The sequence below is a fragment of the Microbulbifer agarilyticus genome, from assembly GCF_020171345.1.
Taxonomy (GTDB): Bacteria; Pseudomonadota; Gammaproteobacteria; order Pseudomonadales; family Cellvibrionaceae; genus Microbulbifer; species Microbulbifer agarilyticus_D.
The window spans coordinates 171759-286760 of the sequence record NZ_JAIUZM010000004.1; the positions used below are offsets into that span (position 1 = coordinate 171759).

The 115002-nt window shown below is 57.1% G+C and carries 107 protein-coding genes, 1 other RNA gene and 1 riboswitch (2 of these 109 running past the window's edge); of the genes, 70 read left to right on the forward strand and 38 right to left on the reverse strand.

What is annotated here, in order from left to right; translation table 11 throughout:
• A protein-coding gene (locus tag LCM31_RS13530; RefSeq protein ID WP_224870921.1) for a hypothetical protein crosses the window boundary here: on the forward strand, positions 1-307 show its 3' portion. 254 nt of this gene lie to the left of the window's left edge; only the last 307 of its 561 coding nucleotides appear in the window; its start codon lies off the left edge, out of view; it ends in the stop codon at positions 305-307.
• Here the strand turns inward: LCM31_RS13530 and LCM31_RS13535 are convergent.
• Positions 296-910 (reverse strand): DNA-3-methyladenine glycosylase I, encoded by a 615-nt coding sequence (locus LCM31_RS13535; protein WP_224870922.1) that lies wholly within the window; start codon positions 908-910, stop codon positions 296-298. The genes LCM31_RS13530 and LCM31_RS13535 overlap by 12 nt on opposite strands.
• Positions 911-1010: 100 nt before the next feature.
• Positions 1011-1547: an inorganic diphosphatase gene (ppa, locus tag LCM31_RS13540; RefSeq protein WP_010130952.1), complete on the reverse strand. Its 537-nt coding sequence runs from the start codon at positions 1545-1547 to the stop codon at positions 1011-1013.
• 221 nt (positions 1548-1768) lie between these two features.
• Here ppa and LCM31_RS13545 point away from each other — a divergent pair, with 221 nt between their 5' ends.
• The 4 genes from LCM31_RS13545 to LCM31_RS13560 all read left to right on the forward strand — a co-directional run bounded on the left by LCM31_RS13545 (position 1769) and on the right by LCM31_RS13560 (position 7320).
• Positions 1769-3250: a glutamine synthetase family protein gene (locus LCM31_RS13545; RefSeq protein ID WP_224870925.1), complete on the forward strand. Its 1482-nt coding sequence runs from the start codon at positions 1769-1771 to the stop codon at positions 3248-3250.
• A 106-nt stretch (positions 3251-3356) separates the two neighbouring features.
• Positions 3357-4757 (forward strand): aldehyde dehydrogenase family protein, encoded by a 1401-nt coding sequence (locus LCM31_RS13550; RefSeq protein WP_224870927.1) that lies wholly within the window; start codon positions 3357-3359, stop codon positions 4755-4757.
• A gap of 4 nt (positions 4758-4761) precedes the next feature.
• Complete coding sequence (locus tag LCM31_RS13555) at positions 4762-5931, forward strand: iron-containing alcohol dehydrogenase (RefSeq protein WP_224870929.1); 1170 nt, start codon at positions 4762-4764, stop codon at positions 5929-5931.
• Positions 5932-6195: 264 nt separating this feature from the next.
• Complete coding sequence (locus tag LCM31_RS13560) at positions 6196-7320, forward strand: acyltransferase family protein (protein ID WP_224870930.1); 1125 nt, start codon at positions 6196-6198, stop codon at positions 7318-7320.
• A gap of 67 nt (positions 7321-7387) precedes the next feature.
• On the opposite strand, the gene LCM31_RS13565 is transcribed toward LCM31_RS13560, so the two are convergent.
• Genes LCM31_RS13565 through LCM31_RS13580 form a run of 4 tightly spaced genes read right to left on the reverse strand, consistent with a single transcriptional unit; the run spans position 7388 to position 11314 of the window.
• Positions 7388-8254, reverse strand: a complete 867-nt coding sequence (locus LCM31_RS13565) for a choline/ethanolamine kinase family protein (protein WP_224870932.1) — start codon at positions 8252-8254, stop codon at positions 7388-7390.
• Positions 8235-8894 (reverse strand): nicotinamide riboside transporter PnuC, encoded by a 660-nt coding sequence (gene pnuC / locus LCM31_RS13570; RefSeq protein WP_224870934.1) that lies wholly within the window; start codon positions 8892-8894, stop codon positions 8235-8237. The genes LCM31_RS13565 and pnuC overlap by 20 nt, the downstream gene beginning before the upstream one ends.
• Before the next feature lie 3 nt (positions 8895-8897).
• A complete protein-coding gene (locus LCM31_RS13575; protein WP_010132468.1) occupies positions 8898-9158 on the reverse strand; it encodes a YkoF family thiamine/hydroxymethylpyrimidine-binding protein in 261 nt (86 codons plus the stop codon).
• A gap of 14 nt (positions 9159-9172) precedes the next feature.
• Complete coding sequence (locus tag LCM31_RS13580; RefSeq protein WP_224870936.1) at positions 9173-11314, reverse strand: TonB-dependent receptor; 2142 nt, start codon at positions 11312-11314, stop codon at positions 9173-9175.
• Between the two features lie 51 nt (positions 11315-11365).
• Positions 11366-11481: riboswitch (TPP riboswitch) on the reverse strand.
• 175 nt (positions 11482-11656) lie between these two features.
• Here LCM31_RS13580 and LCM31_RS13585 point away from each other — a divergent pair.
• Positions 11657-13045, forward strand: coding sequence for a glutamine synthetase family protein (locus LCM31_RS13585; protein ID WP_224870939.1), 1389 nt, complete (start codon positions 11657-11659; stop codon positions 13043-13045).
• Positions 13046-13164: 119 nt separating this feature from the next.
• On the opposite strand, the gene LCM31_RS13590 is transcribed toward LCM31_RS13585, so the two are convergent.
• Positions 13165-14433, reverse strand: coding sequence for a 6-phosphofructokinase (locus LCM31_RS13590; RefSeq protein WP_224870940.1), 1269 nt, complete (start codon positions 14431-14433; stop codon positions 13165-13167).
• A 341-nt stretch (positions 14434-14774) separates the two neighbouring features.
• Between LCM31_RS13590 and mpl the strand changes: the two genes are divergently transcribed.
• The 5 genes from mpl to LCM31_RS13615 all read left to right on the forward strand — a co-directional run bounded on the left by mpl (position 14775) and on the right by LCM31_RS13615 (position 20582).
• Positions 14775-16172, forward strand: coding sequence for a UDP-N-acetylmuramate:L-alanyl-gamma-D-glutamyl-meso-diaminopimelate ligase (gene mpl, locus LCM31_RS13595; protein ID WP_224870942.1), 1398 nt, complete (start codon positions 14775-14777; stop codon positions 16170-16172).
• A 29-nt stretch (positions 16173-16201) separates the two neighbouring features.
• Positions 16202-16822 (forward strand): flavin prenyltransferase UbiX, encoded by a 621-nt coding sequence (locus LCM31_RS13600; RefSeq protein WP_224870944.1) that lies wholly within the window; start codon positions 16202-16204, stop codon positions 16820-16822.
• 11 nt (positions 16823-16833) lie between these two features.
• A complete protein-coding gene (locus LCM31_RS13605) occupies positions 16834-17106 on the forward strand; it encodes a SelT/SelW/SelH family protein (RefSeq protein ID WP_224870946.1) in 273 nt (90 codons plus the stop codon).
• A 65-nt stretch (positions 17107-17171) separates the two neighbouring features.
• Positions 17172-19832 carry an efflux RND transporter permease subunit gene (locus LCM31_RS13610; RefSeq protein WP_224870948.1) on the forward strand — a complete coding sequence of 887 codons (2661 nt, stop codon included), beginning with the start codon at positions 17172-17174 and terminating at the stop codon, positions 19830-19832.
• A gap of 147 nt (positions 19833-19979) precedes the next feature.
• Positions 19980-20582, forward strand: coding sequence for a lipase family alpha/beta hydrolase (locus LCM31_RS13615; protein ID WP_224870950.1), 603 nt, complete (start codon positions 19980-19982; stop codon positions 20580-20582).
• Positions 20583-20657: 75 nt separating this feature from the next.
• Here LCM31_RS13615 and yjgA read toward each other — a convergent pair whose 3' ends face one another.
• From yjgA to LCM31_RS13675, 12 genes are all read right to left on the reverse strand, one after another.
• Positions 20658-21188 carry a ribosome biogenesis factor YjgA gene (gene yjgA, locus LCM31_RS13620; RefSeq protein WP_224870952.1) on the reverse strand — a complete coding sequence of 177 codons (531 nt, stop codon included), beginning with the start codon at positions 21186-21188 and terminating at the stop codon, positions 20658-20660.
• A gap of 42 nt (positions 21189-21230) precedes the next feature.
• The gene (mgtE, locus tag LCM31_RS13625; RefSeq protein WP_224870954.1) at positions 21231-22601 is read right to left on the reverse strand and encodes a magnesium transporter; all 1371 of its coding nucleotides are present in this window, start codon (positions 22599-22601) and stop codon (positions 21231-21233) included.
• A gap of 73 nt (positions 22602-22674) precedes the next feature.
• Positions 22675-22944 (reverse strand): HPr family phosphocarrier protein, encoded by a 270-nt coding sequence (locus LCM31_RS13630; protein WP_224870956.1) that lies wholly within the window; start codon positions 22942-22944, stop codon positions 22675-22677.
• 53 nt (positions 22945-22997) lie between these two features.
• On the reverse strand, positions 22998-23867 hold the full coding sequence (rapZ, locus tag LCM31_RS13635) for an RNase adapter RapZ (RefSeq protein WP_224870958.1): 870 nt from the start codon (positions 23865-23867) through the stop codon (positions 22998-23000).
• 100 nt (positions 23868-23967) lie between these two features.
• Complete coding sequence (gene ptsN / locus LCM31_RS13640) at positions 23968-24429, reverse strand: PTS IIA-like nitrogen regulatory protein PtsN (RefSeq protein ID WP_029249935.1); 462 nt, start codon at positions 24427-24429, stop codon at positions 23968-23970.
• A 62-nt stretch (positions 24430-24491) separates the two neighbouring features.
• On the reverse strand, positions 24492-24785 hold the full coding sequence (hpf, locus tag LCM31_RS13645) for a ribosome hibernation-promoting factor, HPF/YfiA family (RefSeq protein ID WP_224870960.1): 294 nt from the start codon (positions 24783-24785) through the stop codon (positions 24492-24494).
• 189 nt (positions 24786-24974) lie between these two features.
• Positions 24975-26438: an RNA polymerase factor sigma-54 gene (locus tag LCM31_RS13650; protein WP_224870962.1), complete on the reverse strand. Its 1464-nt coding sequence runs from the start codon at positions 26436-26438 to the stop codon at positions 24975-24977.
• Between the two features lie 229 nt (positions 26439-26667).
• Complete coding sequence (lptB, locus tag LCM31_RS13655) at positions 26668-27393, reverse strand: LPS export ABC transporter ATP-binding protein (protein WP_224870964.1); 726 nt, start codon at positions 27391-27393, stop codon at positions 26668-26670.
• Between the two features lie 76 nt (positions 27394-27469).
• Entirely contained in the window at positions 27470-28003 is a 534-nt protein-coding gene (gene lptA, locus LCM31_RS13660) for a lipopolysaccharide transport periplasmic protein LptA (RefSeq protein ID WP_224870966.1), read from the reverse strand.
• The gene (gene lptC, locus LCM31_RS13665) at positions 27990-28553 is read right to left on the reverse strand and encodes an LPS export ABC transporter periplasmic protein LptC (RefSeq protein ID WP_224870968.1); all 564 of its coding nucleotides are present in this window, start codon (positions 28551-28553) and stop codon (positions 27990-27992) included. The genes lptA and lptC overlap by 14 nt, the downstream gene beginning before the upstream one ends.
• Positions 28554-28572: 19 nt before the next feature.
• On the reverse strand, positions 28573-29127 hold the full coding sequence (locus tag LCM31_RS13670; protein ID WP_224870970.1) for a KdsC family phosphatase: 555 nt from the start codon (positions 29125-29127) through the stop codon (positions 28573-28575).
• A gap of 21 nt (positions 29128-29148) precedes the next feature.
• A complete protein-coding gene (locus tag LCM31_RS13675) occupies positions 29149-30120 on the reverse strand; it encodes a KpsF/GutQ family sugar-phosphate isomerase (protein ID WP_224870972.1) in 972 nt (323 codons plus the stop codon).
• 301 nt (positions 30121-30421) lie between these two features.
• Here LCM31_RS13675 and LCM31_RS13680 point away from each other — a divergent pair, with 301 nt between their 5' ends.
• From LCM31_RS13680 to hisD, 5 genes are all read left to right on the forward strand, one after another.
• A complete protein-coding gene (locus tag LCM31_RS13680; protein WP_224870974.1) occupies positions 30422-31114 on the forward strand; it encodes an MlaC/ttg2D family ABC transporter substrate-binding protein in 693 nt (230 codons plus the stop codon).
• Between the two features lie 111 nt (positions 31115-31225).
• Positions 31226-31459, forward strand: coding sequence for a BolA family protein (locus tag LCM31_RS13685; protein ID WP_077405969.1), 234 nt, complete (start codon positions 31226-31228; stop codon positions 31457-31459).
• 48 nt (positions 31460-31507) lie between these two features.
• Positions 31508-32770 carry a UDP-N-acetylglucosamine 1-carboxyvinyltransferase gene (gene murA / locus LCM31_RS13690; protein WP_224870976.1) on the forward strand — a complete coding sequence of 421 codons (1263 nt, stop codon included), beginning with the start codon at positions 31508-31510 and terminating at the stop codon, positions 32768-32770.
• A 170-nt stretch (positions 32771-32940) separates the two neighbouring features.
• Complete coding sequence (gene hisG, locus LCM31_RS13695; RefSeq protein ID WP_224870978.1) at positions 32941-33579, forward strand: ATP phosphoribosyltransferase; 639 nt, start codon at positions 32941-32943, stop codon at positions 33577-33579.
• Between the two features lie 6 nt (positions 33580-33585).
• Positions 33586-34902: a histidinol dehydrogenase gene (gene hisD, locus LCM31_RS13700; protein WP_224870980.1), complete on the forward strand. Its 1317-nt coding sequence runs from the start codon at positions 33586-33588 to the stop codon at positions 34900-34902.
• A 10-nt stretch (positions 34903-34912) separates the two neighbouring features.
• Here hisD and LCM31_RS13705 read toward each other — a convergent pair whose 3' ends face one another.
• A complete protein-coding gene (locus LCM31_RS13705) occupies positions 34913-35398 on the reverse strand; it encodes a nuclear transport factor 2 family protein (RefSeq protein WP_224870982.1) in 486 nt (161 codons plus the stop codon).
• 28 nt (positions 35399-35426) lie between these two features.
• Positions 35427-36578 (reverse strand): S1C family serine protease, encoded by a 1152-nt coding sequence (locus LCM31_RS13710; RefSeq protein WP_224870984.1) that lies wholly within the window; start codon positions 36576-36578, stop codon positions 35427-35429.
• 159 nt (positions 36579-36737) lie between these two features.
• On the opposite strand from LCM31_RS13710, the gene sat reads away from it, so the two are divergent.
• Entirely contained in the window at positions 36738-37928 is a 1191-nt protein-coding gene (gene sat, locus LCM31_RS13715; protein ID WP_224870986.1) for a sulfate adenylyltransferase, read from the forward strand.
• A 111-nt stretch (positions 37929-38039) separates the two neighbouring features.
• Here the strand turns inward: sat and LCM31_RS13720 are convergent, their stop codons facing one another.
• Positions 38040-38504, reverse strand: a complete 465-nt coding sequence (locus tag LCM31_RS13720; protein WP_224870988.1) for a YhcB family protein — start codon at positions 38502-38504, stop codon at positions 38040-38042.
• A gap of 294 nt (positions 38505-38798) precedes the next feature.
• Between LCM31_RS13720 and zapE the strand changes: the two genes are divergently transcribed.
• From zapE to rpsI, 3 genes are all read left to right on the forward strand, one after another.
• Positions 38799-39890 carry a cell division protein ZapE gene (gene zapE, locus LCM31_RS13725; protein WP_224870990.1) on the forward strand — a complete coding sequence of 364 codons (1092 nt, stop codon included), beginning with the start codon at positions 38799-38801 and terminating at the stop codon, positions 39888-39890.
• A gap of 180 nt (positions 39891-40070) precedes the next feature.
• Positions 40071-40499, forward strand: coding sequence for a 50S ribosomal protein L13 (gene rplM, locus LCM31_RS13730; protein WP_222232018.1), 429 nt, complete (start codon positions 40071-40073; stop codon positions 40497-40499).
• Between the two features lie 14 nt (positions 40500-40513).
• On the forward strand, positions 40514-40906 hold the full coding sequence (gene rpsI / locus LCM31_RS13735; RefSeq protein WP_043317418.1) for a 30S ribosomal protein S9: 393 nt from the start codon (positions 40514-40516) through the stop codon (positions 40904-40906).
• Here rpsI and LCM31_RS13740 read toward each other — a convergent pair.
• Positions 40903-41118: a hypothetical protein gene (locus tag LCM31_RS13740; RefSeq protein ID WP_222232016.1), complete on the reverse strand. Its 216-nt coding sequence runs from the start codon at positions 41116-41118 to the stop codon at positions 40903-40905. The genes rpsI and LCM31_RS13740 overlap by 4 nt on opposite strands.
• Positions 41119-41403: 285 nt before the next feature.
• Here LCM31_RS13740 and petA point away from each other — a divergent pair, with 285 nt between their 5' ends.
• The 5 genes from petA to LCM31_RS13765 all read left to right on the forward strand — a co-directional run bounded on the left by petA (position 41404) and on the right by LCM31_RS13765 (position 46186).
• Positions 41404-42003 carry a ubiquinol-cytochrome c reductase iron-sulfur subunit gene (petA, locus tag LCM31_RS13745; protein ID WP_077405950.1) on the forward strand — a complete coding sequence of 200 codons (600 nt, stop codon included), beginning with the start codon at positions 41404-41406 and terminating at the stop codon, positions 42001-42003.
• A complete protein-coding gene (locus LCM31_RS13750) occupies positions 42000-44201 on the forward strand; it encodes a ubiquinol-cytochrome c reductase (protein WP_224870992.1) in 2202 nt (733 codons plus the stop codon). Before petA ends, LCM31_RS13750 begins: the two co-directional genes overlap by 4 nt.
• Positions 44202-44325: 124 nt before the next feature.
• Entirely contained in the window at positions 44326-44955 is a 630-nt protein-coding gene (locus LCM31_RS13755) for a glutathione S-transferase N-terminal domain-containing protein (RefSeq protein ID WP_010132516.1), read from the forward strand.
• A gap of 23 nt (positions 44956-44978) precedes the next feature.
• On the forward strand, positions 44979-45371 hold the full coding sequence (locus LCM31_RS13760; RefSeq protein WP_222232012.1) for a ClpXP protease specificity-enhancing factor: 393 nt from the start codon (positions 44979-44981) through the stop codon (positions 45369-45371).
• Between the two features lie 200 nt (positions 45372-45571).
• A complete protein-coding gene (locus LCM31_RS13765; protein ID WP_224870994.1) occupies positions 45572-46186 on the forward strand; it encodes a Yip1 family protein in 615 nt (204 codons plus the stop codon).
• Positions 46187-46259: 73 nt separating this feature from the next.
• Here the strand turns inward: LCM31_RS13765 and LCM31_RS13770 are convergent, their stop codons facing one another.
• Together LCM31_RS13770 and LCM31_RS13775 are read right to left on the reverse strand one after the other, a co-directional pair.
• Positions 46260-48290, reverse strand: coding sequence for a M48 family metallopeptidase (locus LCM31_RS13770; RefSeq protein WP_224870996.1), 2031 nt, complete (start codon positions 48288-48290; stop codon positions 46260-46262).
• An 18-nt stretch (positions 48291-48308) separates the two neighbouring features.
• Positions 48309-48905, reverse strand: a complete 597-nt coding sequence (locus LCM31_RS13775; RefSeq protein WP_224870998.1) for a LemA family protein — start codon at positions 48903-48905, stop codon at positions 48309-48311.
• A 281-nt stretch (positions 48906-49186) separates the two neighbouring features.
• Between LCM31_RS13775 and LCM31_RS13780 the strand changes: the two genes are divergently transcribed.
• A complete protein-coding gene (locus LCM31_RS13780) occupies positions 49187-50377 on the forward strand; it encodes an acetyl-CoA C-acyltransferase (protein WP_224871000.1) in 1191 nt (396 codons plus the stop codon).
• A 79-nt stretch (positions 50378-50456) separates the two neighbouring features.
• Here LCM31_RS13780 and LCM31_RS13785 read toward each other — a convergent pair whose 3' ends face one another.
• From LCM31_RS13785 to LCM31_RS13800, 4 genes are read right to left on the reverse strand one after another with little or no spacing between them, the layout of a single operon-like run.
• Positions 50457-51056, reverse strand: coding sequence for a BON domain-containing protein (locus LCM31_RS13785; RefSeq protein WP_224871002.1), 600 nt, complete (start codon positions 51054-51056; stop codon positions 50457-50459).
• A 3-nt stretch (positions 51057-51059) separates the two neighbouring features.
• Positions 51060-51653 carry an SIS domain-containing protein gene (locus LCM31_RS13790; protein ID WP_224871004.1) on the reverse strand — a complete coding sequence of 198 codons (594 nt, stop codon included), beginning with the start codon at positions 51651-51653 and terminating at the stop codon, positions 51060-51062.
• 31 nt (positions 51654-51684) lie between these two features.
• Entirely contained in the window at positions 51685-52044 is a 360-nt protein-coding gene (locus LCM31_RS13795; RefSeq protein ID WP_224871005.1) for a YraN family protein, read from the reverse strand.
• Between the two features lie 46 nt (positions 52045-52090).
• The gene (locus LCM31_RS13800) at positions 52091-53953 is read right to left on the reverse strand and encodes a penicillin-binding protein activator (RefSeq protein ID WP_224871007.1); all 1863 of its coding nucleotides are present in this window, start codon (positions 53951-53953) and stop codon (positions 52091-52093) included.
• Between the two features lie 35 nt (positions 53954-53988).
• On the opposite strand from LCM31_RS13800, the gene rsmI reads away from it, so the two are divergent.
• The gene (gene rsmI, locus LCM31_RS13805) at positions 53989-54831 is read left to right on the forward strand and encodes a 16S rRNA (cytidine(1402)-2'-O)-methyltransferase (RefSeq protein WP_224871009.1); all 843 of its coding nucleotides are present in this window, start codon (positions 53989-53991) and stop codon (positions 54829-54831) included.
• Between the two features lie 74 nt (positions 54832-54905).
• Positions 54906-55284: RNase P RNA component class A (gene rnpB / locus LCM31_RS13810), an RNA gene on the forward strand.
• 184 nt (positions 55285-55468) lie between these two features.
• On the opposite strand, the gene LCM31_RS13815 is transcribed toward rnpB, so the two are convergent.
• The gene (locus LCM31_RS13815) at positions 55469-56143 is read right to left on the reverse strand and encodes a phosphoadenosine phosphosulfate reductase domain-containing protein (protein WP_224871011.1); all 675 of its coding nucleotides are present in this window, start codon (positions 56141-56143) and stop codon (positions 55469-55471) included.
• Positions 56144-56763: 620 nt separating this feature from the next.
• On the opposite strand from LCM31_RS13815, the gene mraZ reads away from it, so the two are divergent.
• The 19 genes from mraZ to mutT all read left to right on the forward strand — a co-directional run bounded on the left by mraZ (position 56764) and on the right by mutT (position 80354).
• Positions 56764-57207 (forward strand): division/cell wall cluster transcriptional repressor MraZ, encoded by a 444-nt coding sequence (gene mraZ / locus LCM31_RS13820; protein ID WP_010132529.1) that lies wholly within the window; start codon positions 56764-56766, stop codon positions 57205-57207.
• A gap of 29 nt (positions 57208-57236) precedes the next feature.
• A complete protein-coding gene (gene rsmH, locus LCM31_RS13825) occupies positions 57237-58175 on the forward strand; it encodes a 16S rRNA (cytosine(1402)-N(4))-methyltransferase RsmH (RefSeq protein ID WP_224871013.1) in 939 nt (312 codons plus the stop codon).
• Positions 58176-58448 carry a cell division protein FtsL gene (ftsL, locus tag LCM31_RS13830; RefSeq protein ID WP_222231980.1) on the forward strand — a complete coding sequence of 91 codons (273 nt, stop codon included), beginning with the start codon at positions 58176-58178 and terminating at the stop codon, positions 58446-58448.
• Between the two features lie 87 nt (positions 58449-58535).
• Entirely contained in the window at positions 58536-60305 is a 1770-nt protein-coding gene (locus tag LCM31_RS13835) for a peptidoglycan D,D-transpeptidase FtsI family protein (RefSeq protein WP_224871015.1), read from the forward strand.
• Positions 60302-61837, forward strand: a complete 1536-nt coding sequence (locus LCM31_RS13840; protein WP_224871017.1) for a UDP-N-acetylmuramoyl-L-alanyl-D-glutamate--2,6-diaminopimelate ligase — start codon at positions 60302-60304, stop codon at positions 61835-61837. The genes LCM31_RS13835 and LCM31_RS13840 overlap by 4 nt, the downstream gene beginning before the upstream one ends.
• Positions 61834-63204, forward strand: coding sequence for a UDP-N-acetylmuramoyl-tripeptide--D-alanyl-D-alanine ligase (locus LCM31_RS13845; protein WP_224871019.1), 1371 nt, complete (start codon positions 61834-61836; stop codon positions 63202-63204). Before LCM31_RS13840 ends, LCM31_RS13845 begins: the two co-directional genes overlap by 4 nt.
• 12 nt (positions 63205-63216) lie before the next feature.
• Positions 63217-64302 carry a phospho-N-acetylmuramoyl-pentapeptide-transferase gene (gene mraY / locus LCM31_RS13850; protein WP_224871021.1) on the forward strand — a complete coding sequence of 362 codons (1086 nt, stop codon included), beginning with the start codon at positions 63217-63219 and terminating at the stop codon, positions 64300-64302.
• A gap of 36 nt (positions 64303-64338) precedes the next feature.
• On the forward strand, positions 64339-65739 hold the full coding sequence (gene murD / locus LCM31_RS13855) for a UDP-N-acetylmuramoyl-L-alanine--D-glutamate ligase (protein WP_224871023.1): 1401 nt from the start codon (positions 64339-64341) through the stop codon (positions 65737-65739).
• Positions 65736-66962, forward strand: coding sequence for a putative lipid II flippase FtsW (ftsW, locus tag LCM31_RS13860; protein WP_224871025.1), 1227 nt, complete (start codon positions 65736-65738; stop codon positions 66960-66962). The genes murD and ftsW overlap by 4 nt, the downstream gene beginning before the upstream one ends.
• On the forward strand, positions 66962-68059 hold the full coding sequence (murG, locus tag LCM31_RS13865; protein WP_224871027.1) for an undecaprenyldiphospho-muramoylpentapeptide beta-N-acetylglucosaminyltransferase: 1098 nt from the start codon (positions 66962-66964) through the stop codon (positions 68057-68059). The genes ftsW and murG overlap by 1 nt, the downstream gene beginning before the upstream one ends.
• Positions 68060-68102: 43 nt before the next feature.
• Complete coding sequence (murC, locus tag LCM31_RS13870) at positions 68103-69545, forward strand: UDP-N-acetylmuramate--L-alanine ligase (protein ID WP_224871029.1); 1443 nt, start codon at positions 68103-68105, stop codon at positions 69543-69545.
• A 60-nt stretch (positions 69546-69605) separates the two neighbouring features.
• Positions 69606-70445 (forward strand): cell division protein FtsQ/DivIB, encoded by an 840-nt coding sequence (locus LCM31_RS13875; protein WP_224871032.1) that lies wholly within the window; start codon positions 69606-69608, stop codon positions 70443-70445.
• A 91-nt stretch (positions 70446-70536) separates the two neighbouring features.
• On the forward strand, positions 70537-71772 hold the full coding sequence (gene ftsA / locus LCM31_RS13880) for a cell division protein FtsA (protein WP_224871034.1): 1236 nt from the start codon (positions 70537-70539) through the stop codon (positions 71770-71772).
• Between the two features lie 63 nt (positions 71773-71835).
• The gene (gene ftsZ / locus LCM31_RS13885) at positions 71836-73041 is read left to right on the forward strand and encodes a cell division protein FtsZ (protein WP_222231958.1); all 1206 of its coding nucleotides are present in this window, start codon (positions 71836-71838) and stop codon (positions 73039-73041) included.
• A gap of 482 nt (positions 73042-73523) precedes the next feature.
• Positions 73524-74438, forward strand: a complete 915-nt coding sequence (gene lpxC, locus LCM31_RS13890; RefSeq protein ID WP_010132544.1) for a UDP-3-O-acyl-N-acetylglucosamine deacetylase — start codon at positions 73524-73526, stop codon at positions 74436-74438.
• A gap of 277 nt (positions 74439-74715) precedes the next feature.
• Entirely contained in the window at positions 74716-75654 is a 939-nt protein-coding gene (locus tag LCM31_RS13895) for a M23 family metallopeptidase (protein ID WP_224871037.1), read from the forward strand.
• A gap of 186 nt (positions 75655-75840) precedes the next feature.
• Entirely contained in the window at positions 75841-78612 is a 2772-nt protein-coding gene (gene secA, locus LCM31_RS13900; RefSeq protein ID WP_224871039.1) for a preprotein translocase subunit SecA, read from the forward strand.
• Positions 78613-78732: 120 nt separating this feature from the next.
• Positions 78733-79932 (forward strand): bifunctional glutamate N-acetyltransferase/amino-acid acetyltransferase ArgJ, encoded by a 1200-nt coding sequence (gene argJ, locus LCM31_RS13905; protein WP_224871041.1) that lies wholly within the window; start codon positions 78733-78735, stop codon positions 79930-79932.
• On the forward strand, positions 79932-80354 hold the full coding sequence (gene mutT / locus LCM31_RS13910; protein WP_224871043.1) for an 8-oxo-dGTP diphosphatase MutT: 423 nt from the start codon (positions 79932-79934) through the stop codon (positions 80352-80354). Before argJ ends, mutT begins: the two co-directional genes overlap by 1 nt.
• Positions 80355-80532: 178 nt before the next feature.
• Here the strand turns inward: mutT and nagX are convergent, their stop codons facing one another.
• From nagX to LCM31_RS13930, 4 genes are all read right to left on the reverse strand, one after another.
• A complete protein-coding gene (nagX, locus tag LCM31_RS13915) occupies positions 80533-81630 on the reverse strand; it encodes a transmembrane glucosamine N-acetyltransferase NagX (protein WP_224871045.1) in 1098 nt (365 codons plus the stop codon).
• A gap of 278 nt (positions 81631-81908) precedes the next feature.
• Complete coding sequence (locus tag LCM31_RS13920; protein ID WP_224871047.1) at positions 81909-85046, reverse strand: chitinase C-terminal domain-containing protein; 3138 nt, start codon at positions 85044-85046, stop codon at positions 81909-81911.
• Between the two features lie 277 nt (positions 85047-85323).
• Entirely contained in the window at positions 85324-85782 is a 459-nt protein-coding gene (locus LCM31_RS13925) for a hypothetical protein (protein WP_222231944.1), read from the reverse strand.
• Between the two features lie 177 nt (positions 85783-85959).
• A complete protein-coding gene (locus LCM31_RS13930) occupies positions 85960-87102 on the reverse strand; it encodes an acyl-CoA desaturase (protein WP_224871049.1) in 1143 nt (380 codons plus the stop codon).
• 668 nt (positions 87103-87770) lie between these two features.
• Between LCM31_RS13930 and LCM31_RS13935 the strand changes: the two genes are divergently transcribed.
• Both LCM31_RS13935 and LCM31_RS13940 read left to right on the forward strand, forming a co-directional pair.
• Complete coding sequence (locus tag LCM31_RS13935) at positions 87771-89780, forward strand: hybrid sensor histidine kinase/response regulator (RefSeq protein ID WP_224871051.1); 2010 nt, start codon at positions 87771-87773, stop codon at positions 89778-89780.
• Positions 89781-89883: 103 nt separating this feature from the next.
• Positions 89884-93339, forward strand: a complete 3456-nt coding sequence (locus LCM31_RS13940) for an EAL domain-containing protein (RefSeq protein WP_224871365.1) — start codon at positions 89884-89886, stop codon at positions 93337-93339.
• Positions 93340-93440: 101 nt separating this feature from the next.
• Here the strand turns inward: LCM31_RS13940 and LCM31_RS13945 are convergent, their stop codons facing one another.
• Positions 93441-94247, reverse strand: a complete 807-nt coding sequence (locus tag LCM31_RS13945; protein WP_224871053.1) for an inositol monophosphatase family protein — start codon at positions 94245-94247, stop codon at positions 93441-93443.
• 218 nt (positions 94248-94465) lie between these two features.
• On the opposite strand from LCM31_RS13945, the gene trmJ reads away from it, so the two are divergent.
• The 21 genes from trmJ to LCM31_RS14050 all read left to right on the forward strand — a co-directional run bounded on the left by trmJ (position 94466) and on the right by LCM31_RS14050 (position 113937).
• A complete protein-coding gene (trmJ, locus tag LCM31_RS13950) occupies positions 94466-95245 on the forward strand; it encodes a tRNA (cytosine(32)/uridine(32)-2'-O)-methyltransferase TrmJ (protein WP_224871367.1) in 780 nt (259 codons plus the stop codon).
• Between the two features lie 208 nt (positions 95246-95453).
• Positions 95454-95948, forward strand: a complete 495-nt coding sequence (gene iscR / locus LCM31_RS13955) for a Fe-S cluster assembly transcriptional regulator IscR (RefSeq protein WP_222231936.1) — start codon at positions 95454-95456, stop codon at positions 95946-95948.
• A gap of 116 nt (positions 95949-96064) precedes the next feature.
• A complete protein-coding gene (locus tag LCM31_RS13960; protein ID WP_222250248.1) occupies positions 96065-97279 on the forward strand; it encodes an IscS subfamily cysteine desulfurase in 1215 nt (404 codons plus the stop codon).
• A 42-nt stretch (positions 97280-97321) separates the two neighbouring features.
• Complete coding sequence (gene iscU, locus LCM31_RS13965; protein WP_010132561.1) at positions 97322-97726, forward strand: Fe-S cluster assembly scaffold IscU; 405 nt, start codon at positions 97322-97324, stop codon at positions 97724-97726.
• Between the two features lie 58 nt (positions 97727-97784).
• Positions 97785-98108 (forward strand): iron-sulfur cluster assembly protein IscA, encoded by a 324-nt coding sequence (gene iscA, locus LCM31_RS13970; RefSeq protein ID WP_224871055.1) that lies wholly within the window; start codon positions 97785-97787, stop codon positions 98106-98108.
• Between the two features lie 113 nt (positions 98109-98221).
• Positions 98222-98740, forward strand: a complete 519-nt coding sequence (hscB, locus tag LCM31_RS13975) for a Fe-S protein assembly co-chaperone HscB (protein WP_224871057.1) — start codon at positions 98222-98224, stop codon at positions 98738-98740.
• A gap of 9 nt (positions 98741-98749) precedes the next feature.
• Positions 98750-100630 carry a Fe-S protein assembly chaperone HscA gene (gene hscA, locus LCM31_RS13980; RefSeq protein WP_224871059.1) on the forward strand — a complete coding sequence of 627 codons (1881 nt, stop codon included), beginning with the start codon at positions 98750-98752 and terminating at the stop codon, positions 100628-100630.
• Between the two features lie 92 nt (positions 100631-100722).
• On the forward strand, positions 100723-101061 hold the full coding sequence (fdx, locus tag LCM31_RS13985; RefSeq protein ID WP_010132565.1) for an ISC system 2Fe-2S type ferredoxin: 339 nt from the start codon (positions 100723-100725) through the stop codon (positions 101059-101061).
• A gap of 20 nt (positions 101062-101081) precedes the next feature.
• A complete protein-coding gene (iscX, locus tag LCM31_RS13990; protein WP_224871061.1) occupies positions 101082-101276 on the forward strand; it encodes a Fe-S cluster assembly protein IscX in 195 nt (64 codons plus the stop codon).
• A gap of 177 nt (positions 101277-101453) precedes the next feature.
• Positions 101454-101879 (forward strand): nucleoside-diphosphate kinase, encoded by a 426-nt coding sequence (gene ndk / locus LCM31_RS13995; protein WP_077405813.1) that lies wholly within the window; start codon positions 101454-101456, stop codon positions 101877-101879.
• Between the two features lie 108 nt (positions 101880-101987).
• Positions 101988-103133: a 23S rRNA (adenine(2503)-C(2))-methyltransferase RlmN gene (gene rlmN, locus LCM31_RS14000; protein WP_222231924.1), complete on the forward strand. Its 1146-nt coding sequence runs from the start codon at positions 101988-101990 to the stop codon at positions 103131-103133.
• An 81-nt stretch (positions 103134-103214) separates the two neighbouring features.
• Positions 103215-104000 carry a type IV pilus biogenesis/stability protein PilW gene (pilW, locus tag LCM31_RS14005; protein ID WP_224871063.1) on the forward strand — a complete coding sequence of 262 codons (786 nt, stop codon included), beginning with the start codon at positions 103215-103217 and terminating at the stop codon, positions 103998-104000.
• Positions 103990-105030, forward strand: a complete 1041-nt coding sequence (locus LCM31_RS14010) for a RodZ domain-containing protein (RefSeq protein WP_224871065.1) — start codon at positions 103990-103992, stop codon at positions 105028-105030. Before pilW ends, LCM31_RS14010 begins: the two co-directional genes overlap by 11 nt.
• Positions 105031-105150: 120 nt before the next feature.
• On the forward strand, positions 105151-106272 hold the full coding sequence (ispG, locus tag LCM31_RS14015) for a flavodoxin-dependent (E)-4-hydroxy-3-methylbut-2-enyl-diphosphate synthase (protein WP_224871068.1): 1122 nt from the start codon (positions 105151-105153) through the stop codon (positions 106270-106272).
• A gap of 55 nt (positions 106273-106327) precedes the next feature.
• Entirely contained in the window at positions 106328-107590 is a 1263-nt protein-coding gene (hisS, locus tag LCM31_RS14020; RefSeq protein ID WP_222250261.1) for a histidine--tRNA ligase, read from the forward strand.
• An 81-nt stretch (positions 107591-107671) separates the two neighbouring features.
• The gene (locus tag LCM31_RS14025) at positions 107672-108421 is read left to right on the forward strand and encodes a YfgM family protein (protein WP_224871070.1); all 750 of its coding nucleotides are present in this window, start codon (positions 107672-107674) and stop codon (positions 108419-108421) included.
• Positions 108418-109602, forward strand: coding sequence for an outer membrane protein assembly factor BamB (gene bamB / locus LCM31_RS14030; protein ID WP_222231912.1), 1185 nt, complete (start codon positions 108418-108420; stop codon positions 109600-109602). Before LCM31_RS14025 ends, bamB begins: the two co-directional genes overlap by 4 nt.
• A gap of 149 nt (positions 109603-109751) precedes the next feature.
• Positions 109752-111149, forward strand: a complete 1398-nt coding sequence (der, locus tag LCM31_RS14035) for a ribosome biogenesis GTPase Der (protein ID WP_224871072.1) — start codon at positions 109752-109754, stop codon at positions 111147-111149.
• 72 nt (positions 111150-111221) lie between these two features.
• Entirely contained in the window at positions 111222-112679 is a 1458-nt protein-coding gene (locus LCM31_RS14040) for an NAD-dependent succinate-semialdehyde dehydrogenase (RefSeq protein ID WP_224871075.1), read from the forward strand.
• Positions 112676-113428 carry a tRNA (N6-threonylcarbamoyladenosine(37)-N6)-methyltransferase TrmO gene (gene tsaA / locus LCM31_RS14045; RefSeq protein ID WP_224871077.1) on the forward strand — a complete coding sequence of 251 codons (753 nt, stop codon included), beginning with the start codon at positions 112676-112678 and terminating at the stop codon, positions 113426-113428. The genes LCM31_RS14040 and tsaA overlap by 4 nt, the downstream gene beginning before the upstream one ends.
• Positions 113425-113937, forward strand: a complete 513-nt coding sequence (locus LCM31_RS14050; RefSeq protein WP_224871080.1) for a protein disulfide oxidoreductase — start codon at positions 113425-113427, stop codon at positions 113935-113937. The genes tsaA and LCM31_RS14050 overlap by 4 nt, the downstream gene beginning before the upstream one ends.
• 23 nt (positions 113938-113960) lie before the next feature.
• Here the strand turns inward: LCM31_RS14050 and yacG are convergent, their stop codons facing one another.
• The 3 genes in view from yacG to LCM31_RS14065 are tightly spaced (at most 9 nt apart) and all read right to left on the reverse strand, a layout consistent with a single transcriptional unit that may run on beyond the window.
• Positions 113961-114182 carry a DNA gyrase inhibitor YacG gene (gene yacG, locus LCM31_RS14055; RefSeq protein ID WP_224871081.1) on the reverse strand — a complete coding sequence of 74 codons (222 nt, stop codon included), beginning with the start codon at positions 114180-114182 and terminating at the stop codon, positions 113961-113963.
• A 9-nt stretch (positions 114183-114191) separates the two neighbouring features.
• A complete protein-coding gene (gene coaE / locus LCM31_RS14060) occupies positions 114192-114806 on the reverse strand; it encodes a dephospho-CoA kinase (protein WP_224871083.1) in 615 nt (204 codons plus the stop codon).
• Between the two features lie 3 nt (positions 114807-114809).
• A protein-coding gene (locus LCM31_RS14065; RefSeq protein ID WP_404804555.1) for a prepilin peptidase crosses the window boundary here: on the reverse strand, positions 114810-115002 show its 3' end. 698 nt of this gene lie beyond the right edge of the window; 193 of the gene's 891 nt are visible here — the last part of the coding sequence; the start codon falls outside the window, past its right edge; its stop codon occupies positions 114810-114812.

The window sequence follows — 115002 nt, forward strand, 5'->3', positions numbered from 1 at the left end:
GCCGGCGCCGCGCCCGGTGGAGGAGACCCCGGCTGCACCGGCGCCGGCGGTGAAGCCTGCACCAGTGGCGCAAGCTGAAGGTGCGCTATCTCTTGCGCCCATGGAAGGCAACCTGCTGAAGGAACATGAGCGGATCACGGTGGAGCCGGTACAGGTGCCCGTGAGTCATCTGAGCCTGAAGCCCCCCGTTGGCAATTTGGTCGAGGCGAGTGAACAGCAAGCGCCGCCGCCAGTTCAGGTGAAGGTGCCTGACTGGAAGCTGGGCGGGCATGTCACCGGCAAGGCCTCGTTCAAACTACCGGATTGATGGCCGTTTAAATTGCTTTCTGGCCTTATCTACGGCCTTGCGCGTTACACAATCTGTGGCGTGATCATTGATCAGCCCCATGGCTTGCATAAATGCATAGACGGTAGTGGGGCCGACGAATTTCCAACCGCGCTTTTTCAGGTCTTTTGAAATGGTCTTGGAAACTTCCGATGTGGATACACTTTGCGGAATTGCATCGGGGATCTCCTCAGGCTCGAACCCCCAAAAGTAGGCGGCAAGTGACCCCTCCTCACGTACCATGTCCTTCGCTCGTTGGGCATTGTTGATCACCGCTTCGATTTTTCCGCGGTGCCGTACAATGCCTTCATCCTGAAGCAGTCGTTCTACATCCTTCTCGGCAAACTTCGCCACCTTGTTGAAATCGAATTGCTTGAAGGCTGCGCGAAAATTTTCCCGCTTGGCGAGAATCGTTCGCCAGCTCAGACCGGACTGAAATCCCTCCAGGCAAATTTTTTCAAACAGGCGCTGATCGTCGTCTACCGGAAACCCCCATTCATTATCGTGGTAGGGAAAGAAATCATCGGTAGCGGCGCACCAGCCACAGCGCGGTTTGCCGTCGGGTCCTGCGATTGTGTCTGCCATCGGTGGGCTCCAATTACGTTATTACCCCTATTTAACGGGCACAAAAAAGCCGGCGCAAGGCCGGCTTTCGGAAAGATCGGGCGATCACCAGTGTGTGGGATCAGCCTTCTTCTTTCAGGTAGCGCTCGCGGGAAGCCATAACTTCTGCGCGTGCCGCGTCAGCATCAGCCCAGCCGTCTACTTTCACCCACTTGCCCGCTTCCAGCGCCTTGTAGTTTTCGAAGTAGTGCTCGATCTGCTTGATCAGCAGCTCCGGCAGGTCGCCGATTTCGTTCACGTGGTCGTACAGCTTGGTCAGCTTGGTGTGCGGTACCGCCAGCAGTTTGGCGTCGACACCGGATTCGTCCGTCATGTTCAAAACGCCGATCACGCGGGAGCGGATGACGGAACCAACCATTACCGGGTAAGGCGCAACAACCAGCACGTCCAGGGGGTCGCCGTCTTCAGACAGGGTCTGAGGTACGTAGCCGTAGTTGGCCGGGTAGAACATCGGGGTAGCTACGAAACGGTCTACGAATACCGCGTCTGCGTCTTTGTCGACTTCGTATTTAATCGGATCGTGGTTGGCCGGGATCTCGATGATTACGTTGATATCGTTGGGCAGCTCTTTACCTGGGGAAACCTTGTCGAAGCTCATTGCTAGTCCTGTTGGTGGTCCTGACTAAAAAATAATCAAATGGGTGGGTTAAATTTCGGAGCGCGGATTATATACCCTGAGCGGGCACTTACATAGTCGCCCAGCAGTAGGGTGTTTGGCGCCCTGAGTGCTCATGTGTTGACTATGCTGTAGGCAAGATTCCGCCCGCAGCCAGCATCGTCTGCCGGGTCACAATCCAGATCACAATAATGGAGCCGACCATGGACGAATCCACCGAACTGCCGCCTGCCCCGCAGGAGCCGCCAGTAACCCCTTCTTCCGGCATTCCATCTTCCAGCCCGTCGTCATCCGTCACTGGGGTAACGCGATCGCCGCAGCCGCGTCAGGTGCGCTCGGTGGAGGATGCCAAGCATATCGTTGATACCCGCAGCCTCAGTCATGTGAAGGTGGGACTGTTCGACAACGACGGGGTGATGCGCGGCAAGTATATGAGCCGCGAGAAGTTCTTTACGGCGCTGGACAAAGGGTTTGCGTTCTGCGATGTGGTGTTGGGCTGGGACACGCAGGATCAGCTGTACGACAACGCCCAATACACGGGTTGGCACACTGGTTATCCGGATGCGCCGGTACGGATATTGCCGCATACCTGTCGCGAGGTGCCGTTTGAGGACGGCATGCTGCTGTTCCTGGCCGAATTTGACGGCGCGGCCGAGGCTGTGTGCCCGCGTGCGCTGTTGCGGCGGGTTATCGAGCGCTGCGAGCAGGCGGGTTTCAGTCCTTACGCCGCCTTGGAATACGAATTCTTCTTGTTTGATGAAACCCCAGATAGCGCACGTACCAAGGGTTATCGAAATCTAAAACCCTTCACTCCGGGGTGGTTTGGCTACTCGATGATCCGCAATTCCGTGCATGCGGATCTGTACGAGGAAATTCTTACCCTGGCCGAGCGTATGGATTTTCCTATTGAGGGACTACACACGGAAACAGGCCCGGGGGTGTTGGAAGCGGCCATCACCGTGGATCAGGCAGAGGCTGCGGCGGACAAGGCCGCGCTGTTCAAAACCTTTATCAAGGTGCTGGCGGAGCGTCGCGGCCTGATGGCCACCTTTATGGCCAAGTGGTCGAATGAGTACCCTGGCCAGAGCGGGCATATCCACCTGTCTCTGCGCAATAAAATTGACAATACCTCTGCGTTTTATGCCCCGGGGCAGCCGCACAATATGAGCGCCACCCAGCGGCACTTTCTCGCCGGGCAGCAGCGGTTGATGCCTGAGTTGTTGAGTATGGTCGCGCCAACTATTAACAGTTACCGGCGCATGATTCCCGGGTTCTGGGCACCCACCGATGCCACCTGGGGGGTGGAAAACCGGACTGCGGCGCTGCGTGTGATACCCGGTAGTGAAAATTCCCAGCGCCAGGAATATCGACTGGGTGCTGCCGATGCTAACCCCTATCTTGCGCTCGCGGTGGCCCTTGGCTCGGGCCTTTACGGTATCGAGCAGGGGTGGGAGCCCGGAGAGCCAGTGCAGGGCAATGCCTATGAGGGGCAACATGCGGCGGAGCTGGCGCTGCCGCCCACCCTGTGGGATGCGGCGCAACGGCTGCGGCAATCCAGTGCCGCGCGCAGCCTGTTCGGCGATGCGTTTGTGGAGCACTTTGCCGCCAGCCGCGAGTGGGAAGAGCGGGAGTATCGCAAGCACGTTGGCGAGTGGGAATTACAGCGTTACTTTGAAATTATCTAGCGGGAAATCATTTAGCGCCAGGTCGAATAGCTTCGGGCGCGGTGTGCCAGGTACAAGGGTCGTTAAAAAGCAATTCCAATAATTGCGGCAGGAAGCCGGGATCGTTATGCAGAAACTCCAGTGTATTTCTCCGATCGACAACCGCGTTTACGTGGAACGGCCGCTGGCGACGGAGTACGAAATCCAGAATACGCTGAATAGCGCACGCAGTGCCCAGTTTACCTGGCGGCAGGTGCCCGTGGCGGAGCGGGTCGAGCTGGTGCGCGCTGCGGTGGCCAATTTACAGAAACAAAAAAGTACACTCGCCGAGGAAATCTGCTGGCAAATGGGGCGCCCCATCGCCTACGCCGGTGGCGAAATTGACGGTCTTGCCGAGCGCGCGCTGTATATGGCGGATCTCGCCGAGTCCGACACCAGCCCGCTGCAGGATATATCGTTACCGGAGAAAAGCGGCTACACGCGTTTTATTCGCCGTGAGCCTCTGGGCACAAGTCTGGTGATCGCGCCGTGGAATTACCCCTATCTCACCGCCATCAATGCGGTGGTGCCGGCGCTTCTTGCTGGCAATAGTGTAATCCTGAAGCACTCGGCGCAAACGCCGCTGTGTGCCGAACGATTGGTTGACGCATTTCACGAGGCGGGATTACCTGCTGGAGTGTTTCAATATCTTCATCTCGGCCACCGGGATGCGGAGCAAATTATTATTCGCGGTAGTGTTGAGCATGTTGCGTTTACCGGGTCGGTAGCGGGTGGTGCGGCGGTAGAGAGTGCAGCTGCCGGGCGTTTTCTCGCTGTGGGACTGGAGCTTGGCGGCAAGGATCCCGCATACGTGCGTGCCGATGCTGACCTTGAGTATGCGGTGGATTCCGTTGTCGATGGTGCCTTTTTCAATTCAGGGCAATCCTGTTGCGGTATTGAGCGGTTATACGTTCATCGCTCTGCGTATGATGAATTTGTCGCGCGCGCGGTGCAGAAAATCAACCAGTATCGCCTGGGTCGTTCGGATGAGCCGGAAACCACATTGGGGCCACTGGTACGCGCCAGCGCCGCGGATTTTGTGCGCGATCAAATTGACGAGGCGGTGGCACAAGGCGCACATGCGCATATCGATGAGGGGGCCTTTGCGCTGGATTGCCGGGGCAGTGCCTATATGGCACCGCAACTACTGACCAATGTAGATCACGACATGCGGGTGATGAACGAGGAATCGTTCGGCCCGGTGCTGGGGGTGGTGCCGGTGCGCGATGACGACGAAGCGCTGGCACTTATGAATGACAGCGAATACGGACTGACCGCGGCAATTTATTCTGCCGATGAGCAGGTTGCGCTGGACTTGGGTGACCGACTGCGCACCGGCACGGTATTTTTGAATCGATGTGATTACCTGGACCCGGCACTGGCGTGGACTGGGGTTAAAAACTCTGGTCGCGGATGTACCTTGTCCGGTATCGGCTTCGAGCACCTTACTCGACCCAAGTCCTTCAATTTCAAGCTGCCACACGGATAGCAAAATGTCTGATACTGCGTTTTTTTCCAACTGGAATTATCCCACAGCAATGCGTGTCGGTGCCGGGCGCATCGCAGAGTTGCCGCAGCTTTGCCGCGAGCTGGGCATGGGTACACCGCTACTGGTAACCGACCCGGGTTTGGCGGCGCTGCCCATAGTGCAGGCGATCGTAGAGCGGTGCCTGGTAGATGGGATACCGCTGGCGGTATTCAGTGATATCAAAGGTAATCCTACGGGAGAAAACGTTACCGATGGTGTGGTCGCGTTCAGGGCGCACGGTTGCGACGGCGTGATCGCCCTGGGTGGAGGGTCCGCCGTGGACGCGGGTAAAGCCATTGCGTTAATGGTTGGCCAGACACATCCCATCTGGGAGTTTGAGGATGTGGGAGATAACTATCTCAAGGTAAACACCCGCGGCATGGCGCCGGTAATCGCGGTGCCCACCACTGCCGGCACCGGCTCTGAAGTGGGGCGCTCGTCGGTCATTACTGACCAGAGTGCCAAGCTAAAAAAAATCATTTTTCATCCGCGCATGTTGCCGCAAATCGTGTTGCTGGACCCCGAGCTGACGGTCGGGCTGCCAGCACCGATCACCGCGGCTACAGGGATGGATGCACTGTCTCACAATCTGGAAGCCTTTTGCTCGAACAGTTACCACCCCATGGCAGAGGGAATTGCGCTCGAAGCCATGCGCCTGATACATGAGTACCTGCCACGCGCGGTAGCCAACGGCAATGATCTCGAGGCACGTATGCAAATGCTGGCGGCATCCAGTATGGGGGCGACCGCATTCCAGCGTGGGCTGGGTGCCATGCACGCGCTGGCACATCCTCTGGGTGCCGTGTATGACAAGCATCACGGCTTGCTGAACGCGATCCTCATGCCCTATGTACTGGTGGCCAACCGATCCGCGATCGAAGAGCCGATGCGTCGGCTGTCGAACTATCTCGGCCTGTCCGAAACAGGATTTGACGGTGTTCTGGACTGGGTTCTTTTTCTGCGCCGTGAGTTTGGCATTCCCAATACCCTGGTGGAAATCGGTATTGGCGAGGACGCCGCAGGCGAGATTGCCCGAATGGCTATTGCCGACCCATCGGCACTAGGTAATCCGCTGTCACTTTCAGTCGATGATTATGGTGACATTTTTTTGAATGCCTGCCGCGGAGATCACTGATCAAAATCTAAATGGCATCCAGGCATATCTCGCGTTCAACAATCTCTTCTTCGATCGTCTCTCGATGCAGTAACTGTCTGAAATGAAGCCAGCGTGCACTGGAGTCGTTTTTCGCGCCAGTTTCATTCTTCGTATCCCAAGTTTCGGCCAATTCCATTGGCCGGGCGGCAAATTATTTTTATAAGATAGCCGCGCTTTTGGGCTAAATGGAGCGGCCCGAAAATTGCAGTTGTCGTATACATATTGGAGTAACGAGGGGGAGACATGGATCGTCGGTTATATCATCTGGATTTTCTCAGGGCATTTGCGCTATTTGTTGGAGTCTTTTATCGATCAGCGCATGCGGATGCGGGGGGTGGTGATTATGACTTCGTGCGGGATGTTTCAGGAGCGTTCAGAATGGCCTGCTTTTTCTTGATATCCGGTTATTTTTCCTTGGCGCTGATTGAGCGCAAGGGAACTCTGCCTTTTCTCAAGGGAAGACTCGTCATGCTGGTGGTTCCCGCGCTAGTGTGTGTCATTCTGTTGGCGCCATTTACGGCAGAGTGGATGGCTTCCTATTACAGCCAGGTGAGCGCGAACAAAGATTTTAAAATGTTCTGGATGTACCACGCCTGGTTCCTGTTCTCTCTTCTGGCGTATACATTGATCCTGAAGTATACCGTGCGTTTTTCAATGAAATCGGTTCATTGGCTCTCAAAATATATGCCTGAAAACCTGGCTAGGATTGTGTTCTTTTCCATTGTGGTACTCGCGTGCGCCCTATCCTACAAGGTGATACTTCCGAGCTTTATGTGGGAAATTCCCTATATTCACCTGGTCGGACTATTTGTTCTCATTTCTGTGCAGCATTTCCCCTACTTTTTGTTGGGGGTGTTCATGTATATGTGGCGAGATGTATACGTGAAATTCAATAGTGGCTATGTCCAGTGGGGCCTCGTGGCTCTGGTATGCATTGGCGGTTCGGTCGCACTGAGCCTTGTTTTGGGTCAGTATCAGGGAGGGGGGCTTGGGTTGCGGTTCCTTGAATTTTTTGCCGTTGTTTACGAGTACGTTCTGGCTATCCTGTTATCGATTTTTCTCTGTGCGTTCGGCGCACGTTTTCTGGATAAGGATTTTTGGGTTGTCAGGGTGATGGCGCAGTCCGCATACACGGTTTATGTGGTCCATTTTATTATTGTGGCCTTCCTGTTATTTGCGCTTCAACAAATTGGCGTGTCTATGGATGCGCGCATGGCTCTCTCTGCAGTCGGCGCCTGTCTTGGCGGTATGTTGTTCCATTTTGCCATTGTGAAGCGCTTTAAAATTACCTCCCTGCTGTTTAATGGCAAACTGAGTTACGGCCCAAGCGCGACAGATAAAACGGTGGCCAGCCCAGTTAAGGCTTGAGGAGTGTATCGTGATTGCAGGGCACTCTGATGTCTGCCCGCCTTTGCAAGTAGTGGGGGAAGACAACTTAAAATCCCTGCAAAAGGTTGGATAGGTGTTGTTTTAGCGCTTTGATTTTTGTGCCTGAATCAACTTCAGGCATAGTGTCCTGAGAGAGCTGTACTGCATACCATAGTAGCGTCAAGTACGTGTATATCACCCGCCAGTGGCTCAGTCTTAGGAAGTCGTGTTTGCCGGCAGGGCGCCGGAGGTATTCTGTAAGGAATGCTTCTAGCCGAGCGCCCTGTAAATGGTGCTCCTCGGCAATTACCGCGAGTTCATAAAATGGGTCGCCTGTGGCGGCATATTCCCAATCTATGGCGTAGAGCTGCCCGTTTCTGTCTGAAATCAGGTTCTCCCTCTGTAAATCATTGTGACAAAGGACCTTGTGGTCGCCCATGGCCTCAGCAGAGATGATATGGGCGTGAATATCACGATTCAGTTGCCGCAAGCCCTGCTGATCATTCCCTATTGACTGCCGGTAGGCCGAGATCTTGGCATTTATATCGAGCTGAAGATCGATGGTAGGTAGTTGATGGATGCTTCTGGTCAGTCGAGCCAGTTTGCACAGCTGAAGGTGTGTATCCGGTGGCCCAGATGGCCAGACTTTGCCATCGATGAACTGGGTAACTAGGTAGCGTTGATCGGGGTCGCAGTAAACCAGTGGGGCACTGAGCCCCCTGGCCAGTTGCAGAGCCTGTGCCTCTGCCCGGCGATCAAGGTCGAGTTGAACGCTGATCGGAGAGTTCCAGCGCAATACGACCTTTCCCTTAACTGTACTCAAGAGGAAGCTGCGATTCGTCAAGCCATTGGTCAACGGGCGGATCAATTCAGGCTCGGCGAGGCTCCAGCGCCGCCAGTCATCGGGGATAACCTCAGCTGGCCAGGGAATCATTGGGGTTTGGCGCACTGTGATTGAATGAAGTGCTCTGTGAACGGTACAAGGTCAGCCACTGGAAAAACCCAATAATCACCAGTATCACATAGAGTACAAACAGTAAGGCAGTGAGATACATCTCGCGGTCGATGTACAGATAGATCGCCGCACCGTCGATCACAATCCAGTAGAGCCAGTTTTCCAGCACTTTGCGGGTGACCATGTAAGTGGTGACCACTGCGCCCCAAGTGGTAAAAGAATCCAGATAGGGCAGGGCGGCACTGGTGTAGTTATCCAGAACATAGCCAAAGATAAGGGTGAGAGCACCAACACCGGTAAATGCATAAAGGTGCATAGTTGCGGGCCAGCGGTGGATATGCAGCCTCTCCCCATCATCCCGGCGCTGGCGCCACTGCCACCAGCCGTACAGCGCGACTGCGAGATAAAAGATCTGCAACGCGGACTCCATCAACAGGCTGACATCCCAGAACAGGAACAGATAGATGGCCGTGCTGGCAAACGCCGCATACCAGCACAGGATATTTTCCCGCATGGCCAGCAGTAGGTAGGTCAGCGCCAGCACCACCGCTGCCACCTCCCACAGGGACATGGCGGCGTAGGCACTGGCGATGGCTTCGCGAATTTCCGGTGAGAACATCGGTCAGAGCCCGCTATTGGGGTTGAGGTCGCCGTCGATAAACTTGCACACGAAGATCGCGCGACCGAACTGCTCCCAGGACTTGCGCATTTCCGCTTTCAGAATGTCCATGACCACGTCGTAATCACCAAATACCTGGGTACTCATGGTATTGGAGATTACCTGCAGTTGCGGGTGTTCATTCAGGCGCTGGATAAAATCCTTGATGGCCGGAATGTATTCATCTTTCAGCGGGTACATGCTGATTTCTACGGAGAGTTGCATAGCGAGGCTCCCATTTAGAAGGTGTAACTGCCAGAGATGCCGGCAGTGCGCGGTTCACCCAGCTGATAGTAAGCTTCCGGAGCATAGCCATTCGCCGGGTTATTGCCGAACTGATTGCTGAAGTAGAAGCCGCGGGTGTAAATCACTTCATCGGTCAGGTTTCTGCCCCACAAGGATAGGTCCCAGTTGTCTTCGCGGTAGGTGAGGCGCGCATTGATCAGTTCGTAGGCGATGGACTTTTCGTTGTGGCTATTGGAGAAATAAAAGTCGTCTTTACCTTCCAGTTCCACCCGCGCGCTCAGATTGTCGGTCAGCGCGTATTCCGCCCCGGTGAAGAACTGGTAGTTGGGGGCGTGGGCCAGATCGCGGCCACCGAGGTCGACCAGTGTGGTTTCGCCGGTATAGTCATCGCGGGCATCGACATGGGTGCTGCTGATGAAATCTTCAAATTCCGCATTCAGCCAGCCGAAGGTAGCGAACAGTTGCAGGGCATCGCTGGCCTGGAAATTTACCTCTGCTTCAACACCGGCACTGTGACCATTGGCGGCATTCGCCAGGTAGTCATCGAAGGAAAAATCTTGCGGATTGAAGATGGACTGTTTGGCCTGAACATCACTGCGATCCTGATAGAAAGCGGCAACCTGGGCCTGCAGACGATTATTCAGCCAGTCGCCTTTTACCCCGAACTCGTAGTTCAGCATGCTTTCGGTATCGAACAGGAAGGTGTCACTGCCAATGGCTGGGTTGCTTTCGGAAGCGGAAATAATTCGGCCGTTGACCCCGCCGGCCTTATAGCCGCGGGAGAGAGTGCCGTACACCATGGTGTTGTCGGTAGCGTTAAATTGCAGAGTGATATTGCCACCCCACAGGTCTTCGCTGGTGTCATTGCCTACCGCCAGAGAATCGCTGTAATCCGCGCGGCGTTGCTCGAAACGCAGCCCGGTAATCAATTCAAGGCGCGCACCCAGGGCGGTGTTGAGCTGCCCATAGACAGCGGCATTATCGGTGTCGAACTGGCTGGCGAAGCTGGCGTTACGCTGCAGTGCTTCTTCTTCGGTGCGCAGATAGGCACCGGCCACCCAGCCGGTGCTGTCGCCAAACAGGCGGCTCGCTTCGGTTGAAACCAGGCGGATATCGGCGCTCAGGTTGTCGCGCTCGCGCAGGTAATTATCGGTAGAGCTGTACTCCCAGGGGTGGAAGCCCACATAGGACCAGTCTTCATCGTAACCGTATTCAGTATCGGAGTTGGCCACGCTCAGTACGGAGTGGATGGTGAACAGGTTATTGCCGTTCCACTGCATGTTTACCGCGCCGGCAAGGGTTTCCTGACGGTCGTGGCCAGGTTGGTCGGACTGGGTGGCGCGGGCATTGTCGAAGCTGAATGCGTCATAACCATTGTCCGCATCCAGGTAGAAAAGGGTGAAGTCCAGTTGCAGGTCATCGCTCGCTTTAACGCGCAGCTTGCCGCGGGCAACCGTCTCGTCGATATTGTTTGTGTCGGCGCGGTCCTGGTAGCGGTTGTGCACATAGCCGTCGGACTGCTGGTTCTGTACCGCAAAGCGGTAGCTCAGTTGCTCGGATATTGGGCCACTGGTTACCGCAGACAGGGTGTGGGAGCCGTAGCGGGCGGCTTCGGCGGATACCTTGGCGAAGTATTCTTCGCTGGGGGCATGGCTGGTCATGCTCACCAGACCGGCCAGTGCATTGGCCCCGTACACGGTACCCTGCGGGCCGCGCAGGATTTCCACTTGCTGCATGTCCAGTGTGCTGGCGGCTAGGCCGAGGCCGGTAAAGTCGATGCCATCCACGATCAGGCCCACTGACGGATTCACCGGGTCGATGAACTGGCTGCGCTCACCAATGCCGCGAATCTGTACGAAACGACCACGGGAGGCGCCGCTGGAGAAGTTCACATTGGGCGCCAGGTTCAGCAGTTGCTCAAGGTTGGTGGCACCGCGGGTGTCGATGGCGGCTGCATCCAGCACACTGACACTGGTGGGAGTGTCGAGCTGGCTGGCTTCACGCAGCTGGCTGGTCACCGTAACTTCCTCGATGGCGTTTTCTGCGGACACCGCAGCGCTGGCAAATGCTATAGCGGCGGCAATAGCCTGGGCGACTGGTTTGACAATGGACTGGATGCGAACGTTGGAATTCATGGCTCTCTCTGACTGATCGATGAGAGACCCGGTGTGCGACGTGAAGAGGGGAGCTTGTGGACTACCTATTCCTACGCCGGTATTAGCCGGATCAGGTTCAAGGGTTTGCGGTTCAAGTCAATGTGACTTGAGGACATCTCAGGCTTTCGCCACCCCTTAGGTTTACGGGGGCGATGCTACCAGATATAGCGTGGCGCAGGAACACGGGCAGGCAGAGGGTAGCGGGTTTGCCCTCAAGATTTTTTTTGCGCGTATGGATTTGCAAACAGAGCCTTTCCATTACACTGGCCACTCCTGTTCAATCTCTTGGTCAATCCTCTTGGCCAATCCTCTGGAGCCTGTATGAGTCAGCCCGATGTTAATTCCTGGCTGGATGTCCTGCCCGAAGCCTTCCTCGCCTATCTCAATGGCCGTCGCCTGGACGAAGTGGAGTGTATCGTGCCGGACCTGCACGGTATGTCGCGTGGCAAGGCGATGCCGTTAAGCAAGTTTTCCCCGGATGTGTCCATTTTTCTCCCCATTTCGATTTTTTATCAGACCATTACCGGTCAGGATGTAGAAATGGATATCGAGAATCAGTGGGCAGAAAGCGATATGGCGTTGGTGCCGGATATGTCCACGGCAATGGCGGTACCCTGGGCCAAGACACCGGCGTTACAGATCATTCACGACCTGCAGGACCTCAATGGCAACCCAATCCCCTGTGCCCCGCGCAACGTGTTGAAGCGGGTGATTGGTATGTACCGAGAAAAGGGCTGGCAGCCGATAGTGGCGCCGGAGCTCGAATTCTATCTGACGCGGCCAAACATTGATCCTAACGAGCCGATTCAGCCGCCTGTTGGCCGTAATGGACGCTCGGGTAGCTCGCTGCAGTCTTACTCCATGACCGCTATCGATGAGTATGGCCCGGTCATCGATACCATTTATGAATTTGCCGAGGCCGCCGGCCTGCATATTGACTCGGTGATTCAGGAGGACGGCGCGGGGCAGGTGGAGTTCAACCTGCCCCATGGCGACCCTCTACTGCTGGCGGATCAGGTGTTTTACTTCAAACGCATCATTCGCGAAGCGGCGTTGAAAAATGGCATGTTTGCGACCTTTATGGCCAAACCGATGCGCGATCAGCCCGGCAGTGCCATGCACATTCATCAGAGTGTGGTGGATACCGCGAGTGGCAAGAATGTTTTTTCCGGCGAGGATGGCAGTGCTTCCGATCTGTTCCGCTACTTTATTGGCGGCACCCAGAAACATCTGCGCGAGATCATGCCGTTTATTGCCCCCAACGTGAACTCCTACCGCCGCTTTGAGCTTGCCGATAACTCCAGTGCGCCGACTAATACCGGGTGGGGTTACGACAACCGCGCAACGGGTTTGCGTGTGCCGAATTCCGGAGCCCAGAATCGCCGTTTGGAAAACCGGGTAGTGGGTGTGGATGCTAATCCCTATCTGGCGATCGCCGCCAGTCTGGTCTGCGGCTATCTCGGTATGGTCAATGGCGTGGAACCCAGTGCGCCTGCGGCGTCCGAGCTGGATGAGGAGCAGGAGGCGAGTTTTTATCTTCCCGGTACTTTTGATGAGGCGCTGCGAATTTTTGCGGATGCCAGCGAAGTGCGCCAGGCGCTGGGTGAGGATTTCTGTCAGCTGTATGCGGCAGTTAAGTTACAGGAGATGCGTTTATTTCACCGCGAGATTTCTCCTTGGGAACGTCAGCATCTATTGCTAAACGTATAGCCGTTGTGCCTATCTTCCCTAACGAACGGCCCTAATGAGTGCAAATAAAAAAGCCCCCGATGGTTTTCCGCCGGGGGCTTTTTTTGCTTCGTTGATGCTAACTGATTAGTAACCGGTTATTAGACGTCGAAGCCGTCTTTCAGTTTCTTGTCCACCAGCACTTTGTTCAGGCGGGCGTACTGGGGGATGCCATTCTTGTAGGGTGGGTAGTCCTCGCCCTGAATCAGCGGCTCCAGATAATCCCGGCCGGCCTGGGTAATGCCGAAGCCATCTTCGGCAATGAATTCCTTAGGCATGAACTTCTCGATATTCGCCACTTCTGACAGCGGTGCTTCGCCAATGCTCCAGCTGTAGTCGGCCGCCGAGCTACCATTGCGCTCAATGGTCGGCATGATGGCATTCTTGCCGGCGATAGCCGCTTCTACAGCGGCTTTGCCCACGGCATAGGCCTGCTCGACGTCGGTGGCAGAGGCGATGTGTCGTGCAGCGCGTTGCAGGTAGTCTGCCAGTGCCCAGTGGTACTTCAGGCCCAGCTCGTCTTTGACCATTTTGGCCAGTGTCGGCGCGACGCCGCCCAGCTGCTTGTGACCAAAGGCATCAACACTGCCGGCATCCGCGAGGAAGGTGCCATCTTCGTACTGGGCGCCCTCGGAAGCAACGATCACACAGTAGCCGTTGTCGGCAACGGTCTGCTGCACCTTGGCGAGGAACTTTTCTTTGTCGAAAGCCACTTCAGGCAGCAGGATGATGTGCGGTGCATCGCCTTCCTGTTCCTGGGCCAGGGCACCGGCGGCGGCAATCCAGCCAGCGTGGCGACCCATCACTTCGAGGATAAATACCTTGGTGGAGGTTGCACACATGGAGGCGACGTCCAGCGCGGCTTCTTTTGTAGACACCGCGACATACTTGGCTACGGAGCCAAAGCCGGGGCAGTTGTCGGTAAACGGCAAGTCGTTATCCACGGTTTTCGGAATGTGGATTGCCTGGATGGGATACCCCATCTTCTCTGATAGCTGGGAAATCTTGAGACAGGTATCGGCGGAATCGCCACCGCCGTTATAGAAAAAATAGCCGATGTCGTGGGCTTTGAACACTTCGATCAACCGCTCGTACTCGGCGCGGTTTTGCTCGAGGCTCTTCAGCTTGTAGCGGCAGGAACCAAAAGCGCCGGAGGGGGTGTGGCGCAGGGCGGCGATGGTCTCGGTGGACTCTTGGTTGACGTCGATTAACTCTTCTTTCAGAGCACCAACGATGCCGTTTAGGCCGGCGTAGACCTTGCCGATCTTGTCGCTGTGCTGGCGGGCGGTTTCGATAACCCCGCAGGCGGAGGCGTTAATAACGGCGGTTACGCCGCCAGATTGCGCGTAAAAAGCGTTTTTCTTGGACATGACTATCCTATGGCTGCAGTTTCTCGTCAAAGTACACGTCTTGGCGTGTTGTCGGCGGGCGACTTCTATTGGCAGCCTCGCGCGGCGCGAAGTCTAATGTATTCATATGGCAATTGCATGGTATACCGGGCTTTCGGCACATACTGCGGTAAAAGGCCGTGATAAGCTTGGCCGATTGCCGAATAAGGCTGTGTCGCAGCGCGCTATGCCGCTGAACACCAAGCAAGCAAAAACCGCGCCGACAACGGCTGCCGGTCATTACCATGCCCGCATGGCGAAAATGATTGCGTGAACCTTGGGTCTCACCGCAATCCGTATTTTGAGAGAGCATTTCTACTGGCATGCATATTCATATCTTAGGCATCTGTGGGACTTTTATGGGCAGCCTGGCCCAGCTGGCAGTGGCCGAGGGCCACAAGGTCACCGGTTCGGATGCCAACGTTTACCCTCCCATGAGTACCCAGCTGGAGCGTGCAGGCATTACCCTGACCGAGGGGTACGATCCGTCTCAGCTGGAGCCGGCACCCGATCTGGTGATTGTTGGCAATGCCCTGTCGCGGGGTAACCCGGCAGTAGAAGCGGTGTTGGAAAAGGGGCTGCCCTATACCTCCGGAGCCCAGTGGCTGTGCGATCACTTCCTGGGCGGACGCTGGGTGCTGGCGGTTTCCGGGACCCACGGCAAGACCACTACCGCGAGTATGCTTGCCTGGGTGCTGGAATATGCGGGTATGGACCCCGGGTTCCTGATCGGAGGCGTCCCCAGCAACTTTGATGTTTCTGCGCGGCTCGGCGGCACGCCGTTTTTTGTGGTGGAGGCCGACGAGTACGATACGGCGTTTTTCGATAAACGCTCCAAGTTCGTCCACTACCGCCCGCGCACCCTGATTATCAACAACCTCGAATTTGACCACGCAGACATTTTTGATGACCTGGCGGCGATCCAGAAGCAGTTCCACCATCTGGTGCGTACGGTGCCGGCCAGTGGCCTGATCGTGGCGGCCCAGGAAGACACGGTCACCCAGGTGCTGGATCAGGGGTGCTGGAGCCAGGTGCAGCGCTTTGATGTGGAGCAGGCAGACGGCGTGCGTCTGGGAGACTGGTGTGCCGTCAATGTTGCTGCCGATGGCAGTCGCTTTGATGTCCTGCTGGAAGGCAATTCCGTCGCGACTGTGCGCTGGGATCAAACCGGCATGCACAGTGTTAAAAATGGCCTTGCGGTACTTGCCGCCGCGCGTCACGTGGGAGTGGAGCCTGCGGTGGCCGCCGAGGCGCTGGCAAAGTTTGCCGGGGTCAAACGCCGCATGGAATGCCTGGGGGATATCCAGGGAATTCGGGTTTATGACGATTTTGCCCATCACCCCACGGCCATCGAAACCACCCTCAACGGCTTGCGGGCCAAAGTCGGCGAGGACCGCGTGATTGCGCTGATCGAACCGCGCTCGAATACTATGCGCCAGGGGCACCATCGCGACCAACTGGCTCGCGCCTGTGCCGGGGCGGATCTGGTGCTCTGGTACCAGCCGGAGGGGATGAACTGGTCCTTGGATGAGGTGGTCCACCACTCCACCGTGCCGGCGAAGGTTCTCCACAGCATCGAGGCTGCGGTAGAATCCGTTCTCGAACTGACCAGCCCCGGCAGTCACGTGATTGTGATGAGCAACGGTGGCTTTGGCGGTGTACACCAGCGGCTATTGCGTGCGCTTGAGCACAAGTACGGGTCGCAGACTACCAGCGGATAGCCTCGTCACGGGGCGTAACGGATACCCCATTGGCTGAGCCCACATTCTCCAAAACCGTCACTCTCGCAATTACCGGTGCGTCCGGCGCCCAGTATGGCCTGCGCCTGCTGCAGTGCCTGCTGGCCGCACGGGTACGTGTGTGGTTGCTGATCTCAGATGCCGCGCGCATCGTAATCAATACCGAAACCGATATTTCTCTCCCAGAAGAGGAAGAACGCACAGAATATTTTTTGAGCGATCTGTACAATGCGAAGCCAGGTCAGCTGACCCTGTTCAGCAAGCGCGACTGGTTTTCACCGGTGGCATCGGGCACCGGGGCGGCCTCCAGCCTGGTTATTTGCCCGGCCAGCGGCGGCACCCTGTCGGCCATTGCCTGCGGAGCCTCGAACAATTTGATTGAGCGGGCCGCCGATGTGGCGCTTAAGGAGCGCCGGCAACTGATTATTGTGCCCCGTGAGGCGCCGTATTCGGAGGTGCACCTGGAGAATATGCTCAAGCTGACTCGCATGGGCGCGGTGATTCTGCCCGCGAGCCCGGGTTTTTATCAGAAGCCCCAGTCGGTGGAAGAACTGGTGGATTTTGTGGTGGCCCGGATTCTGAGTCAGCTACACATCGAACAGGACCTGTTGCCCCCCTGGGGCGGCAACTGAGTAGTCGAACTATGCAAAAAACGGTCACTATTCACTTTTGCGTGCAGTGCAATTGGATGCTGCGGGCAACCTGGATGGCCCAGGAGCTCCTGTACACTTTTTCCGAGGACCTGGATCAGGTCGCGCTGCGGCCCGGGAGCGGCGGCGTATTCGAGATTCACGTCGGTGACAAACTAATCTGGGAGCGCAAGCGGGACGGGGGTTTTCCCGGGGCAAAAGAATTGAAACAGAAAGTGCGCGATGTACTTTTTCCTGAACGCGACTTGGGCCACGTGGATAAGTGACCTTGAATATCGCGAGTGTGCCAGCATCTATGGCCCTCGCCGTCGATTAAAAAAGCGAATGAATTATGTTGTTGGGCTTAAAGACCTGGTACGAAAAATTGGTCCTCGGACACCCGAAAACCGTGCTTGCGCTGGTGGCATTGCTCACCATCGCCGCTGCTGCGGGTTTGCCGCGCTTCAAACTGGATGCCTCTGCGGACTCCCTGACCCTGGAAACCGATGACTCGCTGGATTTCTTCCGCGAGATTTCCGAGCGCTATAACTCCGGCGACTTCCTTGTCGTTACCTATCGCTACAAGGGCGGGGATCTGTTTAGTGATGAGTCCCTCGCAACCATGCGGCGTCTGCAGGACGAATTGACCATGGTGCAGGGTGTTACCACGGTACAGTCCATTCTGAATGTGCCCCTGCTGTATAGCCCCAAGCTGCCCATTTCCGAAGTTGCCGATGGTATCCGCACCCTGTCTAGTCCGGGTGTCGAGCGCGATATGGTGCGCACCGAGTTTCTCGAAAGCCCCATTTATAAAGAGCTGATTTTGAGCCCCGATGGTGAGACCACCGCCATGATGCTCAATCTGGAGCTTGATAAGGAGGGCCTGGACCTGGTGCGCGAGCGCGATGCGCTGCGTCGACTGCGCAACAGCGAAGGCCTGAACCCGGAGCAGGCCGAGCGCCTGGAAGTGGTTACCGCGGACTACCTGAAACACCGCACCGCACAGGAGGTGCAAGCGCGCGAGCGGGTGCGGGAAGTGCGCGACATCCTCACACACTACGATGATCAGGCGGAGCTGTTCCTCGGCGGCCTCACCATGATCACCTCGGATATGATCGCGTTTATCCAGAGCGACCTGATGGTGTTCGGCGCGGGTATTCTGATTTTTATCGTGGTGACCCTGCTGCTCATTTTCCGTCAGCCGCGCTGGGTCATCCTGCCGCTGATTACCTGTGTCACCACCGCCGTGGCGATGCTGGGACTGCTGTCCTGGCTCGATTGGCGGATGACCGTGATTTCCGCCAACTTTGTCGCCCTGCTGTTGATCATCACGCTGGCAATTACCATTCATCTGGCGGTGCGCTACCGGGAATATTTTGCCGAGTACCCGGAGTGGGATCGCTTCCAGCTGGCCTCGGCCACGGTCGCGTTTATGGCCAAGCCGTGCCTGTATACTGGGCTGACCACCATGGTTGCGTTTATCTCGCTGGTGGTGAGTGGTATTCGTCCGGTGATTGATTTTGGCTGGATGATGACCATTGGTGTGACCCTGGCACTGGTGCTGTCCTTCCTGATCATCCCCGCCAGCCTGATGCTGCTGAAAAAGCAGGACGGTGCTTTGGGCAAAGACAATTCACACGCGTTTACCCAGGTGTTTTCCCGCTTCGCGGAGCACCACAAGGGGGTAGTGTTGGGGGTTGCCGTGCTGGCAGCGATTATTAGCGCTGTGGGTATTTCCCGCCTGAAAGTGGAAAACCGGTTTATCGATTACTTCGATGATTCGACGGAAATCCATCAGGGAATGCTGGTGATCGACCAGCGTCTCGGCGGTACCATCAATCTGGATATCGTGTTGAATAAACCCGAAGATTCCGCGCCCGCATTCGAGGGTGAGGAAGATCCCTTTGGCAGCGACTTCGGTGGAGAAGAGTTGGCTGGGGACGAGTTCGCCGGGGATGAATCAGCCGGTGGTGAAGCTGGCGGCGATCCGTTTGCCGCAGAAGACCCATTTGCCAGCGAGGATCCATTCGCTGCGGACGACCCCTTTGCCAGCGAAGGTGAGGCAGTGGCGCCGGACGCCTACTGGTTTACCGTTGCCGGTTTAAACCAGATCGAGCAACTGCACGACTTCCTCGAAGCGCAGCCGGAAATTGGCAAGGTGCAGTCGCTCGCGACCCTGTACAAGGTGGCGCAGGATCTGAACGACGGCGGCCTGAATGATTTTGAGCTGGCGGTAGCCCGCCAGACGTTGCCGGAAGAGATCAACCAGGTTCTGGTCAATCCTTACTGGTCCCCGCAGGAACAGCAGGCCCGGATTACCATGCGGGTAATGGAGACGGACCCCAACCTGAGCCGGGATGAATTGATTCAGCGCATTTACACATTCGCCGAAGATGAAATGGGGTTGGCCCCGGAGAATGTGCGTCAGACTGGTATGCTGGTGCTCTACAACAACATGCTGCAGAGCCTGTTTAAGTCGCAGATCCTCACCTTGGGTGCGGTGTTTGCCGGCATTCTGCTGATGTTCCTGGTGTTGTTCCGTTCTCTGTCTTTGGCGGTGATTGCGCTGGTGCCCAATATGCTCGCCGCCTGTGTGGTGCTCGGTGGCATGGGGCTGGCGAATATCCCGCTGGATATGATGACCATTACCATTGCGGCCATTACCGTGGGTATTGGCGTGGACCATGCGATCCACTACCTGTACCGCTTCCGCGAGGAGTTTGCCAAAGACGGTGATTACGTGGCGACCATGCATCGCAGCCACGCCACCATTGGCCGGGCCATGTTCTATACCGCCATTACCATCATTGCCGGTTTCTCGATTTTGGCCCTGTCGAAGTTTGTGCCATCCATTTACTTTGGCCTGCTGACCGCACTGGCGATGTCCGCGGCGCTGCTGGGCTCCCTGACCCTGTTGCCGCTGCTGTTGGTGCTGTTCAAGCCGCTGCCAAAGCCTGCGGGGGAATCTTCGCCGGGAAAGCCGCTGCCGGTGGCTGAGGCCTGTGCTGGCTGACAGCGCTTGCCGGTAACCGTTGATCGCTTGAATTTCGGGCCCGTGGATGTGAATCCCCGGGCCCGAATTGTTTTCGTTCACCGCACCACCCTTCTAACCTTATGGGATACGCAGCGGTAAGCTGGCTGACCTGTGGATGGTGTGGAAGTGCGAAAAAGTCGCGTAGCGATACTGATTCCGGGCATCTTTGACCGGGGCAATTCGATGCTCAGGATGCAGCACGCCCTGAGCCTGGCGGGGTTCACCGCGCACAATATCAAGCTCAAAACCAACAGTGGCTGGCACGGAATGGAACCCATGGCCCAGCAGCTACACGATTTGGTGGAGCAGGTAACCCGGCAGGGGGAGACCTGCGCGCTGGTGGGGTTCAGTATGGGGGGAATAGTCGCGCGCTATTATCTTCAGCGCCTCGGTGGTGCGGACCGGGTGCACAAGTTTATTTCCCTCTCCAGCCCGCATTTTGGCAGTGCCTGGGCGCACCTCTTGCCGTATAAGGGCGGGCGTCAGTTGCGCATCGGCAGCGATTTCCTGGGTGACCTCAACAGCGATTCGGGCTTACTGGAGTGCACCGCGCCCGTCTCTATCTGGACGCCCTACGATACCACCATCGTGCCTTACACCAGCTCCCGTCTGCCGCTGGGGAAAACCTACCAGGTGCCGGTCAGTCTGCACCGCTGGGTGCCACAAAATCCGCGGGTGATTGAAATCGTTGCCCAGGAGTTATCGAGTGTACTGGTAAGGCCCTGGTGATTGCGGGCACGGGGCCCGCGTGCGGAAATGTGGATAAGTGCGCCCGATCGATGAGCGCTGGAGAGTTATCGGCTGTTAGCCGTTCTGCATAAAGAAATCGCGCAGGTAGCGAAACAGCTTACGCTGATTGGTGGGCGCCTTTTTATTGGCAATTTCCTTGTTCGATTCGCGAATCAGGGCGCGTAATTGCTGGTGGTCGACACCGGGGTAGGCGTCGAAGAAGGCACTCTGTGCTTCCTTTCCTTGCTCCAGCAGTCGCTGGCGCCAATCTTCCGCCATGCGGTCAAAGCGCAGGTGTTGGTGATCCTGCTCCTTGTGCTTGTTCAGTACAGCCTGTATCGCCTCTACATCGGCATTGCGCATCAGTTTGCCAATAAACTGCAGTTGCCGGCGCCGCGCTTCGCGGGACTTGATGCGGTGCATGGTTTCGATGGCGTCTGTGAGCTCGGCATCCATCGGTACTTCCGCGAGCTTGGCCGCGCTCAACTCGGTTAACTGCTTGCCCAGTGCCTGGAGTTCATGCATTTCCTGTTTGAGCTGGGTCTTGCTCTTCGGCAGGTCCTCGTCAAATTCATCGTGTGAGTCAAAGTCGTCGGAATTGTGCATAAAACATCTCAAGAAATTTGGCGCTCCACGGCAGGAGCGGCATCAGGCGAAATACAAGGTAGCGAGACCGAGGAAGGACATGAATCCTACCACATCGGTCACCGTGGTCAGTGCCACGCCACCGGCCAGCGCCGGGTCGATGCGCATGGCGCGGAGCGTCACCGGCAAGATGGCGCCGGCGAGAGCGGCGGTAATCAGGTTGATGACCATGGCCGCAATAATAATCCAGGCAATGCGATGATCCCCAAACCACAGCGCGGTGATGGCACCGAGGACCGCGGACCACAAGATGGCATTCAGCGCCCCGCTGGCCAGCTCCCTAGACAATAGCCAGCCCAGGTTGCTTTTGCCTATCTGGCCGAGGGCCATGCCGCGGATCACCACCGTGAGCGTCTGGCTGCCGGCAACACCGCCCATGCTGGCGACAATAGGCATTAATACCGCCAGTGCAACCACCTTGTCGATGGTGCCCTGGAACAGGTTGATAACCCAGGACGCCAGCAGTGCAGTGAGCAGGTTGACCCCGAGCCAGATGGCGCGGCGAGGAGCGGTGCGTGCGACGGTGGCGAAGGTGTCTTCTTCTTCGTCGAGACCGGCAAGGCTCATCAGTGAGTGGTCCGCATCTTCGCGGATCACATCTACCACGTCATCGATGGTGATGCGCCCGAGCAGGCGCTTGTGCTCATCCACCACCGGCGCGGTTACCCAATCGTATTTGGTAAACAGCCGCGCCACTTCATCGTCGGGCATATCGGCGGGGATCGGGTCCACATCGGTCACCATAATTTCGCGCACGGTGACGGACGGATCGGTGGTTAACAGCTTGGTTAGTGGCAGCAGGCCGATAAATCGGTCTTTGCGGGTCACCACAAACAGGTTGTCGGTGGACTCGGGCAATTGGTCGTGCCGGCGCAGGTAGCGTAAAACCACGTCCAGGGTGAGGTTGGGGCGCACGGACACGATCTCGGTGTCCATCAGGCCGCCGGCCGTTTCCTCATCGTAGGCGAGGACGCTTTCCACGCGCTTGCGATCGCTCTCGCTCATTGCCGAGAGCACCTCCGCCATCACCCGCTCCGGCAGCTGCTGCAGGATATCGGCGACGTCATCCGCATTCAGCCCCTCCATGATGGTTACCATTTCCTTGGTATCCATGGTGGAGAGGATCTGGCTTTGCACTTCGTCGGGGAGCTCTTGCAGGACTTCCCCTTCCACGTCCTGATCGATGAGTTTCCACAGGACCTGGCGGATGTGTGGGGGTGAACTTTCCAACAGCTGGGCAATACTCTGCGGCGACAGGGATGCCAGCATCTGCTGTACTTCCCGGCCGGTGCCGCTATCCAGCGCCGCATACAGCTCGCCGAGCTGCTTTTGCGCGCGGAAGGTAAAGTCGGTATTGGTGGCGGGATTAACCACGTTGTTTCCTGCTTGCTGGTGGTATTGGGTGAGTGCCGTGTATGGCGACGTATAAGCCGGTTAGGCTGAACGCTTACTCACCCTCACCGAAGCGGTCATTGATCAGTGCACAAATGGCTTCGTGTGCGGCGTCTTCGTCGCAGCCGATGACTTCCAGTTCCAGTTCGATGCCCTTGCCAGCGGCCAGCAACATTAGCGCCATCACACTCTTGCCATCCACCGCCTTGCCCTGACAGTGCACCTTCACCTCAGAGGAAAAACGGGCGCTGGTTTGGGCAAACTTGCTGGCGGCACGGGCGTGCAGTCCAAGCTTGTTGATGATGGTGATCCGGCTTTTTTGCATGGGCGCTGTTCTTCTGGTTATCGGTGCGGGTAGTGAGGCATTCCCTGCGGGCGTCAGCCCCGCTTTTTTTCTTGTTCCCGGTGGCGTACCTGGATGTTTTCAAAGGTCTCGGCGAAATGCTTGGCGAGAGCTTCCACCATATACACGGAGCGGTGCCTACCGCCGGTGCAACCGATCGAGACGGAGGTATAACTGCGGTTGCTCTGCTGGTAGGAGGGCAGCCAGCGCTCCAGATACGCGGTGATATCCCGCTGCATATCCTCGGTTTCCTGATGTGAGCACAGAAACTCGGCGACCTCCGGGTCCTTGCCGGTCTTCTCGCGCAACTCGGGTACCCAGTAGGGGTTGGGCAGGCAGCGCAGGTCAAACACCAGGTCCGCATCCACGGGTACCCCGTGCTTGAAACCGAAGGACTGGAACAGTACCGCCATGCCCGGTGAGTCCTTACCCACCACGCGGGTCTTAATCTGGTCTCTTAGCTGGTGCAGGCTGAGATTACTGGTATCGATCACCAGGTCGGCCATGGAAGCGAGCGGCGCGAGGATCTCTTTCTCGCGATTGAGTGCTTCCAGCAGATGGGTATGGCTGTCGCTCAGTGGATGCTTGCGGCGAGTCTCACTAAAGCGCTGTACCAGCACCGGCGAGCGTGCGTCCAGATAAACCACGTCGCAGTCCACGCCATTTGCGCGCAGATCGTCAATGATCTTCGGGGCCTGGGCCACATCCTGCCAGAGGGTGCGCGCATCAATACCCAGTGCCAGCTGGGTGTTTTCCTCCGGCGGCTGCTGGCTAACGCGGCGCAGCAGGTCCGGCACCAGGCTGGTGGGAAGGTTATCGATACAGTTGAAGCCAACGTCTTCCAGCAGCTGTAGGGCAGAACTTTTTCCTGAACCCGAACGGCCGCTGATAATGACCAATCGCATTGCTGTCGCGCTCCTTGCTGGTTGGCTGGCACCGGTTTTGGTGTAGCGGTGGCGAACCGTGCCAGTATAAAGCAGTCACCCCGGGTAGCGGGGTGGAAATTTATGCCGCTGCAGCGCTGTTAATGGCCAGCGCGTAGAGTTCGTCGCTGGTGGTGGCGTCGCGCAGTTTTTCCCGCACCCGGCTGTCGCTGAACAGGGCGGCAATCTCCGCCAGGGTATCGAGGTGTTCCTGCTCGGAGTCTTCGGGGACGAGTAGCGCAAACAGCAGGTCAACAGGCTGCCGGTCGATGGCATCAAAATCTACCGCAGGGGAGGTGGTGCACAGCACGCCAATCGGCTTCTCGCAGCCGGGCAGGCGGCAGTGGGGGATAGCAACCCCTTCACCGATGCCGGTGGAGCCCAGCCGTTCACGGGCGACCAGCTGGCTGAATACCGTGTCGGCATCCAGCTCGGGGAACTGTTCAGAGATCGCCTGGGCGATATTGAGCAGCAGCTTCTTCTTGCTACTCCCCGCGAGGTGGCAAAGGCTCAGGCGGGGAGAGAGTAATGCTTCCAATGTCATAACGTACAGATGATCTAGCGGTGCAGGTCAGCCGTTGCCCTTGGGTACTTTGGGTACTGAGACTAGCGGTGACTGCGTAACTTCTCTTTATGTTTCAGCAGCTGTCGGTCGAGTTTGTCCGTGAGCGAATCGATCGCTGCATACATGTCGTCAGATTCCGAGTCGGCAAAAATATCCTTGTTGCCGGTTACATGCACCAGGGCCTCGGCTTTCTGAGTGAGTTTGTCGACAGACAGGGTGACCTGTGCATTGTTGACGAGGTCATTGTGGCGGGAGAGCTTGTCCAGTTTGGTCAGGCAGTAATCGCGAATGGCCGGAGTAACTTCTACATGGTGACCACTAATATTGATCTGCATGGATTTCTCCTTATTGGGTACAACACGAATCCTGTCGCACCCCCGCACAGGGCGGCAACCCTACTAGGAAGTGCGTCAGAATGGAAGGATACACTCGCTGGAGGGCTATTGGTTGTGCGGAATACTGCTTTCAGGACTCGAAGTAGCCGGTATGCGAGGCGGGTTTCCGCTAGAAGGTGACCGATTTGGTTAGACCAGTCGCTTGCGCTCACTGGAAGAGGGGATGCCCATGGATTCGCGGTACTTGGCCACAGTGCGCCGCGCGACTTTGATGCCCTGAGAGTCCAGTTCCTGGGTGATTTTATTGTCGGATAGTGGCTTGCGTGGCTGCTCGCCATCAATCAGCTTGCGAATCAGCGCGCGAATGGCGGTGGAGGAGGCGTCCTCACCGGAGTCGGTGCTCACGTGGCTGGAGAAGAAGTACTTGAGCTCGAACACGCCGCGCGGGGTGAGCATGTACTTCTGGGTGGTCACCCGCGAGATGGTGGACTCGTGCATGCCGATGGTCTCGGCAATATTCGCCAGTACCATGGGTTTCATGGCTTCGGGACCCTGCTCGAAGAAGCCCTGTTGTTTTTCCACGATGCTGCTGGCCACCTTGAGCAGTGTCTCGTGGCGGCTTTGCAGGCTCTTCAGGAACCAGCGAGCCTCTTGCAGGTTGTCCCGCAGGTAATTGTTTTCACTGGAGTTATCCGCCCGCTTGATCAGTGCAGCGTAGGTGTCGTTGATGCGCAGCTTGGGGGTGGTTTCCGGGTTTAGCTCCACGACCCAACGATCCTGCTTGCGGGTGACGATGACATCCGGGATCACATACTGTGGCTCCTCGCCACCAAAGGCTTCACCGGGATAGGGGGTGAGCGTCTGAATCAAGCGCATGACCTCGCCGAGCTGCGACTCATTGAGTCGGGTGCGCCGACTTAGCTGGCGAAAATCGCGCTTGCCCAGCAGGTCGAGGTGCTGACCGACCACGGTCAGCGCCTGTGCCAGCCAGGGGGTCTCCTCGGGCAATTGGCGTAACTGCAGGATCAGGCTTTCACGCAGGTCGCGGGCACCACAACCAACGGGTTCGAGCTGCTGGATTGTCTTGAGGACCGCGGTCACTTCATCGGCATCCACTTCAAGGGATTCCGCCAGTTCTTCCACGCTCGTGTCGAGAAAACCATTCGGGGCGATAGCGTCGATGAGCGCTTCACCGATCTGCTTGTCTGAGTCGGTGAGTGGGGTGAGGTTCAGCTGCCATACCAGGTGGTCCTGCAGGCTTTCCGAGACCGCGTTGCGCTGCTCCAGTGCGTACTCTTCCGTTTCCCCCGCACCGCTGCTGGTGCCACCGGAGTAAATATCATCCCAGCGGGTATCTACCGGCAAATCGTCGGGAATGTCGTTGCTCCATTCGCCATCGGCGGTGGATTCTGCCTGCGGCTCCGGCGTGCTCTCGGTGCGCTCTTCGGCTTGCTTTGCCGGGGTGTTCTGGTCTTGGTGGGACTCGCCGGCGTGCTCGTCAAAATCCGACTCGAGTAGCGGGTTGCTGTCCAGTGCGGATTGAATTTCCTGTTGCAGATCAAGCGTCGACAGTTGCAGCAAGCGAATAGCCTGCTGCAGCTGAGGGGTCATTGTCAGCTGAGTGCCGAGTTTTAACTGGAGTGACTGCTTCATAGGGGGGTGCCGGCAGAAAAATCTGGCGATGACCCGTCGCAAAGAATTTTATTCCTTTGGCGGCGGGATAAGGCTCATTTCCTGCAGACTACCCCGGGGCGGGTAGGAAGACAAGGGGTAAGTTAAGCAATAAGTATGCCGAAAAAGTCACGCCTTCCGGGTTGGGGGGAATACCCGTGACAAAAATCTCTATTTTTGAGTATTTTGGGAAAGCCTTTCCGAAAAATGCTCAAATTATGAACTGGTGACCCAGGTACACATCTTTCACGCGTTTGTTTTCGGCGACGTCTCTGGGGTTGCCCGAGGCGATGATGTGGCCTTCGCTGACGATGTAGGCGATTTCACAGATATCGAGGGTCTCGCGCACATTGTGGTCGGTGATCAAGACGCCAATGTCGCGATCCCGCAGGTGGCGAATGATTTGCTGGATATCGGCGACGGAAATAGGGTCAACGCCGGCAAAGGGTTCGTCCAGCAGTACGAAAGCGGGGTTGGTCGCCAGCGCGCGGGCGATTTCTACCCGGCGGCGTTCGCCGCCGGACAGTGCCATGCCAAGGCTCTCGCGAATATGTGTGATGTGGAACTCTTCCAGCAATGACTCGAGGTGCTCTTTGCGCTGTGCGCGATTGAGGTCTTTGCGGGTCTCCAGGATCGCCATGATGTTGTCTTGGACCGACAAACGACGGAATACCGAGGCTTCCTGCGGCAGGTAGCCAATACCCTTGCGGGCGCGACCGTGCATGGAGAGGCCGGTAATGTCCTCATCATCGATCATTACCTGGCCGGCATCGGCCTGTACCAGGCCCGCAATCATGTAGAAGCAGGTAGTTTTGCCGGCGCCGTTGGGGCCGAGCAAGCCTACAACCTGTCCGCTGGATACGCTCACGGACACGTCCTGAACAACTTTGCGCTTTTTGTATTGCTTGGCGAGGTGAAGCGCCTGGAGCGTTGGCATTGCTTAATTCCACTGTCAGCGCGCAGTGCGCTGCTTGAGTTTGTTGGGCATGATCTTGTTGGTGTAAGAGGCGGTGTTATTGCCCATCCTGTACAGGTTTGGCTTCCGGCTTCCAGATCATCTCGACCCGCTTCTTTTCCGACTGGCCCTGGGCCTGCATCTGCTCGCTATTGAGGTCGTAGTCGATGCGCTCGGCAGACAGAGTGTTGCCATCGCGATCGACAAAGGCTTCACCGGTCAGCTGCAAGGCATCGCGTGCCACCAGGAATTCAATCCGCTGGGCGCGCGCCTTCACCGGGTTGGTGCTTTCCTCCACTTGCTGCTGGAAGTGCGCGGGCTTGCCGGTGGCGACCACCTTGTTGATTTCGCCTTTGCTGTTGCCGTGCACTTCCACTCGGTCTGCGCGAATCTGTAGTGAGCCCTGGCTTATCACCACGTTGCCACTGTAGATAGACAGGTTTTTGCTGCGGTTGGCCTCGAGGTTGTCGGCGGAGACTTTGACCGGCTGCTGTCGATCGTCGGGCAGTGCGAGAGCTTGGGGGGCCGCCAGTACGCAGGCTGCGGTGAGCGCGAGTACGGCGATTTGCCCGCGAGAATTAGCGAGTTTCATAGCGACTTTCCACATTGGAGAGTATCTCTACCTTGTCTTGTTTGAGGTCTGCCCGCAGGCCTTTGCCGGTCGTGACGTTGGCGCCATCGGTAATGGTAACAACTTTGTCGGTTTCGGCGAATTCCTCGCGGGGCTTAAGAATGATTTTTGGGGTGCGCAGGGTGATTCCCGGTTGCGGCAGCTCGGCGACGGAAACGTCTCCCTGCAATACAACTCTCTGGCCGTTGTTAAAAGCGATACCTTTGCGCGACTCGGTGCGCCATTTTGTGTTTTCACCCTGATAAAACATCATGCGCGGTTCGGTGAGGTCCGCGCGGTCGCGGCGGGCAAACCGAAAGAAGGTAATGCGCTCGGCGTCCACTTCATAGGCGAGATTGCCATCGATGTTGTAGTGGCGTGTACGCGCATCGCGAATGATCAGGTCCGCGGCGCGATTATGTTCCTGTTGCGTGGGGCGTTTGCCCAGTAGCTGCTCCGGGGGGCTCTCGGTAAACCAGAGCCCAGCGGAGATGAGAGCCACCACGATCACCAGGGGGAGCCAGGTGCGCATTCCGTTGTTTCTTCCTTTTTCAGTCTGCTAAATAAGGAGCGAGGGCGGCCTCAAAGGTTCCCTGCGCCTGCATAATTCGGTCGCACACCTCTCTCACTGCACCCATGCCACCGCGGCGCTCGGTGACAAACAGCGCGCGCTCCAGCACCGGGTGCGCGGCATCCGGGACCGCAATCGGGCAGCCTACTCGGGTCATCAGTTGCAGGTCCGGGTAATCGTCGCCAACGTAGGCGATATTATCCAGATCGTAGGGCTCATTGGCGAACAGCTCCAGGAACGCGGTGTACTTGTCCTCGCGGCCCTGGATCAGGCGGGTGATGCCCAGATCATGCGCGCGCTTCTCCACCAGGGAGCTGCGGCGACCGGTGATGATCGCCACGGCCACGCCCGATTTTTGCAGCATTTTAATACCGTGCCCGTCCAGGGTGTGGAAGGTCTTCTGTTCGTTGCCCTGGTTGTCGAAATACAGGCGGCCGTCGGTGAGCACGCCGTCGACGTCCAGGATCAGGTGGCGCACCTTGCTCAGCTTTTCGTGAATCCGTTGGTGGCTGGCGGTGGAAGTGGGGTGGGTCAAAAGTATCGTCCTTCAATATGGTCAGATAACACCGGCGCGCAAAACATCATGCATATGCAGCAGGCCGATCGGGTGGTGTTCTGGGTCTTCCACCACCAGCGCGGTGATTTTGTTGTCTTCCATAATCCGCAGGGCTTCGGCGGCGAGCGTGTGTGCGCTTACCGTCTTCGGGCGGCGGCTCATCACCTGTTCCATGGTGGCGGTATTCAGTTCCAGCTTCTGGTCGATGACCCGGCGCAAGTCACCGTCGGTGAATACCCCGAGTAACTGCCCGTTACTATCCACAACAGTGGTCATACCAAAGCCCTTGCTGGTCATTTCCAGGAGCGCTTTGGACAGTGGCGTCTCCGGGGATACCTGGGGAAGCTCTTCGCCGGCGTGCATGACATCGGCGACTTTAAGTAGTAGTTGTCGGCCGAGCGCGCCGCCGGGATGGGAGAAAGCGAAATCTTCGGCGGTAAAGCCGCGGGCCTCCAGTAATGCCACCGCCAGTGCGTCACCCATCACCAGGGTAACGGTGGTGGAAGAGGTTGGCGCCAAATTCAGTGGGCAGGCTTCCGTCTCAACGGCAATGTCGAGATTGACGTCTGCGGACTGTGCCAGTGGGGAGTCTGCCTTGCCGGTCATGCTGATCAGCGGAATACCCAGTCGCTTCAGGAGCGGGAGCAGGGTGAGTACTTCCGCTGACGAGCCGGAATTGGATATGGCGATCACCACGTCGTGGCGGGTGATCATACCCAGGTCGCCGTGGCTGGCTTCTCCAGGGTGCACAAAAAAGCTGGGCGTACCGGTGCTCGCCAGGGTGGCGGCGATTTTTCGACCAATGTGGCCGGATTTGCCCATGCCCGACACGATGACTCGGCCGCTGCAGGCCAACATAAGCTCACAGGCGCGGTGAAAGCTGTCATCAACACGCGCTTCCAGTGCCGCAACAGCGGCGGTCTCCATAGTAATGGTGCGGCGTCCCGCCTGGAGAATCCGGTCTTTACCCATCGTTTGTCTCACTGTCTCGGGGCAGTCTCTAGCGTAGCTTTGCGGAAGCCGTCTGCTTGGGTGGCAAAAGTGCTAACCTATCAATATTGGCTCAAAAAGCGGCGCCTTCAGGCAAAGTGACCCAGTGCCGCTTGTCCGCGGGGCCGCCATGGTATAGTTTGCCGCCGCTATTGTCAGCTGTAGAGCTGGGGCGAATACATATTCCGCCTTTTTGCGTCAGTCAGCGTGATTTTTCGGCGTCCCATGACACTTTTTGGCGTTATGGGTATCCAAGGGACGAATTGCCAATGGGAGATGATCTGTGAGTGCACTCACTTCTACCTTTATTTCTACCGATAGCACCGGAAAACGTTCCGGCTCTGCTGTAGCGCGCGTCGTGCGCAAAGCGAGTCTGTGGATCTCTGCCGCGCTGTTGTGCCTGGTGGCGCCCATCGCAGCGGCCGCTCAAAACCCCTATAGCCTGATAGAGGGGGTTTCCGGGCAGCTTTTAAATACCATCCGCGCGGAGGGGCAGCATCTCAGCGCCAACCCTCAGCGTTACTACGCCGCCGTTGATCGGGTGCTCGCGCCGGTGGTGGACTTCGATTTCATCGCTCGCGGGGTGATGGGTAACCATGCGAAAAAGGCGACGCCCGCACAGCGTGCCAAGTTCGCCAGTACCTTCCGTCGGGACCTGGTTGCAACCTTCGCCCGTGGCGTTGCCACCTTTGGTGACCTGGACGTAAAGGTGGTCAATCCGGGCACCGCGCCCAGCGGTAACCGCGTCAATGTGCTGCAGGAAGTGCGCAGTAATGAAGGTTTGACCAAGGTTTCCTACACCCTGGTGCGCAATCGCAGCGGGCAGTGGAAGCTGATCAATGTAATCTTGAACGGCGTAAATCTGGGCAAGACCTTCCGTGGGCAGTTTGCCCAGGCCATGCAGGCGAACAACGGCAATATCGACAAGGTGATTGCCGGTTGGTCTGCGGCGGACAAGGTTGCAGGCAACCCCTGATCCCTGAACCAAATTCATACAGCGGTGTGCAGTGGCGGTAACGCGGCTGCGCACCGGGCGCTATTCCAGTACACTTGCGCGCTCTTTGTTATCCGATAGTAACTCCCTCCTATGCAGCCAGATCAAATCAAGTCCCTGATCGAAGGGCACATTCCCGGCAGTAACGTAGAGGTGGCCTTTGAAGGTAGCCACCTGCAGCTCACCGTGGTCAGTGATGCGTTCGACGGCCTCAGTCGTTTGAAAAAGCAGCAGCTGGTGTATGCGGCGCTGTCTGACAAAATTGCCGATGGCACCCTGCACGCGGTGCAAATGAAAACCCTTACGCCCGAAGAGGCTGGACTGTAATTTTTGTGATGCAGGTATTTTTCGCATCGCAATGGGAAACCACAACGCATGGATAAACTGATTATCGAAGGGGGCAGCCCCATCTCCGGAACCTTGAAAATTTCAGGAGCCAAGAATTCCGCTCTGCCGATTCTTGCTGCGGCGCTGCTAGCCGACGGCCCCGTGCAAATCCATAATTTGCCGCACCTCAACGATATCACCACCATGATCACCCTGTTGCGGTGCATGGGGACCGAAATCACCATTGATGAGAGGCTGGGTGTGGAGATTGATCCGCGCTCAGTGAACGAGCTCACCGCGCCCTATGAGCTGGTGAAAACCATGCGCGCATCCATTCTGGTGCTAGGCCCCTTGCTGGCTCGTCACGGAGTGGCGAATGTCTCTTTCCCCGGAGGTTGTGCCATTGGCAGTCGGCCCGTGGATATTCACCTGAAAGGCCTTGAGGCCATGGGTGCAGAAATTACCATTGATGAAGGTTTTATTCGCGCGCGTAGCAATGGTCGCCTCAAAGGCGCCAATATCGTGATGGAGAAGGTGACCGTTGGTGGCACCGAGAACCTGCTAATGGCGGCCGCATTGGCCGAAGGCACCACGGTACTGCATAACGCAGCACGCGAGCCTGAAATTGTGGACCTGGCCGAGTTCCTGATGGCAATGGGGGCGCAAATTGAAGGCGCCGGTACCGACACCATTCGTGTGCATGGCGTGGCGCGATTGAATCCATGCACCTTCTCCGTGATGCCGGACCGTATTGAAACCGGCACCTTCCTGGCGGCAGCCGCTGCGGCTCGCGGTAAGGTGCGTCTCACGCACACGCGCGCGGATGTTTTGGATGCGGTGCTGGTCAAGTTCGAGGAAGCCGGCGCGCATCTCAGTATTGGTGACGATTGGATCGAGCTGGATATGAAGGGCAATCGTCCCAAGGCGGTGAGCTTTCGTACCGCGCCTTATCCCGCGTTTCCCACCGATATGCAGTCTCAGTTCACCGCGATGAACGCGGTTGCGGAGGGTAAGGGCACCGTGGTGGAGACGATTTTTGAGAATCGCTTGATCCAGGTGCACGAACTCAATCGAATGGGTGCGAACATTATTCTGGAGGGTAATACCGCGATTGTCACCGGTGTGGAAAAGCTCACAGGTGCACCGGTGATGGCCTCTGACCTGCGCGCTTCCGCCAGCCTGGTTATTGCGGGTATGGTCGCTGAAGGTACAACCGTCGTGGATCGTATTTACCATATCGACCGTGGCTACGAGTGCATTGAGGAAAAGTTGCAACAACTTGGGGCGAATATTCGTCGCGTACCAGGCTGATCCTTAATCCTTCACTAACGAGTCGGGTGTGAGCCCGATTCCTTCTAGCGCTATTCTAGATTTGTATTGGCGCGGCCAAGCAAGAGTCGATAAGCTCCCCGGGGATTTTGGGGGCAATTCCTACGCACACTGCCCCGGATATCACGGGCCTATAAACAACCATAAATGCTATGCAGATCACTATTGCCCTGACCAAGGGGCGTATTCTCAAGGAAACCCTGCCGCTGCTCGCAGCCGCAGGTTTGGAGCCAGCGGAAGATATTGCCAATAGCCGCAAGCTGATTTTCCCAACTAATCAGGAAAATGTCCGTCTGTTGATCCTTCGCGGCTCCGACGTACCTACCTATGTGCAGCATGGCGCCGCCGATATGGGCGTGGCCGGTAAAGATAACCTGCTGGAACATGACGACAGCAACATCTATGAGCCGCTTGATCTGGATATCGCGCGCTGCCGTCTGATGACGGCTGGTATCAAAGGCGCTCCGCTGCCAAGTGGGCGTATCAAGGTTGCTACCAAGTTCGTGCAGTCGGCAAAGCGGTATTACGCCGCGCAGGGGCGTCAGGCCGATATCATCAAGCTGTACGGTGCGATGGAGTTGGCGCCGCTGATGGATCTCGCCGACGAAATTGTGGATATCGTCGATACCGGCAACACCTTGAAGGCGAATGGCCTGGAAGCGCGCGATGAAATCGCGGACATCAGCAGTCGCCTGATTGTGAACAAGGCCTCCATGAAAATGAAATATGGTCCGATCAATGCGCTGATCGAGCAGTTGGCTGAAGCGGTGCGTGCACGGAGTGGGGAGTAGTCCTCCATGAGTGATTTTTCCATACGCCGGCTGGATGCTGGCTCTGCAGAATTTTCCAGTGAGCTCGATGCGTTACTGGCATGGGAGTCGGTAGCCGATACACAGGTTGAATCGACGGTGGCCGATATCCTGCGCGAGGTGAAGTCCCGCGGTGATGTCGCGGTGATTGAATACACCAATCGTTTTGATCGCCGAGCGTTGCAGCAGGCACAAGACTTTTGTTTGCAGCGCGAAGACTTAAAGGCGGCGCTCACGCGCATCCCTGCTGACAAACGTGCCGCGCTTGAGGCAGCAGCAGAGCGCGTGCGGGCCTATCACGAACACCAACTACAGGCGTCCTGGCAGTATCAGGAAGCCGATGGCACGGTGCTTGGCCAGCAGATTACGGCTATGGAGCGGGTGGGAATCTATGTGCCCGGTGGTAAGGCGAGTTATCCCTCGTCAGTATTGATGAATGCCATACCCGCGCGGGTTGCCGGTGTCGATGAAGTATTGATGGTGGTGCCGGCACCGGATAACCAGCTCAGTGATCTAGTGTTGGCCGCCGCGGCTATTGCTGGGGTCGACAAGGTGTTTACCATTGGTGGCGCCCAGGCAGTTGCCGCGCTCGCCTATGGCACTGCGACGGTGGCCAAGGTCGATAAAATTGTTGGCCCGGGCAATATTTTCGTCGCTTCGGCCAAGCGCGCAGTGTTTGGCCAGGTGGCCATCGATATGATCGCCGGGCCTTCGGAGATTCTGGTGATCTGCGATGGTGAAACCGATCCGGACTGGATTGCCATGGACCTGTTGTCCCAGGCCGAGCACGACGAGCAGGCCCAGTCGATACTGCTGAGCCCGGATGCCGACTTCCTGAGTGCCGTAGAAAAATCGCTGCAAAAATTACTGGCAGATTTGCCCCGAGAGGAGATTGCGAGTCGCTCACTGGCGGATCGCGGTGCATTGATTCTGGTGCGGGATATCGAGCAGGCGATCGAAGTTTCCAACCGGATTGCACCGGAGCACCTCGAAGTGTCGGTGGATGCGCCGGAGCAATACCTGCCGAAAATCCGCCACGCCGGTGCAATTTTTCTTGGTCGTTACACCGCAGAAGCGCTCGGCGACTACTGTGCCGGGCCCAATCACGTATTGCCTACCAGTGGGACTGCGCGCTTCTCTTCCCCCTTGGGGGTTTACGATTTTCAGAAGCGCAGCTCGATTATCTTCTGTTCCCCGCAAGGCGCAGACACCCTGGGTCGGGTTGCCGCGACGTTGGCAAAAGGAGAGGGGTTGGATGCCCATGCCCGCTCCGCCGAGTACCGGGTGCGGGACGCTTCAGAGTAGCTGTGGTGATCTAGTCGCCTGAAGGTGGTGTGGCCGGTGGGATTTTCGTTGCCTGCCAGGCCACTGCCTGCCACTTGCCATCCCGTTTCACGAAAGTGCCGGTGTTGAAGAACTCGGTTTTCTCGGCTCGCTTGCCGCCGGCGTCGACGGAACCCGGTTCAGCCACGAGCCGGAAGGCTATCACCGCGGTATCTCCGAAGAGTCGAATGTCGGTATCTTCGGCTCGGTAATCTACACTTGCGGTCGCTTTCTCGGTCTCGTTTTCCGCTTCCCGCATCCCCTGAATAATTTTTTGCTTGCCGAAGCGCTGCCCACTTGAGCTGGTGTAGATCAGGTCGTCGGCCCAGAAGCGCTTATGTACCTCGATGTCATTGGATGCGCCTGCTAGGAATTGGTCGAGCAGGGTGTTCAGGTCTTTTTGCTCGCTGGCGAGCGCGTTACTTGCACACAGGATTACGAGTGCTAGCGCTTTTATTCCGTTGTTTACCAGTGCCAAATCTCTTCTCCTCTTAACCGCTTTTTGCTTAGTTTTCTTCCGGCGTTTGAAGTGAATTCCCGTCCGGTTTTTCTGAGACCGTAGCGCGGGTGGCAAGAACTTCGCCTTCGCGGATATAAGTGATGGTCACAACCTCCCCGGGGCGCAGTGTTGCCATTGCGGCGTTACCATGCTTGCCGTCATTAATCGGCGTGGCGTTGATGTGCGTGATAACGTCACCGGGCCGCAGTCCTGCCTCTTGCGCAGGCCCCTGGTTGTAGATTGCGGTAACGATGACTCCGTTGGTGGAAGTCAGGTTAAACGAACGTGCCAGCAGTGGTGTCAGGTTTTGCGCTTCGATGCCGAGCCAGCCGGGCACCACACGTCCAAACTCGATGATGTCCTGCATCACTTTGAGGGCAATGTTTGATGGGATCGCGAAGCTGATTCCGCTGGTGGAGGCGGTTTGGTCGAGGACTCGTGTATTGATTCCGAGCAGCTTGCCGTGCGCATCGACCAGCGCGCCGCCGGAGTTGCCGGGGTTTATCGCCGCGTCGGTTTGCAGGAAGTTCTGCAGGTAGCCACCGATACCGGTATTGTCCAGATCGCGCTCGGTTGCGCTGATGATGCCCTGGGTAACCGTTTGCCCGACTCCCCATGGGTTGCCGATGGCGAGCACCACATCACCAACCTGCGCCCGGTCCGGGTCGCCCATTTCGATTGCGGTCAGATTAGGGAGGTCTATCTTGAGCACCGCAAGATCAAATTCTGCCGAGGCACCGACTAACCTGACCTGGCCCTCGCGGCCGTCAGCCAATACCACCGAGACCTGCTCGGCACCGGAGATGACGTGGAGGTTGGTCAGCAAATATCCGTCCTCGCTGACGATAACGCCGGAGCCGAGGTTTTGTTGCAAGCGCTCGCGCTGCAGCGGAGTCATTTTGTTCAGGTAGTAGGGGAACAGCGGATGGTTGGCCATCGGGTGATTGCGCAGAGGTATCCGGCTAAACACATTGACTACCGCAGGGCCCGCCAGATTGACCGCGCCGGCATAGGATACGGGGCCTGAGGAGGCGGCGCCCGGAGTGGGGGGAGTGGTAGTTCCGCGCAAGTGGGGAAACGCCAGTAGCAGTGCGGCAGCCACCGCCAGGCCAATCGCCGCGGGGATGGCCCAATCTTGCACAAATCGTTGTAGTGACACCGAAGGCTCCTTGGTTTGAGGTCATTATACGTCTTTCGGTTCTGGTGTCCTCATCAGAAGTTCTAACGTCGGGTAGTCTCAGCTCTTGGTGTGGTGGCGTTAATCCGTATAATGTGCCGCTCAAAAATTTCGTCTGGTTCCTCATCCTCAGGAGTTTCTATGTCCCTGGTTCGTCCACACGGCAGTGTCGAGCTGCAGCCGCGCTTTGTCTACGATGCCGAGCGCCATCACCAGCTCGCGCATGAAGCGGAGTCTCTGCCTTCCATCGTTGTAAGTTCCGCTGCGGCGGCGAACGCCGTGATGTTGGGTGCCGGTTATTTCAACCCGCTGCACGGGTACATGAACCTGGCGGATACCCTGAGCGTGGCCGAGACTCTGCGCACCGTAGACGGCCTGTTCTGGCCGGTACCTGTAGTGAACATGGTGGAAGACACTTCCGCGATCGCTGGCGCCAAGCGTATTGCCCTGCGCGACCCTAATGTGGAAGGCAATCCGGTACTGGCAGTGATGGACGTTGAAGCCATCGAGACGGTGACCGACGAGCAGGTAGATACCATTGCCGAGCACGTATTCGGTACTCTGGATGGTGCCCACCCCGGTGTTGCTACCTTCAAGGGTGCGGGCCGTCAGTTGATTTCCGGTTCAATCGAAGTGCTCAGTTTCAGTTACTTCCAGGCGGACTTCCCGGATACCTTCCGTACCGCGGTGGAAATTCGCAATGAATTTGTCGAGCACGGTTGGAGCAAGGTTGTGGCTTTCCAGACCCGCAACCCCATGCATCGTGCCCACGAAGAACTGTGCAAAATGGCACTGGATGCGGTCGATGCGGACGGTGTGCTTATCCACATGCTGCTGGGTAAGTTGAAGCCGGGCGATATTCCAGCCCACGTGCGCGATGCCGCCATCCGCAAGATGGTGGAAGACTATTTCCCCAAAAACACCGTGATGGTGACTGGATACGGATTTGACATGCTCTATGCGGGCCCGCGCGAAGCGGTACTGCACGCGGTATTCCGCCAGAACTGCGGTTGTAGCCACCTGATCGTTGGTCGTGACCACGCCGGTGTGGGTGATTACTACGGCGCATTCGATGCGCAGACCATCTTCGACGATAAGGTACCGGAAGGCGCGCTGGAGATTGAAATTTTCCGTGCGGACCACACCGCTTACTCGAAGAAGTTGAATCGTGTGGTCATGATGCGTGACGTGCCGGATCACTCCAAGGAAGATTTTATTCTGCTGTCAGGCACCAAGGTGCGTGAGATGCTGGGTAACGGTGTTGCACCGCCACCGGAATTTTCCCGTCCGGAAGTTGCGCAGATCCTGATGGATTACTATCAGAACCTGTAATTCGCAGGTTTATTGGGATTGCTCGAGTTGTGCTCAGCTCGAGCGACACAAAAAGGGCGGGTTAACCCGCCTTTTTTGTGCCTTGTCGCTGTGCATCCACACAGTATGCGCTCAGCGGTGGGTAACCCCTTCCGGCGCGGGTGTCGGGGTGGAGGCTTCCTTCTCCAGGCCAAACTCTTCCGATAGTGTGCCTTTGGCGCCGGGCTCTTTGGGTGCCCAGTCCCGTGGGGGCAGTACATTCAGCTCTTCGTTGCGGTCGCTCAGTTGGCCGCTGCCTGCTTCAAGCATCTGTCGGCCGATGTCCTGGCTGGACAGGCGCATCGCGCTGTTGGCCAGATATTCGTGAACATCTCGGTAGCTTTCGGTGAGGTTGTGGACCAGCTGTGCAGTGTGATCAAAATGTTCATTTACCTGAAGCTGAAAGTCTTCCAGCTTGGTGTTGGCTTCTTTCAGGCGCAATTCCAGTTCCTGGGTGCGGTCAATGCTCTGGCGCCCGCGTGACGCTAGAAACGCCAGCAATGCGCCTAGGGTCAGGCCGATCACGCCCACCAGAATTAAAACCGAAGTTGAGTGCACGATACTTCCTCCTCTTAGATAAATGGCACCGGCCATTCCGTGGCGGCGATCTTATTATACGCAATTCCGTCCATCGCGCTGTGGCGGTGTTTGTGCCAATTTGTGGGGGATTTGGTAAAGTGCGCGCCAGTCGACCTCTGGTCGGCCCTTCCGCTTGAGCCTGTGGCGCGAAATGTAGGCGCCCGGCGGTTCCTTCTTGGCAGTGTTGCCTTGATATATATGAACGGTTTCTCTTAGATGGTCACGGAACAGCATCAGTCTGCCCCAGTGGCGCCTTCTCGGCGCTTATCCCCAATGGAGCGCTATCAGCGCGACCTGCAACGCCCCGATTTTATGGAGGACCCTGCCCAGCGTGCGGCGGTCGAGGAGCTGCAGGATTTGTATGAGCGGTTGCTTGCGGGCGAACAGGAGGGTGGGTTGTTCGCGCAGGTGCGCCGCCTTTGGGGGAGGGCAAAAGTGCCAGAGCAGGGGTTGTATTTCTGGGGGGGTGTCGGGCGCGGCAAAACCTACCTGATGGACGCCTTTTATGAGTCGCTACCTTTTGAGCGCAAGCAGCGCACGCACTTTCACCGCTTTATGCGCGAGGTGCACCGTCAGTTGAAGACCCTGGCGGGGCAGAAAAACCCGTTGGAGAAGGTGGCAGATCGCATAGCCGAGCGCGCGCGTGTGCTTTGCTTTGACGAGTTTTTCGTCTCGGACATCACCGATGCAATGATTCTGGCCAATCTGCTGCAGGCGCTGTTCCAGCGGGGGGTTACTCTGGTCGCCACCTCAAACATCGTGCCGGAGGGCTTATATCGCGATGGCTTGCAGCGCGCCCGCTTCCTGCCCGCGATTGATCTACTGCTCGTACACGCCAAAGTAGTCAACGTGGACAATGGGGTGGACTACCGCCTGCGTGCCCTGGAAATGGCCGAGCTGTATCACAGCCCACTGGATGAGGATGCGGATGCCAGTCTGGCGCGCTCCTTTAATAGTCTGATGGTGGAGGGGGCTGAGGTGCGTGAGCAGGTCACGCTGGATATCGAGGGCCGCCCCATCGTCGCTGTACGTATCGCCGATGATGTGGCGTGGTTTGAATTTGCCGTGTTGTGCGACGGACCGCGCTCCCAGAATGACTATATCGAGCTGGCCCGAGAGTTTCATACAGTGCTGCTGGCGAATATCCCGCAGTTCAACGAGCGTACCGAGAGTCAGGCGCGGCGCTTTATCAATCTGATCGACGAATTTTATGACCGCGGCGTCAATTTGGTGGTGTCGGCGGCGGAGCCTATTGAGCGTCTCTATGGCGGGCGTCAGCTGCGTTTCGAGTTTGAGCGCACGGTAAGTCGCTTGCAGGAGATGCAATCCCGCGAATACCTGGCGCAGCCGCACCGCGCGGAATAGCGCGTTGTTCCTTTATAACCAGTCGCGCTACCGGGTGTTGGGAGGGTGCGCAGCACGTGAACGGGCTGTTCACAAGTTGCTCAATTTTATGCTTGAAAACCCCATGGCGCTTATGTAGTATTCGCGCTCTTTTCGTGGGACGGCCCCCATTTCGGGAGCCATATACAGGTGTTTTATAACATGAAGACTTACAGTGCCAAGCCGGAAGCGGTCACTCGCGACTGGTACATTGTTGACGCTGCGGACAAGACTCTCGGCCGTATTTCCGCCGAGATCGCCCACCGCCTGCGCGGCAAGCACAAGCCTGAATACACGCCCCACGTGGACACCGGTGACTACATCGTAGTAATCAACGCCGAAAAGGTCCGCGTGACCGGCAATAAGGCCAAAGACAAGATCTACCACAGCCACTCCGGCTACCCTGGTGGTCTTAAATCCATCAGCTTTGAGAAGCTGATCGACAAGGCGCCTGAGCGCACTATCCAAAGTGCTGTGAAAGGCATGCTCCCTAGAGGCCCTCTGGGTCGCGCCATGTTCAAGAAATTGAAGGTGTACAAGGGTAGCGAACATCCTCATGCGGCCCAGCAGCCGATTGAACTGTCGATCTAAACGGAATCATTCTCATGGCAACTACTCAATACTACGGTACCGGCCGCCGCAAGACCTCCACCGCTCGCGTATTTATCGCGCAGGGTGAAGGTAAAATCAGCGTAAACGGTCGTTCCCTGGACGAATACTTCGGCCGCGAAGTGGCGCGTATGATCGTGCGTCAGCCGCTGGAAATGGTCGATATGGTCGAAAAATTCGACATCAACGTTACTGTGAAGGGCGGCGGTTCCTTTGGTCAGGCGGGTGCTATCCGTCACGGCCTGACTCGCGCTCTGATGCAGTATGACGAGTCTCTGCGTCAGCCGCTGCGTGCAGCTGGCTACGTTACTCGCGACGCTCGTGCTGTTGAGCGTAAGAAAGTCGGTCTGCGCAAAGCGCGTAAGAAGCCGCAATTCTCCAAGCGTTAAGCGAGAATTTCTTTTTTCAGGCCCGGCAAATGCCGGGCTTTTTTTTGTTCGCGTTTTTGTGTTTGTGCTTGGGTGTGCTGCCTCGCTGTGCAAAAAGTCGCCAGTTTGCTGCGTGATTGCCGACGTTCCCCTCGGGATTCACCTTGTATCAAATTGGCATTTTCTTTAACATTGCGCGAATTTCTATCCGCTTGCACTTGGGGTTTGGCCATATTGTCCTATGGCTGAGCAGGCGGGCCAGTTGTAGGGGAGTTTCTGTTTTAAGTCTCTGATTATGTGACGGTACGCTATTTGCCGTTACACGGGCGCTCTGTTCTCTCTGGTTTTCGGCCATTGGAGCTGTATCGTCATTGCCAACGCGCGGGCTTCCCTGATTTACCTGCGGGATTTGGCTTTTAGATTCTTGACAGTTATTTTCCGGAATTTTGGGTTTGGGCCAGTCAGTCTCGAGCTTGCATATGGCAGGTTACGGGGCGCTGTGATGGGAGATCTACGTCATGAGTGATGACGGTGTAAATGTGGGGCGTCGTCGATTCCTGACTGCCGCTACCTCCGTTGTGGGTGGTGCCGGGGCAGTGGGGGTTGCTGTACCTTTTGTCGCCTCCTGGAATCCGAGTGCCAAGGCTAAGGCCGCCGGCGCACCAGTTAAGTACAATATTGCCAAGCTGGAGCCGGGCCAGATGGTCACCGTTGAATGGCGCGGTAAGCCCGTTTACGTGGTGCGTCGTACCCAGGAAGTCCTGGACAACCTGACCAAGGTTGATCCGTTCCTGCGTGATCCTGAGTCTCAGGAATCCACCCAGCCGGCGTATGTTGACCCGGAAAATCGGGCAATCAAGCCGCAGACTCTGGTGCTTGTTGGTCTCTGTACCCATCTGGGCTGCGCGCCTATGTACCGCCCGGAAGTGGGCACTGCCGATCTCGGCGGTGACCAGTGGCAGGGTGGTTTCTTCTGTGCCTGTCACGGTTCCAAGTATGACCTGGCTGGCCGCGTATATACCGGTGTTCCGGCTCCGCTGAATATGGAAGTACCTCCCTATTCCTACGATGGGGATGATGTAATCGTAATTGGTGTAGATCAGGAGGGTGCTGCATGAACTGGCTAACCGCACTTGGCGATTGGGTCGACCAGCGACTGCCGATCTACCGCGCGTGGGATACCCACATGGGTAAATATTACGCGCCCAAAAATTTCAACCTGTGGTACTTCTTTGGTGTGCTCTCCCTGCTGGTTCTGGTGAACCAGTTGCTGACCGGAATCTGGTTGGTGATGAGCTACACGCCCACCGCAGAGGGCGCCTTCGCCTCCGTTGAATACATCATGCGTGATGTGGAAATGGGGTGGATCATCCGCTACCTGCACTCTACGGGCGCTTCCGCCTTTTTCGTAGTGGTCTACCTGCACATGTTCCGTGGGCTGATGTACGGTTCGTACAAGCCGCCGCGCGAGCTGGTGTGGATTTTCGGTATGTGCATCTACCTGGTGTTGATGGCCGAGGCCTTCATGGGCTACGTACTGCCCTGGGGTCAGATGTCCTACTGGGGTGCACAGGTAATCGTATCCCTGTTTGGCGCCATCCCGGGTATTGGTGAAGACCTGGTGCAGTGGATTCGCGGTGACTACCTGATCTCTGGTATTACCCTGACGCGCTTCTTCTCCCTGCACGTGATCGCGCTGCCACTGGTTTTGGTTCTGCTGGTGGTACTGCATATTCTTGCACTGCATGAAGTGGGCTCTAACAACCCCGACGGCATCGATATCAAGAAGCATAAGGATGAGAACGGTGTGCCGCTGGACGGCGTTGGGTTCCACCCGTACTACACCGTGCACGACCTGGTTGGTATCGCGGTATTCCTGTTTGCCTTCTGTGTAGTGGTGTTCTTCTTCCCGGAAATGGGTGGTTTCTTCCTCGAATACGCCAACTTCGAAGAGGCGAACCCGCTGAAGACGCCTGAGCACATCGCGCCGGTTTGGTACTTCACACCGTTCTACGCAGTGCTGCGTGCGGTGACCATCGATATCGGCCCGCTGACTGCGAAGTTCCTTGGTCTGGTAGCCATGGGAGCGGCCATTGCCATCCTGTTTGTGCTGCCGTGGCTGGATAAGAGCCCGGTACGCTCCATCCGTTACAAAGGTTGGCTGCCGAAGGTTTTGCTACTGGTGTTTGCGGCGATCTTCATCATCCTGGGTTACCTGGGTGTGAAGTCCCCGACCCCTGGACGTAACTTCCTGGCACAGGTAGCGACCCTGTTCTACTTCGCCTTCTTTGTAACCATGCCGATCTGGACCAATCCGATCAGCCGTAAGGGCATGCTGTCCTGGATCGTGAGTGGCGCGTTCGGTTTCATGTTCCTGTGGATGGCGGTAGCCAACTGGGGTGCGAGCCTGTTTGTAGGCCTGCTGTCCCTGGTGTTTGCGGTGTTCTTCGGCATTCTGCCGTGGCTGACCGATCGCGATGTGGTACATCCGGAGCCTGAGCGTGTTACCAGCCCGTCTGGTGCCAAGACGTTCATTACTTTGTTCGCCGGTATTATTGCTGTTCTGTTGCTGACCTTTATCCCGATCAAGGCGGTTGGTGCATCCAGTGACATCGAGCTGGACTACATCAAGACCGATCTGACCGACAAGCCTTCCTTGCAGCGCGGCGCCAAGTACTTCGTGAACTATTGCATGGGCTGTCACAGTGCTAACTTTTCCCGCTGGGAGCGTGTGGCCACGGATCTGGATATCCCAAACGAACTGATGCTCGAGTATCTGGTGCTGGGTGACGCCAAAATTGGCGATCTGATGGAGATCTCCATGAAGCCGGACGATTCCAAAGTCTGGTTCGGCGCCACTCCGCCGGATCTGACCCTGGTGGCGCGCGCCCGTTCGCCAGAATGGCTATACACTTACCTGCGCAGCTTCTATAAAGATGACAGCCGTCCGCTGGGCGTGAACAACAAGGTTTTTCCTAACGTTGGTATGCCACACGTGCTGATGGAGCTGCAGGGTCTGCAGGAGTGTGCCCCAGGCCCGAAGCGCGATCACGGCAAAGTGGTGCGTGACGAAATGGGTAACCCGATTATGGATGCCGATTGCGGCAGCCTGCGGGTTGGCGATGTGAAAGGCACTATGGATGACGTGCAGTACGATCAGGCGGTCTACGACCTGGTGAACTTCATGGAGTATATCGCTGAGCCGATGGCGGAAACCCGCAAGCGCATTGGCTTCTACGTACTGGCGTTTATTCTGGTGTTCTTCATCTTCGCCTGGCTGCTTAACCGCGAGTACTGGAAAGACGTGCACCACTAAGGTTAAGCCTGAGAGTTTTTCGGGTGGTGGGCCGCCGCTTTGCCGGCACTAGCCCACCACCCGTTTCTATTTTTGAATATTTCGGCCGGACTAGCTCCGGTCAGTAGATTGAGGTAGTTCCATAATGGGTGTGCCGACTAACAAGCGCTCCTCCATGACCTTCTTTTCCGACGGTCGTTGTCACTTCAGCCACCGCGTACGCATTGTGCTGGCGGAAAAAGGTGTTTCCGTCGAGATCATTGACGTTGACCCCGATGACAAGCCTGCTGAGCTTGCCGACCTCAACCCCTACAACTCTCTGCCGACTCTGGTAGACCGTGATTTGGTGCTGTTCGAGACCAAGGTCATGATGGAATACCTGGACGAGCGCTTCCCGCATCCGCCGCTGTTGCCGGTATATCCGGTAGCTCGTGCACAGAGCCGTCAGATCATGCACCGTATTGAGCGTGACTGGTGCCCGCTGGTGGACAAGATCCTGGCCGGAGGTAAAGACGTTGCCGCCGCGCGCAAAGATCTGCGTGACAGCCTGGTGGGTATCGCACCGATGTTTACCGATCTGCCGTACTTCTTTAATGAGGAGTTCTCCCTGGTAGATTGCTGTATGGCACCGCTACTGTGGCGTCTTGATCAGCTTGAAGTTGCGCTGCCCAAGACCAAGCAGGCCAAGCCACTGCTGGACTACATGGATCGCTTGTTCGCCCGTGAAGCCTTCCAGCAGAGCCTGACCGAGTTTGAGCGCGAAATGCGCGCCTGAGGTGCTGATTGAATAAGCCGCCGATGACGTCCAATCGCCCGTACCTGTTGCGGGCGTTTTACGAGTGGATAACCGACAACAAGTGCACGCCCTACCTGTTGGTGGATACACACTTGGATGGTGTGTTGGTTCCCCAGCAACACGTTAATGAAGATGGTCAGATCGTGCTGAACGTATCGGAAACGGCGGTCGTTGGTCTCACAATGGACAACTACGCTATCCGCTTTAACGCCCGCTTCGGTGGCGTTCCGACCGATATCCAGGTGCCGGTTGGCGCGGTGGTGGGGATCTATGCCCGCGAGAATGGCCAAGGTATGGTGTTCGAACCGGAAGAAACGCCGGAGCCGCCAGAGCCCACACCGCCAACAACCTTGAAAAAGCCGTCTAAAAAGCCTGCACTGCGCGTAGTGAAGTGATTTTCCTCTGGTGCCCCGGTCAGTGGGGCACCTGTTGGCGCCTAATGTAACTGAAGCGCTGTCTTTTTCCTATCGGTACCCTGTGTAACCCCTCTCAAATTCTTTTGGCGTAAAAATTGACGCCGTAATCCTGTTATTCATTGGTGAATTTGCTGGCACCTTCCGATACTGCTATCAAGCCGTATACAGGAGAAGCCCAAGTGAGACTACTGAGCCATACCATTGGAATATTCACCAACCCGGATAAAGAGTGGCAGGCTATCCGATCCGACAAGCATTCGTTTGTGCAGGTATTTCTGAGCCATGTACCCATTCTGGCGCTGATACCGGTTGTTTCTGCCTACATCGGGGTGACCCAGGTTGGCTTTTCCGTTGGCGATAATGTGCAAAAGCTGACTCCTGGAAGCGCCCTCACCCTCGCGATCATCACATATTTTTCTTTGTTGATAGGCGTTTATATCTTTGGGGAATTTATCAATTGGATGGCAAAGAGCTTCAGGGTTGAAGGGGATGAGGAAACACGCCACTACGAGGGTACTGCACTCGCGGTCTTTGTGACCACACCCATCTTCCTGGTTGGATTCATTGGGCTCTATCCCAACCTGTGGTTGAACGCTGCCGTTACATTGGTTGCCACCGCGTATTCGGTTTATCTCATTTATGAGGGTATTCCGATCCTGATGAACATCGATAAAGAACGTGCATTTGTTTACGCATCGTCGGTGATTACGGTGGGCCTGGTGCTACTGGTAACCGTGCGGATTGGAACCGTCATTCTCTGGAGTATGGGAATCGGCCCTGTGTATCAAAATTAGTGAGCCCCAGCTTATATCAACATTCACTCGCAAGCCGGCGTAGCCTTTGCGGGCTTTCGCCGGCTTTGTGCATTCACACGGTTGCCATCGGGACCGTTGACGGCATGGCTGCCTGCATGGAGGGGGTTAATTTGATGGGCGGCATCGGGCAGTCCAGGCAGTCTGCGATGGCGCGCAGTAGCTCCACTTCACGACCGTCGACGATGCCATCGTGGCTCATGGTTGTCGCCAGAGCCTTAAGCAGTGCCGGTTTTTGCAGCGCGGGGGTATCGCGCGCAATGGCGACCGCCTTATCCAACCTCTGCAGTGTCATATCTCCACGTGCGGGAAGTGCTACCGCGTCCATCCCCAAAAGATGTACACCTGCTTCAAATGCCCGCTTCGCGGCAAGGTAATCCGAACAGTCTGCATGTGCCATTGTCGCGAGCAGGAACTGGTGTGCATCGGCGAGGACTTTTGTGCCTTTTTTGGTTGCACCAAGTTTGCGATGTCGATCTGGGTTATGTTCCAGGCCGTGTATCAGTACTCGATAGAGCGCCCACTCCCAGATTTCTATCTTGCCATCGGCGCGCAGCAACTTGATGACATTGCGTTTGAATATCTGAAATTGTTGTGGCGCCAGCGACTTCAGGGCTGGAATACACAGGTCCAGTAGGGGGAGGCGAAGATGCGTGCCGATCTGTACCAGCTCCGGGGCCAGCTTTTCAAATTCACGCAGGACGGCTGGGTGCGCGATCTTAGCGAGTAAATCCAGCTGGGCCGCGCGATGCTCCGACGCTTCATCACCGGCAATCAGTAGGCCGTAGACGAGTGCGCGCGCTGCAAAGGGGTCGTGCGCCGCCGCCTTCAGCGGCGAGGGTATTTCCGCTAATAGTACCTTGCCCTGCGCGCACTGCTGATGAGAGGGATTGGCGATATTGTTATCGACCACCTCGACGATGTCCGCAAGCGTAGCCTGATAAGGATTACTTGCGGTGTCGGCCGCAGCGCTAGTTGGCCTCACCCCACTAGTCGCGTTGTGCGGGCTGTGCATATGCGAGACCGCCCCCGGGTCCGAGTCTGCCATGGCCGCAATACTGCTTTCAGTGGTGTATGCGCCGGTTTGCCACTGTGGATCGAGACGCGTTATACGCGCATCCAGGGGGGGGTGCGTTGCGAATAGACCGGCAAAACTCGCCTTCAGTCCGCTGGCGAAGTACATGTGGCTGAATTCAGAGGCGTTCGTGGCTTGCAGGTTCGAGCCAGGCGCATGCTGAGCAATTTTTTTCAGCGCGCCGGCAATGCCCTGTTTGTTACGGGTAAATTGCACGGCTGACGCATCCGCTAGATATTCACGCTGACGACTTACCGCGGACTTGATCAGGTTGCCAAAAAAAGTACCGGTGTAGCCAATGGCGACGAGCCCCATACCGGCAGCAAATACCGGCATGCGGCCACGGCTGCTGCGACCGCCACCCCAGTAACTACCGCGCAGTAGCCAGCTGCCCACAAGGCCGATAACAAGAATGCCGTGCAGGAGCCCGACAATCCTGATGTTGAGGCGCATGTCGCCGTTAAAAATGTGGCTGAATTCGTGAGCCACAACACCCTGTAATTCGTCGCGGTTGAGCTGTTCGATGCAGCCTCGGGTCAGACCAATTACCGCATCGTTTGGGGAGTAACCGGCGGCGAAGGCGTTGATGGCGCTGTCTTCAAGGATGTAGACATCGGGAACCGGAGTACCGGAGGCCAGCGCCATCTCCTCAACCACATTCAGTGCGCGTTGCTCTGCGAGGCCATCGGGGGAGGTATTTATTTTTCGCCCGCCCAGGGACTCGGCAACCGCGCGCCCGCCGCCAGCCAACTGCCGCAGGCGAAACAGGCTCGCCAGGCCGACGATGGCGGTGATCGTTATCGCAATGCCGGCAACGGTTTCCCAGCCCAGGTGGCTGATGATACCGACAAGCGAAGTGTCAACCGCCGGGTTGCGCAGATCCGAGTAGCTTGCAAGAAAGGCGACGAACACGGTGGTGATCGCCACCAGCCCGATAACCGCGGCGCAAAACAGCGCGACAAGCACGCCACTGTTGCGCCGGGCCTTGTCCTGATATTCAAAAAAATTCATCGCTGATTAGCCCCGAAATCAGAACTCTACGCGCGGTGCAGCCTGGAAAGCTTCGGAGTCTGCGAACTCCAGCAGCTTGCCATTTTCCCGGTGGCCAAAAAATCCCGCAAAAAATACCGGTGGGAAGCTCTGGCGGAAAATGTTGTAGGCGGTAACGCCGTCGTTGAAGGCCTGGCGGGCGAAGGAGACCTTGTTTTCCGTACTGGTCAGTTCTTCCATTACCTGCTGAATGGTCTGGTTCGCCTTGAGGTCCGGGTAGGCCTCCATCACCACGCTGAGGCGTCCCAGCGCATTACTGAGTAGTCCTTCGGCATTGCCGAGATCGGCAATCGCGGCGGCGTTGCCCGGATTGCTGGCCGCGGCCTTGAGGCCGGCGAGTGCGGTGTTGCGCGCAGAGATGACCGCTTCCAGGGTCTCACGCTCGTGCTTCAGGTAGGCCTTGGCCGATTCCACCAGGTTGGGGATCAGGTCGTAGCGACGCTTCAGTTGCACTTCAATCTGGGCAAAGGCATTTTCGTAGCGGTTTTTCAGTGAAACCAGGTTGTTGTAAATACTGATGATGTAAAACACGACTGCAGCGGTAGCAACCAGCCATACGATGGTAGAAATTTCCATAGAGCTCGAATTTCCCTGTAAGTGAGTACCTGGCGACGCATCTGGCCACAAGGCTGTGGGTAATACGCGGAATCTGCTGGTAAATAGTGGATTCGGTCATGGAGATTGATCCGCATCGGTTTATTCCAGCGCCGAGCTTGATACTACCATGGACCGTACAACGAAAGGCGGATAGCCCTCGCGCCGCGGCGGTGGGTTATAATCCGCCACCAAATTGCGTTTTCCCGCAATATTGGTCAGCCTTGCCGGGTAATTCCCGCTAGATTCGGAGTGAAATCAGTATGAGCGAGCAAGTTAAGGACCCCGTGGTCATCGTCGGTATCTCCCGTACCCCTATGGGTGGCATGCAGGGAGCCCTTTCTGGCCTCAGCGCCCCCGAGTTGGGCGCAGTTGCGATTCGCGGTGCGCTGGCCGATGCCGGTGTGGATGCCGCCGATGTCGACGAGGTGCTGATGGGGTGCGTACTGCCTGCGGGTGTTGGTCAGGCACCGGCACGCCAGGCGTCGCTGGGTGCGGGAATTCCGCAGGGAACCCCGACCACGACCGTGAACAAGGTTTGCGGCTCCGGTATGAAGACGGTCATGATGGCACGCGACGCCCTGTTTGCTGGTGATGCGAAGGTCGTAGTTGCTGGCGGTATGGAGAGCATGAGCAATGCCCCGTACATGTTGCCCAAGGCACGCGGCGGTATGCGCCTGGGCCATGGCCAGGTGCTGGACCACATGTTTGTGGACGGGCTGGAAAATGCCGCCGATGGCCAGCTGATGGGCAATTTCGCGGAAAATACTGCGGACAAGTACAGCTTCTCCCGTGAGGAGCAGGACGAATTCGCGATTGAGTCCCTGGCCCGCGCCAATGCGGCGATCGAGTCGGGCGCGTTCGAGCGCGAGATTGCCCCGGTAACCGTGCGCAACCGTAAGGGTGATGTGGAAGTAAGCGTGGATGAGGCACCCGGCAATGCGCGTCCAGACAAGATTCCGGCACTGCGCCCCGCGTTTCGCAAGGACGGTACTGTAACCGCAGCGAACGCCAGCTCTATTTCCGATGGAGCCGCAGCGCTGGTACTGATGCGCGAGAGCGAAGCCAAGGCCCGTGGTATCAAGGTGCTGGCGGTATTGCGTGGTCAGACCCAGTATGCCCATGCGCCTGAGTGGTTTACCACGGCACCGGTCTCCGCGATGGCGAACCTGCTGGAAAAGACCGGCTGGAGCAGTACCGATGTTGACCTGTTCGAGATCAATGAGGCATTCGCGGTTGTTACCATGGCGGCGATGAAGGACCTGGATTTGCCGCGCGCGAAGGTAAACGTGAACGGTGGCGCCTGCGCACTGGGTCACCCGCTTGGTGCCAGTGGTGCCCGTGTGATCGTTACCCTGTTGGCGGCGCTGGAAAATCGCGATTTGAAGAAAGGTGTTGCCAGCCTGTGTATCGGTGGCGGTGAAGCGACGGCTGTTGCGATCGAACGCCCCTGATTAAGCGGCACGAGAGTATTCTTCCAGCATAAAAAAACGGAGGCTTAGGCCTCCGTTTTTTTATGCGTGAAAGCTGTGTCTAATCGATGTACTCCACCGCTTTTACCACTTTCTGCACACCGCCCACGGTGCGGGTTTTCTCCGCCGCATTTTCCGCTTCCTGACGGGTGAGCAAGCCCATCAGATAAACCACACCGTTTTCGGTGACGACCTTAATGCGCCCGCTGTCGATTTCCTTATCGGTCATCAGGGCACCTTTTACCTTGGTGGTAAGCCAGGTGTCGCTGGTACGGGCCAGTACGGACGTGGTGCCACGCACCTGAATCTCGTTGTATACCTGGCGCACAGAGTGCACCTGCTGTGCCGTTTGCCCAGCGAGATTGCGCAAGTCATTACTGGAGACCTGTCCGGTCAGTAGTACCACGCCGTTAAAGCTGGTGATGTCGATATTGGATTCCTTCAGCTCCGGGTGCGCTTTGCGCAGGTTGACCTTGGTGATGGTTTCCAGTTGCTGGTCATCGATGTAGGTGCCAAAACTGCGCTCGCCCGGATCTGGCTGAATTGGACCGTCGTGGGTGGCATCCAGCACGGTTGCACATCCGCCCAACAGCGCCAGCAAGCCACCACTAACAAGAGTTTTCAGGGATGCGGAAAATGTTTTTTTCGCGCTCGATCGCATGGATTATTCCTCGAATCCGCCAAACAGACTGCTGTCGATCAGATCGCACAGACAGAAAAGTATTAATAATTGAACCTGGTGCACTTCTGAAGCGACTGCGGAGGGTACCCGCAATTCGATGTCGTGCACGTCCAGGAGCGCCGTGCAGTCTCCATCCGCTTCGCCACCGGTCAGAGCCAGCACGCCCATATCGCGGTCGTGTGCAGCGCGGATGGCTTGCACCAGATTGGAGTCCTGACCGTCGGTGCTGATGATCACCAGCAAATCACCGGGCTGGCCCAGTGCGCGAATCTGGCGCGCGTAGGATTCGGCGCGGCCATGATTACTGGCAACGGTGCCTGTGGTTACCGCATCGCCATTCAGTGCAATGGCCGGCAGGCCCGGTCGCTCGCGCTCGAAGCCCCCCATCAATTGGGCGGAAAAGCTTTGCGCAAGTGCGCCACTGAGTCCGTTGCCACAGATCAGGAGCTTATTCTCGGCCAGCAGGGTGTGCACGATCATTTCGCTGGCTTCGGCAATATAGGGTGCCAAAAGTTCACCGGCATTCATGGTGGCTTCAATGCTGCGGTGAAATAGGGTTACCACTCTCTGTTCCATGTACTCTGTGTATTCCTGTGAGTGAGCCTATTTATTGCCCGAAGGCATTTTGTATCCAATCAATGTTGAGTGGTCCATCACCGTTTCCGCGCTCGATCGTCACAACATCGAAGCGACAGGGGCAATCCAGTCTGCGTAATTGCAGGTAGCCGTTGGCCGTGGTGAGTAATTTTCGCTGTTTTCGGTAGTCAATGGAAAGCCCGGCGCCACCAAAAGTCCGGTTGCGCCGGTAGCGTACCTCGACAAACACCAAGGTATTTCCATCGCGCGCGATCAAATCAATTTCGCCGAAGCGCCCGCGAAAGTTGCGCTCTACGATACGCAGGCCCGCGGCAACCAGGTGCCCCTCGGCCTGCGCTTCCATCTGGTTGCCGATACTTGTGGTGTCCATGAAATTCCTTTTCGATGGATGTGTGTCAGTGAGTGCCCGCTACCCCTCAATTCTGCGTGATGGGTACCGGTGCTCCCTTGTTGATCCTGGCCCAGATCTGTTCGCGCACAATACGGCCGTCTGCACTCAGGCTGAGCGCTCCGGTGAGTCCGTATACCTGCTGGTCCGGGAACTGGCGAAGAATCGGCAGGCGTGGGTACAGGCGGAAGGCATCGGCGCCCAGTGCATACAGGCGAGCAAAGGCTGGGGCCGGTGCCGCCTGTTCGACGATATTCTGCTTGGTTTCGTTATGGTCCTCAAACAGCCACGGCAGCGCGGTAAAGCGCACACCGTTGAGGTCCCTATCCCGCTGGCGGTCGATGTTGCCGGCAAAGATCTGCGAAGTGGAGTAAACCGGCAGCTCGCCCGCGTAGAAGAACGACAGCATCGGTTTGATCTGGCGTGCCTGCTGAGGCTGCGCCAGTACAAACAGCATGTCGACATCGCCGCGACGGCGCGGGGTGAACTTGAGCGGGGTCGACAGAGCGCTGCGCAGGGCGCGCTCACGCTCTTTACTCTCAGAAATCAGCAGGGCGTCGCTCACCAGCTGCGAGAAGTTGGAGTTATCCCGGTAGTTGCGACTGACGCTCACGGTACCGCCAAGGCGGTTCCACTCTTCGGTGAATGCGGTCAGTCCGCGCTGGCCCCAGCCGGACTCGGGGGCTAGGATCATGGCCTGACGGTGGCCCTGGAGGAACGCTTGCTGGGCTACCTGGCGGGCTTCATCTTCGATGGCGAGGCCAAATTGCACCAGGTCGTCGGTCAGGCGGCCCTCATCGCCGTAGTTCAGGGCGAGGGTCGCCACCGGCAGCTTTTCGGTGGCGAGAAGGTTGGCGACCTTGCTCTTGTCGAGCGGGCCGACAATTGCCTGGGCACCACCGTTGACGGCCGCCTGGTAGATCTCTTCAAACGGCTGCTCGGTACCGGTGTCATACACCTGTACCTGCGGCGTGGGCGCACCGGCGTCCAGCGCGCTGTAGTAGGCCGCCATAAAGCCATCGCGGATTGCGCGGCCGGCGGAGCCCAGCGGGCCGGACAGCGGCAGCAGCAGGGCGACATTTTGCGCCGGTTGCGTGGCCAGTTGCTCCAGCAGCTGCAGGGCCTGCGGCGGGTGGCTGACCGCGGGGTGGGTCGGCCACTGCTGGCGCCAGCGGCTCAGCTCGCTCAGTTGGGTGCTGATATCGGCCTGGGTATCGCGGCCGATCAATGCCAACTGGTACCAGGCGCGCATCTGTGGCGACAGGCTCTCATCGGCGCGCAGGCGCAGCTCGGCGGAGGGCAACTGGGTCAGCAGCTGCCACAGGCCATCGTTGTTGGTAAAGGTTGCCTGGTCATCCAGAGGCAGGCCGGCGATGCGCTGCCGCTCCTGGATGCCGCTGTCGATATCGCCCATCAGGCCCCACAGGTCCGCGCGCAGGTTGCGCAGCGGCAATGCGGTAGTGGCCGGGATTTCAAACCAGGACTGTTCCAGTCGGGGTGCGCTTACCAGGTCCAGGGCGGTGAAAAACTCGTCGTCGGCCGCCAGCGCGCTACCGTAGACTTGCGCGTACTGGGCGTATTCCGAATTGGTCAGCTGAGCCGGGTCAATACTGCTGGCGGTCTGCAGAACCGTCGCGTTATCGCCCAATCCGTATAGAATGGCGGCCGCCTGCAGCTGCGCCTGATCTTTTTGCGGCGAAGGCAGCTGGCGCGCCTCGCTCAACAGGCGAATGGCGCTCTGGCGGTTGGCGGTTTCCGCATCGCTGGGCGCGGCGGCAACCGGGTTGCCGGGCTGGGTACTGGGCGTCTGGCAACCGGTCAGGGCCAGAGCCAGAGTGCCTGCAGCCAGGCTATTCAAAATGAAGGGGATACGCCGGGAAAGGGCGGACATATTCTTCTCCCACAAAACTTATTCTGGAGTGAACTATGGGGCTTGATACAGCGGTGCTATATATCGTCGCGACGCCCATTGGCAATTTGGCTGATATGGTACCGCGAGCCGTTGAAGTTCTACAATCCGCTGATTTGGTGGCGGCAGAGGACACCCGTCACAGTCAGAGACTTTTTTCCCACTTTTCCATCGATACACCCCTGGTTGCGTACCATGACCACTCGGACGATCAGCGTACCAACAAGATTCTCGAGCGTCTCGCGCAAGGGCAGACGGTGGCACTTATTTCCGATGCGGGCACCCCGCTGATCTCCGATCCGGGCTACCGGCTGGTGCGCGATGCCCGTGAACAGGGTTTCCAGGTGGTGCCCATTCCCGGGCCCTGTGCCTTTGTGGCGGCACTGTCCGCTGCCGGGTTGCCCAGCGACCGCTTCTCATTCGAGGGCTTTTTACCCGCCAAGTCGCAGGCGCGGGCCAAGGCGCTGGATGCCTTGGCCGGGGAAACGCGCACCATGGTGTTCTATGAAGCGCCCCACCGGGTGCTGGATACCCTTGAGGCCATGGCGGAAAGCTTTGGCGGCGAGCGCGAGGCGGTGATCGCGCGCGAGCTGACCAAGGCCTTTGAGACCATCCAGCTGATGCCGCTTGCGGAGCTGGTGGAGTGGGTGCGCGCAGACAGCAACCAGCAGCGCGGCGAGATTGTGCTGCTGGTGCGCGGTGCCGCGGAGTCAAAAGCCGCGGAGCTGGACGCAGAGTCAGAGCGGGTGATGAAACTGCTGCTGGCCGAGTTGCCGCCCAAGCGCGCTGCAGCGGTGGCGGCGGAGATCACCGGGGTGAACAAAAAGGTGCTGTACAACTGGTCGCTGGCGCAGAAATAGCGAATTTCGTGTTATCGGCGCGAGCCGGTGAAATTGTCTTGCATCCCGCACCCCCGGTCATTAACCTTCGCGCCCGAGTCAGCCAGACAATCGCTGTTCGATCGCCTTCGGGTGGTTGGGTGGAGGAAAGTCCGGGCTCCATAGGGTGGGACGCCAGGTAACGCCTGGGGGGCGCGAGCCTACGGAAAGTGCAGCAGAGAGTAGACCGCCGATGGCCTGTTCGCAGGCACAGGTAAGGGTGAAAGGGTGCGGTAAGAGCGCACCGCGCGGCTGGTAACAGTCCGCGGCACGGTAAACCCCGTTCGGAGCAAGACCAAATAGGCCCCCTTTAGCCTTGTGCTAGCAGGTGTGACCCGCACTGGGGGCGGGTAGGTCGCTTGAGGTGTCTGGTGACAGGCATCCCAGATGAATGATTGTCCGCGACAGAACCCGGCTTATCGGCTGACTCATCAAATGCTTAAAAAGTAGGCCTTTGCCTGCATATTGGGTCGGTGTGCTGTTTCAGTGCGCTCGGCCAATCGATATAAAGCCCATTCTGGTACCCGCTGCCAGGTGGGCTTGTATTTCTCTGCTGTTGGGCCTGTCGCATCTGCGCTTATCGGGTGCTGGCGCACACTTCCCTTGCGCTACCAGGGGCTCACTTCTGCAGTAACAGTCCGCATTCCCGATGCTCTTCACCCTTGGTGGGGTCAAAGTACACATCATTATCCGGTAGCTCGTTCTCGTATACGTATTCTTCCACATCAATTTCCTTGAGGTGGAACATGGGCGCTACGCGAATGGTGCCATGGTTGCCCTTGGTAAACACATCCAGGCCCTTGCGGTGCGCATTCTGATCGTGGCGGATGCCATTCAGCCACACGTCCGGCTTGAGCTCTTCCATAGCGCGGTTAAACGGTTCCAGCTTTACCGTGCGGGAGAAGAAGTCGTGCTCCGGAGTGTCCAGTGGCGGAATCCCACCGTACACCGCGTTGTAATGCGCCGCGGACATCTTGGGTGAATAGGTGTACAGGTTCAGGTCCAGAAGCTTGATGACTTTCTCGATATGGCGATAGGTTTCCGGCGTGTTGTAGCCGTGATCCACCCAGATAACGGGGATGTCCGGCTTGGCACGGGTTACCAGGTGCAGGAATGCGATTGCCAGGGGGCGAAAGTTGGTGAACACCACCGGGTTTTGGGCCTCGGCGATGGTGAACTCCATGATTTCACTGGGCTTGCTGTCTTTGAAACGCTGGTTGAGAGCGTCCAGGTCGGCACCGTGATGGAAGGTGCGGGCGGCGCTTTGCGTGCTCAGTCCTGCTGAAAGGCCCATGCTAAAGAATTCCTGCTGAAAATTGGATATGGCAAAGCTACAGCGACTCAACCGGTATTAAAAATAATAAAAGCTGATTTTTATATGCCTCTAGGTTCTATTTGTCTGGTTGGGGCTTGCCTCACCGGCTCGACCTGCGGGTCTCTGGTCGTGTGGGTAAGTTCAGGAATGGCGGAAAAAGCATCTTTCGGCGCAAAAATCCTCTCGAGACTGTTCCAGTTGCTTTGAACGCTGTAAGTGCCCGCTCACATCTACGATTTTTTATGCCTGTCATGGCACTTTGGCGCGAAGTTAAAGTGGTTTATTAGGTTGGCAGAGTAAGTGCTTGCTTTGCAGCTCTTTTGTGCCGCCTTACATGTGCCGAAAATGTGACCACTTCGCCTGTAGCCCGCGAAATTACTGGGCCCTTTCTACTTTTCTCCCCTCTATTTCCTTGACTTTGCTCCGCTCAGATTTATAGTGTCGTAGGTGGAGAAAAGTGGAAAATTGTGGGTGATTGTGGGGTCTTGGTGGTTGTGAGTGGTTGTTTACCCACATTCGCCAGCCATTTAGAGCAATTCCCCCGCTTTTCTGATTAAAAACTGTGCATTTGAAATGGGAAGCTGAGCAGCGGCAGATTCATGTATCTGGGTAGCCACGCAATCAATATGGATGCCAAGGGGCGTCTGGCGATTCCGGCGCGAGTAAGAGACTCGCTGCTGGAAGATTGTGATGGTCGTCTGGTTGTGACGGCGCATACGGAAGAGCGCTGCTTACTCGTCTATCCTGATGCACAGTGGCGCGAAATTCTTCCAAAGATTGAAGCGCTGTCCAGTTTCAACAAGGTGGCGCGCCGGGCCCAGCGCTTGCTGATCGGTTATGCCTGCGAGCTGCAGGTTGACGCTAATGGCCGGGTATTGATTCCACCGACCCTGCGCGAGTACGCCGGGCTTGAGAAAAAGCTGATGCTGGTGGGGCAGGGCAAGAAGTTGGAGTTGTGGAGCGAAGACCGCTGGATGCATTGGCTCGACGACAGCGAAGGGGATGGTGAGATGCCCGAAGAGATGGCTTCTCTCTCTCTGTAAACGAATTTAACCAAGAGCAGGAGAAAGGGGTGTCCCAGGATCTGCATCGCAGTGTGTTGTTACGCGAGGCTGTGGACGCCCTGGTGGTGGACCCCGACGGCTTTTATATAGATGGCACTTTCGGTCGTGGCGGCCACAGTGCGCTGGTACTGGAACAGCTCGGGGAGGCCGGTAGCCTGCTGGCGGTGGATAAAGATCCACAAGCCATCGAGTACGCGGGTGAGCGTTTTGCTGGGGAGTCGCGTTTTGCGATCTGGCATGGCTCTTTTGCCGATATGGATGAGGCGGCCGCAGGAAAGATGGGGCAGGTGTCCGGCATCTTGCTGGACCTCGGCGTCTCCTCACCACAGTTGGATCAGGCCGAGCGCGGGTTCAGCTTTATGCAGGATGGGCCGCTGGATATGCGCATGGATACCAGTCGCGGCATGAGCGCTGCCGATTGGGTGAACACGGAATCCGAGTCTGAAATGGCGCGGGTGTTTAAGGAGTACGGCGAAGAGCGTTTTGCACGCCGTATGGCTGCAGCCATTGCCAAACGCCGGGTCGAAAAGCCATTTGAGCGCACGCTTGATCTGGCAGAGGTGGTGAAGGCTGCAAACCCTGCTTGGGAAAAGGGTAAGCACCCGGCCACGCGCGTGTTCCAGGCAATACGCATACATATAAATGGTGAGTTGGACGATCTTTATCAGGCGCTGGACAAGTCGCTACAGCTGTTAAAGCCCGGTGGGCGTCTGGTCATTATCAGTTTCCACTCACTGGAAGACCGTATCGTGAAGCGTTTTATTCGCGAGCAAGAAAAGGGGCCGCAGTTGCCGCGCGGATTGCCGGTGATGGACAGCCAAATAAACAAAACTCTGCGCTCTGTGGGTAAAGCGGTCAAGGCTGAGGCGCAGGAGGTTGGAGAGAACGTTCGCTCAAGAAGTGCCGTGATGCGAGTGGCGGAACGCTTGCCGGGTCGGGCGCAATAAATGGCGACCAAGAAGCTGTGGTTGTTTGTGCTGTGGGGGCTGGTGATGGCATCCGCCCTGGGGGTGGTACACACAACGCATCAGAGTCGGGTTTTGACCGCCCAGCTGGAGCAGGCGCAGCGCCACCGGGATGAGCTGCGTTACGAGCAGGAGCGCTTGTTGCTGGAGCGCGGTGCCTGGTCTGCGTACAGCCGGATTGAGCAGGTCGCAAAAGAAAAGCTGGATATGCACGCGCCGGGTCCCTCCGAGCGGGTATTGGTTTCTAAGAATTAGAAAGTTGGGAAGGTGTTTTGGCGCGGTGCCAAAGTAGTAAACCAAAACAACAGAAAAGAAAAATAGGGTCAGGGGAAGGTCGCCATTATGGGTGCCGTGAAAAAGCAGCAACAACAGCCGGGTATTGCCCGCTGGCGCTTCGCGCTGGTGGCCGGTTTGCTGTGCCTGCTTGCCGCGGCCCTGGTGATCCATCTTGCTGAGCTACAGGTGCTGCCCGAGCAGGATAAGGGCTACCGGTTCCTGCAGGATCAGGGGCGCGCCCGCACCATTCGTACCGAAGAAATAGCCGCCTATCGAGGCAGTATTCTGGATCGCAATGGCGAGTTGCTGGCGGTGAGTACACCGGTGCACACCATCTGGGCAAACCCTCAGCTGTTAAAAGAGGCAAGCGCTGACCAGTTGCGTCTACTCGCATCGGCGCTCGGCACACCGCCGGCGCGTCTTGCGGAACGCCTGAACAAGTATCGCAACAAAGGGTTTATGTACCTGCGTCGCCATATGACACCAGAGGGTGCGCAGAAGGCGCTGGCTCTGGATCTAGCCGGGGTATACAGCAAGAAAGAGTATCGGCGCTTTTATCCAGCGGGCGAAGTGACTGCCCAATTGCTGGGCTTTACTAATATCGACGACCTTGGCCAGGAAGGTCTTGAGCTCGCTTATGAGCAATCCCTGGCGGGTGAGCCAGGCAAGCGCCAGGTGATGAAGGATCTCAAGGGGCGCGTGGTGCGCGACCTGGCGGTTCAGCAGGAAGCGCGCCCGGGGCGCGACCTTCAGCTCACCATTGATATGCGCCTGCAATACCTCGCGTATCGGGAATTGAAAAAAGCCGTTGCGGAAAACGGTGCCGCGTCCGGTTACATGGTGATCCTCGACACCCAATCCGGTGACGTACTGGCGATGGCAAATCAGCCTTCTTTCAACCCCAACAATCGTGCCGGGGTTAAGGCTGCCGCAATGCGCAACCGCGCGCTGATCGATCAGTTTGAGCCCGGTTCGACGATTAAGCCGTTGACTGCACTGGCGGCACTGGAGACCGGTCGCTGGCAGCCAAATACGCGGATCAATACCAGCCCGGGATATATCCGTTTGCCAGGCAAAACATTGCTGGACCCGGTGAACTACGGCGAGATTGACTTGACCAAGGTGATCACCAAATCCAGCCAGGTGGGGATCACCAAAGTGGCGATGGATTTGGAACCTGAGACTTTGCGTGGACTATTTTACCGCTTGGGGCTGGGCGAAGCCGTTGGCAGCGGGTTCCCCGGAGAAGCCCCGGGAATACTGCCAACCAGGGATCGATGGCACCCCATTGAGCTAGCAAACTTTGCGTTCGGCTACGGTTTAACAGTGAACGCGGTGCAATTGGCTCAGGCCTACAGTGTGGTCGCCAACGCCGGGCTTAAACGCCCGGTTTCGCTGATTTTGGAGCAGGGAAAAAAAGCTGCCACGAATGCCCAGGCAGAAAGTGTGGTTGATGCTGAGCTAGCGCGCCAGGTCGCCGCGATGCTGGAGACCGTAATCGGCCCCGAAGGCACCGGCAAGCACGCTTCTGTGGACGGTTATCGCGTAGCGGGGAAGACCGGTACCGTGCACAAGGTAGGGCGTGAAGGTTATGTCGACAATCGCTATCGCTCTGTGTTTGCCGGCTTCGTGCCTGTGGATAATCCGCGCCTCGCCGCGGTGGTCGTGATCGACGATCCGACCAATACCAAATATTACGGTGGTGAAGTGGCGGCACCGGTTTTTGGCAAAGTTATGACTGGTGCCATGCGCTTGCTGCAGGTGCCACCTGAACATATTCCGCCGGCTGATGAACAGCTGGCGAAGCAGCTGGACGAAAGAGGTACAGCATCGTGACCCAGCGCAACCAAACGATTACAGATAACGCACGCCAAGTATCCCTGGCGACGCTGGTGCCCGGCTATGCCGGTATTCCAGATATTTCGGTGACTGGCGTCGCCCTGGATAGCCGACAAGTGAAGTCTGGCGACGTGTTTATGGCGCTTCGTGGCACCGTGGTGGATGGCCGTGAATATATAGAAAGTGCTATCGCTAATGGCGCTGCCGCGGTGCTCGCCGATGGTGAGACGCTCGATAGCGTCGAGCGAAATGGCGTACAGGTCATTACCGTGCCCGGCCTGGCCGCGCGGGTGGGTGAGATTGCTGCGCGTTTTTATGGCAACCCAAGTGCAGAAATGTATCTGGTGGGTATTACCGGCACCAACGGAAAGTCCACTTGTGCGTATTTGACCGCACAACTACTGGCCGCCCACTTTGGCCGTGCCGCGGTTATGGGCACGATTGGTAACGGTGTGTGGAAAGATGGCGAAGTCCATTTGGAAGATACGGGTCTGACCACTCCCGATCCGGTGCGGTTGCAAAAAGATTATGCGGAATTTTATGCGCAGGGCGCACGCGCTGGCGCCATGGAGGTTTCTTCCCACTCCCTGGCGCAGGGGCGGGTCCACGGATTGGAATTTGATACCGCGGTATTTACCAATCTGACGCGTGATCACCTCGATTACCACGGCAATATGGCGGCCTACGGTGCGGCCAAAGAAAAGCTGTTTGGGTTGCCCAAGCTCAAGCGCGGGGTGATCAATATCGATGATCCGTTTGGTGCGCAAATGGTCGAGCGCTGCAAATTGCGCGGCTTGAGAGTAATTACCTACGGCTTGCAGTCGGGTGACCTGCAAATTCGCGACCTGAAGCGTCTGGATAGCGGCTTCTCAGTGCGCCTTATTACGCCCTGGGGGGAAGGGGAATTGAAGGCACCACTCATTGGGGACTTCAATATTCACAATACGCTTGCCGTTGTCGCTGCCGCAGGTTCAGCAGGTATGCCCCTGACGGACATTCTCGCAGCCTTTGAAACTATTCGCCCGGTACCTGGTCGCATGGAGCGCGTTGTCTCTGGAGAAAGCGAGGACATCAGTGTCCTGGTGGACTATGCCCATACACCGGATGCGCTGCGCGCAGCGTTGGAAGCCGCTCGGCCCTATTGTCGTGGCAAATTGTGGTGTGTGTTTGGTTGCGGCGGTGATCGTGACACGGGTAAGCGCGCACCGATGGGCCGCATCGCGGTCGAGCTGTCCGATTGTCCTGTAGTGACGAGTGACAACCCGCGCGGCGAAGATCCGCAAAAAATTATCGACGATATTTTACAGGGTGTAGACGGTCAGAAGTGTGTGGTGAAAGCAGATCGCGCTGAAGCCATTGCTTTCGCGGTCGCCAATGCTGGCCCTGGCGATACCGTATTGATTGCGGGGAAAGGGCACGAAGACTACCAGTTGGTCGGCGACGAAAAACTGCATTTCTGTGATCGCGAACAGGCCGCCAGTGCGCTGCTTGAGAGGGCTGCCGGCCAGACTGCAGGAAGTGAATCATGATTGCACCGCTTACCCTCGAACAGTTGCAGCAGCGATTTGGCGGTGAGTTGGTGAACGGCTCGGTGCAATTTGATGCGGTGTGTACCGATACCCGCAAGCTTGACGCCGGCGCTCTGTTTGTCGCCCTGCGAGGGGAGACCTTTGACGCCCACGATTTTCTGGCCGACGTGGATGGCAAGGTGCTCGGGATCGTATCCGAGAAGCGCCTGGAAAACTCTTCTCTGCCGCAGTGGCTGGTAAAAGATACGAATGTTGCCCTGGGGCAGATTGGTCGCCTGTGTCGTGAGCAGTTCAGTGGGCCGGTCATCGGAATCACTGGTTCTTGCGGCAAGACCACGGTGAAAGAGATGCTCGCGGGTATTTTTGGACAGCGCCACAACGTGTGTGTGACACAGGGAAACCTGAATAACCATTTTGGCGTGCCGATGACCCTGTTTTCCCTGGCGCCCGAAAATGATGTGCTGATTGTGGAGATGGGCGCGAGCGGGCCGAATGAAATCGGCTATTTGTGTGGCATTGCCAACCCAAAAATTACCGCAGTAAACAACGTCATGCCTGCGCATGTGGAAGGCTTTGGCTCGGTGGATGGTATTGCAACTGCTAAAGGGCAGATCTACACCAGCTTGGAGCCCGGTAGCGCGGCAGTGATCAACGCAGACGACAACTATGCGGATTACTGGCGTGGCGAAATGCCAGAAGGTGTGCGCACCCTGGAAGTGGGGTTTGGCCACCAGTGGGCGGTGCACCCGGACAACATCGAATTGGATTCTCGCGGTTGCCCCAAGTTTGATCTCGTCGTTGAGGGCGTTTCCCGTCCGGTGCAGCTGCAGGTGCTGGGGGAGCACAACGTACATAACGCGCTGGTTGCGTCGGGTATCGCCCACGCTGCGGGAATTCCGGTAGCCGAGATCGCAACCGGGCTTGGTATTTTCAGTGGCGTTGCCGGGCGTATGCAATCACTCACCGGGCGTAATGGCGCCACCGTGATTGACGATAGTTACAACGCCAACCCGGGGTCGGTGAGTGCCGCAATTGAAATGCTCGCCCAGCGCGACGGCAAAAAAATCCTGGTGCTCGGGGATATGGCGGAACTGGGTCCTGAGGCGGATAGCGCCCATCGCGATATGGGATTGCTCGCCCGCGAGCGCGGAATCGATCAGCTGTTTACTCTGGGCAGTTTGAGCGGTGCGGCCAGCGTGGCGTTTGCAGCTGGCCATCAACATGAACAACGTAATTTCTCCGAGCGCGAATCCCTGATTAAGGTGCTCGCGCCGGAGCTGGATGAAAACACCACTGTGCTGGTGAAAGGTTCCCGCAGTGCGCGCATGGAACTGATCGTGCAAGCGCTGGCTGACGGAAATCAATAAAAGGTTAACACCATGCTGCTATGGCTGGCTGAATATTTACAACAGTACGTTAAGGGTTTCTCGGTCTTTAACTACCTTACCGTGCGCGCCATTCTCGGTGCGTTGACAGCGCTGGGGATTTCGCTGTTGGTAGGTCCGCGGATGATTGCCTGGCTGGACCGCTTGCAGGTAGGGCAGGCGGTGCGCGATGACGGCCCACAGTCGCACCTGAGCAAGTCGGGCACCCCGACCATGGGCGGTACTCTGATCCTTGCGGCAATTTTTTCTGGCGCATTGTTGTGGTCCGATCTGAGCAACCGCCTTGTGTGGGTAACCCTGCTGGTGACCTTTGTATTTGGCGCGGTTGGTTTTGTGGACGACTACAAGAAAGTCGTCGAAAAGAATTCACGCGGTCTGATCGCGCGTTGGAAGTACCTCTGGCAGTCAGTGGCCGGCCTGGGTGCTGCCATTTACCTGTACATGAGCGCGACGACACCTGCGGAAACGCAATTGTTTGTGCCGTTTTTCAAAGATGTCGCGATTAACCTGGGGCCGGTGATGTTTATCCTGCTCACCTATTTCGTGGTGGTGGGCTCCAGTAACGCGGTAAATCTTACCGATGGACTTGATGGCCTCGCGATTATGCCGTCGGTCATGGTGGGTGGTGCGCTGGGTCTGATTGCTTACCTGGTCGGCCATGTGGAATTCGCCAACTACCTGCATATCCCCTATATCGCCGGCGCGGGTGAATTGGCGGTGTTTTGTGCCGCGTTGGGTGGGGCCGGGTTGGGCTTTCTGTGGTTTAACACTTATCCCGCACAAGTATTTATGGGGGATGTGGGCGCATTGGCCCTGGGTGCCGCGCTTGGCATCATCGCGGTGATTACCCGTCACGAGATTGTGCTGTTCATCATGGGTGGCGTGTTTGTGATGGAAACGGTGTCGGTCATTCTGCAGGTCGCATCGTTCAAACTGACCGGTAAGCGAATTTTTCGCATGGCCCCGCTGCACCACCACTTTGAATTGAAAGGTTGGCCGGAGCCGCGCGTGATTGTGCGTTTTTGGATTATTACGGTGGTCTTGGTGCTGGCCGGTCTGGCCACGCTCAAGCTGCGTTGATTAGAGATCAGGGATAACTAGAAACATAAATCGACAATGAACCTTATCGCAACCTCAGAGAAAAAAGTGGTGATCGGATTGGGTGCTACCGGGCAATCGGTGGTGCGTTTTCTGCTGCGCCAGGGAATTTCTCCTGTTGTTGTTGATAGCCGCGAGACACCGCCGGCACTGGAACAGTTTCGTGTTGAGTATCCGGATGTGGCGGTCGAGTGCGGCCCTTTGAATCCGGACACCTTGCGCGCCGCCAGTGAAATTATTGTCAGCCCCGGCGTGGGCGTCGCGGAACCGGCGATTGCCGCAGCCATGGAAGAAGGTGTGCCGGTTGTCGGGGATATAGAACTGTTCGCGCGCGAGTTAAATCGTCTTGAGGAAAGTCCAAAAGTCATTGCTATTACCGGCTCCAATGGCAAAAGCACAGTGACCACCCTTATGGGGGAGATGGTCTCTGCGGCCGGGTTCAATGTCGAAGTGGGCGGCAATATCGGTGTGCCGGTCCTCGATCTGCTGGTGCAGTGCGAATCGAACATGCCGGATGTGTTTGTGTTGGAGTTGTCCAGTTTCCAGTTGGAAACCACTTACTCGCTGGCTCCGGATGTCGCGACCATCCTGAATATGAGCGCGGATCATATGGATCGCTATCCGAGTATGGCCGCCTACCACCAGGCGAAGCAGCGTGTATATCGCCATGCGCAGCAGCTAGTGATCAATCGCGCGGACCCGCTGACCCGCGGCCCGCTAGGTAAAGATCGGGTGGAGTGGAGCTTTGGGCTCGACCGTCCGGATCTGCGCCAGTTTGGGATAATTCGCGACGGTGCAGGCCAGTGGCTTGCGCAGGGTACCGAAAAATTATTGCGTACCGACGAAATGGCAATGGTGGGTAGTCACAACATTGCGAATGCGCTGGCAGCACTGGCGCTGGGCAATGCGGTAGGTATCGAAATGCCCCCGATGTTACAGGTGCTTCGTCACTTTACCGGTCTGACCCATCGCTGCGAGCGAGTCGGTGATATGGACGGTGTTGTATTCGTAAATGACTCCAAAGGTACCAATGTTGGCGCTACCCGTGCCGCGTTGGACGGACTCGCGGATGGCGAACACAAAATTGTGCTGATTGCCGGTGGCGACGGTAAAGGTGCGGATTTCTCGCCCCTTGGCGAAGCGGTAAGCGCGCTGCGTGGCTTGGTTACTATCGGCGTGGATGGTCCGAAGATCGCCCGTGTGTTTGCCAATGGCGTACCGCAGGTAGCAGCGAGTGATATGGCTGATGCAGTGACGAAAGCGCGTGCGATGGCGCAATCTGGCGATTTCGTACTGCTCTCTCCAGCCTGTGCCAGTTTTGATATGTACCGCAATTTCGAAGCGCGCGGCGAAGATTTTCGTCGTGCGGTGGAAGAGCTTGTTTCCGGTGGTGGTGCGGGCAGGGAGGCGCTGCAATGAGCAAGTTGCCCCTGAATGCCGCAAACCAGCAAATAGATCCATATGCCTGGGTGCTGCCGTTTTGCGTGGTGGCGCTGGCGAGTATTGGCGTGGTGATGGTTGCCTCGGCATCGGTCGCATTTGCTGCGGACCTGTATAACGACCAGTGGTATTTCCTCAAACGCCATTTGGTGTTTCTGGCCGCGGGTGTCGTGGGTGCGTTGATCCTGAGCCGGATCTCGCTCAACACCTGGTCGAACCTGTCGTGGACATTGTTGATATTTGCCGTGGCCATGCTAGTGGCGGTGCTTATCCCCGGAGTGGGGCGCGCGGTGAATGGCAGTATGCGCTGGATTGCGCTGGGGCCTATTACGGTACAGCCCGCGGAGGTTGCCAAGTTCTGTTGTCTGGTGTTTTTTGCCAGCTTCCTGACGCGGCGTCATGAAAAGCTGCGTCACTGGACCAGCTTTATGGTGCCGATCTCGGTGCTGGGTATTGTTGCTTTACTGCTGCTGCTGGAGCCTGATTTTGGTTCGGTGGTGGTGATCTCCGGGACCGCTCTGGCGATGGTGTTTCTTGCCGGCGCGCGCCTGCCGCACACCTTTATGTTGGTGGCGGTTGCCGCCTGCGGCCTGGTGATGATGGCGATTTTTAGTCCTTACCGCCTGCAGCGTTTGACAACCTTCTGGGATCCTTGGGCGGAACAGTACGCGGCGGGCTACCAGCTGACTCAGTCTCTGATTGCGTTCGGCCGAGGTGAATGGTTTGGCGTCGGTCTGGGTAACAGCGTGCAGAAACTGTTTTATCTGCCCGAGGCGCATACGGATTTTGTATTCGCGATTCTGGCGGAGGAGTGGGGCTTGGTTGGCGGCCTGCTGGTGATTGGTTTGTATGCGGCACTGACATGGTCGCTGTTGCGACTGGTGCGTAAAGCACTAGCCAAGCAGGCTTACTTTACTGCACTACTTACCTTCGGTATTGCAGTGCTGCTGGCAGGGCAGGCCTTTGTGAATATGGGCGTTGCCTCTGGCTTGTTGCCCACCAAGGGGCTGACCTTGCCATTTGTAAGTTCCGGTGGCTCCAGTCTGGTGGTGTGTTTTGCTCTGTTTGCCCTGGCTCTGCGGGCGCAAAAAGAATTGAACAGTGAAGAAGGCCAGGATCAGGGGCGCATTGAGAAAATCAGCCAGTTGCCGATTTTCAATCCACTGCAGCTGGGCGACAGAAAATCCGGGGAGGCGGCGTAATGGATACCTCAGTTACCGCCAAGCGCTTTGCCGGCAAGAAAATCTTGATGATGGCGGGTGGTACCGGTGGCCATGTGTTCCCGGCGCTGGCGGTGGCCAATGCACTGCGGGACCAGGGTGCATCCATCGAGTGGCTCGGCACCATGCGTGGTATCGAATCGCAATTAATTCCGGCGGCAGAGATTCCTTTGCACTTTATTACGGTGGAAGGGGTGCGCGGAAAGGGCAAGGCCGCACTTCTAAAAGCGCCTTTACAGATTAGCAAGGCGGTTTGGCAGGCGCGTAAAGTGGTTAGTGAAGTGAAGCCTGATGCCGTGTTGGGCTTTGGTGGTTTTGCCACCGGTCCCGGCGGTGTTGCCGCGCGCCTCGCTGGCGTGCCGCTGATCATCCATGAGCAAAATGCCGTGGCGGGAACCACCAACCGTTTATTGGCAAAAATTGCGCGCCGGGTGCTGGAGGCGTTTCCCAGCGGTTTGCCCAGGGCTGAGGAAGTTGGCAATCCAGTCAGGGTAGAAATATCCCAACTGCCGGCGCCGTCGTCACGTGTGGGTACGGTACAGCCCCCACGCCTGTTGGTGTTGGGCGGTAGCCTGGGGGCGGTTGCAATCAATGAGCTAGTGCCGAAGGCGCTGGCCAACATTGCCGAAGATAAACGTCCGCAGGTGGTGCATCAGGCGGGGCAGCGGCATTTGGATGTGGCGAAGGAAGCCTATGAACGCGCCGGAGTTTCCGCCAACGTGGTGCCGTTTATTGCCGATATGGCGGCCGCTTACGGTCAGGCGGACCTGGTGATTTGTCGCTCCGGTGCGTTGACCGTTTCCGAGATCGCCGCTGCGGGGTTGGGCGCGATCATGGTGCCGTTTCCATTTGCGATTGACGATCACCAAACAAAGAACGGTGAATGGCTGGAGCAGGCGGGCGCCGCAAAAGTGATTCAGCAAGATGATCTTGATGCATCACAGCTGGCCCAATTACTGGAAGGCCTGTTCGCCGAACCGGAAAAATTATTGGCCATGGCCGAGGCTGCGCGCCGAGTGGCTAGGCCGGATGCGACCGACCGAGTGTTGGCCGTGTGCAGTGAAGAATTGAGGTGCTGATATGTCCAAAGATTTACCCACAAGCGCCGAATCAGGAAAGGTAATGACCCCATCAGGTGAGCGTAACTACCAAGTTCCAGCCATGCGCCGTATTCGCCGCATCCACTTTATCGGTGTCGGCGGTGCCGGCATGAGCGGTATTGCGGAAGTTTTGCAGAACCAGGGCTACGAGGTTTCTGGTTCTGATTTGCGCGAGAGCAAGGTTACCGAGCGCCTGCGTAATCTGGGTGTGAAAGTGCAGATCGGCCACACCGAAGAGAATGTCCGCGATGTCGATGTTGTGGTGAACTCTTCGGCAATTTACGGAGATAACCCGGAGTTAACCGCTGCGCGAGAAAATCGTATTCCAGTGGTTCGCCGCGCGGAGATGCTGGGTGAGTTAATGCGTTACCGCTACGGCATCGCTGTGGCTGGCACCCATGGCAAGACCACCACAACCAGTCTGATCGCGTCAATTTTCGCCGCCGATGAGAAGGATCCGACGTTTGTGATTGGCGGACTGGTGAACAGTGCTGGCGCCAATGCGGCCTTGGGTGAGAGTCGCTATCTGGTTGCCGAAGCCGACGAAAGTGATGCGTCTTTCCTGCATTTGCAGCCCATGGTTACCGTGGTGACCAATATTGACGCCGATCATATGGAGACCTATGGCGGCGACTTTGAAAAAGTGAAGCAGATTTTCATCGACTTTATCCACAACCTGCCGTTTTACGGGCTGGCGGTGATGTGCGGTGATGATGCCAATGTGCAAGAAATTATCCCCAAGCTGGCCCGTCCGGTTGCGACCTACGGCTTTGAAGAGGGCAACGATTTCCGGATCAGCAATGTAAGACAGGAACCCCTGCGCAGCTTTTTCGATGTGCAGCGCCCAGATGGCAGTGTCATCGACGTTTGTGTGAATGTTCCAGGTATCCACAATGTGCTGAATGCCACTGCTGCGATCGCCGTGGCTACGGAAGAGGGGGTTAGCGATACCGCTATTCGCGAGGGCCTCAAAGGTTTTCAGGGTGTGGGTCGACGCTTTCAGATTTACGGCGAGTACCCGGTCAGTGACGATCAGCAGGCTTCAAAGGTCATGCTGGTGGATGACTACGGCCATCACCCACGCGAGGTGGCCGCGACGATTAAAACCGTGCGCGATGGCTGGCCGGAACGTCGTCTGGTAATGGTGTATCAACCACACCGCTATACCCGGACCCGGGATTTGTTTGAAGACTTTGTCCAAGTGCTATCCGAGGTCGACAAACTGGTCCTACTGGATGTATATAGCGCGGGCGAAGCGGTGATCCCCGGCGCAGACGGTCGCACCCTGGCGCGCAGTATTCGTAACCGCGGTCAGGTCGATCCGATTTTCGTGGAAAAAGTTGACCAGGTGCCGCCGATTCTTGCGGACCTGCTGGAGCCGGGGGATATCGTTTTGACCCAGGGTGCTGGCAATGTTGGCGGACTCGCCCAGCAGCTGTCTGAATGGCGTCTTGGTGATAAGTAGAGTGCGTAGAGCACCAAGCATGAAACTGTGAATAAACGAGAAATGCGGTGACTTTCAGCCGTGGCTACAAACAAAAAAACGTCGCGCGATAAAGTCGCCAAGCCAAAGAAAGGGAAAAAATCGGTACGCGGTGCGCGTGCGCTGCCGGACCCTGGCCAGGAAGCTTCTACCGGTGTTTTGCGCATCGTCGCTATGGTTGGGTTGCTGGCACTGGTGGCGTCCGGGCTGGGATATGCCGCGCACTGGCTTTGGCAGCAGGCCCCCAGTGTGGCACCGAGCCGGGAAGAAGTTCTGGTTAATGTGCGGGTAGAAGCGCCATTTCGCGCGGTGAGTGAAAAAGCGGTGGAGGACATTTTGCTTCCACACCTGCGCAACGGCTTTTTCGCTGTGGATATTGATCGGGTGCGCTCGGCGCTGATGGACGATCCCTGGATTGTGAATGCGTCGGTGAGCCGGCGCTGGCCGCACGGGGTTGAGGTGGTCATCGAAGAGGCCGAGCCTCTGGCAATTTGGGGTGACGATCACTTATTGGTCGCCAGTGGCGCACTGCTACCCCGGCCAGAAAATTTGCGTGATTTGCGCTTGCCGGAATTGGCTGGGGACGCGGATCTGGTGGATCGAATAATGATGCAGTATCAGGCACTGGCCGGGCTGCTTACCACCAAAGATATGGAAGTGCGCCGCCTGTCATTTGATGACCTGGCGGGCTGGCAGCTAGAGCTGGTGAGCGGTATCCGCTTGCAGCTTGGCCATGATGAGCTGTTGGAACGCGTTGGCCGTTTCCTCAGCTTGACGCGCGGCGTACTGGCGCCGCATCTGCAAAAAATTGCGGGCGTGGACGCCCGTTACAACAACGCAGTTGCGGTGCAATGGAAAGAAACGGAACAAGCGAAAAACTGACAACAAAATAGGTAGATAAAAAGCGAGGCTTCGTCCTGATCTGGCATTCAAAATGCGGATCGGCACAGCGTCTCGCGAGGTTGAAAATCCAATGACACAATCCTCTGAACCGCGCATGATCGTCGGGCTGGATATCGGTACGTCCAAGGTAGTTGCGATCGTCGGCGAAGTTACCGGAGACGGCGAATTAAATATCGTCGGCATCGGCTCTCACCGCTCCACGGGTATGAAGCGGGGCGTGGTGGTGAATATTGAATCCACAGTGCAGTCCATTCAGCGCGCTGTGGAAGAGGCCGAGTTAATGGCCGGCTGTGAGATTCATTCGGTGTATGCGGGTATTGCCGGTAGCCATATTCGCAGCCTGAATTCGCACGGCATTGTTGCGATTAAGGATCGTGAAGTAACGCAGCAGGATCTGGATCGGGTAATTGACGCGGCCCGTGCCGTGGCGATACCTGCCGACCAGAAGATATTGCACACCCTGCCGCAGGAATACCTGATCGATAACCAGGAGGGTGTAAAGGAGCCGCTGGGAATGTCCGGTGTTCGCCTGGAGGCCAAGGTGCACCTGGTGAGTGGTGCGGTAAATGCGGCACAGAACATTGAAAAGTGTATTCGTCGCTGCGGCCTGGAAGTGGAAGACATCATTCTTGAGCAGCTCGCCTCGAGCTATGCGGTACTGACCGACGATGAGAAAGAGCTGGGTGTATGCATGGTGGATATCGGTGGTGGCACCACGGATATCGCCGTGTTTACTGGCGGTTCTATTCGACACACTGGCGTGATTCCGATCGCTGGGGATCAGGTCACCAACGATATCGCCATGGCCCTGCGTACGCCAACGCCGCACGCAGAAGACCTGAAAATCAAATACGCATGCGCCCTGGCGAAGCTTGCCCGTGAAGGCGAGACCATCAAGGTGCCGAGTGTCGGCGATCGCGCACCGCGCGACCTGTCCCGTCAGGCGTTGGCCGAGGTCGTCGAGCCGCGTTACGACGAACTGTTCACTCTGGTGCAGGCCGAATTGCGTCGCAGCGGTTTTGAAGATTTATGTGCGGCGGGCATCGTGCTTACCGGTGGCTCGTCGAAGATGGAGGGCGCGGTGGAATTGGCTGAGGAGATTTTCCATATGCCGGTGCGTCTCGCCATACCTCAGGGTATCTCCGGCCTTACGGACATCGTGAGTAACCCGATTTATTCCACAGGTGTTGGCTTGCTGATGTATGCAATCCAGTCGGAAGAAAACAAGGGCGGACAGTCCAGCGTGAAGCACAGTGAAAACCAGTGGTGGGACAAGGTTAAGCACTGGTTCAGAGGCAACCTCTGAAGCAAAAAATAATTACCGGGATCGATAATTAAATTTAGACATGAGCAAAAAAGGGGAACAGCAATGTTCGAACTCGTAGATAGTGTACAGGATAAGCCTGTCATCAAGGTGATCGGTGTGGGAGGCGGCGGTGGTAACGCCGTGAAGCACATGATCGCCAGCCAAGTAGACGGTGTGGATTTCATCTGCGCAAATACCGACGCACAGGCGCTGAAGGATGTGGAAGCGCAAACCATTCTGCAGCTGGGTAACACCATTACCCGTGGACTGGGTGCCGGTGCCAACCCGGAGGTGGGCCGTCAGTCTGCACTGGAAGACCGCGAGCGCATTGCAGAAGTGCTGACCGGTGCCGACATGGTATTTATTACCGCTGGTATGGGTGGCGGCACTGGCACCGGTGGTGCGCCGATCGTGGCAGAGATTGCCAAAGATCTCGGCATCCTTACCGTTGCTGTGGTTACGCGTCCTTTCATGATTGAAGGCCGCAAGCGCACCACGGTTGCGGAAGAGGGTATCCTCGAGCTACGCGACAAGGTCGACTCGCTGATTACCATCCCCAACGATCGCCTGCTGGAAGTACTTGGCAACAAGATCACCATGAAGGCGGCTTACAAAGAAGCCGACAACGTATTACTGGGTGCAGTACAGGGCATCGCGGATTTGATGATTCGCCCGGGCATCATGAACGTGGACTTCGCCGATGTGCGCACCGTCATGTCCGAAATGGGTATGGCGATGATGGGCTCCGGTGCGGCGGTTGGCGAAAATCGCGCCCGCGAAGCCGCGGAGAAAGCCGTGCGCAGCCCGTTGCTGGATAACGTAAACCTACAGGGTGCTCGCGGAATCCTCGTGAACATCATTACCGGCAGCGAAGATGCTGGCTGTCAGGAACTGACCCTGGGTGAGTACTCGGAAGTTGGTCAGATCGTGCAGGAAATCGCTTCCGATGACGCGACTGTGGTAATCGGTACTGCAGTGGATGACAAGCTGGGTGACGAGATGCGGGTGACCGTTGTTGCTGCTGGGCTTGGCGAAGCGTCTGCACAAGTCGCGCGCCCGACCAAAGTGGTGGACAACACCCGTCGCCAGGATCCGCGCGAAGCGGCGCGTCCTGCCGCCACCGCTGACGCGACCCGTGAGTCCAAAGAGGTTCCCTCTGCACCGCGTGCGGAAGGTGAACGCAAGCGCAGCCTGCCTCCGATCAATCCGTCCGATCAGGACATGGAGTACCTGGATATTCCTGCGTTCTTGCGTCGACAGGCCGACTAAGTCGAGCGGGCTCCCCAGAGTAGGGGCGGCATTTGCTCATGTCCACGCCCGGTGAAACCCCGGGCTTTCGCCCGCTCTGGCGAGGGTGGCAGGACTTGGAACAACGGGGCCTGTCACCCGGAGCCCGTCAGCGCAGTCCGCTGACGGCGACTGAACAGGGAAGAACTAACGAGTAATACGACGCAAGGAAGCGTTGCTTGATAGAGGAAAGATTACACACCGATCAACGAGAGGTTAGTGACCGGTAGGTTCTGCTGCGGCGTATTTTCGGCGAGAACGTACAATTATTGGCGATACTGTGTACTGGTTTGGCGTTGGAGTCTTCGCGCTAGACTATGCTTAATCTTATCAGTGCGGAAACACCGTGCCGCAAACGCAGAGATGACCAGAGGGGTTTCTGTAGTTTTGGCGTAGATTTTCTGTTATTATCGCCGGCTCGCTGCGGCTCGTGTGCCGCTCACCGATTGGGAACCTAGATATAGATGATCAAACAGCGCACTCTCAAGAACGCAATTCGTGCTACTGGCGTCGGCCTGCATACCGGTAAAAAGGTGATTTTGACCCTGAAACCGGCGCCGGTGAACAGTGGTATCGTTTTCCGTCGGGTCGACCTGGATCCGGTGGTTGAGATTGAAGCACGTGCCGAAAACGTGGGTGACACCCTGCTCTCCACCACTCTGGTGAAGGGCGATGTGCGTGTCGCTACCGTTGAGCACCTGCTTTCCGCAATGGCGGGCCTGGGTATCGACAATGCGATTGTCGAACTGTCTGCCCAAGAAGTGCCGATCATGGACGGTAGTGCCGGTCCTTTCGTATTCCTGATCCAGTCTGCGGGTATTCAGGAGCAGGCTGCTCCGAAGAAGTTCCTGCGGATCAAAAAGCCGGTAACCGTTGAGGAAGGCGACAAGGTCGCGAGCTTCCTGCCATTCAACGGCTTCAAGGTTTCCTTCACTATTGATTTTGACCACCCAGTATTCCAAGGGCGCAATCTGACCTCAGCGGTCGATTTCTCCAGTACTTCTTTCGTCAAGGAAGTGAGCCGTGCGCGTACCTTTGGTTTCATGCATGAGATTGAGTACCTGCGCTCTAAAGGCCTGGTGCAGGGTGGCAGCGTTGATAACGCCATCGTTATTGACCAGTACCGCATCCTGAATGAGGGCGGTCTCCGTTACGAAGATGAATTCGTAAAGCATAAGATTCTCGACGCCATCGGCGACCTGTACCTGTTGGGTACTAGCGTGATTGGTGAGTTCAAGGCGTTCAAATCTGGCCATGCATTGAACAACAAGTCCCTGCGCACCCTGATGGCGCAGGAAGATGCCTGGGAGATGGTGACCTTCGAGGGTGAACAAGAAGAAGCGCCTATCTCTTACGTCAAGCCAATCCTGGCGGTGTAAGAGGCGCGTAACGAGAAAGCCGGCACGAAAATTGCCGGCTTTTTTGTGTGTTGGTGGCAGAAGGTGTCTGCGCCACTACTCTTTTTAAGCCGCCAATACCTGGTACATTGGTCGGCGACTTGCCATTGAGGATGGCCGTGGGGCATAGCAGGATGCGACAGTCCCGGTTACAGCAGAAGTAATACCTTTTGAGGTCAGTGGGTTCTGATCCGTTTAGGTAGCTGCTGGTGACTGAATCATTACAACAACAATTTGTCGCAAACCTTACACGCTTGCTATGAAAGTTATCCTCGTCAACGATCGCGGCGGTGTCTCCCGCAGCTTCAACTTCGGCGGCCTGAGCAAAGCTTTGCTCGGCCTTTGCCTGTTGGGGCTTCCTGTTGGCGCATTTTTCATTGGTGCAAACCTACCTGCTACGGAATCCGACGTATTCGATTCGCGTGCAGTGAAAGCGTGGAACAAGGCCCTGCGCAAGCAGCAGGATCAGATCTCCGATGCAGATCAGCAGGCGCGTGAGCAGCTGACTGCGCTTACCGTGAAGCTCGCGGAGTTACAGGCCCGCCTGACCCGTTTGGACGCGCTCGGTGAGCGCCTGACCACCATTGCAAAGCTGGATGAGGGTGAGTTTCAGTTTGGCGCGACGCCTGCTGTCGGTGGCCCCGAGGATTCGGGTATCGCCGGTTCCAGTGATCTTCCCTACCACCCCCCAGAATTCCTCGAGGTTATCGGCGATCTGTCGGATCAGATTGAAGACCGCCAGATGCAGTTGCAGACCCTCGATAGCCTGATGAGCCGCCAGCAGCTGCAGGATGAGCAGTTTATCGCCGGGCGCCCGATCACCCGTGGCTGGATGTCTTCACGCTATGGCTACCGTACTGACCCTTTCAGTGGTCGCCGCTCCTGGCACAAAGGTGTGGATTTTGCCGGCAAGCGCGGCTCTGATGTGGTTTCTGTGGCTGCCGGTGTGGTGACCTGGGCGGAAGATCGCTATGGCTATGGCCAGTTGGTGGAGATTAACCACGGTAACGGCTATAAAACCCGCTATGGCCACAACAGTGAGATCAAGGTCAAGCTGGGCGATATCGTGAAAAAGGGCCAGGTGATTGCCCTGATGGGTTCCAGCGGCCGCTCCACGGGCCCTCACGTACACTTTGAAGTCTACAAGAACGACCGCCCGGTCGATCCTGCCAGCTACATCCGCCGCACCGGCAGATAACAACTATCCTCTATCATTGCGCAACGGGACCCTTGTAATCCCGTACTGGCGCCCGCAAGTTTACCCCAAACACCGGGCAAGACTGTTGCGGCGTCTGGCGCCTTCCTGTTTACTTGCACCTTTTCCGCGCAGCGACGTCACGAGCGGTCCCGCGGGCATAATCAGCATTAATGTGGTTTCTGAATAATGATTGGCAAACTGATAAAAACAGTCTTCGGGTCAAAAAATGACCGCGAGCTCAAGCGCATGCGCAAGGTCGTTACCAAGATCAATGCGCTGGAAGACGAATATAAGGCGCTGGATGACGCTGCGCTGAAAGCCAAGACGGATGAATTTAGGCAGCGCCTAGCGGATGGCGCAACACTGGATAGCCTGCTGCCGGAAGCGTTTGCTGCCGTGCGTGAAGCCGGTTCCCGTACCCTGGGCATGCGCCACTTCGACGTACAGATGATTGGTGGTATGACCCTGCACGAAGGCCGTATCGCCGAGATGCGCACCGGTGAGGGTAAGACCCTGGTAGCAACCCTGCCGGCGTACCTGAATGCACTGGAAGGCAAGGGTGTACACATTGTTACCGTGAACGACTATCTGGCTGCGCGTGACGCCAACTGGATGCGTCCGGTGTATGAATTCCTGGGTCTGAGCGTGGGTATTGTGGTTTCCCAGCAGCATCCGGCGGAAAAGCAGGCGGCTTACCAGGCGGATATCACCTACGGCACCAACAACGAGTTCGGCTTTGACTACCTGCGCGACAATATGGTGCTGCGCAAGGAAGATCGCACCCAGCGCCCACAGAATTTTGCGATCGTGGATGAGGTCGACTCTATCCTGATCGATGAAGCGCGTACCCCGCTGATCATCTCCGGTGCTGCGGAAGATTCTTCGCAGCTGTACATGGCCATGAACAAGCTGGTACCGCAGCTGGAGCGCGGCGAAGAGGGCGGCGAAGGTCACTACACGGTGGATGAAAAGACCCGCCAGGTGGAGATGACCGAAGACGGCCACCAGCTGATCGAAGACCTGCTTACTCGCGGCGGTCTGCTGAAGGAAGATGAATCCCTGTATGCACCGGGCAATCTCGGCCTGCTGCACCACGTCAATGCCGCGCTGCGCGCGCACGTACTGTTCCACAAAGATGTGGATTACATCGTGCAGAACGGCCAGGTGGTACTGATCGACGAGCACACCGGCCGTACCATGCCGGGCCGTCGCCTGTCCGAGGGCCTGCATCAGGCGCTCGAAGCAAAAGAGAATGTTCAGATTCAGAGTGAGAGCCAGACTCTGGCCTCCACCACCTTTCAGAACCTGTTCCGCTTCTATCCGAAGCTGGCGGGCATGACCGGTACCGCGGATACCGAAGCATTTGAATTCCGTCAGATCTACGGCCTGGATGTGGTGGTTATCCCCACCAACCGCGAGAAGCAGCGTGACGACCTCAATGACCTGGTGTACCTCACCAAAGATGAAAAGCTCGAAGCGATCATCGAGGACATCAAGTACTGTCGCGACAAGAAGGCGCCGATCCTAGTCGGCACCGCGTCCATCGAGACTTCTGAAGAAATGTCGCGCCTGCTGCAAAAGGCCAAGATTGCGCACCAGGTACTGAACGCCAAGTTCCACGAAAAAGAAGCGCAGATCATTGCCCAGGCCGGTCGCCCGGGTACCGTTACCATCGCCACCAATATGGCCGGCCGTGGTACCGATATTGTGCTCGGTGGTAATTGGGAAGCGGAAGTGGAAGAGCTTCAGGAGCGCGAGAAGCGTGAAGCCACCGCGGAAGAGATCGACAAGATCAAAGCGGATTGGGCGTCCCGCCACGAGACCGTGATTGAGGCCGGGGGCCTGCACATTATTGGTACCGAGCGCCACGAGTCCCGTCGTATCGATAACCAGCTGCGTGGCCGTGCGGGTCGACAGGGTGACCCGGGGGTGACCCGTTTCTACCTGTCCCTGGAAGATAATCTGATGCGTATCTTCGCCTCCGACCGGGTGAAGAACTTTATGCAGATGCTGGGCATGGAGCGCGGTGAGGCAATTGAACATCGTATGGTCTCCAATGCCATCGAAAAGGCGCAGCGTCGCGTAGAAGGCCGTAACTTCGATATTCGTAAGCAGCTGCTGGAATATGATGACGTAGCCAACGACCAGCGTCAGGTAATCTACTCCCAGCGCAATGAGCTGCTGGAAGCAGAGAGCATTAGCGAGACCATTACCGCGATCCGCGACGATGTGGTGAATGAGCTGATCTCCATCCATGTGCCGCCGCAGAGTGTGGAAGAGCAGTGGGACATTCCGGCACTGGAGCAGCAACTCGCTGGCGAACTCGGCTTGCAATTGCCGATCAAGCAGTGGCTGGACGAAGACCGCACACTGCATGAAGAAAGCCTGCGGGAAAAGATCATTGAGGAAGCGCAGGGTGTGTACCAGCAGAAGCTGGCACGTATTGCCGAGAGCACCGGCGATGAAAACCTGATGCCGACCATTGAGCGCCAGGTGATGTTGCAGGTGCTGGATCAGCTGTGGAAGGAGCACCTGTCCAGCATGGATCACCTGCGCGCGGGTATTGGTCTGCGCGCTTATGCCAACAAAAACCCCAAACAGGAATTCAAGCGCGAGTCTTTCGAGCTGTTCCAGGCGCTGTTGGAAAACCTCAAACAAGAGGTGATTCGCGTGCTGGCGCATGTTGAGCCGATGACCCGCGAGCAGATGGAAGAGATGGAGCAGCGTCGCCTGGAGGCGCAGCGCCGCCAGCAGTTGGAACTGCAACACGCGCAGGCTTCTGCGATGCCGGAAGGTGAGGAGGCTGCCCCGGCGCAGCCGAATGCGGAGCCGGTACGACGCGGCCCACGTGTAGGTCGCAACGACCCGTGTCCGTGTGGCTCTGGCAAGAAGTACAAGCAGTGCCATGGCAAACTGACTTCTTCCCCCTCATCTTCTTCGTCTTCAACCACTTCCTGAAGTCGGATCTGACTATCTAGATCAGTTTTGTTACTGTCTTATTGAAAGGCCCGCTCTTCCCAGCGGGCCTTTTTCTTTATAATCCGCGCTTAAATCGTGAATGTTCAAGGACGTATCCGTATGGCGCAGCCTCTCCCTTCGATTCCCGGCATCCGTCTTGCCGCCGTTCCCGCCAAGGTCAAAGACTGGCAGCGCGATGACCTCCTGTTGATTGAAATTGCTGAAGGTGCCAGCGTATCCGCCACCTTTACCCAGAATGCGTTTTGCGCGGCCCCGGTGCTGGTGGCAAAAGAGCACATCCGCCAGGGTGGTATTCGCGCGCTGCTGGTTAACGCCGGCAATGCCAATGCGGCGACGGGCGAACAGGGACTGCGGGATGCGAATAGCTGCTGTGCGGGCGTAGCGCAGGCGCTTGGTGTCAGTGCGCAGCAGGTGTTGCCATTTAGTACCGGTGTCATTGGCGAGCATCTGCCGGTACAGAATATTTTGAACGCGATACCTACGGCCGCGGCGCAATTACAGGCAGATGGATGGGGAAGTGCGGCCACGGCGATTATGACCACGGATACCCGCCCGAAAACTGCAAGTCGCTCGGTGGAGATTGCCGGCGAGACCATTTCCATTGTCGGTATCGCCAAAGGCGCCGGCATGATCCAGCCAAATATGGCGACCATGCTCGCCTATGTCGCTACCGACGCACGTATTCCACAGGGTGTACTGGATGCGCTGGTACAGGAAGCAGTCGCCGCGTCGTTTAACCGCATCAGCGTGGATGGGGACACCTCTACAAACGATGCGTGTGTGTTGATCGCCAGTGGTGCCGCCGGTCCGGAAGTTGCGGATACACACAGTGATGTCTATGCACAGCTTAGAGCCGCCATCATTGCCGTGCATATTGAACTGGCCCAGGCCATTGTGAAGGACGGTGAGGGCGCAACCAAGTTCGTTACCGTGCAAGTGAACAACGCCGCCAGTTCGGAAGAGGCGTTGCGTATGGCGTTTGAGATTGGTGAATCGCCGCTGGTGAAAACTGCGCTGTATGCGTCAGACCCCAACTGGGGAAGACTGGTAATGGCGATTGGCAATGCCGGTGCGCAGAATCTGGATACCAGCAAGATCAGTGTGTATCTGGATGATGTGCAAATTGTTGAGGCCGGCGGGCGGTCGTCGAGTTATACCGAGGATGCCGGAAAGAAGGTTTTCGAGCAGGCGGAATTTACAATTTCCGTTGATTTGCAGCGCGGCGACGTAAACGAACATATCTGGACCTGTGACTTTTCTCACGAGTACGTCACCATTAATGCGGAGTACCGCACCTGATGGGCGTCTCCGCAATCAAGCATGTTCATGTGGCAGTCGGGGTGATTCTCGGTGCCGACGGCCGCATTCTTCTGGCCAAGCGCCCGGACCACCTGCACATGGGCGGCCGCTGGGAGTTTCCCGGTGGCAAGGTCGAGAACAATGAATCTATTCAGGCGGCCATGACGCGTGAGCTGAAGGAAGAACTCGATATTGAAGTAAAGGTGATGGAGCCGCTAATCGAGGTCCGGCACGATTACGGGGATAAGCAGGTGTTTCTGGATACCTGGTGTATCACCGAGTTTACTGGCAAGGAGCGTGGCGTTGAGGGACAGGAGCTTGCCTGGGTTCCTGTGAGTGAGCTGCCTGAATATCACTTTCCCGATGCTAATCAGCCTATTGTTGAGGCGGTGTTGGAATACATGCGCGCATCCAGTGAATAAGTCTTATATTCTGTTAGCAGATTAGTTGGCGGATAAGCACCCGGAATCCGTTTTCGAAACCGCTGTGAATATATCCCTGTACGCTGCGTCGGCGACGTCCTTGTCGCCGACGCTTTCGAAAACGGATTCCGGGCGCTTATCCTTCACACCGAACAATATTCGTTTTTTCACATTCGTCTTACGGGCTAATAAAAATCCCCCGCTTGAACAGGAATCGCAACACCAGCCACTGCAGCAGGATCACGCCAGAAGCAATCACTAGGGTCCCCGCGGCTTGCGGCAACGCGGCAGCAATCCCACCAAACACACTTTTACTCGAATACTGCCAGCTCACCAGGCTGGTACCGAGATACACCAGAATGGCGTTGCACCCGATCACCGAGAAAAAATAGGTGAAGGACTTCCAGTGCCACATATCCACAAGCAGATAGAAAAGCCCCAGTAATAGCAGGCAGCAGCCGCAGGTGATCAATACGAAGGAACTTGTCCACAGTTCCTTGTTCACCGGATAAACCCAGTGCCATATAAAGCCCGCTATAAGGCAGGTTGCTGCAGCGACAAATAAGCCTTTCAAAATGGCTTTGTGGTTGCCAGCATGTTTACTCAGCCAGCGACCGGCGAAAACCCCGAACAGCGCATTGGCAATAGCCGGGATGGTAGACAGAACACCTTCCGGGTCGTAAGCGCGGTTCTGGTAGGTAATTCCCGGTAAAAAGTGCTGATCTACCCAAGCATTTACCGAGCCATCGGGCGTGTAATTTCCGGCTGTAGCCTGCAATAGCCAGTAGCCGAGCAGAATGCACGCGGTAATTACGTACTGCGTGCGGATACCGAAGTGCCATACGATCATTGCCGCGAAAAACCAGGCAAAGCCGATGCGTGCCAGCACACTTGCGTAGCGAATTTCGCTGAGGTCGGCGGGGAAACCTGTACCCCAGCCATGGTTGTAAAGAACCCCCAACAGAACAAGTAGCAGCAGGCGCTTGGTCGCCTTGCGATACACGGGGGTCCTTTGACTCATTGGCAGGCCGCGCAACGATTTATTAGCCAGGCCCAGCGTCACCCCGGATAGGAAAATAAACAGCGGAAAAATCAGGTCGTAAAACGTAAAACCATGCCAGGGTGTGTGCTGCATCTGTGCGTGGCCGAACTGGAAAATCGACCAGCCGGTGAGCGCAAATAGCGGAAGGAATAGGACCTCGCCGCCGATAATCCAGAACATGTCGAAGCCGCGCAGGGCGTCCACGGATGCAAGTCGTTGCTTTTTCTTGGCCATAGTTACTGCTATTTGAATGAAATCACGTTTAACGAAATCGAGGATCAGATACTTGTCGCGCCATGATATGGCATTTTGAGAGCCACACTTACGATACCCCGAAACAAAAAAAGCCCCGACTAGAAGTCGGGGCAAAAATAGGAGCAAATCCTGTAAAGGAGTTTCCTATCGGTCACAACGCAGAGAGAATTTTAAAAAACGGTTTGTTACTGCGATCCATCCTGTGAGAGTTGGCCGGCGCTGCGTCGCCGGCCGGGTAATTCCACTTGGTTTATTAACTAGATGTTGCAGACAAACTCCCAGCTGCCATCGGCGGTGCCCGGTACCGACTGGGTCCACCACTTAGCGCGATACACACTGCCGTCGTGAATGATCAGGTCGCCAGCGACCGCGTTGCTGCCTTGCGGCCACTCCGGGTAAGTAACCAGACCATCGGTGCTGATACCTTGGTCACTACAGCTGTCGCTGCCACCGCCGGAGGAGCTTCCACCGGAGGAGCTGCCGCCGGAAGAGCTGCTCGAAGAGCCGCCGCTGGAGATGTCGGCCAGCGGCAGATCCGGGTACTCGAAGGCCAGCGCATAGGCGGTGCCATCAATCGTCGCGGTGTAGGCCTGGGGGCCGGAGACCGGCAGGTAATAGTTGAGCGTCATGTCCCAGCTTTCGCCGTTGGCCAGGTCCTGCCAAGCGGGCAGACTGAAGCGCACACGGTGGAACTCATTTTCCAGTCCGCCTACGTTACCACCAGAGGCATTGGCGCCGTCCTCGATCACTTCCAGACCGGCACCGCTCTGGTCGGTGATGATGTTGGAAGTGGACGTTGGCATATCAAACTCAAACACGGTGCCGCCGGGCAAGGTGCCGCCGGTGTTGTTGGTGATATACATCTTGGGGTTTAGCGGGTAGTTTTGATCGCCGAGCTTGAACTCGGTGACTTCAATGCCGATATCCAGTGCTTCCGTCGGTACCGCACGGTCGGTGCGCAGGTGACGGTAGTCGCTGGCGTTAGCGAACTTGTCGTAGGCCAGAGTGGTGAGGGTATCGCCCATGTAATACTCGCCCTTTGCCGCATCCCAGCTGTAGTCGCCAGCCAGTTCCCAGAACATGATGCCGCCTACACCCTCATCGATGACGTACTGCACTTTGGCGTCCATGGACTCTTCATCTTCGGTAGAGATGAACACGCTCTTGTGTGCATTCCACAGCCAGGGTGCCTCTGACACACTGTCGTAGTTGCGCGCATAGGTACCAACCAGTGCGTCGTCCGGGTCGCCAGCAGGGTTGAGGCCGTACTCGGTGACGTAGCTGCCAAGGATGCCGTTCTCCAGGTTCTTGGCGTGCCACATGGGGTTGGAGCCGGCGCCCATCTCGTTGCCGCTTTCATCCAGGTCATGCCACATGTTGTCGATGCCAATGGCGCCATGGCCGCAGTCTGACGCGCCGCCGGTGCCTTCTGGGCATTCAGACTGAGCCGGCAGTGCCGCCGAGCCGCCGAGTCCATTCGTGCCGCCGGATACGCCCTGCCAGCCGCGGGTATAGTAGGGGATACCCACGTTGATACGCCCTGCCGGCATAGAACCGCGGAAGTATTTAACCGCCCAGTCAATGTTCAGGTAGCCGATGCCACCGTACTGAGAGGTGCTGTAAACACTTGCTGCCGCCAGTTCCGGGTCGTTGCCGTTATCAAACAGTGCCGAGTTGTGGCCAACATATTCATTCCACGCCCCGTGCAGGTCGTAGGTCATGATGTTGACGTAATCCAGATACTGGGTGATTTGCATGGTTTCCATGCCGCGCAGCAGGTACCCGGAAGACGGGGAAGCGATGGTCAGCATGTAGTGGGTGCCGTCCTGCTGGCCTGCCTCGTCGAGTTTCTCCCGCAACACGCGCATCAGCTCAACGTAGGATTCCATCAGCGAACCGCGCAGTGGGTTGGCAATACCGAAGTCCATCGGGTTACCGGCGTCATTCATACTGGTGGGGTATTCGTAGTCGATATCCACACCGTCAAAGCCGTATTCGCGGATAAACGCCACTGAGGAGTTGGCGAAGGCTTCGATACCCTGATGATTGATGCTGCCGTCGGCGTTGGTGGTCATGGTGTAGAAACCACCGTCGTCAACGCGGTCGCCATTTTCATTAAAGTGGCCGCCGGTTTCGGCCCAGCCCCCTACGGAGACCAGGGTCTTCACTTCCGGGTGCTGTTCCTTGAATTTGGACAGCTGGTTGAAGTGACCCTTGTAGGCGTAGTCCGGATCGGTTTCCGCGCCGGCGATACCCGGCCATTCCATGCCGGTGGCGGGATTATCCGGATTGTCGGTGTTGCCAACGGATACGGAGTAATCACTGGCTACATGCGCGAAAGCGTAATTGATGTGGGTGATCTTGCCCCACGGGATGTCTTTTACCAGGTAGCTGGGCTGCCCATTGGCGCCGTTACGCCAGCTGGTGAAGTAACCAATGATACGGCGCGGGTGGTCGGCGCCCATGTCTTCGCGCCCGTCTGCGTCATAGATGTCACAGTAGTTCGGCGCAGTGCCCGGGGTGGTGTAGAGACCGTCCGGGCGGCAAGGGTGCTCACCAATCACGACTTGCTCGTCGGCAACCGAGATGCCGGACTCGGCGCTTGCGGTTTGGCCATCGTTGTCGGTCGCCATGGCGGAAAGCGTGTGATCACCGAGGGTGGCGGTCCACTGGGCGCTATAAGGCGCGCTGGTGTCGGTGCTGAGCAGGCTGCCGTCCACATAGAACGCGACCTGAGTCACGCTGCCGTCCGCATCGGATGCGCTGGCGGTAATATTCAGTGCGTCACCAGTGGTGTGGCTGGAGCCGTTGGATGGTGCAGTGATGCTTACTTGCGGTGGGACCGGGCCAACCACGACTTCCTCTTCCACAGTGATGGCAACCGCCGCGGTTGTCGTACTGAGGTCGTCGTTATCGGTGATACGCGCGCTCAGGCTTGGAGTGCCCGCGGCTGCAGTCCAGGTAGTTTGCCAGGGGGCGGCGGTGTCGGTGGCAACCAGTGCACCATCGACAAAGAATTCAACGGCGGTTACCTGGCCGTCAGCGTCGGAGGCTGAGACACTAAAGACAACGCTGTCATTTTCGGTAAAAGTCGCACCGGCGGTGGGGGCGGAAATAGAGCCCTGGGGTGGCGTCAACGGCGGCGGAGTGCTATCGCCACAGGAGCCCAGAAGGGTCCATTCCTGATAGGGGCCAGAAAACTGTTCTGGGTCCTGGTTCTGGGTCCACCAGTTCGCCTGGTAGGCATTGTCGTTATGCTGGACCTGGGCGCCACCATTGTAGGAGGGCCCTGCTTCCCAGACCGGGAGAGAGGTGCAGTCCACAGCGGCATAGCTGTGTCCGGCAGAGAGCATGGCAGCGGTCATCAGACCGAGCCTGAGCGGATTGCTGATCATATATTGTTCACCTTGCGGCAGATTATTTTTATAAGAATTCGACGCTAGAACTTCGGCGTCATGAAATGACATCGCTGTCAAAATAGCAATCGGGGTTTGTGGAGGCAACTGCCGACATTCACAAAATTGTCACAACTGTGAATTTTTGCGCCAGTTTTTTGATCGTTGTGCGGGGAATTGGAAGTAAGTCACACTGGCACCCCATTGGCGCAGTGTGCATTCAGGCTTAAGTATGGTGCGAAAGGATGGCGCTGGATACGGCAAAAAATTGTCTGCGTTACATATCCCACAGTGAGTTGGTCGCCATGGATAAGGTAATGCGCTCCTTGTCCTGAATGTGCTTCAGGTTCTCGAATACCTCTTTGACTTCCACTGATTCGATGGAGCCGTAGACGGCGTGATACAGCTCGGAAAAGTAGCGGTCTACTTCCTGACCCAGCTTGTTAATTTCGTCGATGGAGGGTTTGTCGCTCAGGTAGAGTTTCTGAACCAGCTCGCCGGCAGATTCTTCGTGGGTGTACTGCAGCCAGGTCTGCATGACCTTCTGTTCTGCAACGGCACCGTAGTTCTTTAAGTTATTGGCCATGCGCAGTTCGTGCTCATGGAGGTGCTTTAGCAGTAATTGCGTGCGGTTATCCTGGGCATTTTCCAGTAGTTGTTGGTAAACACCGGCCATATCCAGGTGGAATTTCTGGGCGTCCTTGAGTACTTCGTGGGCCTGTTTGAACGTCTTCATCTGCGCGCCTTCTCATTGATGGATGTCTTTATGGTTTTCGTCGATGGGCTTTGGGTTCAAAAAGGAAGTTTTGCCTTCTCCTTATGGTTATAGTGCAAATCTGGCGGCGTTCAAGTCGTCATCGAATATCGTTGCGCATACAAAAAAGGCGATCCAAGTGGATCGCCTTTTCGTTGTTTACGCCGCCGCAGGAGCGAGGTGGAATTGTTCCATCATAATCTGCAGGCGTTTGCGCTGCATCTTCAGGCTGTATTCCAGCTCTTTAACACGGGTGCGGATGGCGGCGTTTTCCCACTTTTCCACCAGCCGCTCGCGGGCATTTTCGTAGCGCTGCTGCTGTAGCTCCTTCCACTCGGCAAGCGATTCGGAGAAATCTTGTGCTTCGCGTTCAAGCAGCTGCTTCCAGCCGTCTTTGTGCTTGGAGTTTTCCAGCTTTTGCTCTGCGCGTTTGAATTGCATGGTGAGCATCGCACGCTGGATGCGCATGGCCGGTACGGTTTTCAGGTTGCGCGCCAGACCAAACCAACTTGCAGTCTTGATCAGCCACTTGGTGGGATCCCACTGGTACCAGCGGATGCCATTGCGGTAATCGGTCTGAAAAATGTGATGGTAGTTGTGATAACCCTCACCAAAGGTGAAAAACGCCAGCAAGTCGTTGTCGCGAGCGGTATTTTCATCGGTGTAAGGGCGGCGGCCCCAGATGTGCGCAAGGGAATTGATAAAGAAGGTAGTGTGGTGGTTGACCACAATGCGCAAAATGCCCGCCAGCAGTAACATGCCAAGTACATCGCCGGTGAGCAGGCCCAGGGCCAGGGGCACGCCGACATTCATGGCGATGGTGATGGCGATGTAATTATTGTGCTGCCACATAACGATCTTGTCGCGCTGCAGGTCTTTCGCGTTATCAAAATCCACTTCACCACTGGGGTATTCCCGCAGCATCCAGCCGATGTGGGAGAACCAGAATCCGCGCTTGGCAGAATAAGGGTCCTGCTCGTTGTCGTCGCAGTGGCGGTGGTGGCGACGGTGGCCAGAACACCAGATCAGCGCGCTATTCTGGAGCGCGGCGGCACCGAACAGCGCATAAAACAGGCGCAGTGCCCAGTGAGCTTCATAGGTGCGATGCGACCAGAGGCGGTGGTAGCCTGCGGTGATGGAGAAGCCGCAAAAGGCACCCAGTACAGCGAATGCCAACCATTGATACCAGTGGAACCCGACCATGAAACCGTAAAGCGGCACCAGGGTCACAGCCGCCAGCCCGGTACTGGCGAAGAGTATCGTCGTGAGCCAGATACGGGGGGCTTCGGGAACTGCTTTCATATTTTTACAACCTTGTTAGAGCCTACCGATCTCGATCCGTGGCGCAGTGCGTGGACCGAAAGGCAGATCCTACCGCAGATGCGGGTTCGGGACACGTTATTAGAGGGCACTTAGACCGCGAAACCTTTTTAGTGAGACCTATTTTGACCCGTCGCACGGGGTGAGGGGTGAATTCTGGGTGGCCAGTTACCGCAAAAGGATGAATAGAAAGTCACATATTCATCGAATGGTCGAAATTTGCATTCTTTTGGTGCGTTAGTGGATTTTTGCGTCCAAAGATGGGTCAACCGTTGTCGTTTATCGGTAAAGTAACTGTGTATAGCACAGTCATTTCACCCACCGCCGTTTTGGGTTGGCTAATTTGTATACATTTTTCAGGCTGTCGCGACTTTTTACTGTTTATTTTGCTTTTCTTGAAAAGTTGGCACACCGGTTGCAGTACCTATTGCATGGGTCGCAAGATCCATGCTCCGGGAATCCATCACGGGTTATGGCAAATGAAATAATGCGTGACTTCCCGTTTTCTCTCATCATCGCTATTTTGGGCCCCGCATTGCGGGGCCTTTTTTTATCCAGCAATAAGTGATTCACTAGCCGTAATCTGGCTGTCATCTACGGCCTTTCCTGGCGATATTAAGCATTCGCGACAATACGGTCACGGTAATACGGTGTCGAAGACGACTCTATCTCAAACCAATGCTGGCGACTTTTTACTTGCTACTCCCAGTGAGTTGGCAAGTTTGGGATCGGAGCAGGCGTTGGCTCAGGTTCAGTATCTGCACGGCCTGCTGCTGAATGTGAATCAGGGCTTCTGGGAGTGGCATCCGGAGACTGGGGCTCAGCGTGCTACCGGCAACGTCTGGCAGCAACTGCATGAAAACCCAGACGTTGCACTTAGCAGCGTATGGAGTGGCGACCTGAGCTTGGTGCACGCGGATGAGCGTGATGCAGTGCGGGCTCTGCGCAACCGTCTGTCACAGCAGGGTGCGTTTGTGGATACGGCATTTCGTGCTTCTTCTCGCGATGGTCAACCGGTGTGGTTACGCCTTTGGGCGCGGGCCTTTACCGATCCCGCGGGCAAACGTTTTTTTCTTGGTGGGTGTACGGATTACAGTGAGCCCTTGGAGGCGCGTGGCCCATCTAACTTTTCTAGTGAACGGTTACAGAATGCGCTCGATGCGGTCGGTGATGGCTTTTGGGAGTGGGATCTGCGTGTTGATGAGGTAGTCCTGAGCGAGGCCTGCTGGCAATTACTCGGCTACCCGCGGCGGCAAACTGATGCGGATGCAAGGGCGGCACTGGCTCGCTGGAAGACGCACATGCTTCCCGAGGATTACCCGGAAGTTAGGCAGGCTATGGAAGATACCGTGCGCGAACGTCTGCCTCTGGATGTGGAGTTTCGTCTCAAGCATCAGGAGGGCCACGTGATCTGGGTGCGTTGCCGCGGCAACCTGCAAACCAGTAGTGGCGGGCAGCCCATTCGGGTACTAGGTACCTTGCAGGACACCTCTGCGGGTAAAAAGAAGCAGTTACATGCGGAGCAAGAATTACTGCGCCTCAAGCAAGAGAGCAAAGATCGGGCGGAGTTGATCTCCAGCCTGGGGCATGAGTTACGCACGCCTCTGAACGCCATATTGGGCTTCAGCCAGATGGTAGAGTTGGATCAGAGCGTTAACCCGGATCAGCGCCTGCGTCTGGCAGAAATTCGCAAGGCCGGGCAACACCTGCTGCACCTGGTCGGCGATGTTTTGGATCTGGCGAGAATTGACAGTAATCGTCTCGCGCCGTCGATCGAACTGGTGCAGCCGGCCAATCTGGTGGCGGATTGCCGCCAACTTCTGGAGCCACTGGCGGAAACGCGCAAGGTGAGCCTAACCTTTGAGCCTTTGGGGTGGGAGCGTGCCTATATCCTTGTAGATCCCGTGCGCTTCAAGCAGGTTGTACTCAATCTGGTTGGTAATGCGATTAAATACAATCGGGAACATGGGCGGGTGGTTATTTCGCTTGCGCCGCAGGCGGAAGGTTGGCTGCGCCTCAGCGTGCTGGATACTGGTTGTGGAATCCCTAAAAGCAAACAGCCTCAGGTTTTTGAACCTTTCAACCGGCTTGGCGCTGAGCAGGGAAAAATTGAAGGTACCGGTGTAGGGTTGGCCATCGCGCGACAATTGACCGAGGCCATGGGTGGGCGTATCGGCTTTGACAGTGAAGAGGGGCAGGGGTCGATATTCTGGATCGACTTTCTGATGAACGACGCTCCCAGTGAAGTACTGCGCATGGCCGCGCGCCCAGACTATGCCAAGGTCTTGCCTCCGTGCCGTCTGCTGTATGTAACGGGGCGCACTGCAAATGCAAACCGGCTCAGGGTAGTGTTGTCGTCAGTGGAACAAGCAGCGGTGCAGGTGTGTAACGATGCGATGAGGGGTATTTTTAGTGCACGGACTTCGCGACCTGACCTGATTCTGGTCGACGATGATTTGCACGGTGTCTCGCTCAAGGATTTTTCCAGTATTCTCCGCGAAGATCCGGCAACCGCCCGCATACCCCTTGTGGGCATTATGGATCAGCCCGCCCACTGTGTGGATTTGAGCATCCCGGTCAACTATGACCTGGCGAGGCTCTCTGAGGCGTTGCTGCGTGTTTTATCTTTCGAGTTTGCGCATCATGGCGGGCAGGGATGAAGTCGTCGACTTAACCAAATAATAAAATACTCTGAGGTCACATTGCTTTGGCAGCAATTTGGCGAGAAAAAAAGAATATGTTGAAAAAGGGAAACCGGGGTTGATGATCGCGCGCGCGCAAATTGAGGGCAGTCAACGAGAGGTGTTCGGGCTGCCGCCGGCGGGTCCGAAGCAGCCAACGTCTGACGGTTTGTGGTCTGGGGCAATTGTGCTTGCGCTGGGCTGCTACGCACTCGCCTATCTGTGTAAACACTATCTTTCGATCAGTGATGGCATTGCCGCTATCTGGCTGGCAGATGCCTTGACGGTCGCGTATTTGTTTCGTTTCACCTACGCGTCATGGCCACTTTTGTTGCTTGCCTCGTTCGCGGGCACGCTTGCGGCCGCAGTTGTCTCGGGGATCGATACGGCAATTGCTCCCCTCTACTCACTTGCTGGCGTGATCGAAGCATGCTTTGCAGCTGCGCTACTGCGGTTTTTCTGTGCAAGGGGCGATTTTTTTGACGGCACAGGCCGCTGGCTGAAATTTATAATGTTTGGCGCTTTGCTGCCGACCTTTGCCGGCGCCGGCTTTGGTGCCTTTGCCGCCTTCCAGTTTGCAGAGTTACCCTTCGTTGATGTCTTTCTCGTCTGGTACCTTGCCGATGTGATCGGTATTAGTGTGTTTTTCCCGATCGTATACTTATCATTAGCGGGAAATGGCATATTTGATTCCAGCCTGCGCATCTTTTCCCGCTTCGTTACGGTTTCTTCTATCACCTTGAGTGGCGTATTCCTGTTACTTTTCGCCTTCCCACACCCTTTTGTATTTATCTCGCTTCCTCTGATTTGGGCGGTTTCCCGGCTGGAAATATTTCAGTCGCTATTGCTGATATTTATCGCCATTGTGGCTCAGCTGTTGGCGTTTTCCGGTCGCCTGCCGTGGCTTCCTGTGGGAGCGAGTGAAGTACAGGATTCGCTGGATCTATTGCCGTTGTACGCGGCTGTATTCCCCGCTTACATCATGGCGGTTGTGTCCCGTGTGGAGCGTCAGCGTGGGCAGAGAATTATTGAAGTCGAGAGTAGCTTTCGTGCGGCGATGGCATCTTCACGCATCGGCATGCTGCTGGTTTCGCTGGATAACCGCATCATCCAGTCCAACCCCAGCTTTTGTCGCTTTATCGGCTTCACCGATGTCGAACTGCGTGGGATGAGTATTCACGAAGTTGTATCGATACCACCGTATGGGATCGGCATTCGCCGGGAAGAGCGAGAGGGCTTTGAACGTCCATTGCTGGATCTGGAATTTGGCTTCGTTCAGGATGCAGAGCTGTGCTTTATCCGCAAAGATGGCAAGCAATTGTGGGGGCACTGGTCGTGTTCGGTAGCTAGGGGAAGTAACAATGAACCCCAGTACGTGGTTGTTCAGATCGAGGATATCGATTGGCGCAAACACAGTGAAGAGCAGCTGGCGCGCGCAGAGGAACGCTGGAAGTTTTCTCTTTCGGTTACCGGCCAAGTGGTTTACGACTGGGATTTGATTACAGGTAAGACCTTTTTCTCCGAGTGGCTGGGCAGCGGCATAGGTATTGAGCCTTCCAGCCTCAAGAGCAGAATTGATTGGCTGCAAAGGTTGGTCGAAGAGGATCGACGGCGGCTGGAAGAGGCTCAGGAAGCCCATATTGATGGCGATGCGGCAGAAATTGATTGTCAATATCGCGTGCGCACGGACTCAGGTGAGCTCCGTTGGATTCACGAAGTTGCGCATATTATGGAGTCGAGCCATGGGGACGAGTCGCTGCGTTTAATCGGTGTGCTGCGGGACATTACCGAAAATAAACAAATGGCGCAGTCGCTGGAAGAGGAAAAGGAGCGTTTACAGGTAACCCTGGACGCGATCGCGGATGCGGTGATCGCAACGGATCAATATCGCAACATTACCTTTATGAATCCTGTAGCGGAGCAGTTGACCGGCTGGAAACTGAATGAAGTACAGGGCAAACACATTGATACTATTTTACGCCTTTCTTGCGGGCGGGGCAGTGAAGAAACTTTAAGTCCCGCGGAAGAGTGCCTAGCCCACAGTCGACCGGTTTTTTCCACAGAAGGCTCCGTGCTCTACCATCGAGACGGCAGTGGTTATGATGTCAAGTGTTCCGCGTCCCCACTGCGTTCCTGCAATGGTGAATTGCTCGGTGCAGTGCTGGTCTTTCAGGATGTAACAGAAACGCGCCAGCTAATTCGCCAACTGCGCTACAAGGCGAGTCACGATCACCTGACCAGCCTGCCTAATCGGGAAGCATTTCGAAGAGATTTGCTGGAGGCAGTGAGCACGGTGCGAAACTCAGATCGTGCCCATGTGCTAGCGTATATGGATTTGGATCGCTTCAAGGTAATCAATGATAGTGCCGGACACCAGGCCGGCGATGCACTGCTAAAAAATGTCGCGCGCTTTCTGCGCAGTCATCTGCGCACGTCAGACCAGGTTGCGCGTCTGGGCGGCGATGAATTTGGCATCCTTTTGCGGGATTGCACCAAGGAGCAGGGCCTTGTCCGCTGCGAGCAGTTGGTGCGGAAGATTATTGCGCTGCGTTTCCCTTGGGGTGGCCGGATTTTCGATGTCGGTGCCAGTGTGGGGGTGACCGAGGTCTCCCATGAAAATAGTCAGGTCGCTGACCTTATGAGTCAGGCGGATGTCGCATGCTATTCGGCGAAGCATAGTGGGCGCGGCGTAGTGATGCTGTACGAGCCCGATCGCAGCGCGGCGGCGGAGCAGCATCGTGAAATTCATATGGCCTCACGTATTCGCACGGCTCTGGATCAAGGGAGTTTTCGTCTGTATGCCCAGCCGATCGCGAACTCAGCCAATCCTTCAGAAATTCACCACTATGAAATTCTGGTGCGCATGCTCGCTAGCAATGGGGATATTATTTTCCCCGGTGCATTTATTCCGGCGGCGGAGCGCTACGGGTTAATGCTGCAAATCGATAGCTGGGTCGCGCAAGAGTTCTTTGGGCGGAAAGCTGCGTTAATTACCGAGAGCGGATTAAAATTTGCGTTGAATCTTTCTGCCGATGCATTGAGTGACAGTGCATTTCAGCAGGCGTTTTTTGACATGTTGCGCGGCTCCTCTGTCGTGCCAAGCCAGTTGGGCGTTGAGATCACCGAAACCGCTATGATCAACCAGATGGAAAGCGCGAGCCAGTTTGTAGCGGAGCTGCGGAGTATGGGCTGCACCATTGCACTGGATGACTTTGGTAATGGCCTCAGTTCTTTCAACTATCTGAAAAACTTCGCGATTGATTACATCAAGATCGACGGCAGTTTCGTGCGGCACGTGGATTCGAACTTCGTTGACCTGATGATTGTAGAGTCGATCAATCAGGTGGCGCATCGCTTGAAGGCAAAGACCATTGCGGAATTTGTGGAAGATCAGGCAACCGTCGACAAACTGGATAAGATTGGCGTAGACCTGGTGCAGGGCTATCACATTGGCAGGCCGGTGCCTCTTGATGAGGTTTTGGATGGTGTGTTGAAGCGCCGTGCTCCGCGTGAGCGAGATCTGGCACCGGCACTCTGAATAGCCGTTTTGAAACAATAAAAGTGAAGCAATAAAAAAGGGCGCATATGCGCCCTTTTTTATTGCTGTTCTTTTGCCGGGGTTGCCCGGCAAGGAGGCAGTTACTGGCGAATTTTACCCAGATGCTTGCCCACAATTTGCAGCAGTGGCTTGAAGGTTTTCGGGGTGGCGCAAACCAGGTTGCCGGAATCCAGGTAGTCGTTGCCACCGCGAAAGTCACTGATCAGGCCGCCAGCTTCTTTGACCAGCAGTGAGCCTGCGGCGATGTCCCAGGTATTCAGGTACATCTCCCAGAAGCCATCGAAGCGACCGGCGGCAACGTAGGCGAGGTCCAGTGCTGCTGCACCTGGACGGCGAATGCCGGCAGTTTGCCCGGCGATTTCTTTCATCGCTGCCAGGTAGGCATCGATGTTGTCCAGTCGCTCGCCGCTGAATGGAATGCCGGTGCCGATCAGTGCGCCGCCCAAACCCTGACGGCTGGATACGCGAATACGGCGGCCGTTCAGGGCCGCGCCGCGGCCGCGGCTTGCGGTAAATTCTTCACGTTTAATCGGGTCTAGAATCACTGCATGCTCAATCTGTCCTTTATAGCGACAGGCGATGGATATCGCGAAGTGCGGCATGCCGTGGATAAAGTTGGTAGTGCCGTCCAGTGGGTCGATGATCCATTCGTACTCCGGCTCGGCCCCCTCGATGACGCCACTTTCTTCGGCGCGGATGCTGTGCTTGGGGTAGGCCTTGCGCAGGTGATAGATGATTTCCTGCTCGCTGGCCTTGTCCACTTCCGTCACGTAATCGTTGCGGCCTTTTTCTTCAAACTTCATCAGGTCGCCGCGCTCCCAGGCGCGTTCGATCAGTTCACCGGCCTTGCGCGCCGCGCGCAGGGCAATATTCAGCATGGGTTCCATAGGGATTCCGCGATCAGTTGTGGATTGTGGTTGGTAAAAAGCGATGCCGGGCTCGCCGGCGGGCGCGATTGTAGGGATTTCCGTACAATTTTGCTACACTCCGCGCCCGTTTTGTAACAGTCAAGTGTAGAGTGGCCAAGCAGCGCCTCGCTACCTGCAAACCAGTTCAGACCCCGGTACCCACCATGGCGATATCTCCCTCGGAAACTTCCACTCAGATGGCTTCTCAGTCAGCGCTTGCCGCACTGGACAACATCCGGGTTGTGCTGGTGAACAGCGCGCATCCGGGCAACATCGGTGGCGCCGCTCGCGCCCTGAAAAACATGGGACTGAGTCAGTTGTATCTGGTGCAGCCGCGGGAATTCCCTGCCGCCAATGCGGTATGGCGGGCTGCCGGCGCATCAGAGCTGCTGGATTCCGCTGTAGTCGTGGAGACGCTGGAGGAAGCGGTCGCAGATTGTGGCCTGGTAGTGGCCACCAGTGCGCGTGAGCGCCGTATACCCTGGCCATTGCTGACCCCGCGTGAATGCGGTGAGCGTGCAGTCGCCGAGGCAAAAACCCACCCGGTGGCACTGGTGTTCGGGCGCGAAGACCGCGGTCTCACCAATGATGAGCTGCAGGCGTGTAACTACCACGTGCACATTCCCTCGAATCCCGAATACAGCTCCCTGAACCTCGCCACAGCGGTGCAGGTACTGGTGTATGAGGCCCGCATGGCTGCGTTGGAAGCTGACAAGGGCGAAGCGCTGCGCTTCACCGACTGGGACCGTCCGCCCGCCCGGGCTCAGGATATGGAGTTGTACTACGAACATCTGGAGTTGGCGCTGGCGGAGCTCGGCTTTATCGACCCGGACAACCCCCGTCAAACCATTACCCGGCTGCGCCGACTGTTCAGTCGCGTGCGTCCGGACGATATGGAGCTCGGCATCCTGCGCGGAATGCTGACCGCAATCCAGAACCATATTCATCGCAGTGGAGGCAAGGGGCGACCTGACTAGCTAGTCGGTGTCGGTCTCGTTACCTTTTCTGCCAAGTGACTGATTGGCGTGGTACCGAGCGCCAAATACCCGAGTGTATTACTCGGCTATATACTTGACTGAAGTAGTCGGTTATTTCATACTCGCGCCCAAATTGATGGTGTGCACCCGTTAAAACGGGGGGCACCGGCGGCCGGCACATGTGAAACCGGTCTTGGAGGAAGGGTCTATGCGTTTGACAACCAAAGGGCGGTATGCGGTCACAGCCATGCTGGATCTGGCGTTGCATGCCGAGCGCGGGCCCATCAGCCTGGCCGATATTTCCAAGCGGCAGGATATTTCCCTGTCTTACCTCGAGCAGCTGTTTTCCCGTCTGCGCCAAGCGGAACTGGTGTGCAGTGTACGGGGCCCGGGCGGCGGTTACCGGCTGGCACGCGCCAGTGCAGAAATCTGCGTGGCGGAGATCATCGACGCGGTAAATGAATCGGTAGATGCCACTAGTTGTGGTGGAAACAGCGACTGCTCCGGTGGCGAGCAGTGCCTGACCCACTACCTGTGGACCGACCTCAGCGAACAGATCCACGGCTTCCTCAATGGGATTAGCCTGGAAGACATGGTTAAGCGCGCAGAAGTGCAGGAAGTGGCCCGTCGACAAGACCGTCGCGGTGAGGCGCTGGGCGATGCCGGCGAGCAGAAAGTGGCGATTATCGGCGGCCTGCAGTAAGGTGCCGGCCCCCCGATCAGGCCAAGCGCCTGATCCAAGATTGTTGAAAGTGTTATTTGCGCATTAATGACAGCAGTAAGGCGTTGGCAGAAGCCAGCGAGTGGAGACAAAAGATTATGAAGCTTCCCATTTATCTGGATTATTCGGCAACTTGTCCGGTAGACCCGCGCGTCGCCAGTAAAATGGCGGAGCAGCTGACGATGGAAGGCAACTTTGGTAACCCGGCCTCCCGCTCCCACCTGTACGGCTGGAAAGCGGAGGAAGCGGTCGAGGAAGCGCGCCGCCAAGTCGCCGAACTGGTTAACGCGGACCCGCGTGAAATCGTGTGGACCAGCGGTGCGACCGAATCTGACAACCTCGCCATCAAGGGTGCTGCGCACTTTTACCAGGGCCGTGGCAAGCACATCATTACCTCTAAGATCGAGCACAAGGCGGTACTGGATACTTGTCGCCAGCTGGAGCGTGAAGGCTTCGAAGTGACTTACCTGAATCCCAAGGAAGACGGCATCGTCTATCCCGAACAGGTGGCGGAAGCCATGCGTGAGGACACCATCCTGGTGAGCCTGATGCACGTAAATAACGAAATCGGTGTGATTAACGACATTGCCGCGATCGGTGAGCTGTGTCGAGAGCGCAAGGTTATTTTCCACGTGGATGCGGCGCAGAGCCCCGGCAAGATTGATATCGACCTGGCGGAAATGAAAGTGGACCTGATGTCCTTCTCCGCCCACAAAATTTACGGCCCCAAGGGTATTGGTGCCCTGTATGTGCGCCGCAAGCCGCGTGTGCGTCTGGAAGCGCAGATGCATGGCGGTGGTCACGAGCGCGGTATGCGTTCCGGTACCCTGCCGACGCATCAGATCGTTGGTATGGGTGAAGCCTTCCGTATCGCCAAAGAAGAAATGGCGGACGAAGCCAAGCGCATACTGGCTCTGCGCGACCGCTTCTGGAGCCAGATCAGCGATATGGAAGAAGTGCATATCAATGGCTCCGCAGAACAGCGTGTGCCCGGCAACCTGAATGTAAGCTTCGCGTTTGTGGAAGGGGAAAGCCTGATCATGTCCCTGAAGGACCTGGCCATTTCCTCCGGCTCTGCATGTACCTCTGCCAGCCTTGAGCCGAGCTATGTATTGCGTGCTCTGGGCGTGAACGATGAGCTGGCGCACAGTTCTCTGCGCTTCAGTTTTGGCCGTTTTACCACGGAACAGGACGTGGATACCGCGGCCAAAGAAGTAAGAAAGGCAGTAGAAAAACTGCGTGAGCTGTCCCCGCTGTGGGATATGTACAAGGATGGCGTTGATCTCAGCACCATCGAATGGGCAGCACACTAACGCACTGGCGCAGTAATTGAGACTTTTTGAGAGGGTATAGTCATGGCCTATAGCGATAAAGTAATTGACCACTATGAACACCCCCGCAATGTTGGTCGTTTGGACGACAAAGCGGACAACGTGGGCACCGGCATGGTCGGCGCCCCCGCTTGTGGTGACGTGATGCGCCTGCAGATTCAGGTGGATGACAATGGCATCATCGAAGACGCCAAATTCAAGACCTACGGCTGCGGCTCCGCCATTGCGTCTAGTTCCCTGCTGACCGAGTGGGTGAAAGGCAAGTCCCTGGATGAGGCGGCACAGATCAAGAACACCGAAATTGCCGAAGAACTGGCACTGCCTCCGGTGAAAATTCACTGCTCCGTTTTGGCGGAAGACGCCATTAAAGCGGCAGTGAAAAATATCCGCGAGAAGCGCGGTGAAGAAGCCGAGCAGGCTGCGGGCTAACTAAGTAACGTAAGTAGCGCCCGCACAATCAGGTTAGGAAGTAAGGAGTAGCACCGATATGGCAATTACCATGACCGAAGCGGCCCAGGCACATGTGGCCAAACAGCTGGCCAGTCGCGGTAAAGGCATCGGCATTCGCGTCGGCGTGAAAACCGCCGGCTGCTCCGGAATGGCGTACGTGCTCGAATTCGTTGACGAAGCGCAGGCGGAAGATCAGGTGTTTGACTCGGGCGATGTAAAGTTGATCGTCGATCCAAAGAGCCTTGCCTACTTGGACGGCACCGAGCTGGATTTCGTCAAGGAGGGGTTGAACGAAGGCTTCGAGTTCAAAAACCCCAATGTGAAAAATGAGTGCGGCTGCGGCGAGAGCTTCCACGTTTAACGTTCAAGCGCAGCAGCAACAGGGCCGGGTGCGCACAAGCATGCCGGCCTTTTTGTTATTGGGCGATGCGCTCTATGATGCTCTCCATTCAGCAGGCGAATTAGCAAAATCCTATGCAGCAGAATCACTTTGAAATTTTTGGTTTGCCGGTTGGTTACCAGGTGGATCGCCAGGCGCTGGCGAAACGCTACCGCGAGTTGCAGCAGGAGTTTCACCCGGATCGCTTCGCCGCGAAATCTGACCGCGAGCAAATGCTGGCCATGCAGTACGCCGCGCAGATCAACGAAGCCAACAATACCCTGAAGGATCCGGTGGCCCGAGCCGCCTATTTGCTGCAGCTGCGCGGTGTGGAGCGGAAGGCGGAGCAGACCACCGCAGATGGCGCCTTTTTGATGCAGCAAATGATGTTGCGTGAGCGTCTCGAAGAAGTGCGCGAAGCCTCCGATCCGCAGGCCGAACTGGAGGAGCTTGGCGCTGAAGCAGCCGCTCTGTTCAGCGCTCAGGAGCAAGCATTTTCGGATGCGCTGGCAGCCAATGCACTGAAAGACGGCGAGAGCGCGCTGTCAAAGCTGCAGTTTCTCGCCAAACTGCAGCGGCAAATCGAAGAGCTCGAAGAAGATTTACTGGATTAGTACAGACCTATGGCATTACTGCAGATTTCCGAACCAGGCCAGACCCCCGAACCCCACCAGCGCAAGCGCGCGGTAGGGATCGATTTGGGCACGACCAATTCGCTGGTGGCAACGGTGCGTAGCGGCACCGCGGAAGCTTTGCCGGCGGAGGATGGCAAAGCCATTCTGCCGTCCGTGGTGCGTTATACCGATAGTGGCATTGAAGTAGGGTACGGCGCGCGCGCCGCTGCAGGTAACGATCCTTATAACACACTGGTGTCCATCAAACGTTTGATGGGGCGCGGTCTCGCGGATATCAAACACTTCGGTGAGCAACTGCCGTATCACTTTGCCGAGGATACCGGCGGTATGCCCGCCATTGAAACCATTTCCGGTGCGGTAAACCCGGTGCAGGTGTCGGCGGAAATCCTCAAAGTGCTGGCGCAACGCGGTGCCGGCTCCCTCGGCGGCGAGCTGGATGGTGCGGTAATCACTGTGCCGGCGTATTTTGACGATGCGCAGCGCCAGGCGACCAAAGATGCGGCCAAGCTGGCGGGCCTGAAAGTGTTGCGCCTGCTGAATGAGCCCACCGCGGCGGCGGTCGCCTACGGTCTGGATAAGACCTCCGATGGTGGCGATGTCACCGACAAAACCATCGCAGTTTACGATTTGGGTGGTGGCACCTTTGATATTTCCATACTGCGCCTGTCGAAGGGGGTCTTCGAGGTGCTCTCCACCGGTGGTGATAGTGCGCTCGGTGGTGATGATTTTGACCGCGTAGTGGCAGAGTGGATCGCCGCAGAGGCGGGGCTCGGCACCGATCTGGATGCGGGCACCCAGCGCAAGTTACTGGATGCCGCGTGCGCGGCAAAAGAGGCGCTGGCTGCAGAAGAGACCGTGGCTGTGGCCTACCAGGGTTGGCGGGGTTCGCTGAGCCGGGACAAGCTCGCGGAACTGTTAGACCCGCTGATTAGCAAAACCCTGCGCGCCTGCAAGCGCGCGCTGCGCGATGCAGGCCTGTCCGCAGAGGATGTCGAAGAGGTCGTATTGGTTGGCGGCTCCACACGCACGCTGCGTGTGCGCGACAAGGTGGAAGCGTTCTTTGCCAGAAAGCCCCACGCCGATATCGACCCGGATAAGGTGGTAGCCATTGGTGCGGCGATTCAGGCGGATGTACTGGTGGGTAACAAGTCCCGCGAAGATCTGCTGTTGCTGGATGTGATTCCGCTTTCCCTGGGTATTGAAACCATGGGTGGGCTCACCGAGAAACTGATTCACCGCAATACCACCATTCCCGTGGCCAAGGCCCAGGAGTTCACCACCTTCAAGGATGGCCAGACTGCGATGGCCATTCACGTGGTGCAGGGTGAACGCGAACTGGTGGCCGACTGTCGTTCGCTGGCGCGTTTCGAACTGCGTGGTATCCCACCCATGGTGGCTGGTGCGGCACATATTCGCGTGACCTACCAGGTGGATGCGGATGGCCTGCTGTCGGTAACCGCGATGGAAAAAAGCAGTGGCGTGCAGGCCGAGATTACCGTCAAGCCTTCCTATGGGCTTGAGGACACCGATATCACGCGTATGCTGCAGGACTCCTACGCCAATGCCGAGGAAGATATTGCGGCGCGTGCACTGCGCGAGGCGCAGGTGGAGGCCGAGCGTACCCTGGAGGCCATGCTTGTTGCCCTGCAGGAAAACGGCGCGGAACTGTTGAGTGAGGCCGAGTTGTCCGAGCTGGAGCAGGCCATGCAGAGCCTGCGGCAGGCGCACAATGAGGGCACTGCGGACGAGATTCGCAGCCAGGTCGAGGCGCTCAACACCCTGTCCGAGCCCTTTGCCGCGCGCCGTATGGATTCCTCCATCAAGCGCGCAATGCAAGGCCACAGCCTGGATGAATTTGATAAGCCCTGAGGGCCATTTGATAAGCCCTGAGGGCGATTTGATAAGCCCTGAGGGCGATTTGACGCGCCCTTTGGGCGGTCATCGAACGAGAGTAATGAAATATGCCGAAAATTGTTTTCCTACCCCACGAAGAGCTGTGCCCGGAGGGCAAGGTTGTCGAGGTAGATCCCGGTATTACCGTATGTGATGCCGCGCTGAAGCACGGTGTCCACATTGAGCACGCCTGTGAGAAGTCCTGCGCGTGTACCACCTGTCATGTCATCGTGCGTGAAGGGTTTGACTCTCTGGAAGAGCCGGACGAGCTGGAAGAGGATCTGCTGGACAAGGCCTGGGGCCTGGAGCCGGAATCTCGCCTATCCTGCCAGGCAGTGGTGGAGCAGGAGGATCTGGTGGTCGAGATTCCCAAGTACACCATCAACCAGGTCTCGGAAAAACACTAAACAGCAGGGAGCGCTGGATTATGAAGTGGACGGACATTCACGATATCGCCATCGAGCTGAGCGATAACCACCCGGATATTGACCCGTTGACGGTCAATTTCGTCGATCTTCGCAAGTGGGTGATGGATCTGCCGGATTTCGACGATGATCCGGAGCGCTGCGGGGAGAAGATCCTGGAGGCCATTCAGGCCGCGTGGATCGAAGAGAACGAGTAGTCAGCCCTACAGTACACACTTCACGCGACTACGCGTATAATCCGCGCTCCGCGATCATTGTTGGTTAATTAATCGACAGTTTGCGAGTTGAGAGAATTCAGGGAAGAGCAACGTCAGTTGCTCTTTTCGTATCTGATCTAAGACAATTTTTTTCAAAACCTAGAAATGGAGAAAACCATGGCCCTGGAACGTACTCTGTCCATCATCAAGCCGGACGCCGTAGCCAAGAACGTAATCGGCGAAATCGAAAGCCGCTTTGAGAAAGCCGGCCTGCGCATTGTTGCCATGAAAATGGTTCAGCTGTCTCAGGAGAAGGCTGAAGGTTTCTACGCAGAGCACAAAGAGCGTCCTTTCTTTAAAGACCTGGTTGAATTCATGACCTCGGGCCCGGTTGTTGTACAGGTTCTGGAAGGCGAAAACGCCATCCTGGCCAACCGCGACCTGATGGGTGCGACCAACCCGAAAGAAGCTGACGCTGGCACCATCCGCGCGGACTTCGCTGACAGCATCGACGCAAACGCTGTTCACGGTTCCGACTCCGCGGCTTCCGCTGAGCGTGAAGTGAACTACTTCTTCGCTGCCGAAGAAATCTGCGCACGCTAATTCAGCACGTGCCTTTGCAGGAGTCTGCAGCAGTGCGGACTCTTGCTACCCCTACAAAGTTTTGCCGTTTTGGCAATTTCCGCACCGCGACCGGTGCAAGGTGAATCCATGACCGCGACTGTTGAAACAGTACAAACCGAAAAAGTGAACCTGCTGGGCCTGTCTGTGGACAAGCTTGCGGACTTTTTTGCCGGTTTGGGCGAAAAGCGTTTCCGCGCGGTGCAGGTATTGAAGTGGATTCACCAGAATGGCGTGGACGATTTCGAGCAGATGACCAATGTCAGCAAGGCCATGCGCGCCAAGCTGTCGGAAATTGCCGAAGTGCGCGCGCCCAAGGTCTTGAAGCAGATGGATTCCGCCGATGGCACCCGCAAGTGGCTGATCGAAGTCAGCGGCGGCAATGTCATCGAGACCGTGTATATCCCGGACGGCGACCGTGGCACCCTGTGTGTGTCTTCGCAGGTGGGCTGCTCCCTGGACTGCAGCTTCTGCGCCACCGGCAAGCAGGGCTTTAACCGAGACCTGACCGCGGCCGAAATTATTGGCCAGGTGTGGATCGCGTGTAAGTCATTTGGCCAGTTACAGCCGAACGGCCCGCGCAAGGTCACCAATGTCGTGATGATGGGTATGGGCGAGCCCCTGCTCAATTTCGACAATGTGGTCGATTCCATGAACCTGATGATGGAAGACAATGCCTACGGCATCTCCAAACGTCGGGTTACCCTGAGCACCTCCGGTGTGGTACCCGCGCTGGACCGCCTGGCGGAAGTCACCGATGTGAGCCTGGCGATCTCCCTGCATGCGCCTAATGACGAACTGCGCAACGAGCTGGTGCCGATAAACAAGAAATACCCCATCGCCATGCTGCTCGATAGCGCCCAGCGCTATATCGAGAATATGCCGGATAACCACCGCAAGATGACCATTGAGTACACCATGATCCGGGAGGTGAACGACCGCCCGGAGCACGCGGAACAGTTGGCCGAGCTGCTGCGTGATGTGCCGGTGAAGATAAATCTGATACCCTTCAATCCGTTTGAGCTGTCCGACTATCAGCGGGTCAGCAATAACGCTTTGCGACGTTTTCAACAGATTTTGTTGGACAAAGGCTATACCGTAACCGTGCGTACCACCCGTGGCGATGATATCGATGCGGCTTGTGGTCAGCTGGCCGGCCAAGTAAACGACCGTACCCGCCGCTCCGAGCGCTATCGCAACGCCGAGCGTCCAGTACGGATTGTTGGCCAGGCCTAACCGCCTCGATTGCTGCCAAGCATCGCCGAATGGAGTTGGCGTGTGGGGTTGTACGCACCCGATAACTATAAGGTGAGGCTAGTGTTAGCAAGAAATTCCAAGTCGGCGCTGCTCGCCGGGTTGTTCATTACCCTTCTGTTGGGGGGCTGTGTCAGCACCGGCCCGGGCGGCAAGTCCATTGATCTCGACAAGGCCCGTGAGACCCACATTCAGTTGGGGCTGCGCTATCTGCAAAGTGGCAGTGATAACCGGGAAATGGCCCGTCATCACTTCCAGGAAGCGCTCAAGCTGGGTAAGAAAGACCCCCGTGCCCACCATGGCCTCGCGCTGCTGTATCAGGCAGACGGCGAGCTGAACGTGGCCGAATCCCACTTCAAGAAAGCCCTGCGTTTTGACCGTAAGTTCTCCATGGCGCGGGTCAACTACGGGGTGTTTCTGTATCAACAGGAGCGCTATCGTGAAGCGAAAGCCCAGTTCCTCACCGCTTCTGAAGATCTCTCCTATAACCGCCGTTCATTTGCACTGGCCAACCTGGGCCGCGCTGAGCTGCGACTGAACGAGCTGGATGGTGCCGAGCGCGCCTTCACCAAGGCGCTGGCCCTGAGCCCCGGGCTGCCGGTGGCGTTGCTGGAGCTGGCCGAACTCAAGTTTCAAAAGCAGGACTACGCCGAAGCCAAGCAGTATCTGGATCGTTACACCGAAAAAAGCCGGCAGGTACCCCAATCCCTGTGGTTGGGTATCCGTATCGAGAAGATTTTCGGTAACCGGGACAAAGAGCGAAGCTATGCCCTGGCTCTGAAAAACCTGTTTCCCTATTCAGCGGAAACGCTGAAATACCAGGAGATGAAGGCCGAAAATGAGCAGTAATGATTCCGTCGTAGGCTCTGCCGAGCACGCCGCCGAGCAGGTCTCCCCCATTTCGGTAGGCAGTCAACTACGCGCTGCCCGCGAGCAGGCCGGGCTGGAAGTTCAAGAGCTGGCTAGTCGCCTGTGCATGTCGACCGAAAAGCTCAAAATTCTGGAGCGGGACGAATTTGATCGTCTGGCCGGCGCCCTCTATGTGCGCGGGTACATCCGCAATGCCTGTAAAGAGCTGGGTCTCGATGCAGAGCCCTTGCTGGATGTGTACGCTCAGCAATCGCCCGACGATTCCACGCCCCATATCCCGGAAATGCCGCGCGGTATGAAGGTGGAGGGCGCAGGTGCCGCAGGCGGTGACTCGTCGTTTCGCCCGCTGATGCTGGTGCTGGCGATTGCCGCTGCCGGTGGTTACTGGTGGTTTGGCCTACAGGGCGGAGCCCCGGTCACAAGTGTCGACCCGGCGCTTGCCGAGGCGTCTCAGGGTGCTGAGTCGGCGCCAAAAACGCCGATTGCCATGGCAGATGGCGTGATTGAGTCTGGAGTGGACGCGATTGAGCCTGTTGTGGCCTCTGCTGATATCGAGGCTGGCGCGGCAGAAGCCGAGACGGTCGCGGAAGTGGCAGAAGATGCGCAATCAGCTCCTGCGCCGGTGTTAGTCACAGAGCCGACCGAATCCGGCGCGCCCCGGGAGCTGGCTGCCTCGCCAGAGCCGGAAGCCGTACCCGAGCCGGAGGTCGCAGCGGTTTCCGTTGAGCCCGTAGCAGAAGCAGGGGTGACCCTGGCGGAGGCCATCTCCGATGCCGCATTATCCCTGAGCTTCAGCGAAGAGGCCTGGATTGAAGTGGTCGATGCGACGGGCAACAAGCTATTGTCCCGCCTGCAGCCCGCTGGTACCACGGTTGAGTTGACCGGCGAGGCGCCGTTTAACGTAATGCTGGGCAATGCGGCCGCGACCACCGTCAGCTATGCCGGCGAGGTGGTGGACAGCTCGCCGCTGGGGACGCGCCGTACCCGCAAACTGATTGTGGGCGGCTAGCGCCCCTGTTTGAGCTTCTTATTCTCTTTGCGAAGGGCGCAACCTCTGTAGGTTTGCGCCCAATCTATCTATAATCCTCCCGTTTTTCCGTCCCCGCTCAACACCAACGCAGGTTCTGTTATGCAGTTCGAGTCACCCATAGTTCGTCGCGTGTCACGCCAGATCATGGTGGGCAATGTGCCGGTCGGCGGTGGTGCGCCCATTTCCGTCCAGAGCATGACAAATACGGAAACCTGCGATGTAGCTGCCACTGTGGATCAGATCCAGCGGCTGGAAAACGCCGGTGCGGATATCGTGCGGGTGTCTGTGCCCTCCATGGACGCCGCAGAGGCGTTTGGCGAGATCAAGAAGCAGGTGGCCGTACCGCTGGTTGCGGACATTCACTTCGACTACCGCATCGCACTGCGCGTGGCGGACCTGGGAGTGGACTGCCTGCGTATTAATCCGGGCAATATTGGCCGCGAAAAGCGCATTCGCGCAGTGGTCGACAAGGCGCGGGACATGAATATCCCGATTCGTATCGGCGTTAACGCGGGCTCTCTGGAAAAAGACTTGCAGAAAAAATACGGTGAACCCACGCCGGATGCGCTGGTCGAATCCGCGCTGCGCCATGTGGATATTCTCGACAGCCTGAACTTTCAGGACTTTAAGGTCAGCGTAAAGGCGTCGGATATTTTTATGGCCACCGCCGCCTACCGCAAGCTGGCGACCCAGATTGAGCAGCCGCTGCACCTCGGTATTACCGAAGCGGGCGGGCTGCGCGCGGGTACCGTGAAATCGGCCATCGGCCTCGGCGCGCTGTTGCTGGACGGCATTGGCGATACCCTGCGTGTATCCCTCGCCGCAGACCCGGTGGAAGAGGTGAAAGTGGGCTGGGACCTGCTCAAGAGCCTGCGCCTGCGTACCAAGGGCATCAACTTTATTGCATGCCCCAGCTGTTCTCGCCAGAACTTCGACGTGGTGAAAACCATGAACGAGCTGGAGACCCGTCTGGAAGATATCACCACGCCGCTGGATGTAGCGGTCATCGGCTGTATCGTCAACGGCCCGGGTGAAGCAAAAGAGGCGGATATCGGCCTGGCGGGTGGCACACCCAGCCACGCGATTTATGTGGACGGGCAGCCGGACCGCAAATTCAAGAATGACAATCTGGTGGAAGACCTGGAGCAACTGATCCGCGAAAAGGCTGCGGCCAAGGCGGAGCAGGAGGCGAACATCATCGCCAAGGAAACCACCGAATAATATTGGGTGCCGGCGGATGCCGGCATCGCGTACGAACTGTATTTAAGGACTACCGTTGAAACAACTTCGCGCCATCCGCGGCATGAACGACTTGCTGCCCACCCAGTCCCCGGTGTGGCAATACGTGGAAAGCACCCTCAGCGAACTCTTCGCACGCTACGGATACAGTGAGATCCGTACCCCGTTGCTGGAAGCGACGCAACTGTTTGCCCGCGCCGTCGGCGAGGCCACCGATATCGTCGAAAAGGAAATGTACACCTTCGACGACAAGAGCGGTGACAGTGTCACCCTGCGCCCGGAAGGTACCGCGGGCACCGTGCGTGCGGCCATCCAGAACAACCTGCTTATCCAGCCCCAGCGCCTCTGGTACTTCGGCCCCATGTTCCGCTACGAGCGCCCGCAGAAAGGCCGCTTGCGCCAGTTTCACCAGTTCGGGGTGGAAGTGTTTGGCATTGAAGGTCCGGATATCGACGCCGAGATCCTGATGATGACCGCGCGTTTGTGGAAACAGCTGGGGGTTTCCGAGCATGTATCCCTGCAGCTGAACTCCCTCGGCAACAGCGAAAGCCGCGCCGCATACCGCGACGCGCTGGTGGAGTACCTGTCTGCGCGCAAAGACCAGCTGGATGAAGACAGCCAGCGCCGTCTTGAGCGCAACCCACTGCGCATTCTCGACAGCAAGAACCCGGATACCCAGGCGCTGCTGACCGATGCGCCCTGCCTGCTCGACTTCCTCGACGACGAGTCGCGCACCCATTTTGAGCAGCTGCGCGCCTTCCTCGACGCGGCTGGCGTTACCTATGAAGTAAACCCGCGCCTGGTGCGCGGCCTCGACTACTATGGCAAAACGGTTTTCGAGTGGGTAACCGACAGTCTTGGTGCCCAGGGTACCGTGTGTGCCGGCGGTCGCTACGATGGCCTGGTAGAGCAGATGGGCGGCAAGCCCACGCCTGCGGTGGGTTTCGGCCTCGGCGTTGAGCGCCTGGTGCTACTGTTGGAGACCCTGGAAGTGCTGCCCGACACCCTGGATCAGCAGGTTGACGCCTATCTGGTTGCCGTGGGTGATGTACAATCAGCCGCTTTGGCCGCGGCCGAGCAGCTGCGCAGTGATTTGCCGTGGCTGCGCCTGCAGACGCACTGCGGTGGTGGCAGCTTCAAGAGCCAGATGAAGAAGGCCGACAAGAGCAATGCGGATTACGCATTGATCATCGGCGAAGATGAAGCGGCGGCGGGGCAAATTACCGTTAAGTCCCTGCGCGCAGATGTCGAGCAGCAGACCGTGGCGGTTGCTGAACTGGCAAAAATTTTACAAGGCTAAATTGCACTGCTGAGGCGAAAGCCGTCTCAGCGCGCGAACAGCATCTCAAAGAATTGGTATTGGGAATAAGGCAAATAACAAATGGCAGACCATCTGACAGAAGAAGAACAAATTGAATCCATCAAGCGCTGGTGGAAAGAAAATGGCACTGGCATTGTCACCGGTGTGGTACTGGCGCTTTCTGCTTATTTTGGCTGGCAGTGGTGGCAGGGTAAGGAGCGCGGCGATGCCGAGGCAGCTTCCAACCTGTACCAGAGCTTTGTTGCTGCGGTTTCAGCCAACGAAGGCAACCCGGATAACAAGCAGCTGACCACGGCCCAGTCCCTGGCCCGTGAGCTGAAAGACGACTTTGGCAAGCGTATCTACGCCACTCAGGCGTCCCTCGAGCTGGCCGCACTCGCCGCCGAATCCAACGACCTGGAAGAGGCTGCCAAGCAGCTGCAGTGGGCGCTGGATAACACCGGAGACGACGCGCTGAAATTTGTCGCCCAGCGCCGCCTGGCTGCGGTCAAAGCCGCGCGCGGCGAAACCGGCGAAGCGCTGAAGTTGCTCGAAGGCGATGTCCCCGCGGCATTTGCCGGGCTCTATGCAGAAACCCGCGGCGACATCCTCGTGCAGCAGGGTGACAAAGACGCCGCCCGCGCCGCCTATCAGGAAGCCCGCGCACTATTACTACCGGAGCAAGCTGCAGGCTCCCGCCTGTTGGACCTGAAAATCGAAAGTTTGGGCGATGCGCCTACATCCGATGAAACTCCGGAAGGCGAAGCGGTGTCTGAGCCCGGTAATGAAACCGAAGCAGACGAAGCCGACAAGGAGAGCACCCCGCAATGATAGGCACGCACACCGGTAACCGCTTCGCGGCGGGCAAGGCACTCAACCGAATTCTTGCCGTGGCCCTGGCCGCGGTCATCAGTGCCTGTGCTTCCAATGAAGAAAAGGAAGACACGGACCCTGTCGAGCTGACTGAAATTCAGGAGAGCGTGCGGCTGACCGAAGTGTGGTCCACCAATATCGGTGATATTGATGCGCTGCGCTACGCCATGCTGACCCCTGGCCTGATTGACGGAAAAATTATTGCCGCCAACAGCGACGGCGATGTGGTCGCGCTGGATCGCAGTACCGGCAAGCGCGTGTGGAAAACGGATATCGAGCGCTCCATCAGCGGCGGCGTTGGCGTTGGCCTGGGCATCGCAGTGGTGGCGGACTTCCGCGGTCGCGTGGTGGCACTGGATTTGAATACCGGTGAGCAGCGCTGGGATACCCAGCTCAGTGGTGAGGTTGTTTCTACCCCTGCGGTTGGCGCGGGTATGGTGGTGGTGCAGACCGTCGACGGTAAGCTGCTCGGCCTCAATGCGGAGACCGGTGAACAGACCTGGCGCCATAACACCACTTTGCCGGTTTTGACCCTGCGCGGTACCGCGAGCCCGGTTATTTCTGGTGGTGTTGTATTCGCCGGTTTGGACAACGGCAAGCTGGTTGCCCTGAGTGCTACCGATGGTATTACCCGCTGGGAACAGCGCGTTGCCATTCCGCAGGGTACTGCGGAGCTGGAGCGGGTAGTGGATATTGACGGTGCGCCTCTGGTGCGCGGTGAATTGGTATTCGCCGCCAGCTATCAGGGACGTGTGGTTGCGCTGTCCCGCGAAGATGGCCGCGGCCTGTGGGCGCGCGATGCCTCCACTAACCACGGTGTTGCCGTGGGTGCCGGCCAGGTGTACCTGAGTGACGCCGACGGCAGTGTCCACGCCTACAATGTAGGTAATGGCCAGATTCAGTGGACCAACAGTGAATTACTGCGCCGCCAGCTTGGTGGCCCGGCTTACTTTGTCGATGTGGTTGTGGTGGGTGACCTGGACGGCTATCTGCACGCGCTGGATCCGACCACCGGTCGCTTTGTGGGCCGTACCCGCATTGACCGCGATCCGATCCGCATCCCGCTGCTGGCGGATGGCGATCTGCTGTTCGCGCTGTCCGATGACGGTGAGCTGGTGGCTCTGCGCCTGGAGCGCTGAGACAGCAGAGCAAGCGCCGACAATGCTGCCCTGGGTTTGCGCCAGGGGTAAGCAAAACCGCTCTGGTTTAACTATCGCCCGCAGTATGCGGGCGTTTGTATTTATGGTCTGGCCCAGTTGAGGGGCCAGTTTTTGAGTATATTCAATTTATGTTGCCTGTAATCGCCCTGGTTGGGCGCCCCAATGTGGGTAAATCCACCCTGTTCAATCGCCTGACCAAGAGCCGTGACGCCCTTGTGGCTAACTACGCCGGCCTGACTCGCGACCGTAAATATGGCGAGGCAGAATTCGAGGGCCACAAGATGATCCTGGTGGATACCGGGGGCATCAGTGGCGGCGAAGAGGGTATCGATGCGGCCATGGCCCAGCAGTCCATGCAGGCGATCGAAGAGGCGGACTTTGTCCTGTTTCTGGTGGATTGCCGTGCGGGCCTGACTCCGGCGGATGAAATGATCGCCGAGCGCCTGCGCACCCGCTCCAAACCCACCATTCTGGTGGCTAACAAGGTCGACGGGGTGAACCCGGATATTGCCCTGGCACCCTTTTACGAGCTGGGTATTGGGGAGCTGTTCCCGACCACCGCCACGCACGGCCGCGGCGTTCGCTCGCTGATGGAACGCCTGGTTGGCGACTTCCCGGAAGCGGGCGAAGAAGAGGTGGCGGATGAGGCCAGCGGTATCAAAATTGGTATTGTCGGCCGCCCGAATGTGGGTAAGTCCACCCTGGTGAACCGCCTGCTGGGTGAAGACCGCGTGGTGGTGTTCGACCAGCCCGGTACTACGCGCGACAGTGTGTATATCAATTACGAGCGCGACGAAAAGCCTTACACCATTATCGATACCGCGGGTATTCGCCGGCGTAAGAACGTCAAGGAATCGGTGGAGAAGTTCTCCATCGTCAAAACCCTGCAGGCGGTGGAAGACGCCAATGTGGTGGTGCTGGTAATCGACGCCAGTGAAGGCCTGGTGGACCAGGACCTGCACCTTATGGGTACCGTGATCCAGTCTGGCCGCGCGCTGGTTGTGGCGCTGAACAAATGGGATGGTCTGGACCCGGATCACCGCGACTTCGTGAAAACCGAACTGGAACGGCGTCTGCGTTTTGTGGAATTTGCCGATATCCACTTTATTTCTGCCCTGCACGGCACCGGCGTCGGTAACCTGTACGAGTCTATCGAGGCCGCTTATCAGTCGGCTACCGACAAGCTCTCCACCAACCACCTGACGCGTATCCTGCAATGGGCGGTAAGTGAGCACCAGCCTCCGCTGGTGAATGGTCACCGTATCAAGCTGCGCTATGCACACGCAGGTGGGCAGAATCCGCCGGTAATTGTGATTCATGGTAACCAGACCAGTCAGGTGCCGAATCACTATGTGCGTTACCTGGAAAAGACTTTCCGCAAGGCGTTGGACCTGCACGGTACCCCGGTGAAAATTGAATTCCGCACCAGCGATAACCCATTCGCGGGTAAGAAAAACAAGCTCAGCGATCGCCAGAAGGCGAAGAAACGTCGCCTGATGAAGTTTGTGAAGAAAAAGAAAAAGTAACTGAATTGGCTGGGCGGCACATTACACATGCCGCCCTTTTACTGTCGGCTACCACAAGGAAGAGGCTCTGACATGCCGAAGCTCAACGATTCTGATCTGTTCCGCACGCAATCCTTTATCAACGGCCAGTGGCTGGATGCCGATAGTGGTAATACCCTGGAGGTTACCAACCCGGCCAATGGCGAAACCGTCGCCACCATCGCAAGCCTGGGTGCCGCCGAAACCCGTCGTGCCATCGAGGCCGCCAATGAAGCCTGGCCAGCGTGGCGTGCACTGCCGGTGAAACAGCGCGCGAAAATTCTGCGCGACTGGTACAACCTGATTGTCGAAAACGTCGATGACCTGGCCGCAATCCTCACCGCGGAGCAGGGTAAGCCGCTGGCGGAAGCAAAAACCGAAATTATCTATGGCGCTAATTACCTGGAGTGGTTTGCCGAGGAGGCCAAGCGGGCTTACGGCGATGTGATCGCCCCACCTGCCGATGACAAGCGCATTGTCGTGATCAAGCAGCCAGTGGGCGTAACCGCTTCCATCACACCGTGGAATTTCCCCAGCGCGATGATTGCGCGCAAGGTCGCCCCCGCATTGGCCGCAGGCTGTACTTTCGTTGCCAAGCCCGCATCGGAAACACCACTCTCCGCTTTGGCGCTGGCCGTACTGGCGGAAAAGGCCGGCGTCCCCAAGGGGGTCTTCAACGTGGTGGTGGGTAAAAGCTCGCGGGAAATTGGCGGTGAGATGACCAGCAACCCGCTAGTGCGCAAATTCACCTTTACCGGCTCCACCGCGGTGGGCAAGCAGTTGCAGGCCCAGTGTGCGGAAACCATCAAGAAAACCTCCATGGAGTTGGGCGGTAATGCCCCGTTTATCGTGTTCGACGATGCGGATATCGACGAAGCGGTAAAAGGCGCGATCATCTGCAAATACCGCAATGCCGGACAAACCTGCGTCTGTGCCAATCGCATCCTGGTGCAGGAAGGCGTGTACGATGAGTTCGCAAAGAAATTCTCCCAAGCGGTGAATGGGTTAACCCTGGGTAATGGCGCAGACAGTGGCACCGATGTTGGCCCCATGATCAACCCGGGCGCGGTCAAAGACGTTACTGCGTTGGTGGAAGACGCATTGAGTAAAGGTGCCAAGGCGCTGAACCCGGGTGGCCCGAGCGAACTGGGTGCGTGCTTCTATACCCCCGCGGTATTGGGGGACGCGAACGACACCATGCGCCTGTTCAAAGAAGAAATTTTCGGCCCGGTTGCGCCGCTGTTTAAATTCAGCACCGAAGAAGAAGCGATCCGTATGGCCAACGATACGGAATTTGGCTTGGCCTCGTATTTTTATGCCCGCGATATCGGTCGCATCTGGCGCGTATCGGAAGGACTGGAATACGGTATGGTCGGGATCAACGAGGGCATCATTTCCAATGAGATGGCGCCCTTCGGCGGCATCAAAGAATCCGGCAGTGGCCGCGAAGGTTCCAAGTACGGAATCGATGATTATCTCGAGATTAAGTATCTGTGCATGGGTGGCATTTGAATATCCCTGCGCTGAGTATTGAGCCCGTTGCCATCACTCACTCCTGTTTTACGGATAAATTCGGCATCCCGCGCCAGCCTCTGCTGGCGGATGCCAGCCGCGCATCCCTCGAATTGCTGCCACCCTACAGCGACCCGGAAGCTGTTTCCGGCCTGGAGCAATATACGCACCTGTGGCTCACCTGGCAGTTTCATCAGGTTGCAGGGCAATGGTCTGCCAAGGTTCGCCCGCCGCGTCTCGGCGGCAATAAAAAAATGGGGGTATTTGCCACCCGCTCCCCGTTCCGGCCGAATAATATCGGCTTGTCCGTGGTGCGACTGATTGAAGTGCGCGTGAATAAAGCCAGCGCGCCGGCAAAAGTTGAAATCATCGTTGCCGGTGCCGACCTGCTAAATGGCACCCCGATTCTGGATATCAAACCCTACATTCCTTACGCGGATAATGTCCCCGAGGCTGCCAGCGAATTTGCGGATGCCGCCCCGGCTGCCACGCAGGTAAACATCCCGGTTCCAATCGCGGAAATTGCGCGTAACTATCAAGATGAGTGGGGCACCGATTTGTTGGCGCTAATTCAGCAGGTGCTCGCGCAAGACCCCAAGCCCGCGTACCAGCAGCCCGACCCATCGCGAATCTACGGGATGGAGCTTTGCGGGTTTAACCTGCAGTGGCGCTATGGGGATGACGGGATTCAAGTAGCGGCACTAACCCCGCTCGAGTCGAATGTAATTACGGAAGGAAAGGGCGAGTGAATGTAAAACGTGGGCTCCGGTCCCTGGTTAAGTTTGCATTGCTGGCTGCGTTGGTCGTGGTCGCGGTTTCCTGGTATCACGCCCGCAGCATGCCCAAGGGGCAGGCACCGGATCTACTGGCGCCCGACATTAATGGCCTACCGATCAATCTGCAGGGTATGACTCAGAAAGGCCCCGTACTGATTTATTTCTGGGCCACCTGGTGTGGTTATTGCCGAGTGGTGTCGCCGGCGGTGTCCGATCTATCCGAGGAATACCAGGTAATCAGTATCGCCCTGCAATCCGGTACGCCGGATGAAGTGGCCACCTACCAGCAGGAACATAATCTCAAGTTCCGCACCATCAATGATCCCAGCGGCGCACTCAGTGCCGGCTGGGGCCTCAAGGTAACCCCCACCATTGCCATCGTCGATAGCTCGGGTGAAGTCAGTACCGTGACCGCCGGCATGGCTTCCCGCTTGGGGCTAAAAGCCCGGTTATGGTGGGCCCAGATGGGCAAAGGCAGTTAATTTGTTGGCGTCTCTTGGCTAGATCAGTGGCGGGTCTTAGTGGGATCCAGGTCTTCGCTCATCACATCGTCAAACGCTGGCTGGCCGGGAATCTTGTGGCCCTCGCTGGCCCACTCTCCGAGATCGATCAGCTTGCAGCGCTCGCAGCAAAATGGACGGTGTGGGTTGGTGGCGCTCCACTCGATTGGTTTTTTGCAGGTGGGGCAGGGCACGGTTGGCTTGTCTGGGGAAGAATGATCGGACATGGGTGACGGCTATTCCGGTTTCGTCGCCAGCTGGACGTACTGCGCGTGCAGCGCATCCACCTGAGCGTTCAGGGCTTCTGGAGAGCCACTATTATCCAGAATATCGTGTGCCTGTGCACATCGTTCGGCGCGCGGGAGCTGCGCGGCCATGATTTTGCGTATCTGCTCTGTCGAGTTGCTGTCCCGCGCAGTGGCACGGGCAAGTTGCAGTTCTTCCGGAATATCCACCACACACACCCGTTGCACCAGCGCGACTTGGCCGGATTCAATTAGCAGCGGTGACTCGAGAATGGCGTAAGGCGCGCTATGGGTTTCTGAACTGGCGGCTAGACAGGAAATAATTTCTTCTCGGATAAGTGGGTGGGTCAGCTGTTCCAGCCAGCGCCGCTCTTCGGGATTGTCGAATACGTGTTTGCGCAGTGCAGCGCGGTCCAGCTCCCCACTTTTTAGCAGTATGTCGGCCCCGAAGTGCTCGGCAATGGCGGCGAGCGCTGGGCGTCCGGGCTCTACCACCACGCGTGCGGCGATATCTGCGTCCACTACGTTAACGCCGTGATGCCGAAAGCGCGCCGCCGCGGCAGATTTGCCGCTGCCGATACCACCGGTCAGCCCGACAATAAACATGGCTTAGCTGCTCATCCCAGACACGCGGAAGTACCAGCCCATAATCTGCTCGCCCCACAGCATGGCAATCCACGCCGCGCCCGCGAGGTAGGGACCAAAGGCGATTGGCAGGTTCTTGTCACGCCCGGAAATCAGCGTCCACAGAATACCCGCGAGGGCACCTACCGCGGCAGACAGTAAGATCACCAGCGGCAGC

Excerpts from the sequence above, each read along its gene's own strand:
- LCM31_RS13535 (WP_224870922.1), bottom strand. The coding sequence starts at position 910 with ATGGCAGACACAATCGCAGGACCCGACGGCAAACCGCGCTGTGGCTGG.
- ppa (WP_010130952.1), bottom strand. The coding sequence starts at position 1,547 with ATGAGCTTCGACAAGGTTTCCCCAGGTAAAGAGCTGCCCAACGATATC.
- LCM31_RS13545 (WP_224870925.1), top strand. The coding sequence starts at position 1,769 with ATGGACGAATCCACCGAACTGCCGCCTGCCCCGCAGGAGCCGCCAGTA.
- LCM31_RS13550 (WP_224870927.1), top strand. The coding sequence starts at position 3,357 with ATGCAGAAACTCCAGTGTATTTCTCCGATCGACAACCGCGTTTACGTG.
- LCM31_RS13555 (WP_224870929.1), top strand. The coding sequence starts at position 4,762 with ATGTCTGATACTGCGTTTTTTTCCAACTGGAATTATCCCACAGCAATG.
- LCM31_RS13560 (WP_224870930.1), top strand. The coding sequence starts at position 6,196 with ATGGATCGTCGGTTATATCATCTGGATTTTCTCAGGGCATTTGCGCTA.
- LCM31_RS13565 (WP_224870932.1), bottom strand. The coding sequence starts at position 8,254 with ATGATTCCCTGGCCAGCTGAGGTTATCCCCGATGACTGGCGGCGCTGG.
- pnuC (WP_224870934.1), bottom strand. The coding sequence starts at position 8,894 with ATGTTCTCACCGGAAATTCGCGAAGCCATCGCCAGTGCCTACGCCGCC.
- LCM31_RS13575 (WP_010132468.1), bottom strand. The coding sequence starts at position 9,158 with ATGCAACTCTCCGTAGAAATCAGCATGTACCCGCTGAAAGATGAATAC.
- LCM31_RS13580 (WP_224870936.1), bottom strand. The coding sequence starts at position 11,314 with ATGAATTCCAACGTTCGCATCCAGTCCATTGTCAAACCAGTCGCCCAG.
- LCM31_RS13585 (WP_224870939.1), top strand. The coding sequence starts at position 11,657 with ATGAGTCAGCCCGATGTTAATTCCTGGCTGGATGTCCTGCCCGAAGCC.
- LCM31_RS13590 (WP_224870940.1), bottom strand. The coding sequence starts at position 14,433 with ATGTCCAAGAAAAACGCTTTTTACGCGCAATCTGGCGGCGTAACCGCC.
- mpl (WP_224870942.1), top strand. The coding sequence starts at position 14,775 with ATGCATATTCATATCTTAGGCATCTGTGGGACTTTTATGGGCAGCCTG.
- LCM31_RS13605 (WP_224870946.1), top strand. The coding sequence starts at position 16,834 with ATGCAAAAAACGGTCACTATTCACTTTTGCGTGCAGTGCAATTGGATG.
- LCM31_RS13610 (WP_224870948.1), top strand. The coding sequence starts at position 17,172 with ATGTTGTTGGGCTTAAAGACCTGGTACGAAAAATTGGTCCTCGGACAC.
- yjgA (WP_224870952.1), bottom strand. The coding sequence starts at position 21,188 with ATGCACAATTCCGACGACTTTGACTCACACGATGAATTTGACGAGGAC.
- LCM31_RS13630 (WP_224870956.1), bottom strand. The coding sequence starts at position 22,944 with ATGCAAAAAAGCCGGATCACCATCATCAACAAGCTTGGACTGCACGCC.
- rapZ (WP_224870958.1), bottom strand. The coding sequence starts at position 23,867 with ATGCGATTGGTCATTATCAGCGGCCGTTCGGGTTCAGGAAAAAGTTCT.
- ptsN (WP_029249935.1), bottom strand. The coding sequence starts at position 24,429 with ATGACATTGGAAGCATTACTCTCTCCCCGCCTGAGCCTTTGCCACCTC.
- hpf (WP_224870960.1), bottom strand. The coding sequence starts at position 24,785 with ATGCAGATCAATATTAGTGGTCACCATGTAGAAGTTACTCCGGCCATT.
- LCM31_RS13650 (WP_224870962.1), bottom strand. The coding sequence starts at position 26,438 with ATGAAGCAGTCACTCCAGTTAAAACTCGGCACTCAGCTGACAATGACC.
- lptB (WP_224870964.1), bottom strand. The coding sequence starts at position 27,393 with ATGCCAACGCTCCAGGCGCTTCACCTCGCCAAGCAATACAAAAAGCGC.
- lptA (WP_224870966.1), bottom strand. The coding sequence starts at position 28,003 with ATGAAACTCGCTAATTCTCGCGGGCAAATCGCCGTACTCGCGCTCACC.
- lptC (WP_224870968.1), bottom strand. The coding sequence starts at position 28,553 with ATGCGCACCTGGCTCCCCCTGGTGATCGTGGTGGCTCTCATCTCCGCT.
- LCM31_RS13675 (WP_224870972.1), bottom strand. The coding sequence starts at position 30,120 with ATGGGTAAAGACCGGATTCTCCAGGCGGGACGCCGCACCATTACTATG.
- LCM31_RS13685 (WP_077405969.1), top strand. The coding sequence starts at position 31,226 with ATGCAGCCAGATCAAATCAAGTCCCTGATCGAAGGGCACATTCCCGGC.
- murA (WP_224870976.1), top strand. The coding sequence starts at position 31,508 with ATGGATAAACTGATTATCGAAGGGGGCAGCCCCATCTCCGGAACCTTG.
- hisG (WP_224870978.1), top strand. The coding sequence starts at position 32,941 with ATGCAGATCACTATTGCCCTGACCAAGGGGCGTATTCTCAAGGAAACC.
- hisD (WP_224870980.1), top strand. The coding sequence starts at position 33,586 with ATGAGTGATTTTTCCATACGCCGGCTGGATGCTGGCTCTGCAGAATTT.
- sat (WP_224870986.1), top strand. The coding sequence starts at position 36,738 with ATGTCCCTGGTTCGTCCACACGGCAGTGTCGAGCTGCAGCCGCGCTTT.
- zapE (WP_224870990.1), top strand. The coding sequence starts at position 38,799 with ATGGAGCGCTATCAGCGCGACCTGCAACGCCCCGATTTTATGGAGGAC.
- rplM (WP_222232018.1), top strand. The coding sequence starts at position 40,071 with ATGAAGACTTACAGTGCCAAGCCGGAAGCGGTCACTCGCGACTGGTAC.
- rpsI (WP_043317418.1), top strand. The coding sequence starts at position 40,514 with ATGGCAACTACTCAATACTACGGTACCGGCCGCCGCAAGACCTCCACC.
- LCM31_RS13740 (WP_222232016.1), bottom strand. The coding sequence starts at position 41,118 with ATGGCCAAACCCCAAGTGCAAGCGGATAGAAATTCGCGCAATGTTAAA.
- petA (WP_077405950.1), top strand. The coding sequence starts at position 41,404 with ATGAGTGATGACGGTGTAAATGTGGGGCGTCGTCGATTCCTGACTGCC.
- LCM31_RS13750 (WP_224870992.1), top strand. The coding sequence starts at position 42,000 with ATGAACTGGCTAACCGCACTTGGCGATTGGGTCGACCAGCGACTGCCG.
- LCM31_RS13755 (WP_010132516.1), top strand. The coding sequence starts at position 44,326 with ATGGGTGTGCCGACTAACAAGCGCTCCTCCATGACCTTCTTTTCCGAC.
- LCM31_RS13760 (WP_222232012.1), top strand. The coding sequence starts at position 44,979 with ATGACGTCCAATCGCCCGTACCTGTTGCGGGCGTTTTACGAGTGGATA.
- LCM31_RS13770 (WP_224870996.1), bottom strand. The coding sequence starts at position 48,290 with ATGAATTTTTTTGAATATCAGGACAAGGCCCGGCGCAACAGTGGCGTG.
- LCM31_RS13775 (WP_224870998.1), bottom strand. The coding sequence starts at position 48,905 with ATGGAAATTTCTACCATCGTATGGCTGGTTGCTACCGCTGCAGTCGTG.
- LCM31_RS13780 (WP_224871000.1), top strand. The coding sequence starts at position 49,187 with ATGAGCGAGCAAGTTAAGGACCCCGTGGTCATCGTCGGTATCTCCCGT.
- LCM31_RS13785 (WP_224871002.1), bottom strand. The coding sequence starts at position 51,056 with ATGCGATCGAGCGCGAAAAAAACATTTTCCGCATCCCTGAAAACTCTT.
- LCM31_RS13790 (WP_224871004.1), bottom strand. The coding sequence starts at position 51,653 with ATGGAACAGAGAGTGGTAACCCTATTTCACCGCAGCATTGAAGCCACC.
- LCM31_RS13795 (WP_224871005.1), bottom strand. The coding sequence starts at position 52,044 with ATGGACACCACAAGTATCGGCAACCAGATGGAAGCGCAGGCCGAGGGG.
- LCM31_RS13800 (WP_224871007.1), bottom strand. The coding sequence starts at position 53,953 with ATGTCCGCCCTTTCCCGGCGTATCCCCTTCATTTTGAATAGCCTGGCT.
- rsmI (WP_224871009.1), top strand. The coding sequence starts at position 53,989 with ATGGGGCTTGATACAGCGGTGCTATATATCGTCGCGACGCCCATTGGC.
- LCM31_RS13815 (WP_224871011.1), bottom strand. The coding sequence starts at position 56,143 with ATGGGCCTTTCAGCAGGACTGAGCACGCAAAGCGCCGCCCGCACCTTC.
- mraZ (WP_010132529.1), top strand. The coding sequence starts at position 56,764 with ATGTATCTGGGTAGCCACGCAATCAATATGGATGCCAAGGGGCGTCTG.
- ftsL (WP_222231980.1), top strand. The coding sequence starts at position 58,176 with ATGGCGACCAAGAAGCTGTGGTTGTTTGTGCTGTGGGGGCTGGTGATG.
- LCM31_RS13835 (WP_224871015.1), top strand. The coding sequence starts at position 58,536 with ATGGGTGCCGTGAAAAAGCAGCAACAACAGCCGGGTATTGCCCGCTGG.
- LCM31_RS13845 (WP_224871019.1), top strand. The coding sequence starts at position 61,834 with ATGATTGCACCGCTTACCCTCGAACAGTTGCAGCAGCGATTTGGCGGT.
- mraY (WP_224871021.1), top strand. The coding sequence starts at position 63,217 with ATGCTGCTATGGCTGGCTGAATATTTACAACAGTACGTTAAGGGTTTC.
- murD (WP_224871023.1), top strand. The coding sequence starts at position 64,339 with ATGAACCTTATCGCAACCTCAGAGAAAAAAGTGGTGATCGGATTGGGT.
- ftsW (WP_224871025.1), top strand. The coding sequence starts at position 65,736 with ATGAGCAAGTTGCCCCTGAATGCCGCAAACCAGCAAATAGATCCATAT.
- murG (WP_224871027.1), top strand. The coding sequence starts at position 66,962 with ATGGATACCTCAGTTACCGCCAAGCGCTTTGCCGGCAAGAAAATCTTG.
- murC (WP_224871029.1), top strand. The coding sequence starts at position 68,103 with ATGACCCCATCAGGTGAGCGTAACTACCAAGTTCCAGCCATGCGCCGT.
- ftsA (WP_224871034.1), top strand. The coding sequence starts at position 70,537 with ATGACACAATCCTCTGAACCGCGCATGATCGTCGGGCTGGATATCGGT.
- ftsZ (WP_222231958.1), top strand. The coding sequence starts at position 71,836 with ATGTTCGAACTCGTAGATAGTGTACAGGATAAGCCTGTCATCAAGGTG.
- lpxC (WP_010132544.1), top strand. The coding sequence starts at position 73,524 with ATGATCAAACAGCGCACTCTCAAGAACGCAATTCGTGCTACTGGCGTC.
- LCM31_RS13895 (WP_224871037.1), top strand. The coding sequence starts at position 74,716 with ATGAAAGTTATCCTCGTCAACGATCGCGGCGGTGTCTCCCGCAGCTTC.
- secA (WP_224871039.1), top strand. The coding sequence starts at position 75,841 with ATGATTGGCAAACTGATAAAAACAGTCTTCGGGTCAAAAAATGACCGC.
- argJ (WP_224871041.1), top strand. The coding sequence starts at position 78,733 with ATGGCGCAGCCTCTCCCTTCGATTCCCGGCATCCGTCTTGCCGCCGTT.
- mutT (WP_224871043.1), top strand. The coding sequence starts at position 79,932 with ATGGGCGTCTCCGCAATCAAGCATGTTCATGTGGCAGTCGGGGTGATT.
- nagX (WP_224871045.1), bottom strand. The coding sequence starts at position 81,630 with ATGGCCAAGAAAAAGCAACGACTTGCATCCGTGGACGCCCTGCGCGGC.
- LCM31_RS13920 (WP_224871047.1), bottom strand. The coding sequence starts at position 85,046 with ATGATCAGCAATCCGCTCAGGCTCGGTCTGATGACCGCTGCCATGCTC.
- LCM31_RS13925 (WP_222231944.1), bottom strand. The coding sequence starts at position 85,782 with ATGAAGACGTTCAAACAGGCCCACGAAGTACTCAAGGACGCCCAGAAA.
- LCM31_RS13930 (WP_224871049.1), bottom strand. The coding sequence starts at position 87,102 with ATGAAAGCAGTTCCCGAAGCCCCCCGTATCTGGCTCACGACGATACTC.
- LCM31_RS13940 (WP_224871365.1), top strand. The coding sequence starts at position 89,884 with ATGATCGCGCGCGCGCAAATTGAGGGCAGTCAACGAGAGGTGTTCGGG.
- LCM31_RS13945 (WP_224871053.1), bottom strand. The coding sequence starts at position 94,247 with ATGGAACCCATGCTGAATATTGCCCTGCGCGCGGCGCGCAAGGCCGGT.
- trmJ (WP_224871367.1), top strand. The coding sequence starts at position 94,466 with ATGGCTTCTCAGTCAGCGCTTGCCGCACTGGACAACATCCGGGTTGTG.
- iscR (WP_222231936.1), top strand. The coding sequence starts at position 95,454 with ATGCGTTTGACAACCAAAGGGCGGTATGCGGTCACAGCCATGCTGGAT.
- LCM31_RS13960 (WP_222250248.1), top strand. The coding sequence starts at position 96,065 with ATGAAGCTTCCCATTTATCTGGATTATTCGGCAACTTGTCCGGTAGAC.
- iscU (WP_010132561.1), top strand. The coding sequence starts at position 97,322 with ATGGCCTATAGCGATAAAGTAATTGACCACTATGAACACCCCCGCAAT.
- iscA (WP_224871055.1), top strand. The coding sequence starts at position 97,785 with ATGGCAATTACCATGACCGAAGCGGCCCAGGCACATGTGGCCAAACAG.
- hscB (WP_224871057.1), top strand. The coding sequence starts at position 98,222 with ATGCAGCAGAATCACTTTGAAATTTTTGGTTTGCCGGTTGGTTACCAG.
- hscA (WP_224871059.1), top strand. The coding sequence starts at position 98,750 with ATGGCATTACTGCAGATTTCCGAACCAGGCCAGACCCCCGAACCCCAC.
- fdx (WP_010132565.1), top strand. The coding sequence starts at position 100,723 with ATGCCGAAAATTGTTTTCCTACCCCACGAAGAGCTGTGCCCGGAGGGC.
- iscX (WP_224871061.1), top strand. The coding sequence starts at position 101,082 with ATGAAGTGGACGGACATTCACGATATCGCCATCGAGCTGAGCGATAAC.
- ndk (WP_077405813.1), top strand. The coding sequence starts at position 101,454 with ATGGCCCTGGAACGTACTCTGTCCATCATCAAGCCGGACGCCGTAGCC.
- rlmN (WP_222231924.1), top strand. The coding sequence starts at position 101,988 with ATGACCGCGACTGTTGAAACAGTACAAACCGAAAAAGTGAACCTGCTG.
- LCM31_RS14010 (WP_224871065.1), top strand. The coding sequence starts at position 103,990 with ATGAGCAGTAATGATTCCGTCGTAGGCTCTGCCGAGCACGCCGCCGAG.
- ispG (WP_224871068.1), top strand. The coding sequence starts at position 105,151 with ATGCAGTTCGAGTCACCCATAGTTCGTCGCGTGTCACGCCAGATCATG.
- LCM31_RS14025 (WP_224871070.1), top strand. The coding sequence starts at position 107,672 with ATGGCAGACCATCTGACAGAAGAAGAACAAATTGAATCCATCAAGCGC.
- bamB (WP_222231912.1), top strand. The coding sequence starts at position 108,418 with ATGATAGGCACGCACACCGGTAACCGCTTCGCGGCGGGCAAGGCACTC.
- der (WP_224871072.1), top strand. The coding sequence starts at position 109,752 with ATGTTGCCTGTAATCGCCCTGGTTGGGCGCCCCAATGTGGGTAAATCC.
- LCM31_RS14040 (WP_224871075.1), top strand. The coding sequence starts at position 111,222 with ATGCCGAAGCTCAACGATTCTGATCTGTTCCGCACGCAATCCTTTATC.
- yacG (WP_224871081.1), bottom strand. The coding sequence starts at position 114,182 with ATGTCCGATCATTCTTCCCCAGACAAGCCAACCGTGCCCTGCCCCACC.
- coaE (WP_224871083.1), bottom strand. The coding sequence starts at position 114,806 with ATGTTTATTGTCGGGCTGACCGGTGGTATCGGCAGCGGCAAATCTGCC.